Below are 115343 nucleotides of genomic sequence, written 5' to 3' on the forward strand. Positions count from 1 at the left end.
GTTACATCCCTGAAGGAACACCGTTGCCGAACAGCCAGCAGCTGCGAGCCCTTTGGAATCAATGCCAGCATCTCACATGGTTTTTCCTACCCTGGCATCGCGGTTATCTGGCCGCTTTCGAGGCCATCCTCCGTGACGAAATCGTCAGGCTACATGGACCGAGCGACTGGGCGCTGCCTTACTGGGATTATTCCGGCGACATCCAAAGCTTGCAACTGCCTCGATCGTTCGCACAGCCTCAGTGGCCGGACGGAAGTCAAAACTTCCTGCATGTGACCCGCAGGTATGGATCCGCCCAGGTTCCTGACGTTCAGACGCCGCTGGTCCTCGATCGAAGGGTGGTGCCGATTGGTCCGGCGCTCGGCGAGAGGTTCTTCGAAGGTTCGCCCGGGGAAGGGCCTGCCGGGTTTGGCGGTGTCAAGACCGCCTTCTGGCATGGCGATGAAGGCGAAAGTAAGTTTGGCGGCCTGGAACAACAACCCCATGGACCAGTGCATGTCTGGGTGGGTGGAGGTTTCAAAGGCAACGGGCTCAGCCAGGATCGGTTCGACCTCGGTCTCATGACCAATCCGGATACAGCAGCACTGGACCCGATTTTCTGGTTGCACCATGCGAATATCGACCGTTTGTGGAAAGTGTGGTCGCGGCAGGTACGCCGACCGAACGACGGGGACGACGTCTTTGCCGATCCGACCGATCCCGATTGGCTGAACGGGCCGAGAGACCGGCAGTTCATAATGCCGGCAGTTGATGGTACTCTTTATACGTTCACACCGCGTGACGTTTTGGATACCGAAGCGCCGAAACTCGGATATCTGTACGATGATGACACGCGGGTTGCGGAGGCGACAGACCGGGTAGCAGTCCGTTTCGAAAGACTAGGTGTTTCGCCTCAAGTCGCATCCCAGCTTTCAGGGGGCCTTCAAATGGCACCGCCAAAATCGCCGTCCCTCGTGGGCGCAAACAGCTCGGTCGTCCGCCTCAACAGCGATGTCGTTGAGGCCAGGGTCAAATTGGACAGCGGCGAAAAGCAAAGGCTTTCGCAAACACTCTCCGTAAGCCCCGGCATTGCGCGCGAGCCGGACCGGGTCTTTCTCAACCTGGAAAATGTGAAAAGCCCGAGCGACGCGGCGATATTCTATGTTTACGTCGGTCTCCCCGACGGGGTCGATCCTGTGGACGACACGGAACATCTAGCCGGTTCATTCTCCATGTTCGGTGTGAGCAAGGCCAGCAACCCCGCCACCTCCTCTGGCAATGGCGTCACGGCCTCCTTCGACATCACGAGTATCATCGACGCCCAGCACGCGGCTTCGGGCCTGGAAGACGAGCTATCGGTAAAGTTGGTGGCTGCTGTGCCAGGAGCCACCAGCGAGGATATCTCCATAGGACGCATAAGCATCTATCGGCAGGAACAGTGAGATGCGGGCGGCCACCGTCGCCTGGCTCGCACTATCGCGACAGCCACGCCCGATTCTCATTCTGACGGTGGCCGGCTGGATTCTCATGGCCAGTTCGGCGGTTGTTCCCGCAATCCCCGACTTCTGCCTGTCGACCACGACTTTTGGACAACAAGTCGCCGTAAGGGCGGAAGCGGGTTTGGCATCGATGGACCTCGTTCTTGCCGCAGGCTCGTGGCTGGCAATGCTCGTCGCAATGATGTCACCCCTGATATCAGCGCCTTTGCTGCACGTTTGGCGACAAAGCCTGGGTCGCCGCCGGTGGCGCGCCATGGGGCTATTCCTATGCGCCTACGTGTTCGTCTGGATGGTGGCCGGCGGGCTCCTGATCTCAGTCGCGGTGCTGGTGCAAGCCCTGGTGTTCGAGATCGGCGTCGCTCCAATCGTGGTCGCGGCTCTCATAACACTGTCGTGGCAAGTCACCCCATGGAAACAATTTTCCCTCAACCGCTGCCACAGACGGCCAACCCTGGCCGCTTTCGGGCTTGATGCCGAACTGGACGATCTGCGCTTTGGCTTCGTGCGTGCCTTCTGGTGTATCGGCACATGCTGGGCATTCATGCTTTGCGCACTTCTCAGCAACGGCTTGCTTCAGTGGGGCGTCATGGCAGCTGTCATGTCGGTTTCTCTATTTGAGCGCATCCGTGAACCACGACAACCTAGCTGGTTCTCCGCCTTGGGCCGGCCTTTGCTGAGCATTCCTCGAGGTCACCTGCCGATCCATCGAGGCGCGTCATGATCGTCAGCACTCCCGTCTGTGATGCGCTAGATCTTCTGGATGTGTCTGGCCCTCACGAAGTGGGACGTCGCGCGCAACCTGTGCCTCCGTGTCCGAGTACTCCGCAGGAGCCGCCGCAATGCATGTTTGATTTCAGCCGAAAAGCAATGTGAGAGGTGGATGATGACAATATCCGAACTTGTAGGAGAATGGACCTATCGCAGCTTCCGCAACGACCCGGATCCAGTCGATGGTGATCCTCAAAAGGCGCTCGATCTCTTCTTCGCGGAAGCCGAGTTTCGTTTTGAAGCGGTAACCGACACCGAGTTTAAAGGCGTTATCGACTGGGGGAGTGGTGGCCTGGACATGGCTGGCCGATTGCTGCCCGGTTCGCCTGATACCCCCGTGGCCTTCTCCATTGTCGGGACGGGCCGGCAGGGGAGCCAGACCGAGGGCTGGCAGTATGATTACAACGGTTGCGTAGCCCATCGCTGGCCAAATGGCACAAATCAGATCGCTTCGCTCGTCGGTACGGTGATCAGAGCAAAGCCGCATAATGGCGCGCCGGCTGGTTACACTGCGTCGTTCATTGCCGTTAAACGACCCTGAGCGACGAAAACCAACCAAAGTCCCACCGGTAAGGAAGCGGCCGGTTTCACTGTAAAAATTGGGGGCACCAAATGCGAAAGCAGAACGTTGATATCGCAGGAATCTTGGCCGTGGCGGCTTTGATCTGGCCCATCGCGCAGGATGCGGCGATGGCTCAAGATGTGGTTCGGGCCGTGGATAATCCGCGAGTCCTGCAACCGTCATCGGAACCGCGTTCAAAAGTCTTGATGAACACGCTCGAGCCGGCCGCAGGGCCTGCACGCGAAAAACTGTTGGATCTCAATATTGTCTACACGGCGAGCAAGCTCTTCAATCCAGCAACGAATAGCTACGATAAGGTCAAGCTGAGGAGCTACAACGGCACAGACGTTAGCCCGGACGTTCCTTATGTGTCTCCAACGATTGAGGCCGCGCCGGGGCACACGATCCGGATCAATCTCAACAATCAGCTTCCGGGCGAGGCGAGTTGCACAAGCGGCGGTGCTCATCCGAACGAGCCGCATTGCTTCAATGGCACTAACCTCCACGCGCACGGCCTTTGGATCAACCCCGCCGGCAATGGCGACAATGTGCTTCTGTCGATCAATCCGGGCGTGGGCTTCCAATACGAATACAACATTCCAAGCGACCATCCCGCCGGTACATACTGGTATCACACGCACCGGCACGGCTCGACAGCTCTGCAGGTTTCAAGCGGCATGGCGGGCGCCTTGATTATCCGTGGTGACCGGCTTCCGACACACGGTCGGAGCGGCGATCTGGACGTGCTGTTGAAGCCCTTGCGTGAGCGCGTGCAGGTCTTTCAGCAGATCCAGTATGCTTGTTACGAGCCAGGCAGTCGAATCCCGAAGACAAACCCAGACGGAACCTACCGTTGCGACGAGGGCGATACCGGCGAGATCGAGGACTATGCAATTTTCGGTCCGGGAGAGTGGCTCGCGTCGGGACGATACACCTCAGTCAACGGCGCGGTGCTACCGACGTTTCGCACGTCACAAGGTGAAGTGGAACGATGGAGACTAATCCACGCGGGCGTCCGCGATACAATCGCTTTGAAGTTCGTGAAAATGGCCAATGTAACGGCCTTGCCGCAAAAGCTCGATCGCGCTGCGGCCGAAAAATTCATCCACGAATCTTGCATTGGGGCGACTGTGCCTTTTCATCTGGTTGCCGCCGACGGTCTTACGATGGCGGCAGCGCAGAAGGTGGATGTCGCAACGCTTCAGCCCGGATATCGTTTCGACGGATTGGTTGCGTTTCCGGAGAGCGGAACCTATTGCGTGATCAATGCCGCCGCTACCAGAGCTGGCTCCGTCAATGGTCTCGGGCCACCGGAACGGCTTATCGGAACGGTGGAAGTTGCGCCTGGACAGCCCTTCACCGACATCGATCGTCACTTGGTGGACACACTTTCCGCTGCAGCGACAGAGGAGATGCCGACGATCGCTGCAGCCGTCACCGCCGACCTAAACGATGGCTTGAAATTGAGCAAGTTCACGCCTCATCCGGACATTGCTGACAGCGAGGTGACGGGTCAACAGGAACTGACGTTCCAGATTGATACGAGCGGCAACCCTCCGGTATTCGGTGTATCCAACAGCTTGAACCCCGCTGAGAGACAGCCTTACGACCCTGATCGTCTCGACCGCAAGCTAGCGCTTGGTGCTGTCGAGGAATGGACTTTACAGTCGCGGCTGGCTAGTCACCCTTTCCATATCCATGTCAACCCTTTCCAAATCATCTCCATCATCGATCCCAACGGCAAGGATGTGAGCGCCTCAGATGCGATCGACAACTATAGTCCGACCGGTACCGGAGTTGAAGATCCACAGTATCGGGGGCTCAAGAACGTGTGGAAGGATACGCTTTGGATCAAAAGTCTCGCGACTCCCGGCAGCGCCGTAGGCATGTATCGGATAAAAATCCGCACCAGGTACCAACGCTATATCGGAGCCTTTGTACTTCACTGCCACATTCTCGATCACGAGGACCAGGGAATGATGCAGAACATCGCGATTGTTCTTCCGGATGGCAACGTCAACACCCTCAATTCACCTCAGGCTGTCAACGGTCAGCAAGCCCATCGGCATTGAAACCTAAAGCCTGACCGTGCAGATTTGTTCTGCTGGCTGGGTTTGGCGTATGATGGAAAGCCTGTTTGCTCTTGGTGCAGCTGCAGGGCACACCAGCGCGGTCGCGACGAAGGGTGCGTGCGGTCTGCGCCTGACTGATCTTTTTCTCATGCATCCGCGCAATCACGCGACTTGGAGGACCTAAAGCATGTCGCATCTATTCGGCCTCATAGCCTGCCGCTTTGAAGAAGTTTCGGCATTCTGCGACTGAGAAGAGGCTGATGATATCGCCGAGCGCCTGTGTGAGTTCATGCTGAACCGCGACTTGCGGGGCTGCCCAAGCTAAACCGGCCTGTCTCATCTGGGCGAGCAATTTTTTGCGAAAGACTTCGGCTGGCGTTCGATAGCCAAGACATCTGCGCGGTGTCGCATTGAGCCGATTGCAGATCTCGATCAGATCGGCGTCTGTGACCGACAGTGGATCGACCTCTCTCGAAAGCCATTTCCGTACCCTGCCGTTGGTGTTCTCGACCGTGCTTTTCTGCCAGGGTGATTGTGGATCGCAGAACCACGTTTGGGTGCCGATGCGGGCCTGGAGATACGGCCAGTCGGTGAACTCCGTCCCGCGGTCGAAGGTGATCGAACGGCGGGAAAGATGGGGCAGGGACTGCAGGGCTTGTATGAGGCCGTCCATAACAGGCCGGGTGCCGATCATTGTTCATGGCTCACCGAGATAGGATGAGGTTCCAGCCGCATTCGGCAGGAGATCTTCTGTGGTGACCAGCCGTGCACGATCCGCTCCCGCAGACGACGCACCTGGCGCTCACTTAGATCGAGCACATGCGTCGCCGACACCATCGTCATCCGGCCGGCAATCACCTTCGACAAAATTTCGATCCGCTGCAGATCGCGCTCGCTCATCGCAATCAGTCCCATCCGCAATCTCCCACGCCATCAAAACGCGGGGAGTGTGCCATTCCAACTTTGCAGAAACAGGACACTTCAACTTTGCGGCTACATACAATTATCGCATAAGATAGCTTATGGAACTAGAACATTCTTAAAAGATCCCGATGTTACTATCAACATCCATCCCATCGACGCTCAGGTAGTTCGAATGGGAGTAAATCGCTCCAGGCTTCGCGCCGTCGCTCTTGCCTTCGAACAGCGACGGGCCGGTGAGCCGGTTGGTGGGGCCCAGAAGCCAGCGGACGAGCGCTTCGCCAATCGCTACTAGGAATGTTCAACGGGACTTCACCCGTCTAGTGCCTATCTTCTTCCGGAGTGGAAACAAGCTTGGCGGCTGCTTCATTGGCATTGGTGATCGCTGTGGTCATCGACGATCCGGTGGCGATTTCCGCAGCCAGTACGCCGATGAACTCGTCGCCGGCGCCATGCGTACTGGCAACTGTGATCTTGATTGCTGCCAGAGTAAATTCGTCGCCGCCGGAGTTTGCATATGCAACGCCCGCTCCGCCGGCCGTAACGATGACGTCGGGATACGAGCGCGCGAGAATACGGGCGGCGGCGAGCGCATCCTCGAGCGTCTCCACGGGAGGTACTGCAGCTAACATCTCGGCCTCGACACCATTGACGACAAGGATATCGACCAACTCCGCCAACTCCGCCGAAAGCCGCCTTGCCGGGGCCGCATTGAGAAGAACACGCCCTCCAATCTGCCTGGCAGCGTTTGCCGCGGCAACGTTGGCGGCGTCGGGGACTTCGTTCTGAAGCACAAGAACCTTCGTTTCAGCCAGCACCTCCCGTGCGGCCTCTATATCGGTACCGCCGAGTGTCAGGTTGCTGCCGGACACGATCACCGCACCGTAGTCGCCATCCGCATCGAAAATCGCCACGCTCATTCCAGTCGGCAGCGATGAGTTGCGACGCACGAAGCGATGGTCGACATTCTTGCGCTGCAGGTTGTCCAGCAGAAAATGGCCGAAATCGTCATCCGCCACCGCGCCGATCATGGCCGTCGCAACACCGGTCCGCGCCGAAGAAACAGCCTGATTACCCCCCTTCCCGCCACTTTTCGGATGCCAGGAAGTGCCGGTCACGGTTTCCCCCTTGCGCGGCCGTGCGGGACCACTCACGGCGATGTCGTAGTGAAGGCTGCCGAACACGGCAACAAGCGGGGGTGATGTCATGTGACTTTGTCTTTTCGTTTCGATGTGACTGCGGACATGGTGCGGTCGAGATTTCGCTCCGCAGCTTCATAGTCGCGCTGTGCGACCGCCACGAAGATGGCATCGAGAATATTCAGCTGCGCAATCCGCGCCGCCGCGTTTTCTCCCATCAGCGGGGAGCCTTGTGCCGTCGAGCAGAGGACCACATCGGCTGCGTTGGCAAGCGCCGAGGAGTTATAGTTGGTGATGGCAATGGTCCTGGCGCCGTTCCGCCGTGCCAACTGGATACCTTCGATGACCGCCGTCGTATTGCCGGAATGCGAAAAGCCGATGGCTATATCGTTGTCCGAAAGAAGCGCTGCCGACATCAGCATCATGTGGGAATCATCGAACACGCTGGCGCGAACGCCGATACGTAGAAATTTGTGAGCGACATCCCGGGCAATTTGCGCAGACCCACCGACGCCATAGAAATCCCGCTGCTTGGCGCGATGGATCAGGTCCGCGGCGCGGTCGAACGCTTGCAGGTCGATAATCGCAAGTGTTTCTTCCAACGCATGGATCGATGTGCGGAATACTTTCTGGACGATTTCCTGAGAGGTATCATCGACGGACAGTTCCTGATGCATCTCAGACGTCGGCTGGCGATTATATTGGCTGACGGCGCCCCGAAAGTCCCTGAAACCCGTGAAGCCGAGTTTTTTGGTTATCTTCACCACCATCGCCTCCGAAACCCCGGCGTCGTTGGCGATCTCCTTGAGTGATGTCTTGTCGCTGAAACTGCGCAGCGCAAAAACCGTATCTACAACTTTTGCCTCGAGTGGTGTCAGCAGCGGCATCATCATTCTGATGCGTGGCCCAACAGCCTTCATGTCGAAGCTTTCGGAATTCATTCTCGTCCCCTCGTTGCGCGATCGATCATCATTGCCACGAGGATTATAAGGCCGGTTGCCAGCAGTTGATAGAACGCTTGCACGTTCATCAACGTCAACCCGTTTCGCATCGTGCCCAGAATGATCGCGCCGAGGATCGTACCGACGACGCTCCCCTTTCCTCCCATCAGGGAGGCCCCGCCGATCGCTGCTGCCGCAATTGCGTCAAGTTCCCAAAGATTGCCGAGAATAGGCTCGGCGGCACCGAGGCGACCGATCAGAATCAACGATGCCAACGCTGCGAGAGCGCCGGATATGACGTAGGCGGTTATCTTGGTGCGGGCGATCGGTACGCCCGCGACATAGGCAGCCTCTTCATTGCCGCCCACGGCCAGTAGATATTCGCCGATTGGCGTCTTCTTCAACAGGACCCAGGTAATAACGGCGACCACGGCAACGATTACGACCGGGATCGGAATGCCGGCAATAGTCCCGTTGAACAGGGACCGAAATCCGGCGGGAATGCCCAGGACGGGGTTGCCGCCGGTGTAAATCAGCGCGACTGCCCTGTAGGTGCTGAGCGTACCAAGCGTTACGATGAAAGGCTGGAGCCCCACATAGGCGACGAGCACGCCATTGATAAATCCACACACGACACCGACTCCGAGACCCGCCAGAATTGCCAGCGGCACCGGTATTCCGGAGACAAGGAGCGTCGCGGTCATGACCGCCGATATCGCAGCCGTCGGACCCACGGAAAGGTCGATGCCGCCGGAAATGATCACCAACGTCATGCCAAGCGCCAAGCACGCATTGATGCTCGACTGCTGCAGGATGTTGATCAAATTTCTCTCCGAGAGGAAACCAGGCACCAGGGTTGCAAAGAATGCGACAATGATGACGAGACCGATCAGTGTCCCGGCGTCGCGAAAGGAAAACGAAAATCGGCCGAAGCCGGATTCGGCTTTCGCAGTGTTGGCGGCGGGTGATTCAATCATGACGGGATCCTATGTCTGTTAAGGCTCACGAGGCCGCAGCCGCGATTCGGTCTACACCGGGAATGGCGTGCGCAACGATGGCACCTTCGGTGAGATCCGTGCGTGCGATCTCCGCTGCCAGCCGGCCATCCCGCATGACCAGGACGCGGTCGGACAGGCGGATGACTTCAGGCAGTTCGGATGAGACCACTATGATGGAATGTCCGTCCGCGGCAAGCGCCTCGATCAGGTGATAGATTTCTGCTTTGGCACCCACGTCGATGCCGCGCGTCGGTTCGTCGAAGAGAAGGATCTGCGATTTGGCAGCCAGCCAGCGCGCGATGATCGCCTTCTGTTGGTTACCCCCGCTGAACAGGCGGATGGGCCGATCGAGCTGGAAGGGCCGCAGGTTGACGCGCCGCAGCAGATCCTGGGCCGTGTCGCGCAACCTGGATTTGCGGATAACGCCGCCCTTGGCAAAGCTGCCGAGCGAGGCGAGCGCCATGTTGTTGGTTACCGACCTGCCGGGAACGATACCCTCGCGCTTCCGTTCCTCGGGTACGAGACCGATGCCGATCGAGATGGCGGCGCGGGGATTGACGAGATCGACCGTTTTTCCATCGACTGCAATCGTCCCGGCCGAAAGCCGATCTACCCCGGCCAAAAGCCGAAGCAGTTCCGTTCGCCCGGATCCGACGAGACCGGCAATGCCCAGAACCTCGCCCTTGTGCAGACGAAAGGAAACGTCTCGTATCTTGGTGGCGGACGAGAGGTTGTTCGCCTCGAGTTTCACGGTGTTCGTGGCATGCGAAACGTGATCTTCCTGAAGGAGCGCGCGTCCCACCATCATGGTGATGACGTCATGATGCGACACGCTGGAGAGGTCCACGTTGCCCACAAGCCTGCCGTCGCGCATGACGCTGGCGCGCTGGCAGATCTTGAACACTTCGTCCATCTTATGCGACACATAGATGATCGCAACGCCGCTCGCCGACAATTGCGAGATGACCTCGGCCAGACGGTCGAATTCACTGGGCGTCAGGCTGGAAGTCGGCTCGTCCATGGCGATGATCTTGGCGCGATCGAGAAGCGCACGGGCGATCTCCACGATTTGGCGTTGCGCCACCTTAAGCGAAGAAATCGGCGCCGAGGGATCGATCCCCGGATCGATCATTGCAAGAGCTTCAGCGGCGCGGCGCTCCTGTTCGCGGCGGGCCACGAGCACGCCCCCAAGGCTCGTCAACGGGTGTCCAAGGAACATGTTCTGGGCCACGCTGAGATGGCGAACCTGTTGAAGTTCCTGATGGATCATTGCGATGCCGGCAGCCCGCGAATCCATCGGAGTGCGGAACGAAACCGGCTCGCCATCCACGAATATCGAGCCGGAGGTCGGCTTGAACACACCCGAGAGAATGCGCAACAACGTGGATTTCCCTGCACCATTCTCGCCGAGCAGGCCGTGAATCTCGCCCGGCATGACGTCAAAAGAGACATCCGAAAGCGCGCGCACGCCCGGAAACGATTTGACCATCGCTTCGAACCGAAGTCTTGGGGCATTTGTCATAGCGTCCTCCCAGGCATGAAGGATGCCGGCCAGCAGGGCCGACATCCGGCTGCTCACTTTGCGGCTGCGGCATCTTCCATCAACACGGCGCGCAGCTTAGAACCAGCACCCTGGTAGCGGGCAATGTTGTCGGAGGTAATCAGAGCCTGAGGGGTGGCAACGACGCGCGGCAGCTTCTGCCCCGCAACCAGACGCAAGGCCGTGTCCATGGCGACTTCGCCAGTCAGGACAGGGAAGCTGTCGACGGTACCGGTCAGGTCGCCAGCCTTGATGGATGCATAGGCGTCGGAAATGCCATCGGTCCCGAATACCGCGACTTTTCCTTGTAGGCCCGCAGCCTTTACCGCTTCGACAATGCCGAGCGCCATGCCATCGTTATTGGCATAGAAGCCGATCAGATCCGGGTGCCGTTGCAGAATGTTGGCTGCAGCGTCGTATGACATCTGTCGGTCCCAGTTGCCGGGTACGCTGGCGACGACCTGGAATTTTCCGGAAGCACCGATCGTCGTCTTAAACCCATCCGTGCGCTGCACCGCTGCATAAACACCGGCCTGACCTTCCACGATGGCGACCTTGCCACCCCGCGGACGATGTTCGATAAACCATTTGGCCACCCGGACGCCGTTGTCACGCTGGACGTTGCCGACATAGTGCTCGGCTTGCGGAATCACCGCATCGTTGACGTTGACGACGGGTATCTTGGAGGCCTTGGCCTGCTCCATCACCGGCTGCAGGTTGGCATCCGTCTGCGGCGAAACGAGCAGCACGTCATAGCCCTGGGTAATCAGACCTTCGGCAATCGTCAGCTGACCGAGTTGATCGCCTTCGCTCTGCGCCGCTTGGTACACAACAGGAATCTTGAGTTTCGATGCGAAGGACTTGTAGCCCTCGCCGAGCGAACGCCAATATTCGTTGGTCAACGTCTTCGAAACCGCACCGGCCTTGGTGCCATCCGGCAGCTTTGGCAGCGGCCCGAACTTCGCCTCGACCTGCGACCAGTCGATCCGGTCCTTTTCTGTGTCCGAATTGAGCGGAGCAAGCGCCTGGGCAAAGGCCGTTCCAAAGAACAGCGCCGTGGCCAGGCTGGTCGAAATCGTCGTCCTCAGAAATCTCTTCATAAGTTCCTCCCTAAGATTGAGTGGACGGGCTGCAAGGCCCGCAGGTGTAGTGTGCGTTCAGGCGCCCAGCATCAGTTCCTGGACGACGGACTGCGCGGAAACGGCATCCTGGAGATCGATCGCGCCAGAAAGCCGGTTGTCCTGCTCGAGGCGATCCACGATCGTCAGCATCCGCTTGACGGTCTGGATGTTCACCTCGCATTCGTGCACCGGATCGAGCCCGGTCATATCCGGAAATGTGTCAAAGTAGATCGCGCCATCGTAACCATCCTTGCGGATCTGGCGCAGCAGTTCGATAGTTTGCTGCGCATGGACCGAACCGACCATGAGACCGTCGTCGCGCTTCGCATAACCATCGTTGAGATGAACGCCGAGAACACGGCTATATCGCGCGATCAGCGCCGCGGCGAAGGCCGGCTGCTCATCGGCATAAAGCACGTGGGCGAAGTCAAGCGTAACGCCGAGATTCGGCATGCCGACTTCACGGATCGCCAAAAGGGTCGTGGCGCAGTCTGGCATTAGGCTGTAGGATCGAGGTTCGTTCGGCTTGTATTCGATACTGATCTGGCACTGCGGATCATGCTCGCAAACTTCACGAATGCCGTCTATTTCGTGTTGCCACAATTTCGCATAGTCCGCCTGAAAAGCGTAGTCGAAACCATCCTGGCCGAGCCAGACAGTCATCAGGCTGGTCCCTGCTTCACGGGCAGCATCGATGCCCTTTTTCGTAAGGTCGATTGCCTCGCGCCGAACAGCCGGATCAGGATTTGTGAACGCACCGATCTTGAACGCGGGATTGGTGTAGTATCGCATTGCAAAGCCGTTGATAGAAAGCCCAGCATCCTGAATCTGACGTGCAAGTTCACGCGGGTTGCCCGAGCCATGATCCGGGTAATTCAGATCAAGATCCGTCAGGCCGTCAACCTTGGCGGCGCGTGCCACCATCTGCATCACGCTCGGCTTTCCCGTCAAATTTGGCCATTCGGCCTGGGGCTTCGACGCAAATGAGTTAAGGCGGGTAGCAAACTTTAATTGGGGCAAGTCACTGAGCTCACATCTAAGGGTCTTCCCTAAACATCACACATTTATGATTATCAGTAAAGTTATGAAATGTTGTGCGGTGCAAAATTCCGTTCATCTTCTTGGGATAGCTCTACTCTGGCGGCTTAGGCTCAGGACTCGTTAAATCACATCCAGAAGATGACGGCTGCAGCGATGCATATGCTTGAGAAATAGGTGTGTGCGCAGCGGTCGTATCTGGTGTGAATCCGCCTCCAGTCCTTGAGCCTGCCGAACATGTTTTCGATCTTGTGGCGCTTTTTGTAGAGCGTCGGATCATGTGGGATGACGCTCTTGCGGTTTGCCCGAGATGGAATGCAGGCCGTGATCTTGCGTGCGGCCAAGGCGTCTCGAAACCAGTCGGCGTCATAGCCCTTGTCGGCCAATAGGGTCTTGGCCTTGGGAAAGGCGGCGAGCATTTTCGCTGCCCCTTTGTAGTCGCTCATCTGCCCTTCGCTCAGAAGCAGGATGAGCGGTCGACCATGACCATCGCAGACGGCATGCAGCTTGGAGTTCAATCCACCTTTGGTGCGTCCGATACGTCGGGGAACATCCCCTTTTTTAGCAGACTGGCTGCGGTGCGGTGGGCTTTCAAGTGGGTCGCGTCGATCATCAACTGCTCGGGCCTGCCGCGTCTAGCGGTCAGTTCGGCCAAAATCCGGTTGAACACGCCGAGCCTGCTCCAGCGGATGAAGCGGTTGTAGATCGTCTTGTGCGGGCCATATTCCTTGGGCGCGTCGCGCCACCGTAGCCCGTTGGGTAAAACGAAAATAATGCCGCTCAAAATCAGTCGATCGTCAACGCGCGGAATACCGTGGGACAGCGGGAAGTACGGCTCGATCCGACGCATCTGCGCCTCCGACAACAACAGCAAATCACTCATCGCAGGGCTCCTTTCGATCCGAATGAATCAAAGCCACCGCGACGCTGCAAGCTATTTAATGGCTCCTGAGCCTAGATGGTCTCCGCTTGCTACCTGTTTCGTGTGCGCTTTTCCTGGAAAATTGGGCGCCTGGTCGGAGTGGTGGCGACCGGGAGAGGCGCCAAATCGAAAGCAGGTCGCCGTTAAGATGATTCGCTGGGAAATGGGCCGACCCACGGGCCGGAAGGCACGGGCCAGCGGATCATCGCCGCCACTAACTACCGCAGTTGCACCAAGAGGGCGTCTGCGCCCTTATCTATAGCGACCTTCGAAGCTTGCAGAGCACCGAAGCTGGCGCCGATATTCATCGCGTTCGGATATTGCTTGGTGACGTATGCGGACAGCAGCCGATTGCTCGGCGCATCGTAGATCTCTACGGCGTAGATGACCGAGCCCGTCATGGAACCTTCCTTGTCGCGGGCCGCTTGAACGGCGTTGTAGATGCCGCCTCCGACGTCAAGATGCGAGAAAGGGCCAAGGACGGGGGTCGTCGTCCTGGCTCCCGTCAAGGTCAAGTGGACCCGCAAGGTGCCGGGAACTGGTGTGCCGACCGTGGAAAAACGGGTTCTGAGCTTCTGCGTGAATTGGGACTGCATGTAACTTGCCAGAGCGCTCTTGTCCTGTTCGCTTGCCTCGCCGAACTGGTTGTCCTGGCCCCGGTACACGGAGACCGGATCGACGATGATCGTGTCGTACTGCTTCCAATCCACATCGCTTCGATAGCGGTAAGGAACGCGGCCACTGCGATCTCCGGGGTTCGGCTGGAGGTGCGACGCCGAGGCCAGACCGGCATAGACAATGGGATCGGCGGTAGCGCAGCCGGCGAGTGTCGAGCAGGCAAGTACAAGGGGAATGCTGGCTCGGGAAATGATCTTCAATGTTCTGGCTCCAGCCTTGAGGAACGCCGGGAGGCGAATGTGGCTGGAACGAGTGATACCTGACCGTCAGATTGCTGTGTTTTCGATAATGTTGCGAGATGTTCGCACCCGCATTGCCCGGTGTCACGACTTCACGGCATCTAAATCTGGTGCAATGACTGGTGTCGATTTCACTGACGGTAGCTGGATTTCCACGATGAGCCCGTTTGGCTTCCGATCGAGTAGCCTGAGAACACCTTTATGCCCCGTTGCGACGATGCCTTGAGCAATCGAGAGCCCAAGCCCGAAGCCGCCGCTCTTGGCGCCAGTCTGCCTGGACTCATCCACCTTGAAAAACGGCTCCAACACTTTGTCTTTGAGGTCATCCGGCAGGCCAGGGCCATCGTCGGAGACGGTGATGGTGATGCCACCCTGTTGGTGCTTCGACAGTTGGATTTCGATGTGTTGCGCGAACCGCGACGCGTTGTCGACCAGATTGGTAATCGCTCGTGTCAAGCCTTGCGGCATACATATGTAGGTCAGCCGCCTGGGACCGACAAAGCTGACATTGACACCGGTATCTGCGAAGTCGCTCGATATCGTTTGAAGCAAGCTGGACAGATCAACTTTGCGGAGCGGTTCTCGTTTATTGTCAAGGAAGCCCAGGCTCGCGTCGATCAGTGAGGACAACGTGCTGACGTCGGCCAGCAGGAGTTCCTTCAGCTCCGGCTCACTTGACCTCTCAATACGCATCCGCAACCTGGTGAGCGGCGTTCGCAGATCATGGCTGATGGCTCGAAGCACGCTGGTGCGATCGCGCAGCATTGTCTGGATCCGGCTTTGCATGACATTGAGAGAGGCGGCCAGACTGCTGATTTCGGAGGCTCCCTCTGCCTTGAAGGGCTCCTCGGAATGGTCGTCCATGCTCACCCGCCTTGCGGCAACTGCAAAACGAACCAGAGGTTCGGTGATCAGCCAACTGCCAACATAGGCAAGCAATACGAGAGGAATGACAATTTTCAGGATACCGCTCGCGACGGCCGGAGCAAGCCAGACACTGCTCGGAAACCGGGGCATCTGAAACGAAAGCGCGCGGCTGTCATCGACTTTGACAATCAACACGGACGGCATGTCGGAAATACGGACGGCATTCCTCAGCGCTGTCCATATTCCGTCGTTGATGAGATCTCGTACTCTTGAAAGGATTTCGTTGGTCGGCACTCCTGGCTGATACGCCACGGATGCCTGAGCAGGAGCACCCCGTTGCACTGAAACGCCCAGTCGCTCGGCAAAGCGAAGCGCCTCATCTTCTTCCTGAATCGTCCGGCTGCGTCCGAATTGTTCAAGGACTGTTTCCAGACGCCCGGCGAAGAGGCCGATTTCGATCCCTTTGTCATGTCTTCCATAAATGAAGGGTTCAGACACGGCGGCGACAGCAGACACCAACACGACCAGTAAAATTGCAAGGAAAAAGAGTTGCTTGCGGATCGAGGCGGTGCGTAGGCCGCTCATGGCTGACGTTCGACCTTGGATGCGAACAGATAGCCGCCAAGACGCACCGTCTTGATGAAGGTCGGGTCCTTGAGATTGGGCTCGATCTTCTGTCTTACGCGGCTGATATGCGCATCGACGCTCCGCTCAACGGGGCCGGCTGAACCCGCGTGAGTCATAGCCAGCAGCTGTTCGCGCGTCAGCACTTTATTGGGATGGCAACAAAACGCCCACAGCAGATCAAACTCTGCCGTCGTCATCGACACCTGAGCGCCGTCAGCGTCGAACAACTGACGGCTTCGCGGGTCGATCCTCCATCCCGAGAAGGTCATCGGCTTGAGCTCGACCTCTGGTTCACTATGATCAGAGGCCCTTCGAAGGATGTTTTTGATACGGGCTATCAGCTCGCGCGAATTGAACGGCTTGGTTACATAGTCGTCCGCGCCCAGCTCCAGCCCGAGGATGCGATCGATATCTTCCCGCAATGCCGTCAGCATCAGGATCGGCGTCTTTCCGGAAGATCGCAGCCGCCTGCAAATGCTGAAGCCATCCTCGCCGGGCAGCATTCCGTCGAGCAGGATCAGATCAAATCCATGCCGGGCGAGAATCCTGTCCATCTCGATCCCGTTCGTTACCGAAGCCGCCTGAAACCCGTTACCTTTGACAAGATCGACCAGCATCCCCGCAATATCGGCGTCGTCTTCGACGATCAGAATACGGGGTTGTGGCGGTACCGCCATTTCTTGTGCCATGATGTGTCTTGAATTCCGCCGACCACAATATCGCTATTCTAGCTTTATCCGATCTCGTGCAAACCTTTATTCGAAAATGTTGCAAGATGTTGCAACACTTTCTTTCAGGCGGTGCCGCGTCCGTTGTTCCGCTGGCTGTATTGCGTCCAATCGCCATCCGTCTCAGCCAGCTGTCTTGAGATGCCGGTTCCATCTTATCTCGATTGCCGGACCGCCATTGCACGGGGTTACATCTGGAGTCAAACCGAGGGGGCCAAGGGCCAAGCTAAAAAACCGGCGAGATGAGCGGTTTGCCGGAGAAATGGGCCGTCAGGTTGGCGACAACCATATCGCCTACGGCGGCCCGCGTTTCCTCCGTCCGGCTGCCTTGGTGAGGTGAAAGGACGACATTGTCGAGATCGAGAAGCGCTTCGGGCACGGCCGGCTCCTTGTCGAACACGTCGAGCGCCGCGCCGCCGAGCTGCTTCGACACCAGCATGTCGACCAGCGCGTCCTGATCGACCATGTTGCCACGGGCCATGTTGACGAGCACGCCTTTGGGGCCGAGCGCCTCCAGGACTTCGCGGGAGATGATTCCGGTCGTCGATGCATTGCCGGGGGCGATCACCACCAGCCAGTCGGAGGCGCGCGCCATGGCGACGACGCTTTCGAAATAGGGATAGGGCGCACCCTTCTGCTCAGCGCGGCCGTGATAGACGACGTGCATCTTCAAAGCGATGGCAAGATTGGCAATCTCCTTGCCGATGCGGCCAAGACCGAGGATGCCGAGCGTCTTTCCCTTCAGTTCCGACCAATTGCCGAAAGCCCCATCCAGCCATTTGCCGTCGCGAATGAAACGGTCGCCCTGCGGGATGCGGCGCGACAGCGCGATCATCATGCCGATCGTCAACTCCGCCACGGCGTCGGTCAGGACGCCCGGCGTGTTGGTGAGGCGGATGTTGCGCGCCTTGACGGCGGCGGCATCGACGGAATCGTAGCCGACGCCCGATACCGCGATGATCTCCAGCTTCGGCAGCTTTTCGAGAAGAGCAGCGGACACCTTGCCGCCGGCAATGCCGCGGATTTCAGGCCCGACTTCCCGCAGCAGCGCTTCCGGGTCGGTGGCTGTGGCGAGGTTATGAACCGTGAACTGCTGCTTCAACGCATCGACGCAGCTTTTCACCTGGGGCTGGGTAATCAGGATATGGGTCGAAATGGTCTGCCTCCCGCCATGCGGCCGCTTCAAGGACAAGATGTCCTATTGCTAAAACGAGGCTGTCATCTGCGTCCAATATAAACAGGCAGCAGACTTATTCGATATTCGCAATGATGGGCGACGGGCCGCTGCCAAGCGAAAATGCCGGAAAGCTGGGCCTGAGCACTTCATGTCGATCAGATATATTTAAATCAGCGAATAATTTACCGGGGCATTGATATTGGACACACTCAGTTTCCGCCGGTACCTCTTTCCATCGCAACCTACATGATATTCGAGAGCGCGGCTTGTCGGTCAAGTAGCCGGACCGCCTTTTCGAACGGACAGCGACGAAAAGGGAGTAGCATGTCGACAGAAGATAACATCATCTATCGCGACGCGATCGCAGAGCTCTTGGGCAAGTTCACCGCTTCCGTCTCGACGGATCTGAGCGATGCGACACGCCATGCGGCAAAGCGGGCTTTAAGCGATTCCATCGCCGTGGCACTGGGCGCCTTCGACCATCCGGCCTCTCATATCGCCCGCAAATATGTCTCGCAGTTCGCCAATCCGAACGGTAGCGTCATCTGGGGTACGTCGATGCGGGTCAACCCGGATCTGGCAGCCCTCGTCAACGGTTCGCTGCTGCGCTGTTACGATTACAACGACTTCTTCGTTGGCCAGAAGAACAGCGGCCATCCGAGCGACATGGTCGCCGGCGTGATCGCCGCGGCCGAATGGGTCAACGCTTCGGGTGAAGAACTGCTGGGCGCGCTGGCTGTCGGCTATGAAGTCGTGGCCGCCGTGTTCGACGCGTTTTCGACCGCTCCCGGTGGCTGGGACTACACCAACCTGACACAGATCGGCGCCTGCGCCGCAATCGCCCGCGTCATCGGCCTCGATGCAACCCAGGCCCGCGAAGCTTTCGGCATGACCGTCACCTCGCATTTCGCCAGCGACGAGGTCGAGTCCTGCGAGCTCAACCGCCGCGGCGACCTGACGCTATGGAAGCGGTTCAACGGCAGCGATTCCGTGCGCAACGCGCTGCAGGCCTGCCTGCTCGCCAAGGCCGGCGTCGAAAGCGTCGTGCGCCCGTTCACGGGCAATAACGGCTTCGTCGTCAAGCTGGCCAACAAACATGACCCGCTGCCGATCCTGCAGAAGCTGCTCGGCGACGACGTCAAGCTGTCGCGCATCGCCGACACCTATATGAAGCTCTGGCCGGTCGGCTCCGTCGGCCTCAGCGCCATCCGCGCGGCACTCGAAGCTCGTGCCAAGATCTCCGACCTGTCGAAGATCAAGGAAGTCCGCGTGTTCTCCGAAGAAGGCGCCTACGACCACCTGGTCGCCATCCGCCAGGATCCGTACCATCCGATCTCGCGCGAAACCGCCGACCACTCGATGCCCTACATCGTCGGCGCTGCGGTTCTCGACGGTTATATCCAGGTCGACAGCTTCGACCTCGAAAAGGTGCTTGCACCGGACCGCCAGAAATTCATCGCCGAGAAGGTGAAGTGCGTGCCAGCACCCGAACTCGGCACCATCGCCGGCGGCAAGCTTGCCCGCGCGGCGGCCGGTTACCTGTCGCGCGTCGAGATCGAGATTGCCGACGGTACCGTCGTACATGGCGAAGCCCTGCCCTTCCCCGGCCATCCCAAGGCTCCATTCACGGATGCCGAGATTGCCGACAAGGTTGCTGCCAACGCCCTGCCGTTTGCCGGCAAGGAGATCACCGACAAGATCGTCGCAACGCTGGCCCGCTTCGAGACGCTGGCGAACGTGCGCGAGTTCACCGATATTCTCACCTTCGACTGGAAATCCCAGAAAGTGAGTGCGGCGGCCTGAGGACGAGCTTGAGGCCTTGGCTTGAGCCGGCAGTCGCCCTAAAGCGGCTGCCGGTCTTCGAGGTAGGAAAATGAGTGAAACCGGTACATTGACGAAACTCTGCGAAACCGCCGATGTCAGCGAGGATCTTCCGTTCCGCGCTGAAATCGACGGTTTCGGTTATGCGATCTTCCAGGCGGGCGACCAGTATTACGTCACCGCCGACCTCTGCTCCCACGGCCCGGGGTTCCTGTCGGACGGATTCATCGAGGGGTGCGAAGTGGAATGCCCCTTCCATCAGGGACGGTTCGATGTGCGCACCGGCCAGCCGACCGCGCCGCCCTGCGAAGTGCCGATCAAGGTCTGGACACCTGTCGTCAGCGACGAGGCAATTTTCATCGATATCAGCGCCGGTCTATCCTGACCGAATCCGGCAGCGGCTTCAGGCCGGCGATGAACTGGTCCCGAAGCAGGTTCGAGGTGGTCTTGTTGTGGATCATCACCACCTCGCTGTCCGTCTGCGCATCGGAGAGATGCCGCCAGACGACGTCGTGAACCATGATGCTCTGCAGCGCCTGCGGGGCGATGGTGATACCGACGCCGGCGGCCACGAGGCCGAGAATGGTCGCCGCTTCCGTCGCCTCCTGCACGATCAGCGGCGTGAACCCGGCTTCCGTGCACATGGAGAATACCTGCTCGTAGAATCCGGCACCGGTGCCGAGCGGGCGCAGCACAAAACGCTCGGCTTTCAGCCGGCCGATCGGGATCGGGCCTTCCTCGCGGCTCAACGGATGGTCGATCGGCAGGACCAGCATCAGCTTGTCGCGATGCACGGGCGTCGCCTTCAGTTTCGAGGGTAGCACGGCCTGCAGGGCCGGCCGGGTGAAGCCGATATCGATCGTGCTCAAAAGCACGTCGTCGATGATTTCGGGCGACGGCTTGATCTTCAGTTCGAGGTGCACGTCGGGCATGGCGATGCGGAAACGGCGCACCGCGGTCGTGAAGGCATTCACCAGCGGAACCGAGGTGATGAAGTTGACCCTGAGCGTCCCCATCTCGCCGCGCGCGGCGCGCTTGGCGGTATCGATGGCACGCGCCGCCTGCATCAGCGCGAGACGCGCCTCCTGCAGGAAAAGCTCGCCGGCAGGGGTCAATTCCACCTTGCGACGGGTGCGCTTGAGGAGGAGGACACCGAGCTCGCGCTCGATCGCCTGGATCTGCAGGCTAAGCGGCGGCTGGCCGATATGGAGCCGTTCGGCGGCCCTTGTGAAGTGGAGTTCTTCAGCGACGGCGACGAAATAGCGAAATTGACGTAACTCCACTTATATCTCCAGCTCAATCAAAAAATCCATAATTCATATTGGACGCCATATGTGTTGGGGTGTCAACCTGTGTTCAGAATGGGGTCCGAATGATCACTTGGGCCTGATACAACCAAAGAGGATGGACGCCATGATCACTGCCGAGCAAAACGAGTATCTGTGCCGCACAGGTCCGGGCACGCCGATGGGCAACCTGTTTCGCCGGTACTGGCTCCCCGCATTGATGGCGACCGAACTGCCCGGTCCGGACTGCGACCCGGTGCGCGTATCGCTTCTCTCCGAACGGCTGATCGCCTTCAAGGACAGCGACGGCAAGATCGGCATGATGGACGAGTTCTGCGCCCATCGCGGCGTCTCGCTGTGGTTCGGCCGCAACGAGGAAGGCGGCCTGCGCTGCCCCTATCACGGCTGGAAATACGACACGACGGGCCAGTGTGTCGAAGTTCCATCGGAACCGGCCTCTTCCGGCTTCTGTCAGAAGATCAAGCTCAAGTCCTACCCCTGCGTCGAGCTCGGCGGGGTGATCTGGACCTATATGGGGCCGCCGGAGGAACAGCCGGAAGTGCCGGCCTTCGAATGGACGCAAGTCGCGCCGGAGCAGCGCTATCTCTCCAAGCGCTGGCAGGAAAGCAATTACCTGCAGGCGGTGGAAGGCGGTATCGACTCCAGCCACGTCTCCTTCCTGCACAGCGGCGACCTGCATCGCGATCCGCTGCACAAGGGCACCGACGGTTCGAAATATGCGCGCAGCACCTCGACGACCTTCGACATCCATGAATCGACCGCTGGACTGCTGATCGGCGCCCGCCGTCCGGCCGAGCCCGGCTTCCACTACTGGCGGGTCACCCAGTGGATGATGCCCTTCTACACGCTGATCCCGCCCTACAAGGGCAATGCGCTGAACGGCCATGCCTGGGTGCCGATGGACGACAACAACTGCATGGCCTGGACCATGACCTTCCATCCGACCCGGGCGCTGACACCTGCGGAACTGGACCTGATGGAGAACGGCGCCGGCGTCCACCCGACCCTGATCCCTGGCACGTTCCGCCCGACTGCCAATATCGACAACGACTACCTGATGAACCGCGAGGCGCAGCGCCAGAAGATCCACTATAGCGGCATCAAGGGCATCGCCATCCAGGACTCCTCGCTGCAGGAAAGCATGGGCGCCATCGCCGACCGTTCGCGTGAAAACCTGGTTTCGACCGACAACGCGATCATCATGGCGCGGATGCGGATGCGCAAGGCCGCCAAGGCTCTCGAAGCCGGCAAGGGCACGCCGCCCGGCCTGGAGCCGGAAACCCAGAAGGTGCGCTCCGCCTCCTTCATCCTGCCTGAGGACGGTCCCTTCAAGGAAACCGCACTCGATGCCTCCGTCGTTCGCATGGGCGAACCCTTCGTCGCCGTTTGACCGCCCGGAAAAGCACCATGCAAAGCGACCGCGAAACAGTGGTGATCGTCGGCGCCGGACAGGCCGGCGCCTGGGTGGCGATCACGCTGCGCAGCCTCGATCCCGAGCGGCGGATCGTGCTGATCGGCGACGAGGCCCATCCGCCCTATGAGCGGCCGCCGCTGTCCAAGGCGATCCTGGCCGGCAAGGCCGGGATCGAAAGCGCCTATATCAAGCCGGAAACCTTCTACGCGGACAACCGCATCGAGCTGATGCTCAACCGGCGGGTTCGGCATATCAATCGCGACCGCAACAGCCTGACCCTCGATGACGGTTCGAACCTCGATTACGGAACATTGGTGCTGGCGACGGGCTGTCGGCCGCGCCCGCTTCCCGTCAAGGGAGCCGACCTGCCGCAGGTCCATACGCTGCGCACTATCGCGGATGTGGAAAAGATTGCCACCTGGCTGAAGCCGGGGAGCCAGGTGGTTGCCATCGGCGCCGGGTTCATCGGCCTCGAATTCGCGGCGGTCGCCATCGAGGCCGGCTGTGGAGTGACCATCGTCGATGCGGCCCCTCATGCGATGGGGCGAGTGATCGACAAGTCCGTCGCGGAAACCATCGCAGCAGGACATTCAGCCCGCGGTGTGGATTTCCGTTTTTCGGCGGCGATAGACAAGATCGAGGCAGAGGGCGAGCAGGCGGTCGTCGTGCTCGGTTCGGGTGAACGCCTTCCAGCCGACCTCGTCATCGTCGGGATCGGCGCGATACCCAATAGCGATCTTGCGGAAGCGGCCCACCTTGCCTGCGACGACGGCATCATCGTCAACGCCTTCGGCCGGACCGACGATCCGAAAATCTTCGCCGTCGGCGACGTGACGCGGCACTTCAACCCGCTGCTCGGCCGCAGCCTGCGGCTGGAAAGCTGGCAGAACGCCCAGAACCAAGGGATCGCGGTCGCCAAGGCGATTGCCGGAACAGCAACCCCTTATGCGGATCTGCCGTGGTTCTGGTCGGATCAATATGACACCAATCTCCAGATCATCGGTGCGCCCACCACCTGGGACAGGATCATCTGGCGCGGGGAGCGCGAGAGCGGCAAGTTCACGGCGATTTATATGCACGGCGAAAAAGTCGTCGCCGGCAACAGCATGAACAATCCGCGCGACATCCGCTTCATCAAGCAACTGATCCTGAACGGCACGCCGGTCCCGGATGCGGCGCTCGCCGATCCGGCGACCAGTCTCGCCCAGCTCGCAAAAGGATAAGCCATGAACGCCATCGACATCGCCCACCTCGTCACAGCAGACCTGACCGGCCAGCGCGCGGTCGTGATCGGCGCTGGCTACGGCGTCGGCCCCGCAGTTGTCTCGGCGCTTGCCGAGGCCGGAGCCACAGTGCTGACGGATGACGCGAATGCGCCGGCCGGCGAGCATATCGCTTCCGATGGCCTGCCTGCGGATCTCATCGAAAGCTGCATCGAAAAACTCGGCGGCCTCGATATCCTTGTCGTCTCCTCCCGCCCGGTGAAGAACAAGCCGGTGCTGGACATGACGCCCGAGGAGATGCGCAGCGTCGCCGAGGAAGAAATGGTGATCCCTGCCCTGCAGATGCAGGAAGCTGCCCGCCACATGGTGAAGGCGGGCTACGGCCGCATCATCGTGTTTGCCAGCATGTCGGCAAAGACCGGCGTGCACCACGACGTCGCGCCCTATGCGGCGGCGAAAGGCGGGCTGCTCGCCTTCGCCCGCGTGCTTGCTGCCGAAACGGCAGAGCACGGCGTCACCGTCAACGGCATCGCCACCGCCCTTTTCGAGCCGCAGGTGAAGACTATGACGGAGGAGAAGCGGACGCGACTGAAGGGCGCCATTCCCGTCGGTCGGTTCGGCCGCAGCGAGGAAGCGGCGCATGCGGTCCTTTTCCTTGCCGCGCGCAATGCCGGTTTCGTCACGGGTGAATGCCTGAACCTTTCGGGCGGCCGGTTTATGGATTGAGGTTTGGCGCCCTGCGCCGGGAGACTGTGGATGATCGTACAAAGCTTTCTCGGCGGCCGGCCGGGGCAACGGATCGAAGACTACCGCAATTCTGAGCCGCGCTATGTCAAGGTGCTGGCGATCGGCAAAAGCGCCGAGAGCCTCATCGCCGAGTTCAACCGCAAGCGTGACAATATCCTGACGACAGGCCCGCTCGATCCGGACAGGCGCCAGCCGATGGACGAGCCGGTGAACGGCATTCGACCCAATGCGGTGATCGTCGTCTACCAGAAGGGCGAGGACGTCCGTTTCCCCTTCCAGACCGAAAGAACCGCCTCCATGCTGTCATTCGTGGTGCTTGAAGAACCGGACGCCAGATCCTACGGCGAGCCGAACAAGACGCTGATGGCGATCCAGAAGGTCGCCGATCTGTTCGTCACCACATCCGACCAGGAATTCGTCGGCGAACTCATCGAGAACCTCGCGAGCTAAGCGCTCATTCATTTGGGCCGATCGAGGTTTCGTCCTGGAACATATATGGAGAGACAATAAGAAGCGCAGCAATCCGTATTGGACTGGAATAAGTCCGTACCCTTAACGTGGGTATCAACAACGTCGGACAAGCCGGACAAGGCGCATCGATAAGCGTCACGGCTCCCCGCCGACAGCCAGAAAGACAGCGGTCCGGCAGGCCAGCATGGCCAGAACGCCCGCCGCGTGCAGACAGATCAAATAAGAATAGTCCTGACAAATGTCAGTCATGAATGTCCAACACGTTCTCGGGGAACAAAAAATGCAAGTCACCAGACGATCCGCCATGACTCTCCTGGGTGCGGGAGCTGCCTATGGCCTGCTCGGCGCACCGACGATCTGTTTCGCCCAGGCTGCCGGCAGCAGCACTTTAAGGGTCGCGCTCGACGAACTGCCGAAGCAGCTCGATCCCCTGCTCTACCAGACCAATCCGGGCTACCGGACCATGCTCAACATCTACGACACGCTGCTGACGGTGAACTATGCCGGCGATGGCGCCCTGAAGCCGGCGCTTGCCGAAAGCTGGAAGCGTATCGATGCCCAGACGATCGAACTTGTGCTGCGCCAGGGGGTGCTCTTTCACGACGGCTCGCCCCTGACCGTCGACGACGTCGTCTTTTCGTTCAGCTTTGGCCGCATGTTCGACCCGAAGTCTCCGGGTTATGGCGTCGCCCAGCAGTTCCTCTCGACCATCAAGTCGGTCGATGCGGTCGATGCCAAGACCGTTCGCGTCACCTCCAAGGTCGCCGACCCGGCACTGGAACTGCGCCTGACCGCCTGGGGCAGCCAGATCGTCAGCAAGAAGGCTTTCGAAGCGGCCGGAGGTTTTGCCGGTTTTGCCCGCAAGCCGGTCGGCACCGGTCCGTTCTCGGTCGGATCCCTTTCACCTGATGCCGTGAAGCTCAAGGCTTTCGCGCAATATTGGGGCGGCAAGCCAAATATCGAGGCGCTGACCTACAGTTCCTCGCCGGAACTGTCGTCGCGTATCGCCGGGCTCGCCAGCAACGATTTCGACATCATTACCGACGTGCCGGCCGACCAGTTCGATGCCGTCACCCGCGACAGCAGCCTTGAAATCGTCGGCGGCACGGTTGCCAGCCTGCGTATCATCAAGTTCGACACCCGCAACGAAGTGCTGAAGGATGTCCGTGTCCGCAAGGCGCTCGGTCTTGCGGTCGATCGCCAGGCGATCGTCGATGCGCTCTGGCAGGGCAAGGTCGACGTGCCGCACGGCCACCAGCTGCCGGCCTACGGTCCGTTCTTCGATGCGTCACGACCGGCTTACAAATACGATCCGACAGAAGCCAAGAAGCTTCTCGACGCCGCCGGCTACAAGGGACAGCCGATCCCCTACCGCATTCGCACCGCGGCTTACGGTCCGGAACTCGCAACGGCGCAGATCGTCGTGTCGATGTGGGAGCAGATCGGCGTCAAGATCGACCTGCAGATCGTCGAAAACTTCGCGCAGATGATGGCCTATCCGGGCGTCGGCATGCGCAACGGTGTGGATCCGGTTCTGGTCAACGACCCACTCTTCGGCCTGTGGCGTTCCTACGACCGGTCGCAGAAGGACGTCTGGACCAATGAGGAGTTCTTCACGCTCGGCGACAAGCTCCAGTCGAGCATCGACCTTGGCGAGCGCAAGCAGGCCTTCGCCAAGATGATGGACATTTTCGACGCCGACCCGCCGGGCATCATCCTGCATACGATGGGTGTGTTCTACGGCAAGAAGAAGTCCATCAAGTGGAAGCCGATCCCGTCGGTCTACATGGATTTCCGCGGAGCGTCGCTTGCCTGAGTGCATTGCACAAAACGGATGGATTTCCGGGTTTGTTTATGCACACATTCGAATACTGCGGCGCCCTTGGACAGAGGGCACCGCAGCGATTGCATCATGAAAGTCAATTGTCTGCAGGGTTGAACGGATGAATTCCGATAAGATTGCGGAGCGGGTCTGCCGCGTCGAGAACCTGGGCATTGCCCTTGGCGGCGACCAACCCATCCCGCTCGTCGAAGACGTGTCCTTCGAAATCGCCAAGGGCGGCTATTTCGCGCTCGTCGGCGAAAGTGGAAGCGGAAAGAGCATTACCTGTCACAGCATGATGCGGCTTCTGCCGTTCAAACCGGAATTCAAGGGCCGGATCGTCATCGACGGCCAGGACGTCTGGTCGTTGTCGAGATCGCAGTTGATCCAGTTCCGGCGCAAGTCGGTCGGCATGGTCTTCCAGGATCCGCTGGCGGCCCTCAACCCGGTCCGCACGATCGGCTCGCAGATGCTGGAGACGCTCCGGCTCTATTACCCTTCAGCCCGCGCCGACGAATTGCGCACCCGCGCCATCGATGCGCTGAAGGGCGTGCATATCCCGATGGCCGAGCAGCGGCTCGACATCTATCCGCACCAGCTTTCCGGCGGTCTCAACCAGCGCGTCATGATCGCGCTTGCCATGCTCGGCGATCCGGCGCTGCTGATCGCCGACGAGCCGACGACTGCGCTCGACATGTCGGTGCAGGCGGAAGTGCTCGATCTGATCGACGAGATGCGGCGCAAGAACAACCTGACCGTCCTGCTGGTCACCCACGATCTCGGCATCGTCCGCGACCGGGCGACCCATATCGCCGTCATGCACAAGGGCCGGCTGGTCGAACAGGGGCCGACGGCCGAGATCGTCAATGCGCCGAAGGCCGAATATTCCCGCGAGCTCTTCAATGCGGCGAGCGTCGAATGGCCGGACCGCGAGACGGGGAAGCTCCGCCACAACCCGCTGGCACTGACCTTCGACGACGTCAACAAGACCTTCTATTCCACCGCGCGCGACCGCAAGGCCGGGATCGGCGTGCCGGCCGCCAAGTCGATGTCGTTTACCGTCCATCGCGGCGAGATCGTTGCGCTGGTCGGCGAAAGCGGCAGCGGCAAGACGACCGCCGCCAAGATGGCGCTGGGCCTCGTCTCGCCGGACTCCGGCCGCATCACCACCCACGCCTCCGAGCAGAGCGGCTCGCCGAAACTCAACGTCCAGATGGTCTTCCAGCATCCGCGCGATTCACTCGATCCACTGATGAAGGTCGATGATCAGCTCCACGAGGTGCTGAAGGTGCACGGCTGGCGCGACGCGGCGGCCCGCAAGGCCCATATCGCCCAGATCACCCAGGATGTCGGGCTCGGCGCGCATGTGCTCGAACGGCGGCCGACCTATCTCAGCGGCGGCGAGGCGCAGCGCGTCGTCATCGCCCGCGCGCTTCTTTTGAAACCCGACGTGCTGATCGCCGACGAACCGCTTTCGGCGGTCGACGTGCGGATCCAGAAGCACATTCTCGAATGTTTCCAGCGGCTGCGCGAACGCCTCGGCATCGCCATCCTGCTGATCACTCACGATCTGCGCGTCGTCTTCGAGATCGCCGACCAGGTTGTCGTGCTGCGCAATGGCGAGGTGATCGAGGACATCCCGGTGTCGCTGTTCACCGATGGCAAACGCCACGAATATACGCAGATGCTGATCGACGCCATGCCTGGCAAGACGGCCGTCCAGGTTCACCAAATCGAACCCCATGGCGCCGTCGCCACCAACGGGAGGATCTGACCATGCTGCTCCTCACTCGCCTGCTGCGCGCGGTGGTGTCTCTCTGGGTGATCGTCACGCTTGTCTTCGTGGCGCTACGCGCCACCGGCGACCCGATTCTGGCGATCTTCAATCCGGACGATACGACCCAGGCGGCGCTCGATGCCTATCGCGAGCAATGGGGTTATACCGGCACGATCCTGCAGCAGTATTTCACCTATGTGAACAACGTCTTCCACGGCGCCTTCGGCATTTCCAACATGAGCAACCGGGACGCGCTCTCGGTGGTGCTGGAACGCCTGCCGGCGACCCTGCAGCTGGTCGGCTGCAGCGCCGTGGTGATGATCGTCGTCGGGGTGCCGGTCGGGGCGCTCGCCGCGATCGACAATGGCGGACGGCTCGACCGGACGATCATGTCGCTGTCGACGGTCGGTTTCGCGCTCCCCAACTTCGTGCTTGGGCTGGCGCTGATCCTGCTGCTGTCGGTCAACCTGCGCCTCCTGCCGTCGAACGGCTACGGCTCGTGGCAGAACCTGATCATGCCGGTGCTGACGATCGGCCTGGCGAAAGCTGCGATCTTCACCCGCTTCGTGCGCTCGGCCGTGCTCGATGCCCTGCGGCTCAGCTGCGTCACCTCGGCGCGAGCGCGCGGGCTCGGCGAATTCCAGATCTTTCTCCACCACGTGATCCCGAACGCGATGCTGCCGCTCGTGACCATCACGCCTCTCCTGGTCGGCAGCATGATCGCTGCCGGTTCGGTGGTGGAATCGGTCTTCGGCTGGCCCGGTGTCGGCCGGCTGATCGTCGATTCCGTCGCCCAGCGCGATCTGGCGGTGCTGCAGGTGATCATCATGATGGTCGCCTTCCTGATGATCGCCACCAACCTCATCGTCGATCTGGCCTATGCAAAGCTCGATCCGCGCACCGCACTTGCCCATAACAACTGACCGGAGGCCGCCATGTCCGTCGTCGCTTCAGAAAAACCGGCCCGCCGCTTTCCGGGAATGCCGCTCGCGGCGCAGATTTCGATCCTCTGGCTCGTCGTCTGTCTGTCGCTGATCATCATCGTGCCCTTCCTGCCTGGCGTCAGCGAAACCAAGGTGAACCTGCTGACGCGCCTGAAGCCGCCTGTCGGCTTCGGCGGCACCTGGGCACATTTCCTTGGCACCGACGACCTCGGTCGCGACATCTTCCTGCGGCTCGTGGCGTCGCTGCGCACCAGCCTGGCGCTGGCGCTCGGCGCTACCATCATCTCCGCCTTCATCGGTACGACGCTCGGCATCCTTGCCGCGCACTTCCGCGGCTGGGTCGATCAGCTGATCGTCGCCGCCGTCGATGCCCAGGCCTCGGTGCCGTTCATCATCGTCTCGCTGACGCTGACCGCTTTCTTCGGCAACAACATCTTCCTGTTCATCTTCATTCTCGGCATGTTCGGCTGGGAGCGTTTTGCCCGCCTGTCGCGCGCCATGACGCTCGCATCCCGCGGCCGCGGTTATGTGCTGGCAATGAACACGCTCGGCTTTCCCTGGCCGCGCATCTACCTGCGCCACGTGCTGCCAAACATCGCCAGCACGCTGCTCGTCACCGCCACCATCAACTTCCCGGAAGTCATCCTGCTCGAAACCTCGCTGAGCTTCCTCGGCCTCGGCATCCAGCCGCCGATGAGCAGCCTCGGCAACATGCTCGGTTTCGGCCGTTCCTATCTGCTGACCGGCTGGTGGATCGCCGTGGTGCCGGGGATCACCATCTTCCTCTGCACGCTGACGGTCAGCATCATCGGCGACTGGGCGCGCAACGTCATCGGCAGAGCGTAGGCAAACTCCTCCTGTGGATAGGCCATCTGTCGCCAGATACAGATGCTCAACAGCATCGTTTGGAGGGAGCACCCCTTGTCCGAGGATATATCGGTTCGTCATATCGGCTTCGTCCTGTTTCCGGGACTGACCCAGCTTGACTTGACGGGACCTTGGGAGGTCCTGACGCGACTTCCGAATACGGTTTGCCATCTGCTGAGCAACGATCTTGCTCCCGTTCGCAGCGCCAGCGGAGGGTTGAGCATTCTTCCGACGCTGACCTATGCCGAGTGCGGCAGGCTTGACATCGCGGTCGTACCGGGCGGCGCGAGCAATCTGGATGCGATGGAGAACGATCGCCTTCTTTCGTTCCTGCGCGATATCGAACCCGATTGCCAGTTCATGACAGCCGTCTGCACCGGCACTCTGGTCCTGGCAGCGGCGGGGCTCCTTGAGGGCTACGAATGCACCACGCACTGGTCGGCGCTGCATCGTCTTTCAGCCTACGGTGCCAGGCCGATAGACCGGCGGGTCGTATTCGACAGAGAGCGAGTGACGGGAGGCGGGGTCACGGCCGGAATCGACTTCGGGCCTGAGCTGGTTGCGAGGCTCGCGGGAGAAAACATCGCCCGCAGGATCCAGCTGCAGATGGAATATGAGCCGGAGCCTCCGTATTCCGGCTCTCCAGCAACCGCCGACATCGCGACGCTCAATGCATTGCGGCAGGTGCCGCCGGCGATCGCCCAGCGGATACAGGAAGTCGATGCTGCCGCCATCGCCAGGCTGTCACAGAAATCCGAGCGTCCGTGATAACAGGAAAACGGCGCCTTCTGTCTTTTCCGGAGCCGGGGATGGCGAGGCCTTACCCCTCGATCAGTTCCCGCATGCGGATGACCGCGGCACCAGGTGCACTCAGCACCGGAATGCTGACCCGCTGCCGGACCGCTTCTGCGGCCTGCGACGTCGAGAAATGAGCCAGCATGATCGTGTCGACGTCGGCGAGTTCTGGTGCCCGCTCGGCGATCAGCCGGTTGTGGGTCGCCGCGTCGCCGGCCTTGAGTGCCGTCATCGCATCGGCGACGAGAATGGTCCTCAAACTCGCCGGCGAGCCGACCTCGGCGGTGTATTCGTCGAATTCGTCGGTCATCGTTCCGACCGAAGGACCGAAGCTGGCGATCATGCCGATCCGCTTGCCTTTGGCGACGGCCGCGTGAAACATCGCCTCGTTCGGCTTCAGCACCGGTACCGGCAGTTCCGTAGCCATCCTCTCGATCGCCGGGCCGAAGGCCGAGCAGGTGACGAGGATACCGTCGGCACCGGTCGAATGCCCGTAACGGCCGAGATTGACGAAACGGTCGATCATCGCCTCGGTCAGCTCGGGTTCGCGCGCGCGGTCCGGGCTCAAAGAGTCATCCAGGAGATTGACGAGTTCGGCCTCCGGCCAGAGCTCCTTGAAGGCTGCCTGGACGGGCTGCATAGCAACGGGCGTCGCGTGGAGCAGGACGATGCGGGGTCTGGCGGGCATGGGGTTCTCGCGTCTCTGTCAAAATCGGGGTTCGAGGCCGGCCGCCTCATAGGCCTTGCGGGCAGACGGTGTATAGAGCTGGTCGAGAAACCGCCCGGCGGCTTGCCGATCAGCCGCGTCGGCAAACACCGCCACGCTGAAATCCGTCGTCGCCTCGAGTTCGGCCGGAAAGGCGCCGACAAGATCGGTGCCCGGCACTGCGAGCAGTTCGCTCACCTGCTGGATAGCAAGCCCCACCTCCCCGGTCACAAGCCTTTCCGCCGTCAGGCCGGCATTGACCACCAGGGCCTTCGCCCTGATCTCTTCGCCGATGCCGAAATCGTCGATCATCTTTTCGAAGAAAATGCCGCTGGCGCCGGTGCGCGAATAGACGAGCGTCGGCGCCTCGATCAGCGTTCGGCGCAGCGCCTCGGCCGAGGAGATATCTGGCTTCGGAGCGCCTGCCAGCACGGCGACACCGACGGAGGCCTGCGCCAAGGGTCGGCGCGAGGCGTTGTCGAGAAGGCCCTTCGCCTGCAATTCGTCGATCGCCCAGTCGATCGCTACGATCGCATCGGCCTTTTCGCCTTCGCCAATGCGGCGCATCAGGCCGACCGTCGGATCCCAGATCATCCGCGCCGCGCCGCCGGTCTTTTCGAATTCCGGCATGATCGTCTCATCGACGATCGCCCGCAGGATGAGTGCGCTCATGACGGAGACGGGCGCGGGCTTGGTGTCGACGGCAGCGGACATGGTTTCGACCTCAGAGGTATTCGACAGAGTACTCGATCTTGGCGAGGCAGTCATCGATCCAGCGGCGGTCGACGGTGCCGTTGCGGACCCGTTCGCGCTGCGCATTTTCGCCGGCAAGGCGCTTGGCGGCGGGGCCATAGACGATTTCGGTTTCGTCGTAGGGAATGCACATCAGGCCGTCGTCGTCGCCGATCATCAGGTCGCCGGGCTCGATCACCATGCCGTTGATGGCGATCGGCACATTGATTTCGCCCGGGCCGTCATGCAGCGGGCCGCGATGGGTGACGCCGGCCGCAAAGACTGGGAACGTGTGGTTCTTGACGTGCCCGTAATCGCGGATCGCGCCGTAGATCACCACGCCGGCAATGCCGCGGGTCTCGGCATGGGTCAGCATCATCTCGCCGACGATCGCATTGGTGAGATCGCCGCCCGCATCGACGACGATGATATCGCCCGGTATCGCCGTATCGATCGCCTTGTGGACGAAGAGATTGTCGCCCGGACGCGTCTTCACCGTGAAAGCCGATCCTGCTAGCACTTTTCCGCCGCCATGCATCGGCCGCAGTGCCGCGCCGCCGGCTGCCAGCCGGGACATCGAATCGCTGATGACCGCCGCGGGGATGGTGCGGAACTTGTCGACCGTTTCCGGCGAAACGCGTCGCTTGGGCTGCTGAAACACTCTCAAAGTCGTCATCACGCGCTCCTGTGGCGGCGGCCGATCGCCCGCCGGTTCAATGTAAGTTTTACCAGACAATAGGAGGCATGGGGCCGGTTCGGCCAATTCAAAGTGATCGGCGTCTTATTCGTTCACCCGCATAAAAGACGGCTAGTTTTATCCCGCAAATAATATGTCAATCGAATAAATGGCGAGGATGTTGCAATTGGACGCAGGCGCCGCCTATCGTTACTCCTGAGGCTAGGGGAACCGAGGATACCGCCTGTGCTGAAATTCAATGCCAACCTGACGCAGCTCTATACCGAGCATGACTTTCTCGATCGCTTCGAAGCGGCGGCGGCGGATGGGTTCAAGGGCGTCGAATACCGTGCCGCCTATCATATCCCCAAGGACGTGCTTGCCGACTGCCTGAGGAGGAACGGTCTGCAGCAGGTGCTGTTCAACCTTCCGCTCGGTAACTGGGATGCCGGCGAGCGCGGCATCGCCTGCCTCCCGGGGCGCGCGGAAGAGTTTCGTGACGGGCTGGAAACGGCTGTCGAATACGCCAAGGCGCTCGGCGGCTGGCAGCTCAATTGCCTTGCCGGTCTGAAGCCCGCCGGCGTGTCGGATGAAGAAGCCGACGAGACGCTTTGCGGCAATCTGCGCTATGCGGCCGAGCGGTTCGCAAAGGACGGCATCAAGCTTCTCTTGGAAATCCTCAACCAGCGCGACACGCCGGGCTGCGTCGTCTCGAGCATCGCCAAATACGAGGAGATCGCCAGGCGTGTCGGCTCGGACAATCTCTTCCTGCAATATGATTTCTATCACCTGCAGGTCATGGAAGGCGATCTCGTGCGCAATTTCGAACGGCTGCAGCCGCGCATCGCCCACGTCCAGGTCGCCGACAATCCCGGCCGCCACGAACCGGGCACCGGCGAGATCAACTACCCCTTCATTTTCTCGACGCTTGAAAGACTGGGTTATGACGGCTGGATCGGCTGCGAATACGTGCCGAAGGGCCGGACCAGTGACGGGCTCGGTTGGATGCGGCCATTCGTGCTGCAGCCGGAAAGGACCGCCTGATGCTGCTTGGAGCCGTGGCCGACGATCTGACCGGTGCCACCGATCTGGCCCTGATGCTGGCGCGCGAGGGAATGCGCACCATCCAGGTGGTCGGTGTTCCGGATGAAGACCTCGATATCGGCGATGCGGATGCCATCGTCGTCGCGCTGAAGTCGCGGACCATTGCGGCGGCCGACGCCGTCGCCCAGTCGCTTGCCGCGGCCGAATGGCTGATCGCCGGCGGTGCGGAACAGATCATCTTCAAATATTGCTCGACCTTCGACTCGACGCCCGAAGGCAATATCGGCCCGGTTCTCGACGCGCTGCAGGCAAGGCTTGCCGCACCGCTCACCATCGCCTGCCCGGCCTTTCCCGCCAACGGGCGCTCGGTCTACCAGGGCCACCTTTTCTTCGGCGACATGCTGCTCTCCGACAGCCCGATGAAGGACCATCCGCTGACACCGATGAGCGATTCCAACCTCGTGCGGGTTCTCGCAGCGCAGTCTAGATCGAGCGTCGGGCTGGTGCCGTTCAAAACGGTTGATCGCGGCGCGGCGGTGATCCGTGCCGCCTTCGACAAGGCGATAGATGACGGCCACCGTGCCGTTATCGTCGATGCGTTGACCGACAGTCATCTTCGGGTGATCGGAGAGGCCTTGGCCGACATGAGGCTAGTCACCGGCGGCTCGGGCATCGCGCTTGGCCTGCCCGAGAATTTTCGCAAGGCCGGCAAGCTGCGCGCGGCCTCCGGCACCGCCGCGTTCCAAGTTCCAGCGGGCCGCGGGGTCGTCCTTGCCGGCTCCTGTTCGGCGGCAACACGGCGGCAGGTCGTAGCCGCGATAGCCAGCGGCGTCCCGGCCTACAAGATCGATCCGCTGTCGATCGCTTCGGGGAAGATTACTGCTCAGGCGGTGGTCGAATGGATCAGGTCCGTCCCGGAGCCCTTGCCGCTCGTCTATTCCAGCGCCGACCCAAGCGAGGTAAGCGCGGCTCAGGAAGCACTCGGCAGGCAGGCAGCCGGCGAGATTGTCGAGGAACTGCTCGGCCTTGTGGCCGCCGAACTGCGCGCCCAAGGTTTTCATCGTTTCATCGTCGCCGGCGGGGAAACGTCCGGTGCCGTCGTCAACGCGCTCGGCGTTCCCGCCTTGCGGATCGGGCCGGAAATCGATCCCGGCGTGCCGTGGACGGTGAGTGTCGGCAGCCAACCCGTTGCACTGGCACTCAAGTCCGGCAATTTCGGCGCCGACGATTTTTTCCTCAAGGCCTGGAACCTGGTGGCATGACGGCAATCCTTTCCGAAGAAACCAGGCTGCGCGACCAGATCGTCGCCGTGGGCAAGTCGCTGTTCGACCGCGGCCTCACCTTCGGCTCGACGGGCAATATCAGCGCGCGGCTTTCGAGGGGCGAAATCCTGATGACGCCCACCAATGCCTCGCTCGGCGGCCTTGAACCGCAACGTCTGTCACGCTTCTCGGCCGAAGGCGTCTGGCAGGATGGCGACAAGCCGACCAAGGAAGCTTTCCTGCATCAATGCATGTATTGCAAACGAACGATGAGCGGTGCGGTCGTTCATCTCCATTCGACCCATGCGGTGGCCGTCAGCATCCTCGACGACATCGACCCCGCAGACGTGCTGCCGCCGCTGACGGCCTACTACGTCATGCGCGTGGGCAGGCTCCCGCTGGTGCCCTATTATCCGCCCGGCGACGAGGCTTTGGCTGAGGCGGTGGCCGAAAAAGCGACCGACAGCCATGCCGTGCTGCTTGCCAATCACGGCCCGGTGGTCGCCGGCAAGACGCTTCTCGATGCGCAATACGCGACCGAAGAACTGGAGGAGACGGCCAAGCTCTTCCTGCTTCTCCACGGGAGAAACATCCGCCCGCTGACGTCGACGCAGGCCGCAACGCTCCGCGGTTCGACCCCACCTGAGGTTCAACCTCGCCGCTGAGCGAGGGGCTGGTGCAGGGGAGACAGGCCAACCGGCTTTGTTTTAAGCAGGTACGCTGACGTCTGGATGCCCGCTTTTATCGAGAGACTGGCGAATGAAGCCGGCCGTCTTCAATTCACGGACAGAAGCCGCGACGAACCGTGAACCAAGCGCCTGCTTCACGCTGACCCCGACCGCTTGGGGAATAGCCATAAAAGGCTCGGCCATGACCTCGAAGCCGGGATGTCTCGCCACAACCTGGTTCATCGCCTGCCGGACGCCTGCAAGACCGTCGAGAGCGCCCTGGTCGAGTGCGGCCATCGCCTCAGGAAAACTGTCGAACAGCGTCAACTGCCCTGCCCCGCCATTGCGCGACAGGAAGAGTTCGTAGGCGCTTCCCTTGACCGCGCCGATCCGCAACTGAAGCCGATCTACGTCCTGCAGGCTTTTCGCCGGGCTTTCGGACCGCACGAGGAAAGCACCCTCGATCTGCACATAAGGTTCGCTATAGGCGATGACTTCGGCGCGTTGCGGGTCGATCGCCAGGAAGCAGACGCCCCATTCACCCGTGCCGGCTCTTCCCGACACCGCGCCCGCCTTGTCGTAATGGCGAAACGCGATCGGCACAGCCAGTTTCGCCGCAAGAGCCCGGGCCAGATCGACGGACACACCGGTTGGCGTATCATCCGTCGGCCCCCGGCGAACGAGAACCACGTTTCCATGGTTCAAGGCGCATATCAGAGTGCCGGAGGGAGCGAGTTCGGCGCGAACGGCGTCAAGATCGAATTCTGGCATAGAATATCCTCCCGTTTCCATCCGCGGCCGGTCCACCGGTCAGATGGATTTCATCCACTCGTCTTCCAGTGGAAACTGCGTGACCATCAGTTCTAGTCCATCCTCGCCAGCCAGCAAGGTCGGCGTGGTGTCTTCGGACTGCAGGAAGATCAGCGAAAACGGCTTGTAGCTCTGGCCTTCGTGGATGAGGCTACCGTTCAGCACGATCAGATACTGCCCGCCGCCAAGTCTCGGGTCGGGCGTCTGCGCCGTCATATTGGGACCGAGGCGGAAAACCTTGACGTTCATTCCATCGTCGCCCGGCTGCTCTTCGAGCACCGTATCGACCGTCAGTTCCGTGCGGTTCCGCAGAACGGGTTCGATCGACAGCGCAACGGGCTCCGACGTCCGGTGACGGCGTTTCGTCGGCCTCAGCTTCTCGCGAACATTCGGCGTGGTGAGATAGACGAGACCGGCATCCGTCTTGCTGCGCAGCGTCAGATAGGACAGGCCCTGTTCACTGGCAATCAGCGGACCGTAGCCCGTGTGGTGATCGGCATAGTGGACCGTTACCAGATGCACGGTATCCCGGCCGATCGTGCCGCTACCAGCGATGAAGACCTGGAACTGGTCGACGATGTGGAAATGCGAGTCGAGCTTCTGGTGGGCGTTGAGGTCGAGCCGGAATGCCTGCGGGTCCGGAGCCGCGATGTCGGAGTTCTTCCCGAACATGTTGATCTTCCAGGACTGGCCGCGACGAAAACGGCTCGGTTCCTTTTCCGTATAAGATGCAGCCTGCATGCAATTAAACTCCTCTGCCAGTGGGTATCGATTTTCGTTCAATGATGGTGAGATGGCGGGAATTCCACGTCCAGCGCCGTTGCCAGCGCATCGCGGTCCATGCCGATCAAGCCATGCAATTTGCCGAACTGCTGCGGCGCGTTGATCGCCTGCACGGCGACCAGATGCCCGTCTCTGAACCCGAGGACGGAAAATGCGCCGCTCGCCGGAGCCTTCAGGACGGCTTCCATGTCCGAGCCATGCACGTTACCGGCCATCTGAATCTGGATCGCGGCCTGGTGCGACCAGTAGCGCGGCAGCTTTTTTGGAGGCATTTCGGTTCCCGTGATCGCCGCAGCGACGATCTTTGCCTGGTCCTGGCCGGGATTGACCGCCTCATTGCGAACATGGCGTTCAAGCTCAGGATCATACCAGGCGGAGCAATCGCCGACGGCATAGATCGAGGGATCGGATGTCAATCCTTCGGGGGAGCACAGAATCCCGCCATCAACAGCCAACCCGGCATTTTTGGCCAGGGTATCATGAGGAACGACACCGATTGCTGCCACGACCATATCGGTTTCGATCGTCTCGCCGCCGCTCAGCGTCACCACGTCCACGCCACGCTGGTCGTCACGGTGGACCCCTGTCACCACCGCCCCGAACCGGGTCTTGAGGCCGCTGGCCTCATGACGGTCCAGGACGTAATTCGCGATCGACTTGCTGACGGTTCGTTCCATCAGCCGGACACCGGCCTCTATGACCGTTGCCTGAAGACCTTTCTGTACGGCTATCGCAGCAATCTCCACGCCGATCAGTCCACCACCGATGATGGCGATCGACTTGGCGTTGGCCATGCGCTCCTTCAGCCCGACGAGATCGTTGTGGGTCCGCAGGTAATGGGCGATCCGGCCGGGATCGACCGCGCTCGGCAGGCGGCGCGGCTCTGCGCCGCAAGCAACGATCAGAGTTTCGTAGGGGTAGCGTGTCCCGTCGGCGGAAATGACGTATTTCTCCGCGCGATTGAGGTCTGCGATGAGAACGCCCGGCCTCAGATCAATCCCGTTTGTTTTGTAGAAGCTTTCCGGCCGCAGCGGTGTGAGCGCATATTCGTCCTTCGTCAGCCCTTCCTTCGAAAGCGGCGGCCGATGATAGGGCAGCACGACCTCTTGCGTCACCAAAGCTATCGCATCGCCATAACCCGCGGTGCGCAGGGCAGCCGCTGCAGCCACGCCGGAATGGGAAGCACCGAGGATCAAGATACCAGACATTGCGAAGACCACCGTATTGCGTGTCGTCAGCCGACGACGACCATGTCGAACTCGCTCTTGCGGGCGCCGCATTCAGGACAGACCCAGTCTTCCGGCACGTCTTCCCATCGTGTACCGGGCGCTACACCGCCGTCGGGATCGCCCAGCGCCTCGTCATAGACATAGGCACAGAGCACGCATTGCCATACCTTGAAATCACCGCGCGACGAGACGTCCTCCGAAACCGACATCGCATCTCCTCCCAGGCTAAAATGCACTTGCGGTATTGCTACAACGGGTGTTTTGATATCGCCAGTCGGCCTGTCAAACTATCAGACATGCCATTTCGGCATATCAGCTTCGGAGGAGAAAGATGGATATCCGCCAGCTCAGTTATTTCGTGCGGGTCGCAGAACTTGGGAGCTTTAGCCGCGCGTCGGCATTTCTGCATGTCGCTCAGCCGGCGCTGAGCAGACAAGTCCAGAATCTGGAAACGGAGCTTAAGGAAAAGCTTCTCATACGCAATGGAAGAGGGGTGGAGCTAACTGAGGCGGGACAACGCCTGCTGGACAACTCCCGCGGCATTCTTCGGCTCATTGAGCGCACCTACGAAGACATCGAAAATTCCCGGACGGGAAAGTCGGGGAAAGTCGCAATTGGATTGCCCGCAACCATATCCACGGCCATTGCCACTGCGCTTATTCGCAAGCTCAGGGAGGAATTGTCCGACGCCCAGGTTATGCTGGTCCACGGCCGATCAAACCAGCTTCAGGAGTGGATATTGTCCGGTCGTCTCGACATGGCGATCATGTACGACGCGCCTTCGTCGCCGATGCTGGAGATCAATGATCTTGTCGACGAGAACCTTTATCTGATTGGCCGCGAGGGAGTATTTAGCGATGAACAGCCCGTCCTTCTCGAATCGCTTGCGGCCGTGCCGATGGTAATTGCCTGCCGTCCGAACAGTACAAGGGTGTTGCTCGATTCGGAACTGGCGCGATTGGGGCAGAAACTCAATATCGTATTTGAACTCGATCCCCTCGATACGATGTTCGATCTCGTGAGAGACGGCTACGGATTTACCGTTGCATCGAAACGAACCCTGGCATCGAAGGGTCCGGATGCGGGACACGATCTGGAACTGCGCAAGATCGTCGGTCCGGAACTGATCCTTTCGGTCCAACTCGTCCAGCCGGCTCGCAGACTGTCAAACAAGCTGCATGAGGCTGCCTTCCGGATACTCAGGGATCTCAGCCTGCAATTGCTCCGGAAGTGAGAGGCCAGCCATCGGAAATTTCCACCCAGCCCCGAGACCAAGGCCGTTCCCTGCGGTGTGGGCCACACAATGGCGTAACGCCCCCAACCGCATAAGGAAATCGGGCCCTGCCTGAACAGGTCAGGAAACGGGTTCCACCCGGCCCATGTTCACCACCCGGTCCGGCCTTCCATCGAGGAACGCATCGATGAGGCGGACGGCGTCACCGTAGTAGGTCCCGAGCATTTCGCGCGTGAAATAGCCGACATGCGGCGTGATCACCACATTCGGCAAGCTGCGGAACGGATGATCCTTCGGCAACGGCTCCTTTTCGTAGACGTCGAGGCCGGCGCCGGCGATCGACCCGGACTGGAGCACCTCGACAAGTGCCTGTTCGTCGACGATCGCACCCCGTGCCGTATTGATGAGGAAAGCCGTCTTCTTCATGGCTTGAAGCTCGGGCGCCCCGACGATATGGCGCGTTCTTTCGCTCAGTGCCAAATGCACCGTGATGATGTCGGATGACGCAAAGAGCTCTTCCTTCGACACGCGTTCGCCACCGACCGCTGCCGCGTGCTCGTCGGTCATGTTCTGGCTCCAGGCCTGAATCTTCATCCCAAAAGCCTTCCCGATCCCTGCTACCTGCCGGCCGAGGCCGCCGAGGCCGAGAATACCCAGCGTCTTGCCGCCGAGTGTCGTTCCCGCCTGATGCTGCCAACCGCCCTGACGCATCATCCGGTCTTCCGAAGCGATATGCCGTGTCGAAGACAGGATCAGCCCCCAGACGAGTTCGGCAACACCGCCAGCGCCCGTCGTCCCGGTCACCGGTGTATTGGAAACAAGGATGCCGCGAGCAGTTGCCGCCGCGACATCAACAGTGTCGTAACGCTTTCCCGTCACGACGATATATCTGAGCTTCGGCAGCCGCTCGATCAGCGACGCCGGGATCGGCATTCTTTCCCTGAGCGTGCAGATCACATCGAAATCCGCAAGCGCCCGTGCCGCCTCGTCCGGCACGGCAAGCGGCCTGTCGAACACCACGACATTGGCGCGGGATTTCAATGACTCCCAATCGGCGACCTGCTGCGAAACACCGATATAGTCGTCCAGGATGGCAATGTTCATCCTCATTCGAAATCCCCCGCTTTACGTGCTACCCGACAGGCCGACCCTCAGGTCCGCCTTACTTCCGTTCCCATTCTTCCGCCCAGATCTGCAGCGGATCGAGCGTGCCCTGCCGGAAGTTCACCAGATCCGGCACCGCCACATAGGCGCGCGGATAGAAGTAGAGAGGCAGCATCGGCAGGTCTTCGGAAAAGATCTTCTGCACTTCCGCCCATTTCTCCTTGGTGGTCTTCGGGTCGAGCGCAACTTCGAGCTCGGAAATCGCCTTGTCCATCGCCGGGCTCGAATAGGCCGAGAAGTTGTTGCCGACGAAGTTGTTGTCTGCCTTCGGCACGGCATCGGAGCCGAGCGCGATGCGTGGCGAGACCGAGGGCGAGAAGTCGATGGAAGACATTATCAGCGCCTTGAACTTGCGCTTGCGGGCCATGTCGCCATTGAATTCCTGCAGCGGCACGAAGTTGTTCTTGATCTCGATGCAAACTTCTTTCATCTGGCTCTGCAGCACCTGGGCGATCTGCTCACGGGTCTGGTTGCCGGCCGTCGAAACCAGTTCGAGCGACAGGCGCTCGCCCTTGTCGTTGACGCAGATGCCGCCGGGGCCGGGCTTCCAGCCAGCTTTCGCCAGCAGGTCCTTGGCCTTGGTCGGATCATATTTGTAGATGGTCATGTTCTTGTTGTAGTAGGAATTCTCGTCGCTGAGGATGCCGTTCGCCACCGGCTGCAGGCCGCCGAACAGCTCATCGCTGATCGCCTGGCGATCGATCGCGTAGAGAAGCGCCTGGCGTACCGACTTGTCCTTGAGAATCGGATTGTCGAAGTTCATAGCGATACGTTCGACGTTGGTCCCGTAGTCGATATAATATTTGAACTTGGTCGGCTGCTGGCCGCGCAGGTCGAGCATCTGCGAGAAGCTGATCCCGCCCGGGCTGACCGGCACCGCGTCGACCGATCCGGCCAGAAGGTTCTGCAACAGCGAAGACGAGTTGTCGCGATAGCTGAGCACGATGCGCTGCAGATGCGGCTTGGCACCGACCCATTTCGGGTTCGGCGTGAAGACGATACGGGTGCCGATCTGGTAGTCGCTGAGGAGATAGGAACCGTTCCACAGGCCCGGATTGGTCGGCTGGGTATTGTAGAGCGATTGCTTGACGTAGGTGTCGAGCGTCGGATTGGCCGCATAGACCGGCCCTTCCAAATGCTCGGGAATGACCTGGTCCCAGGAATTGTAGCTGGACAGGATCTGCGGCAGCGTCAGGGTGACGGTGCTTTCGTCGACCACCTGCAGCTCGGAGGCGCGATCCCAGGAATTGTAGTTGGAGAAACCGATCTTCGGATCGCGCGCCATCTTCCAGGTGAACTCGATGTCTTTCGACGTCACCGGCTTGCCATCCCCCCAGGAAAGCCCCTTCTTCAGTTTCAGCGTTACCGTCATGCCCTTCTTGCCGTCGGGCAGATCAACGATCTTGGCGAGGCCGTTTTCGATCGTTGGCAGCGTCTCGCACAGGATGCACTGGTTGACGACGTTCTGGTCAAAGGCGGTCATCGGTCGCAGCGAATAGTTGACCACAAGCCGCTTGGTATTGTTGACCTGGATCAGCGGGTGGAAGTTGGTCAGGAACTGCAGCTGGCCGACAACGAGCTGTGTCTTGTTGGCCTGCGCCATGGCACCGGATGCTCCGGCGACTGCGATTGCTGCTCCTGCCAGCGCCACCTTGGCGAGCCTGGCCATATTGTATCTCAAAGATGTCATTGCTTTCTCCTCCTTGGATTTCTGTTTTTCATGCCCTCAATGGGACGAGCTCGATTCAGCCCGCGGATCGAATGCAGAACGGACACCATCGCCGACGAAATTGACCGCCATCACGGTGGCGAAGATCAAAAGACCGGGATAGACGGCGAGCATGGGCGCCGAAATGATCAGCTGCTGTGCATTGGTCAGCATGTTGCCCCAGGTCGGAGTGGGCGGAACGATGCCGAAACCAAGAAAGCTGAGCGTCGATTCGAACAGGATGATGCGGCCCACCGAGAGTGTCATGGCGACGATCAAGGGCGTGGCGATGTTCGGCAACACATGCACGAAGACGTTGTAACGTCCCTTTGCGCCGCTGACGCTCGCCGCCCGGACGTAGTCGACATCCCGCAATCCGATCGCACCTGCACGCCCTATCCGGGCGATCGTGGTCCAATCCACCAGGGCGATGATGATGACGATCCGCAGGAAGATCACCGTGGGTGAGGTCGCTGCGTCAGGACTGAGGCCGATTTTCGTCAGATCGACGGCCCCGAGCACGATCAGGACCGGGATCAGCGGCAGGGCAATGATGCAGTCCGTCATCCGCATCAAGATATTGTCGAACTGCCCACCCACATAGCCCGCCGTGACACCGATGGCGATGCCGATGACCGCGGTGATCAGGGTGGCGAGCAGCCCGACGGCGATCGACACCTGGCCGCCGTAAAGCAGTCGCAGCAGCACATCACGTCCGATATCGTCCGTGCCGAGCCAGTACTGGGCAGACGGAGGCTTGAAACGCCGCAGAAGGTTGGTCGCGTTGGCATCTATGCCCCGGAAATATTCGATCGGGCCAGCCATTGCGCAGGCGATGGCCAGTATCAGGAGAAAAACGAGCGAGATCATTGCCAGCTTGTTGTGCCGGAATCGATCCCAACGCTTGCTCCAGACGGAATTCTTTTCGGCCTTCGCCGGCCGGCTTTCGACGGTGACGGTGCTCATTTCAACGTAATCCTCGGGTCAAGCCAAGCATAGGCAAGGTCGGCAAGCAGGCTCGACAGAAGCGTGACGATCGTCGCGAGCAGAAGGCCGACCAGAGCCAGGTTAAAATCGATGTTGCTGATGGAATCGTAAATGACCTTGCCCATGCCGAGCATGCCGAAGATCGTTTCGACCACCAGTGCGCCGGAAAACAGCGAGCCGAAGCCGAGCGCTAGTACGGTGACCATCGGGATCAAGGCATTGCGTAGCGCGTGACGCATGACGACCGTGGTTTCAGATAGGCCTTTGGCACGCGCGGTGCGGACAAAATCCGAATTCAGCGTCTCGATCATCGAAGCACGCACGTACCGAACGAGCGGCCCCACATGGAAGAAGGTCAAAACCGTGACCGGCAACACTAGGTGATAGAACTGCTCGCCGAGAGAGGCACCTCCGAGCAATGGTGTACCGCTTGCCGGCAGCCAGCCGAGTTTGACCGAAAAGACGATGATCAGGATCAGCGAAGTCCAGAAACCTGGAAGGGAGATGCTTGCAAAGGCAAACAGACTGACGACGCTGTCCGTCCAGCCACCGGGCTTGCGGGCGGCAATCGCACCGAGCAGCATGGCAATCGGGATGCTGATCAGTTCGGTCAGCACCAGAAGCTTGGCTGTCTGAACCACGGCAGGGCCGAGTACATCCATGACGGGACGGAAGTAGACGCTCGAATAGCCGAGGTCACCGTGCAATGCCGAAACCAGCCAGTGCCCGTAGCGGGTCCAGATCGGTTGATCGACACCGTAGAGCGCTCGCATCTGGGCCATGGTTTCCGGTGTAAGCGACGGGTTGCCTTCCAGCATGTTCTCGACGGGATCGCCTGGCATCAGGCCGATCAGCATGAACAGAAGCAGCGACATCACCAGGATGACGAGGACTGCTTGGAGAAGGCGCGATATCGTATATCTCAACATCGGCTCAATCCTTGAAATGACAGGCGGAAAGCTGGGCGGGCCGACCCGGCGCAGGCGACAGCGGGGGCCTTTCCTTGCGGCAGATATCCTGTGCCTTCGGACAGCGGGTGTGGAAGACGCAGCCGGACGGCGGAGCGAGCGGCGAAGGCATCTCTCCCTTGAGGATCTGCTCTTTTTTGCGCCGGCCCTTGCCGATCCGCGGTACGGCCGCGAGCAAGGCCTGCGTATAGGGATGGCTCGGCGTCTCGAACAGATCGTCGCGGCTCGCCACTTCCATCAGGCGGCCTAGATAAAGAACCGCGACCCGGTCCGAAAGGTGCCGCACCACGCCGAGATCGTGGCTGATGAACAGGTAGCTGATGCCGTGCTGTTGCTTGATGTCGTCGAGCAGGTTCAGCACCTGGCTCTGGATCGACACGTCCAGTGCGGACAACGGCTCGTCTGCAACGATCATCTCTGGCTCGGCGATGAGGGCGCGAGCAATCGCAATGCGTTGCCGCTGGCCGCCGGAGAACTGGTGAGGGTAGCGGCGCGCCGATTCCGGCGGCAGTCCGACCTGCCCGAGGACTTCAACAGCGCGCGCGGCCCGTTTGCCGGAGGGAACTCCCTTCAGGCGCAGCGGTTCGGCGACGATATCGCCCACCACCATGCGGGGGTCGAGTGCCGAAAACGGATCCTGGAAAATCACCTGGACGGGAGCCTTGCCGTCCACCGAGGGTCGGCTGCTGTTGAACGTCACCGTGCCCGCGGTCTGCTTGCGCAGGCCGGCGACCACGAATCCGAGGGTGCTCTTGCCGCTGCCGCTTTCGCCCACCAGCGCCAGTGTCTCGCCTTTGGCGACGGTCAGCGACACATCGTTGACGGCCTGGAGCCACAGCTTTGGCTTCATGAAGCCGCCACCGATCGGAATATCGACATTGATATGATCGAGCTTGAGAAGTTCGGTCATGGTTTAACCTTATGGCATGCAACACGATGGCCTGGAGCGACTTCCAGGAATTCCGGTTCGACCTGCCGACAGTATTCGTCGGCAAGCGGACAGCGTTTGGCAAAGCGGCATCCCGGGATGACGTCCGACGTGACCCGTCCGGGAATGACATAGAGGCGCTTCACCGGCTTGTCGGGGTCGGGAAGCGTTGCGATCAGGCCCTGGGTATAGGGATGGAGCGGATTGTCGAACAGCGCTTGGGCCGGCGCATATTCCACAGCCTTGCCGGCATACATGACCATGATCGCATGGGCGACCTCGGAGATGACAGCGAGATTGTGGCTGATGAACTGGATCGACATGTTCGCTTCGTCCTGAAGCGTCAGCATCAGATCGAGAATCTGTGCCTGGATCGTCACGTCGAGCGCGGTCGTCGGCTCGTCGGCGATCAGAAGCTCCGGCTTGCAGGCAAGCGCCATGGCAATCATGGCGCGCTGGCGCATGCCGCCGGAGAGTTGGTGCGGATAGTCCTCGGCCCTGCGTGCCGGCGAGGGAATACCCACCTGGTCGAGGAGGTCCACCGCCCGACTGGCGGCTACCTTCCTGGAAATTCCTTCATGCTTGACGAGCACTTCGGCAATCTGGCGACCGACAGACATGACGGGGTTCATCGCCGTCATCGGTTCCTGGAAGATCATCGCAATTCGCCGGCCGCGCAGATGCTGCCATTGCTTCTGGCTGAACTTCGCAAGGTCCTGACCTTTGAAATCGATGATGCCGCCGACCTTGCCGCCGCCGGCGATGAGGCCGAGCAGGGCCAGCGATGTCATCGTCTTGCCGCAGCCGCTTTCGCCAACGATGCCAAGCGTCTCGCCTTTCGCGATGGAATAGTCGAGCCCGCGGACGACCTGGACGGATTCCGTACCGTTTGAAAAAGTGACCGTAAGATCACGAACATCGAGCAGCGGCGTCGAACCGGTAGCCGGTGCGGAAATGCTCCCATCGACAACCAAATCGCTGAGATGCTGCATTGGTCACCTCCCTTTGTAAACGCTGGCCTTGTTGCCGAAGAGGATCGGCGATTTCGGCGGAGATACATTCACTTGCGACGGCTTCCTCCTCCGCCGCAAGTGACCATTTCGTGTATCAGAGCTCAACGACGCCGACACCATCCCGGATCTCGATCCTGGTGCCGAAGGGCTCCGACAGCCTGCGATAGCGATCGAGGATACGAACGGCATCCTCTCCCTTCGCCATCAGCGGACGGCCTTCGGTATTGTGATGATCGCCCGTCCCTGTCCGACGGGTCTGTTTGACCTCCGGTGAGGAATCACGGCCCATTTCCACGGGATGAAGCAAAATGCGCTTGAGCTTTTCATTCTGCATTTCGAGTTGGATAACCGCCGAGCTCCACCAGGTATCCGAGGGCGTGTCGAGGCCCGGATGCAGCGGATAGGCTGCGGGCGTCAAGGTCTGCAGCCGGTCCACATCGTGTCCCCATGCATCGTAGCTGTCATACGGGACCCGCTGGATGAATTCCGACTGGGCGAAGAAATTGCCGACGCCGTAGAAGATCGGCTTGCCGTTGTAGATCTCGATGCCGAGCGTCCGATGCCAGCCGTGACCGACATAGATATCGGCACCGCCATCGATTACCGCGCGGGCGAATTCCTTGACGAAGCCGGGAGGCGTGTCCCCTCGCGGGCCGTCCGAGACGCTGAAGTGGTGCGCGACGATGACGAGGTCGGACAATTCCTTGGCTTCATGCACCGAACGCAGGTTGCGCTCCAGATCGCGCTTGTTACAGCGGCTGATGATCTCACAGTGATCGCCGACAAAGAAGGATTCCGGATCGCCCCATTGCTGGGCGCCGGGAATCTGGATGCCGAATGAACCTTCGCGCCCATGCTTCGGCTTCTTCATGACATTCAGCTTCTCGCCGAACGCCTTGAGGTTCTCGGCCGTCTGCGGATCGACCATGAATTCGAAGGTAAGACGCTGAGGGTTAACCCCGGGGCGGCCCTTGAGGGCGCCCTTCGGATGACCGGCCCACATGAAATGCTGGTTGCCTGAGCTCGTCGAAATCAGGGCCACGCGCCCGTTCTTCTTGTCGACATAGCCGGGCTCGCTGGCGAGTTCGAGATCGGCGCCTGTGCCGGCGGTGACGATGCCTGCCGCTTTCATATGCTTTCTGGTGGCGAAGAGGCCTTCGGCACCAAAATCGAAGCTGTGATTGTGGGCCGTCGACATGATGTCAAAGCCGGCCCATTTCAGGTCCTTGGCGATTTCCGGATCGGACATCATGAAGCTGCCGATGCCCTGACCGCGGGCCGGCCATTTCAGTTCATCATATTCGGCGAAATTCATCTCGAGGTGACCATAGGTCACGTCGGCATCTTTCAGCAGATCCCAAACCCTTTGGAATTCAGGTTCGTCATGCATGCTGAATGGCCGGCTCACCATACACTCCCCGGCCAGGCTAATTTTCCATTTATGCGATGATACCATATTTGCCTCCGTACGCGAACACCGCACCGCAACTGTGAATGCAGGTCACGTCTCGCCGCATGTTGAATCTGAGAACTCCCTTGCGACCGTGGACTTCAGCCGCGAGACAACCATAGCATTCCAGAGCGATATCACCAGTTTCGTATGGCGCCTTTCAGATATGCCGATACGGCATATCGTGGCTGCCTGCGTGCGGGCAAATGATTGCGGCGAGAGTCTCGAGTTCTTTGGCTAGCTTAGGCGGATTCCGGGATAACCTTATAGCTCCGGTCGATGTCTCAGGTGTCGTAGCGCAGTTGGGACGAGATAGCGGCAACCGGCAGACATCCGTACGCGCCAGCGACGTAGTCTGCACAATTCTAGGTAGCAGTCATGGGCGCGCGCCAAACTTCTCCAGCGACGGGGGTTGGTGAGAGGCGCCATTCACTGAGCGCAACGGTTAGGTGCGATATCGAAGAGCGTCGACCAGTATGGAGAAAGCTGCGGATGGCTGCCTCCTGCTCGGATAATAGAGATGGTACCCGGAAAAGGCGGGACACCAGTCTTCGAGCACCCTTACAAGGCGTCCGTTGGCAAGTTGCTTGCCGACATGGTCTTCCATGACAAACCCAAGCCCGAACCCATCTTCGGCAGCAGTGACAATCATGTTCGTACGATTGAACGCAAGCTGGCCCTCGACGCGCACGCGAAGTTCCCGTGCCTCCTTTTCAAGTTCCCATGTATAGAGCCCGCCGCCACTCAGCATACGAAGGTTGATGCATCTGTGCGACGCCAGGTCCTGCGGGACGAGCGGTTTGGGATGATGCTCGAAGTACTCAGGCGATCCGACGACCGCCATTCGAAGGTCTGGCCCGATACGAACTGCAACCATGTCCTTGGCGAGAGCTTCTCCAAGGCGAACGCCTGCGTCAAAGCGCTCTGAGACAATGTCGGTTAAGCTGGAGTCGATTGCCAACTCGACGTTGATGTCGGGGTACTCCGGAAGCAGTTTTCGAAGCGCCGGCCAAAGCACCGTCGTCGCCGCGTGTTCCGATGTGGTGATCCGGATATTGCCGGCAGGTCGCTCTCGAAGCTCGCTCAATGAAGCGAGCTCAGATCCGATGCTGTCCAATGCAGGACGGAGTGTGGAGAGAAGGCGTTCACCCGCCTCGGTTGGCGCAACATTGCGGGTCGTGCGGGTGAGCAGGCGGACGCCCAACCGCGCCTCGAGGCGCCGGATGGTGTGGCTGAGGGCGGACTGCGATGTCCCGAGCTTGGCGGCCGCTCGGGTAAAATTCTGTTCGTCCGCGACCGTCAGGAAGGCATTGAGATCGACCAGTTCCTCGCGTCTCATTCATGAACTCCTGACATCGACAATGATTGATTGCCCAAGCTGAAGCAGGCAATCGCTTGGCGGTCAAGCTTTCGCTGGCACGAGACCAAGGCTTGCGAGACTGCCAGGGCCTGCAACGATGGCCAGCGGGATCAAGGTTCCGTCAGCCAGCGAACTCACTGCTACAGAACCGACAATGCCACATCCGTAATGGAAAGCGCCGACCAACGCGGAGACTGCGCCTCGATGATGAAATAGTGCCCCTTAGACTGCGGTTAGAGAGTGCCTCATCAAGTCGGCATGGAGCTTCGGTGTGCGCGGCTGGGCGTCGTCGTTCTGGCCAAGCCACATATGGAGCGCGCCGGCAGGTCAAGCGCACGCGGCTGCGGTGTTTCGCTGCTCGACGTCTCGACGGCGGCCGCGGCCGCCGTCGAGGTTATCAGGCGACGTCGGGCAGGCCGCCGATCAGTTTGTCGAGCGTGATCGGATAGTGCCTGACGCGGACCCCCGTCGCGTTGTAGATCGCATTGGTAATCGCAGCCGCGACGCCGCATAGGCCGAGTTCGCCAACGCCCTTCGCCTTCATCGGCGACGACATCGGGTCAGTCTCGGCCATGAAAACCACCTCCTGGTGCGGGATGTCGGCGTGAACAGGCACCTCATATCCGGCAAGGTCGTGGTTGACGAAGAAGCCGCGCCGGGTATCGACGGCGAGTTCTTCTGAAAGGGCGCCGCCGGCACCCATGGTCATCGCGCCGATCACCTGGCTGCGGGCCGTGATCGGGTTCAGGATACGACCCGCGGCACAGACGGTCAGCATCCGTCGAATGCGGGTCTCGCCGGTCGCAACGTCGACGCCGACTTCGACGAAATGCGCCCCGAAGGTAGACTGCTGGTGCGTCTTTGCAAGATCGCCCCACTCCATTGTATCCTCGCCGACAAGGCCGCCTGGTCCGGCTGCCTCGGCAAGGGGAACCGAACGGTTTCCAGATCTGACGATGCCGTTTTCAAAGACGGCGTCCCCGGAGTTGAAACCAAGCTTTTGAGCGATCGCGTCGCGAAGCTTGATGCAGGCGGCATAGACGCCTGACGTCGAGGAGTTTGCCCCAAACTGTCCGCCGGAACCGGCTGACACCGGAAAGCGTGAATCGCCGAGCTGCACGGCCACCTTGTCGATGCCAACGCCCATCATTTCCGCAGCCGTCTGGGCAATAATGGTGTAGCTGCCGGTACCGATGTCGGTCATGTCGGTCTCGACCGTGACCACACCTTGCCTGTCGAGCTTTACGCGTGCTCCGGACGGGAGGACAAGATTGTTGCGGAAGGCGGCTGCGACCCCCATCCCGATCAGCCAGTCGCCCTCCCTGCGGGACCCGACCTTCGGTCGGTTGCTCCAGCCGAAGCGGTCTGCGCCGAGCTTAAGACAGCCGATGAGGTCCCGATGAGAGAACGGACGCTCAGGCTTTTCCGGATCGACCTGGGTGTCGTTGACGATCCGGAACTCAATCGGGTCCATGCCGACCCTTTCAGCCATTTCGTCAATGGCGATTTCCAGCGCCATCAACCCGGGCGCCTCGCCTGGCGCGCGCATGGCATTGCCCTCAGGCAGGTCGAGGGTCACAAGGCGCATGGCCGTCATCCGGTTCGCCCCCGCATAAAGGAGCCGCGTCTGGTTGACGGCGGTCTCCAGTCCACCGCCAGGCAGGTCTCCCGACCAGCTTTCATGGGCGATCGCGGTGATCTTTCCATTCCGCTCAGCGCCGATGCGGATGCGCTGGATCGTCGCTGGACGGTGAGTCGTATTGTTGATCACGAAGGGGCGCGGCAACGCCACCTTGACGGGACGGTTCGCAGCCTTGGCGCCGAAAGCGGCAAGGACGGCGTCGGCCCTCAGAAAGAGCTTGCCGCCAAACCCGCCGCCTATAAACGGCGACATGAGGTGGATTTTCCCCTTGTCGACACCCAGAGTCGTCGCAAGGTCGGAGCGCCACCAGTCGATCATCTGGCTGGAGGTCCACACAGTCACTTCGTCACCATTCCAGGCGGCGATCGAGGCGTGCGGCTCCATCATCGCATGAGACTGGTCGGGCGTCGTATAGGATTGGTCCAGGGTAACCGAAGCGGATCGGAAAGCCGCTTCGAAGTCGCCGACGGCGGTATCGGGCTCTTGAGACTCATCCGGTTTTTTGGCTGCTCTCCGCTCGGCGCTCAGATCGAATGTGCCCCTCTCTTCCGCATAATCGGCCTTGACCAGCGCGGCAGCAGCCCGCGCTTCTTCGAAAGTCTCGGCAACGACGACGGCGATCGCCTGATGATAGTGCTGAACTTCATCGCCGCCGAAGAGGTTCGCGGTATTGAACTTGCCCTTCTTGCGCTTGCCGACATCCAGGGTCGTTACCACGGCAAGCACGCCGGGCGCGCTCTTGGCGGCTGTGACATCCATGGCGTTGATGCGGCCTTTGGCGATCGCAGCACCGACCGGGTAGCCGTAGGCATAAGGCGTGTTCGGGTCATGCCACTCATAGGCATACATCGCCCGACCAGTCGTCTTGAGCTCGCCGTCGATGCGATGGATCGGCTGGCCGATGACCTTGAGACGATCGATCGGATTGGTTGTTGCAGGTGTCTCGAACTTCATGGCTCAACCCCTTGCTTCGGAAAGGACGGCGCCAAGCGCGCGCTCGACGAGATCGACCTTGAATCGGTTCTGTTCAGTGGGACGGGCGTCCGCGAGGATCCCCCTCGCCGCCGCCCGGGCACCTTTTGGCAGTTCAGCTTCTGCTGCTTCGACCCGCCATGGCTTGTGGGCAATGCCGCCGACCGCGACACGTCCGGTTCCGTCGGGATGAATAATCGCTCCGATCGAAACGAGCGCAAACGCATAGGAGGCTCTGTCCCTGACCTTGCGGTAGATATGTTTCCCACCGACTGGAGATGGAAGCAGGACAGCGGTGATGAACTCGCCTCGCTCCAGCACGGTCTCGATATGCGGCGTGTCGCCGGGCAAACGATGGAAGTCGGCGATCGGAATCGCGCGGCGGCTCCCGTCTGCTTTTACGGTCTCGACGGTCGCATCGAGCGCCCGCATCGCAATCGCCATGTCGCTCGGGTGGGTCGCGATGCAAGCGTCACTCACTCCGACGACGGCATGCTGGCGGCTGAAGCCGCCGATTGCCGAGCAGCCGCTGCCGGGTTGGCGTTTGTTGCACGGCTGGTTCGGGTCATAGAAATACGGACAGCGGGTGCGCTGCAGGAGGTTGCCGGCGGTCGTCGCCCTGTTGCGGAGTTGACCCGACGCGCCCGCGACGAGGGCTCGTGACAGCAGCCCGTAGTCGCGGCGAACAGTTTCGTGCGCGGCAAGGTCGGTGTTTCGGACCAGAGCGCCAATGCGCAGCCCGCCTTCGGGTGTGGCTTCGATCTTGTCGAGCCCAAGGCCGTTGACGTCGATCAGATGCGTCGGCGTTTCTATCTCGAGCTTCATCAGGTCGAGCAGGTTCGTTCCGCCGGCAATGAATTTGGCTTCTGGATTGGAAGCGGCCGCCTTAGCTGCGGCCTCGACTGAGGAGGCGCGTTCGTAGGTGAAGGCTCTCATGCTGTGATCCCTCCGACTTCCGAAATGGCATCGAGGATGTTGGAATAGGCGCCGCATCGACAGATATTACCGCTCATCCGCTCGCGAACTTCGGCCGCGGTGAGTTGCGCAGGGCTATTGAGATCGCCGGTGACGTGGCTCGGGATGTTTGCCTTGATCTCCTCGAGGACAGCTACAGAGGAACAGATCTGGCCTGGCGTACAGTATCCGCACTGGAAACCATCGTGTTTCACGAAGGCAGCCTGCATCGGATGAAGGTTGCCGGGCTGGCCGAGCCCTTCGATCGTTGTGACCTCGTCGCCGTCGTGCATGACGGCCAGGGTCAGACAGGAATTTATCCGGCGGCCGTCGACCATGACGGTGCAGGCACCGCACTGTCCGTGGTCGCATCCCTTCTTCGTACCTGTAAGATGTAGATGCTCTCGCAATGCGTCGAGCAATGTTGTCCTGTTGTCGACGTCGAGCTCGCGCCTCTCGCCGTTGACGGTGAAGTTTACCTTGGTCACATAAGCCATTTGCTTCCCCGCAGACTGCGCCGCCGCGCTTCCGGCGACACCCGTGACCGCGACCGTCGCAGCCGAGGAAATAAGTAAATCCCGTCGGGAAAGTTCCAGTTGGATAGGATCCTGCATGTCCGGCTCCACTTCAATTATTTGGGGCGGCGGGTGGCGCCGGAGACGAAGGTAGAGCGGAAAGCTGGCTCGATTAGGCGCCTCTCGTCGCATGCGGTTATCGCTCGCATTCATACATGCTTGGGCAGGACAGGTTCGCGCGCGTCGGCAAGAAGAACTCATTCATGAACAACAGACATAGGTTCATGCCAAAGATCCCATCTAATCCGATCAATCGCTGGCCGGTATATTCATCCAACATACAAAGCGGGAACGCTGCCATGACGGTCGCGAAAAGCAAGATCGTGAGTCAGACGCCAGTGGTCCGGCAAGGCTACCGCCCGTGGCACTTAAGCGGAATGACAAGGAGAGAAACGATGGATCGCGTCCCCTTCAACGTTCTGGTCATTGGCGCGACCGGCAGCATTGGCCGCCTCGTCGTGCAAGAGGCCTTTCGCCAAGGTCACACTGTGCGGGCCCTGACGAGGAACCCCTCGAGGGCTACGCGTTTTCCGGCGGGCGTCGAGGTGGTCGGCGGTGACGTGACTCGCCCGGAAACTTTAGCGCCGGCATTTGAAGGAATTGACGCGGTCGTGCTGACGGTCAATGCCGACGGTCATGGAAAGGAGGCCTCTGAAGCTGTCTACTATGGCGGCATCAGGAGCGTCCTCTCCGCGATCGGCGGCCGCGACGTCCGCGTGGCTCTCATGACAACGATCGGCATTACCGAGCGGCTTGGCAGTTACAACCAGACCAACCAGGGTCACGACTGGTAGCGGAGGGGCGAGCGGCTTCTGCGTGCAAGCGGCTTACCCTACACGATCGTCCGGCCCGGATGGTTCGACTACAACGCGGCCGACCAGCATCGGCTGGTGTTTCTACAAGGGGATCGTCGGCATTCCGGCACGCCAAGCGACGGTGTCATCTCGCGGCAACAAATCGCCGAGGTACTGGTTGGAAGCCTGACTTCGGACGTTGCGCACAGGAAAACCCTGGAGCTCGTCGCGGAAAAAGGGCCAGCGCCTGCCGATCTCGATCCACTGTTCGCAGCGCTCAAGCCCGATCCGGAAGACGCGTTGGACGCCGTCCTCGACGTCGACAACATGCCGCTCGACCAGGAGCCGGACGGGGTCCGGCATGACTTGCGCAAAGTATCAAAAAGCCACGCTGCAGCTTGATCCGCAGCCCGTACGAAAAGGATCTCCATCATGACCAGCGTAACCGTCGTGATCGGCGCAGGCTCGATCGGCCAGGCGATCGCCCGCCGCGTCAGCTCCGGCAGACACGTGCTTCTCGCCGATCTTAGACGAGAGAATGCCGAAGCTGCCGCGAAAGTCCTCAGCGAAGCCGGCTTCGACGTCAGCACGGCCGCCGTCGACATCTCGTCGCGGGCTTCGGTGCACGCGCTTGTCGAAGCGGCGACGGCCATCGGGGATATCACCGGAATCGTCCATGCGGCCGGTGTCTCTCCGTCGCAGGCACCTCCGGAACTCATCCTGAAGGTCGACCTCTACGGCACGGCAGTCATACTGGAGGAGTTCGGCAATGTCATCGCGCCGGGCGGTTCCTGCGTGGTCATCGCCTCCATGTCCGGCCATCGCCTCCCCGCCCTGACGGCGGATCAGGACAGGCTTCTTGCGACCACGCCCGCAGAAGAACTGCTCGCGCTGCCAATGCTCCAGGCGGACAAGATCACTGATCCGCTAAACGCCTACCAGATATCCAAGCGCGGCAACGCGCTGCGGGTGAAGGCGGAGGCAGTCAGGTGGGGAAAGCGTGGCGCACGTGTCAATACGATGAGCCCTGGCATCGTCATCACCCCGCTCGCCAAGGACGAACTCACCGGACCACGTGGCGAAGGCTATCGGAGGATGATCGATCTGTCGCCGGCCGGAAGAGCGGGAACGCCGGACGAGATCGCCTCGCTTGCCGCTCTTCTGATGGGGCCGGACGGCGCCTTCATTGCCGGCAGCGACTTCCTCATCGATGGCGGCGTGACCGCCTCGTACTTCTATGGCGAACTCGCGCCGAAGTGACCCCAGCCCAATCAAACGCGCGAAGCAATTACTGGAAAGGACATCAAGATGCTAGCAACAATGCTTTACGCCCCCGGCGACGTCCGCTGTGAAGAGGTCGCCGAACCCAGGATCCTGAAACCGACCGACGCGATCATAAAGCTGTCCGCAAGCTGCGTCTGCGGCTCGGATCTGTGGCCTTTCCGCGGCGCGAACGACGTCGCCACGCCGATGGCAATGGGCCATGAATACTGCGGCGTCGTCGTGGAAGTCGGCAGCCTGGAGATCCCGCTTGCGGACGTCGCGGAGGGTTACCGCGCCATGGACGAGCGCCGGGCCATCAAGACGCTGCTCCGGCTCTAGGAGCAGCGGGCGGCCTTCGGCCCTTAACGCCAATATCCCTGACTAAACCTTAGACGGAGACAAGTTCATGAAGAGGATCGCAGCCACCATCGCAGTGTCCGCAATGGCAGCGACAAGCGCCGAAGCCGAAGGCAGGCGGCCGCGCGTCGCACCTCCAGCCGTCTACGAAACCGCACCGGGCCTGGGCCACTTCACGGACGACGTCCTCTTTGGCGAGGTCTGGGAACGCACGGAACTCTCGCCGCGGGATCGCAGTCTGGTGACCGTTGCGACCCTGGTGGCGACCGGCAAGGCCGCCCAGACCGGAAGCCATGTCCGCCGGGCGCTCGACAACGGCGTGAAGCCTGAAGAGATCGGCGAACTGATCACCCAGCTTGCCTTCTATTCGGGCTGGCCGAATGCCATGTCGGCTGTCACCGAGACGAAGAAGGTGTTCGAAGAGCGCGGGATCGGCACCGTTTCGAACAGCGAGGCCGCACGGATCGAACTTGAAGCCGCAGCCGAAGCGGCGCGTGCGGAGACCGTGAATACCAATGTCGCGCCAACGGCGTCGGTGCTTGCGGATCTCACCAACCGCGTCCTGTTCGGCGACCTCTGGCAGCGTCCAGATCTCTCCGCCCGAGATCGCAGCCTCGTGACCATGGCAGCCCTGGTGGCGATCGGGCAGCCGGAACAGCTTCCTTTCCATGTGAACCGGGCGATGGACAATGGCTTGACGCGTGCAGAGATGTCCGAGGTGGTCACCCACATCGCCTTTTACGCCGGGTGGCCAAGAGCCATGTCCGCAGTTCCAGTGGTGAAGCGGGTGTTCGATCAGCGCGATATTCCGCCGGTGCAGGAGACGGCCGTGATTGCAGAGGTCAATATCACGCGTGCAGGAGATGGCAGGGCATCCGCACCCGAACAGTACTTCACCGGCAAAGTGGAAACGTCAGGATTCTATCGCGGCGATGCGCCGGCGCGGATAGGCGGTGCGACCGTCTCTTTTTCAGCAGGGGCCCGAACCGCCTGGCACACCCATCCGCTTGGCCAGACGCTCTTCATCGTCTTCGGCCAAGGCTGGATCCAGAAGGAAAATGGCCCTGTCGAACAGGTTGGGCCGGGCGATGTCGTGTGGATCCCGCCGCATGTGAGACACTGGCATGGTGCCTCGGTCGATGAGGCGATGACGCATTTCGCGGTCGCCGAGGCTCTGGACGGAAACTCCGTCACCTGGATGGAAAAGGTATCCGACGACGATTACAACAAGGGCCGTGAACTCGACTAAAATCCCACGCGAACAGCTCCAGGAGGACGTGGTGACCCGTGAAGCAGATGCCCAGGTTTCCACGCCTTGAACTGTGACACGCAGCTGCAAGATGATGATGGGCTGGTGAGCATCGCCCCACTGACACGAATGGAAGGCGAAAACCCTGAAAGGTGCCGACGCCTTCCGTCAAATCAACCGTCCGTTTCTGTGACCGGACATCTTCAATACGGCCTCTGGAAGACGCTCGCCCTGCACTTCAACCTTCGAGGCCTCCCGGTCGATCTCGGCGAGATACTCGGGCGTCAGCTCCAGGTCCACGGCCTGCAATATGGGCGAAGGGACCATAGGCTTCTGCCGTGTCGAAGTGGGTGATCCCTCGCCCGTGGGCATCGCTCAGCAGCACGATCATCTCGCTCTTGTCATGCCCTGCCGTAGATGCCGGTCAGGCCGATGCAGGGCGAATATAGACCTCGCGCAGTCCGTCGATTAGCCGCTATAATACGCATGACCCTATAAGCAGGACTAATGAATGCCAAACGAGAACTTCAACGATCTTGTTGCTTTCGTCACCGTCGCCCGCGAGGAGAGTTTTACCAAGGCCGCGGTAAAGCTCGGCGTTTCGCAGTCCGCCCTCAGCCAGACCATACGGGGCCTCGAAGGCCGCCTTGGTCTGCGGTTGCTGACCCGGACGACCCGGCGTGTCTCGCCGACGGCGGCCGGCGAGCGATTGCTACAGACGGCAGGTCCTCGCTTCGATGAGATCCAGGCTGAACTCGCAGCTTTGAGCGAAATGCGCGACAAGCCTGCTGGTATGATCCGGATAACGGCCGGAGAACATGCGGCGATCTCGGTTCTCGCGCCGGCGCTCGAAAAGTTCCTGCCCGACCATCCAGACCTGGTGGTAGAGATCATCGTCGACTACGGGCTGACGGACATCGTCGCCGACCGGTTCGATGCCGGGGTCCGGCTCGGCGAGCAGGTTGCGAAGGATATGATCGCAATCCCGATCAGCCCGGAGATCCGCATGGCGGTCGTCGGTTCGCCGGCCTATTTCCGCGCGCATCTCTACCCGGAGATGCCGCAGGACCTGACAAGCCACAACTGCATCAACATGCGGCTGCCAACCCACGGCACCATCTTTCCCTGGGAGTTCGAGAAGGATGACAGGGAGCTGCGTGTTCGTGTCGAAGGGCAGCTCGTCTTCAATAACTTGCCGATGCGGCTTAACGCGGCGCTCCGGGGCCTCGGCCTTGCCTATATGCCGGAAGATCAGGTCCAGGCGCATCTCCAACGTGGTGAACTGATCCGGGTCCTTGAGGACTGGTGCCCACCCTTCCCGGGCTATCATCTGTATTATCCGAACCGTAGGCATACCTCCCCGGCGTTCTCCCTGGTGGTGAACGCACTGCGTTACAGGAGTTGACGTGCTCATCAATTAAACTTGATTGATAAGCTAGCCTAATAACGTCATGCGGGCAGCAGCCTCTAATTCTCCTCGTGTCGGTGACGTACTTTCCTGGACCAGTCGACCGGAAAGAGAAAAGATGCGACAACTTTTGAAATTCCTCACGCCTGCCGCGCTTGTGTCGGCCCAGATTTCCGCCGCAAGTATCGTTGCCGCGCAGCCCGCGGAGAACGCGCCGCCTCTCGTCATACAGGAGCAAGGCAGTTTCGCAGTGGGCGGCAGGGCCGTCACGACTCCTGGCACCTATAATAACAACGTGCCGACTGCCGAAGGCCAGAGCATCCATGGCGACCATCTCTATGCCTTTTACCAGGTGCCGCAGAACCACAAACCTTTGCCGATCGTCATGCTGCATGGCGCCTACCAGTCCGGCCGGAGCTGGGAGACGACCCCTGATGGTCGGGAAGGTTTTCAGACAATCTTCCTGCGTCGCGGTTTTCCGATTTATACGATCGACCAGCCTCGTCGCGGGCGCGCCGGCAACAGCACCGTCGCCGCAACGATCGAACCGACCCCCTACGATCAGCTGTTCTTCGACCAGTTCCGGATCGGCACCTGGCCGAACTACTTCGACAACGTCCAGTTCGACCGTGATCCAAAGGCCCTGGACCAGTTCCTGAGCTCGGTGACACCCAACACCGGTCCTTATGATCCTGGCGTCATCTCCGACGCGATGTCGGCCCTCTTCGACAAGATCGGTGGCGGCATCCTGTTCACCCATTCGCAGGCAGGAGGTCCGGGCTGGCTCACGGCGATCAAGAATGGGAACGTGAAAGGTGTCGTCGCCTTTGAACCAGGCAGCGGCTTCATCTTCCCGGAGGGTGAAGTGCCCGCGGCGATGCCGAGTGCAGCCGGTACGCTGACGCCGGAGGCCGTGCCGGTCACAGATTTCGAAAAACTGACCCGCATCCCGATCGTCATCTACTACGGCGACAACTTCCCGACCGAACCGACCAATGCGCGTGGACAGGATAACTGGCGCGTTCGCCTCGCCATGGCCAAGCTTTGGGTGGCCGCAATCAACAGGCACGGCGGCGACGCCCGCCTCATCCACCTTCCAGAAACCGGTGTGCGGGGCAATACCCACTTCCTGATGTCGGACCTCAACAACGTGCAGATCGCCGACCTGGTGTCGAACTTTCTGGCGGAAAAGAAGCTGGATTGAGTTTTGTCGCGGGCGGGCCTGTATCCCATTCAAAGAGGTTCACATGAAGACGTTTATCCGTACCGGCGCGCTTGCACTGCTCGCCGCCACCCCGGTCGCTCTGATCGGCCTCCAGGCGGAAGCCGAGCCGAACCGCACGACGATGCCCGACATCGGCAAGCTCGTGCACTATACCACCGTCACGCGTGGTGAGGTCACCGAGCATATCATGACGACGCCGGAAGCCATCGCGGCCGCGAAGGCCGGCCAGCCGGTTCCCGTCGGCACGCATTTCGTGCTCGTTGATTACCGCGGTGGCGAGGTCTTCCGGTATTTCGTCATGGAAAAAGGTCCGAACTGGGGTGCAGACTACGATGATGGCCGCCGGACCGGTGACTGGCAGTTCCAATGGTTCAAGCCGGATGGATCGATCAACCTTGCCGAAAACACGGCGCGCTGCCAATCCTGCCACACTTCCCGGTCCGACCGCGAGTTCCTCTACACCTACAACGAACTCCGCCGGTTCAAGACGGACTAAGGACGAGACATGTCGACCGTCTTCAGGCTGCGCATCCTTCTCGACTTCATCGCCATTGCACTGCTGGTTGCCTGCCTTGCCTACTGGTGGCAGGACAATTTGGTGCATGAATTGCTGGGCACTGCCCTGTTTGTCTTGATCATCGCACATAACGTCTTCAATAGACGATGGCTCGGCACACCCAAGGTCAAGGGCCGGCAGCGCGTCCTGAACAGCTTCGTCATCATCTGCGTCGCCACCCTGATGACCGTGATGCTGGTGACCAGCCTGCTGATCTCACGCGACCTCTATCCATTCACAGCGCTCCGCGGGGCTTTCGCCGTTCGCGAGATCCACATGTTTGTCGCCTACTGGACGCTGCTGGTGATTTCGTTGCACCTCGGCACCCGCTGGTCTTCCGTGATGAGCGTCGCTCGGACGATTTTTGGGATAACCAGCCGCAACGCTGCCAGGGCGGTTGCGCTGCGCGGCCTTGCAGCTGCCGTCGCATTCTGGGGCGTGATAAGCTCCTTCGAAATGGCATTCGGCTCGAAGCTGATGCTGACCTACACGCTCGATATGTGGGATTTCAACGAGGCAGCGCTGCGGTTTTTCGTCAACTATGCCTCGATCGTTGGGCTTTACGCTGCCGTCGGTCACTACGTGCTAATGTTCGTCCGGGCGCGAAAGCACATTCGGCCGGACCGATGAACTCTATTCTCCTTGAGTGGAAACGAACCGGTGGCACCGTGTCTCAAAAGGCCACCGGGATCGGCTTGCATTTTACCCGCATCGGCATAACGGGTTGAGCACTGGCGGCCTGCCGTCATGAGTGGTTCACGCTGCGCCTATCCAAGCCGAGACGCTGCTCACCATCCGCTGACGGACTTGACCTCCAGGAACTCTTCCAGCCCCCAGCGGCCGCCTTCGCGTCCGTTTCCGGACTGCTTGAACCCACCGAACGGGCTGCCGGATGCGCGCGAGGCACCGTTAATCTGCACCATTCCGGAACGGATCTTCGCGGCGAGCCGCCGAGCCCTGTCTCGATCGGAGGTTTGTACTTGCGCGTTCAGTCCGTATGGCGTGTCATTGGCAATCTCAATCGCCTCCTCTTCGGTATCGAAGGGAATGATGCACAGCACCGGACCGAAAATCTCCTCGCGAGCGATCGTCATCTGGTTGTGGACGTCAGCGAACACCGTCGGGCGCACATAAGCCCCTTGGTCAAATCCCTCGGGACGCCCCGGCCCCCCGGCGGCGACGCGGGCACCTTCATGGATACCCTGCTCGATCAGCGACTGGATCTTGTCGTATTGCTGCATGGATACGACAGGGCCGATATGCGGACCATCCTCAGAGGGAGCTCCGATCATGGTCTCGTTGGCAATACGCGCCGCAACGGCGACAGCCTTCTCGTAGATCGGGCGTTCGACCAGCATACGCGTCGGTGCGTTGCAGGATTGACCGGAATTGGAAAAGCAGGCGCGCGCACCTCGCGCTACGGCTTCCTCGACATCAACATCGGCAAAGACAACGTTCGGCGATTTCCCCCCAAGCTCGAGCGCGACGCGCTTGACCGTCTCGGCGGCGGTCTTCGTCACCGCAATACCGGCCCGCGTCGAACCGGTGAAACTCATCATGTCGATGCCTGGATGAGCGGACATGGCTGTGCCGACGGTCAAGCCGTCACCGTTCACGAGGTTGCACACTCCGCTTGGAAAGCCCGCTTCGTGAAGCATATCCATGAATACCATCGCCGAAAGCGGGGCAATCTCGCTTGGCTTAAGGACGACCGTGCAGCCGACCAACAGTGCGGGAATAACCTTCAGGGTGATCTGGTTGATCGGCCAATTCCAGGGCGTGATCATACCGCAAACCCCGACTGGCTGATACAGGATCAAGTCGCCCGAACCGTCGGGATGCATCGGGTGTTCGAAGACGAAATCACGGCCCGCATTGAGGAAGTTATTGATCTGGCTCAATCCTGCGGCCGCCTGCGAATTTCGGGCGAAGCGGATGGGCGCACCCATTTCCGAGGAAATGGCCTGAGCCATCTCCTCGATCCGCTTGTCGTAGACGGCCTTCAGTCGCTCCACCGCCGCGACGCGCTCATGATGAGGTGTTTCGCTCCACATCGGGAAAGCAAGGCGCGCGGCCTGCACGGCAGCATCGACGTCCTTGGCATTGCCGAGGGAAACCGTCGCGACAATGCTGTTATCCGCCGGGTTGACTACCTCAAAGGGCTTCGGTCCGGAGCCCTCCACCCAGGCGCCGTCGATGTAGAATTTAGAATAGTCCATCATGCAACCTTCGATTCAATGCGGGTACGCATACGATTGATCGGGCCGCGCAGCATCGGCACGAAAACCGACAGTAGGGAAGCGGCGTTGAGAGAACGCATCTCGGCGATGGGCATCGGCAGATCCTCTGGCGCAACTCCCGTGCCAGCCTCGCCAAGCACCTCGCCAAGCGCCGTTGCGGTCGGCACGCCTCGCCCAGAGTAGCCGACCAGTGCGTAGAGTCCTTCAGCCGGGTTGTAGAGGCGCGGCGTGCGATCCATGGTGATATCGAGCTGGCCGGACCAGTGCCAGCGCCAGTCGATCGTCTTGATCTGCGGATACATCTCGCGCACCCGGCGCGAGATGAAGTCTGTAGTCGCCTTGAAATTCGTCCCGATGATCGGCTCGACGAGGCCTCCCATGATAAGCCGGTTCTGCTTGTCGAACCGCACGTAACGGACGTCGTGACGCGTATCGCCGAAATTGTGATTGTCCGGCAGGATGGTCCTGCGCAGGTCGATATCGAGGGGGGTAGACGCGATCGCATAGGACCGCATGGTGAAGAAGCTCTTGCCCAGCGGTGGCAAAAAATTATCGGTATAAGCACCCGTAGCGAGACCGACACGGCGTGCAAGCACTGTGCCGTGCGGGCAGGTGACCAGCCATGCGCCACCCTTACGTTCGAGCTTGACGACCGGCGAATCCGTAAAGACCTCCGCCCCTTCGCGCATCGCCGCCCGAGCGAGACCGCGCGCATAGGCAAGCGGGTTGAGATGCCCGCCGCCAGTATGAATCCAGCCTCCGTGAAACTCTTCCGAACCGGTTATAGCAACGGCCTCATCCCGGTTGAGCATCTTCGGTTCGGTTCCGAGGCTGGCGTAGAAATCGTGCTGGCGTTGCAGGGCCGGTACGGTCTTGGGGCTGTGCGCGAGCTGGAGGGCTCCCGTCGGTGCCGCTTCGCAATCCATGTCGTATTCGCGGATCAACGAAAACACGCGTTTGCCGGAATCGGCAAGGATGCGGGTAAGCCGTTCACCACGTTCGCGGCCCAGGGTCTCGATAGCCTTGTTTGGATTGATGAAACCGTAGACGGGAACGCAATGGCCGTGATTGCGGCCGGATCCGCCGTGGCCGATACCGTTGGCCTCGATGACGACCGTCTTCACGCTCCGCTTGGCGGCGTGGATGGCGGCCGAAAGACCCGTAAAGCCGGCTCCGATGATGACGAATTCGGCCTCATGCGCACCCATGAGCGCCGCAGTCTCGGGTGCAGCGGGTGCGGTGTCCTCATAGAGACTGCCAATCATCGTCATGGAGTTCCTAACCTCTTTACCTTGTTATGAAGCGAGTGCGGGACGCCGAACCGATGTCAGTTCATCGTGCCGATGCCATATGCGGTCGCGCGTCTTCCCGAGCTCGTCGATGGCATCCGTCATCCGCTCACCCCAACGCGCGATCCCATCGGACGATCTGAGAGCGTCGTTGGTGATTTCGATGCCACAGGCCGGAATGCCGGTACCCCAGGTGTGAAAGTCGAGCGTAAACGCACCCTCACGGCCGGAATAGGGCTGATTGTCACCAATAGTGAGATCACCGAAACGCTTGAGATTTTGGATCATCGCTGACGAAAGCGCATCGCTCTCGTTCCATATGGTGCCAACGTCCCACGGACGGTACTCGGCGCCGAGTTGGCGAGTGCAACTGTGCATGAAAATCACGAAAGGATGATTGTGTCTGTCAACCAAAGCCCGGACGGCATTGTCGACCGCGCGGTGATAGGGCCAGAAACAGGTATCGATGCGCCGTTCGAGATCGTGCTGCTGCAGATCGATATTGCCGGGCACGACAACGCCGTCGCTCTCGGCAAGAATGAGCCGCGGATCCCTGATCCAGCGGTTGCAGTCGATAAACAGCCGCGAGTAGCGCGCAAGCACGGCGGGCATATCGAGTTTGCGGGATATGATGCGCACGACTTCGGCAATTCCGACATCGACGCCGATATGCTCGTTCAGATCCTCCATTGAAAGACCGAGATTGCCGAAGGCTTCGGGAACCGCGCTTGCCGCATGGTCGCAGACCATCAGGCCTGGGAATTTTCCATCTGCGTTGATGATCTCGAAATTGCCATTCAAGGCGTCATCCTTGTCCGTCATAAACCTGTTCTGCCTGATGCATCTGTGTCTCGCCCTTCTTTCGAAGAGCTTCGATAACCGCGAGCCGTTCACGGATCTTGTTGGGGCTGCGCTTCACCAAGGCCGCGATGATGGCTTCGCATTGTGCGAAGGCAGCCACCTTGGAATCGTAGGGTGATAATGATTCCACCGGCGAAATCAGCACCTGGTCGGCGAAATTGCTGATGGGCGACATCCAGCGATCGGTGAAGAGGACGATGCGGGCGCGCGCTTCGCGGGCCAGCCGTGCAAATTCGACCACATCGTTCTGGTAGCGTCGGAAGTCGAACACCACGAGCGTCGTCTGGCTATTGAAATCGACAAGACGGTCGAATAGCCGCGAGGATTGGTTATCGATGACGGCAACCCCGGGGCGAAGCTGGCTGAGATGCATCGACAGGCGCAGGGCCAGAATCGAGCTGAAGCGTCCGCCGAGACAGACGATCGAGCTGCGTTCGTCCGACAATAGATCGAGGATTGCCTCGAATTCCTGCGGCCGATGCGCATCTGCTGCCTTGTTCAGCGCATCCGCCAGATTGCGCATGATCGCGACATAGGTATCGCCCTCGCCGTTCATGTCGCGGCGGGAGTCCATCATCGAAAGCGGCGAATTCAGCTGCTCGCTGACTTCCTCGATGAGATCCTTCTGGAAGGCTGCATAAGCACCATAGCCCAACTTCGCGACGAGCCTGAGGATCGTTGGAATGCTGACACCCGATCGTGCTGCGAAACCGGCGACGGTTCCAAGCCCCGCTGCGGGATAATTGTTCAGCAGCGTGCGAACGGTCTTCCGCTCGGCCGCTGTAAATTTGAGATCGCTGGATTCGAGTTTTGCTTTGATAGTCACGTTCCCTCTCCGGACTGTACGATATAATAAATTTCTACAGCGTCAACGATATTTGATATCAGATTGTACAGATTTCCGTTGACGCTGTGATACAAATACATACAGTTCATGAAAATGACAGAAATGCACGCGGGGAACCAACCCTGTCTTAAAGATTGCATCGAACACAATGAAGGGGACTTTAGATATGAAAAAAAGGTCGGTTCTTGCTGCCTTGACCGGGCTGTTGCTTTGCGCTTCCGCATCCATGTCCAGTGCCGAAACCTTGCGGTTCGCGGCACAGGGCGACATCAATTCGCTCGATCCTTATGTGTTCGACGAAACATTCACGACGGGCTTCCTCGGCAACATGTACGAAGGCCTGATCCGCCGCGACGCGGATTTGAAAATCCAGCCGGCGCTCGCGGAGAGCTGGGAAATGGTCGAGCCGACCCGCTGGCGCTTCAAGCTGCGTCAAGGCGTGAAGTTTCATGATGGCAGCCCGTTCACGGCCGACGATGTCCTGTTTTCTGCAGGCCGCGTCCGTGCCAACGGTTCGGACCTGAAGAACCGCCTCTCCAACGACACGAAGGTGGTGAAGATCGACGACTATACGGTCGATTTCATTACCAAAACCCCGAACCCCATCATCATGTATCAATGGGGCAATTGGTACATGATGTCGAAATCCTGGGCTGAAAAGAACGGCGACAAGGGCCCCCAAAAGGGTGGCGGTGAATCGGAAAGCTATTCCACCCTGCATGAAAACGGTACCGGCCCCTTCGTCCTGAAGCTACGCGAACCGGGCATCCGCACGACGATGGAGGCCAACAAAGACTGGTGGAATGCAGCGAAGGCCGAGAGCAACGTCACCGAGGTCGTCTTCACCCCGATCCCCAACTCGGCGACCCGCGTCGCAGCTCTGCTCTCCGGCCAGATGGACGTGATCATGCCCGTGCCCCTGCAGGACATCGAGCGCCTCAAGGCGAGCGGCTCGACACAGGCGATCATCGGTCCGGAACTGCGCACGATCTACATCGTCATGGATCAGTTCCGCGACGAGTTGGTCTATTCGAACGTCAAGGGCAAGAATCCTCTCAAGGACAGGAGAGTGCGCGAGGCGCTCTACCGCGCGATAGACATCGAAGCGCTGAAGTCCAAGGTCATGCGCAACATGGCCACCCCCTCCGCACTCATGGTCGCACCGGGCATCCATGGATCGAGCCCGGACTTCAAGCGCATTCCGTTCGACATCCAGAAGTCGAAGGCGCTCCTGGCCGAGGCCGGCTATCCGGACGGCTTCGAGATCGGCCTCGACTGCAGCAACGACCGCTACGTCAACGACGAAGCGATCTGCCTTGCGATCGCAAACATGTTTTCCAAGGTGAACATCAAGGTCAAGGTGACCGCCCAGACCAAGACGAAGTTCTTCCAGAAGGTCCATGCGCCCTATCTCGATTTCAGCCTGAGCATGCTCGGTTCGACCCCCCCGAGCTACGACAGTTGGGGGCCGATCAACTCGTTGCATGAGTGCCCCCGCCTCACCCCGCAATCCGCCGTATGGGCCGAGGAGGACCGCATGAAGGTCACGGCCGGCAAGTCGAACAACGGTGGCTACTGCAATCCCGAGGTCGACCGACTGGCTGCTGAAATCCTGGCCGAGACCGATCAGGAAAAGCGCGACGCACTGATCAGGAAAGTCTGGACGATCACGACGGACGACATCGCCTATCTGCCGATCCATCAGCAGTGGCTTTCCTGGGGCGTGCGGAACAATGTCGAGCTGAAGCAGCGGGCCGACGACGTTTTCGACTGGCGTTACGTGAACATCAAGAAGTAAGTCTTGACGGAGCGGCCGGCGGCGTCTCCGCCGGCCGCCATCCTGGACGAATGGCCGCGACGATCGCCGATCGCACGGTTTCAATCTGGAACGAAAATGGCAAGCTTTATCCTTCGTCGGCTGATCCAGTCCGGCATCGTGTTGCTGGCTGTGGCGATGATTGCGTTTCTGATGTTCCGCTTCATCGGTGACCCTGTGTCGCAAATGGTAGGACAGGAAACCACATTGGCAGAGCGTGCGGAACTGCGCGAAAAACTGGGGCTTAATGACCCGGTGCCCGTCCAGTTTCTGCGGTTTGTCGGACGCGCAGCGACCGGCAATTTCGGTATTTCCTACCAGATGGGCCAGCCCGTCGATCGGCTTCTTGCGGAGCGGTTGCCCGCCACGCTCGAACTCAGCGTCTTTGCAATGATCATCGCCTGTCTGATTGGCGTGCCGCTGGGCGTCTATACCGGTCTTCATCCCAAACGCTGGCTAAGCCGTCTCTTCCTCGTCGTTTCGCTGATCGGCATTTCGCTTCCGACCTTTTTCACCGGCATCATGCTCATCCTTGTCTTTGGCGTAGAACTTGGCTTGCTGTCCACCTTCGGTCGCGGCGAGACAACCCAGATCGGCTGGTGGACAACGGGCCTGCTCAGCGTGTCCGGCTGGAAGTCGATCATCATGCCGGCCTTTACGCTCGGCCTCTTCCAGATGACATTCATCATGCGGCTCATCCGCTCTGAGATGATGGAGGTGATGCGCACCGACTTCATCAAGTTCGCGCGTGCGCGGGGCATCAGCGAGGGCAAGATAAACTTCGGCCATGCGCTGAGGAACACGCTTGTGCCAGTCATGACAATCGTCGGCATGCAACTCGGCTCGATCATCGCCTTCGGCATCATCACTGAAAGCGTCTTCCAGTGGCCGGGTGTGGGACTACTGTTCCTCCAGGCGATTTCGACCGCCGATATACCGATCATGTCGACCTATCTGCTGCTCGTGGCGGTGCTATTCGTCGCCATCAACCTGACGGTCGATCTTCTCTACTACGTCATCGATCCGCGCCTGCGTGCCGACAACGTCGCAAGGGGGGCGTAATGACCAGCAATTCCACAGGCCGTTTTCTCCCGGCGCTTCGCGACAGCGACGCTTGGCACAAGTTCAAGGGATCGCCGCTGACGATCGGTGCGGCAATCATCGCACTCCTGATGATCTCGAGCGCCCTGCTCTCCCCGTTGATTGCGCCGCACGATCCCTTCGACCCGCGCGCCATCGACCTGATGAACTCGCTTATACCGCCTGCCTGGCACGAAGACGGTCAGTCGAGTTTTCTTCTCGGGACCGACGACCAGGGCCGGGACCTGCTTTCGGCCATTCTCTACGGAACGCGGACGTCCATCATCGTTGGCTTCGTTTCGGTGGGTGCCGCCGTCCTGCTGGGGCTTGTTGCGGGTTTGCTGGCCGGATATCTCGGGGGATTTATTGACGGCTTCATCATGCGCGTCGTCGATATCCAGATGACGTTTCCCTCGATCATGGTGGCGCTGCTCATCGACGGCATCAGCCGCAGTCTGCTGCCGCGCGAACAGCACGATCAGCTGGCGCTGGTCGTCATCATCCTTGCCTTGTCGCTGTCGATCTGGCCCCAGGTTGCAAGAACGGTGCGCGCATCGACAATGGTCGAAAAGAACCGCGAATATGTGCAGGCTGCGCGCGTGATCGGAAGGCCCGCCGGTATCATCATGGTAAAGCACATCTTGCCGAACGTGATGGGACCGGTGCTCGTCATAGCAACGATCAACTTCGGTGTCGCCATACTGGGCGAAGCTACGCTCAGCTTCCTCGGCGTCGGCATACCCGCAAGCGAGCCATCGCTCGGAACACTGATCCGCATCGGCAACAACTTCCTGTTTTCGGGCGAACGATGGATCGTGCTCTATCCAGGACTGACGCTTGCACTCCTGGTGCTCGCGATCAACTTGCTCGGGGACTGGTTGCGCGATGTTCTCGATCCGAAACTCCGATAGACCTGAGGCTTTGATCATGGAAGCGAGCGTAAGACCCCTGCTCAAGATTTCAGGGCTGAGGGTCGAGTATCCCGGCCGGCGCGGCACCTTCGTCGCCGTCGAAAACATGGACCTGGAGGTGGGGCGCGGAGAGATCGTCGGCGTCGTCGGGGAATCGGGCGCCGGCAAGTCCACCATCGGAAGTGCCATCATGCAGCTCCTGGAACCGCCGGGGAGGATCGCTGCGGGCACAATCGAACTCGAGGGCCAGCGTCTCGATCAGCTCGACGCGACGGAGATGCGCGCCATTCGGGGCAAGCGCATATCCATGATCTTCCAGGATCCGCTGACCAGTCTGAATCCGCTCTATACGGTCGGAAAGCAGCTGATCCAGACGATCCGCACCCACAGCTCCAGATCGGAAGCCGCAGCCCGGCAGGAAGCCACTGCACTTTTGAATGCGGTCGGCATTCCGGATCCGGAAATCCGTATCGACCAGTATCCGCATCAGTTTTCCGGCGGCATGCGGCAGCGGGTGGTGATCGCGCTGGTGCTCTGCACCAATCCCGACCTGATCATTGCCGACGAGCCGACGACTGCACTCGACGTCTCCGTACAGGCGCAAATTCTCGACCTGATCAAGAAGCTTGCCGCCGAACGCAATATCGGCGTCATGCTGATCACCCATGACATGGGCGTCATCGCCCAGACGACCAACCGGGTCGCGGTCATGTATCGTGGGCGCGTGGTGGAAACCGGCAAGACCCACCAGATCATCCATGCACCGGTGCACGAATATACGAAGAGCCTTATCGGCGCCGTCCCGCGGGCTGACGTCAAACTCGACCGCTTTCCGCGCATCAGCTACATTGAAGCGGCAACGCCGGCGGCGAAGGTCTTCGATATAGAGACACACTGGCTCGGCCGAACCAGACCCGACGCCAAGGTGGCGCAGCCAGCCAGCGTTGGCCCGCTCGTCAGCGTCGATGGCTTGACGATGCGGTTCGTGGTGCGTCATGCCATATTGCCGCAGAACCGGGTATTGTTCGATGCGGTCAAGGACCTCAGTCTCGACATTCAGGAAGGCGAGGTGATGGGGCTCGTCGGGGAATCCGGTAGCGGGAAATCGACGGTCGCCCGCATTCTCTCCGGCCTCTATCGCCCTTCATCGGGCTCCATGCGTTTTGACGGGCAGGACGTCCTGAAAATGAGCCGCAGCGCCGACGTCAATGCGATCCGCCGCCAGGTCCAGATGATTTTCCAGGACCCCTATTCGTCATTGAACCCGAGAATGCGGGTCGACTCGATTGTGGCAGAACCGATTCAGCACCACCGGCTGGCATCGAGCAGGGATGAGACCTACGCCATCGTTGACGATCTCCTGGAGGTCGTGGGGCTCGGCAAGGCGGCAGGCCGAAAGTTTCCGCACGAATTCTCCGGCGGACAACGGCAGCGCATCTCAATTGCCCGCGCCCTTGCGACCCGTCCGCGCTTCCTGATCTGCGACGAGCCGACATCGGCGCTCGATGTATCGATCCAGGCCCAGATACTGAACCTGCTGAAAGACCTTAGGTCAGCCCTCAAGCTGACTGTGCTGTTCATCAGTCACGATTTGCCGGTCGTACGCCAGATGTGCGACCGCGTCGCGGTCATGAAAAAGGGAGAGCTCTGCGAACTGGCCGCGACGGATGACCTCTTCAACCGCCCCCGTCATCCCTACACGACCGAACTTCTGCGGCTCATGCCCCGCATCTGAAAATCGAACGGCACGGTACATCGAGCCATCCCCATACGCAGGGCGCCGTATGGCGCGGGCACCTGCAGGAGGCCGAGAGAGGGGTGAGCGCCCACAAATCGGGTAAGCGGACCGTCGAAAACGCATGCCTGTCTGCGACATGCATCGGACGAATCTTCTCCAGGGTCAGACTATGAGCTATTTTCGAGGGTGAAATCGAAGACTTGCTCGGGCTGTCCCGGCGCCACCACCTGTAGAACCCGCGGAGCGCAGGCTGAGGCTTCTGCCAAGTCGGCAAGCAGCGCAGGCGGCATTCCAAGGGCTCGAGAAAAGGCGTCATGCGAAACTTCCGACAATCGACGAAACAGCACCGCGGCGCGTCCGGCGTGACGGATCGCTGCAGCGCGCTTGCCTTCACGGATCTTCACGCCAGTGGCTGAGAGCAGGATGAGCGCCTTCAGCAGCGCGCGCAGCGCACTGCCTTTTTCCGCCACATGCCAAATCACCTCCCAAGCCTCATGCGCTTCCCAGTAGTAGCCATGGTTGAAAAGGTCCTGTCCCCATCTGAACTCTGCCGAATCGAGCGTCGCGACAACGGGCATGGGTTCGACCCGATAGCTATGTCCGGCGGGGTCCCGGACCGGATGTGGCTGGCGACCGGGTAAATAGGCATAGCTTGGAAAGCTTCTATGCGGGAGTAAACGAAGACGTTTCATAGCCTCAATCATGTAGGTTCGTCATGCCAATGCCGTCACCCAGAACATGAAGGCAGCTTCCACCATTTTGGGCGTGGCCAACAATGAAAATCGCTGAGTGGTTCTTATATCGTTACCTCATCTCTAGAAACTTTTTCGAACGCCTTCCCTCTTATCAAAGCTAATTCCTCTGCCGCCGCACAAGGCAACGGGGGCAATTCTTCATGCGCAGGAGCATGATTTCGAGATGCACTTTGGTACTGGTCATTCACTGCGACAATAGATATTTCAAGAATGTCGGGACACCTGATCAGCGAGGGATGATGCGGAAATTCAACCTTCCCCCAACTGCAAGCCTCGTGGTCTGGCTAGTTCTCGCTCCATCTGTGCTTTTCGGCCTCGGATTATGGCAAGCGGAACGGGCCGCTCAAACTTTCGACCAGTCACGAGAGTTGTCGGAAGACTTGAAGGCAACGCTCACCCAGGTCAAGACAATCGCTGCAAATGAACCGGGAGCCATGCTCACGTTTCAGGGGGACGGGGGGCCGAGGTCTGTCTCTGCGGTGATCGCTCTACCGCAGATCGAGGCGGCCTTGGACCGGGCTGAAGAGGATCTTGAGATTTCATTGATCCGCCGACCGCTGCCCTGGGGCACGGTCTCCGGTGCGATACTGGCATTCGTCAGTGGCGTTCTCGGATTTGCCACTGCGGCGATTTCAGGGCTCAGGGCGCGGCGATCGCAGGACCAGCTGATCAAGAGTTTCGAACGCTTACGAACCACCCTTCCCTTCATCCTTGCTGCCCTCGTCATCGGTATCTGCGCCGGCACAGTCTGCGCGACCCTGTTCGAGGCGATCAGCATGGGTTTGTGGGCGGACCTGTCCGTCGGCAGTGCAAAGCTTTTCGTCCTAGCCCTCATTCTGGCCGGCGTTGCCGTCTATAGCGCCTGGCTTGCATTGCGCGGCCTGAAAGACGTCTTCGCGCTTTTCGCGCCCGAGCCAATGGACGTGTCTGGGCGCATCCTCCAGGAAGCCGATGCGCCCGGGCTTTTCCGCTTCGTTCGCGGCCTTGCCGATCGACAGCAAGCTGTGCTGCCAGACACTATAATCGTTGGTCTTACCCAAGGGTTCTTCGTCACCGAAAGCGAACTGCGACTTTGGCCAGAGGGAGATGTTATCGGCGGGCGGAGCCTGTATCTGCCCGCTCCCTATCTTGATCTGCTCGACGAACCGGAGGTCGCCGCGATCATAGGTCATGAGCTGGCGCATTTTTCCGGCAAGGACACGGCCTATACTCAAAAGTTTACTCCGATCTATGCCGGCCTCTGGAGGTCATTGGCCGCCCTGCGCCGCGCTGACCAGGGCAGTTTCATCCTATATCCGGCAACCAGGCTCGGATTTCATGCCATTCGGCAATTCGACCACGCCGTGAACCATTGGAGCCGCATTCGCGAATTCGACGCAGACCGGAGCAGCGCCCGGTCTACCTCCATCGTTGGCGCGGCATCTGCCCTCATCAGAACGGGATTGATCTTTCCCGCCCTTGAGCATGTTCTCAGCCAAGCTGCCATCCGGCAAAGCCCGGCGGAAAATTCTGAAACTGGGCCTGATCTCGTCGCTGAAACTTCAGATCTGGTGCGCAGCAACGGGTGGTCCGATCCGGTTCCATTGCTGGACGATCGGCAGCCGCATCCGACCGATACGCATCCCCCGACCATGCAGCGCATTCAAGCCTTGGGGCTCACGGCCGACGAAAGGTTGCTGAAGATCGCCACACGCGCTCCGAAACCACGCGGGCTCACGTACGCGTCCCAACTCTTCTCAGATTGGGCAGGGCTTTGCAGGCATTTGAGCCAGGACTACTTGGACGAAGTGCACAATGTACGCGCTGCACGCCAGCAGATGCTCGAAACACTTGCCGCCGCGGCTCCGGGCGAAACGATCGTATACGACAACGTCAAGCCGATGATCTGGACAATGGCCATCGTTGCGGCGATCTTCGCGGGGATCGGGCTGATGGTCACGGTTTTTGCCGCTCAGACCGGCTTCGCACATGATGATTTTGCCAGAATGCTGGTGGCAGGTATTGCCACGGTCGGCGTCACCGCCTGCGGTCTCTACGCCGCCTATCTGCGCAAATCAGCGGCCCGGCCGCTCATGGTTTTGACGCCCACGGAACTGCGGGCCTCGATGCTCGACGCGCCGGTTGCCTGGACAGATGTGACCGCCCACCAGGTGTTTGCCTCGAACCGGTTCGCGCTGCGTCTCTGGCTGGACCCGTCAGCCGCGCTGCCCGCAAAGAGACGGCAGGCGCCTTACAGCAAGATCGACCGGAAACAGCACGTGGTTACGATTGGAGCGCTGGGGATCCGCGGCATGAAGTTGACCGAATTCAGCGAGTTGATCGAGCGGTACCATAATGCAGCTCACGCGCTGAAGGAGCTATCCGGATACTCTTCTTAAAATATCCGCCAAAGACGGCGATTTTCCCGACGAGCAGACTTAGCCGCTCACCTTCGATTGCGTAGGTCCGGGCGATGAAACACGCTCGATCAGCAGCGTCTTGTAGCGGCTGAGGCTGCCTTCAAGGTGGGCCTGCATGGCCTCTCGTGCTTCGGCAGGCTTGCCTGCAAAGATCGCATGAACGATCCTGCCATGTTCCTCCTGCAGATGCAGGTTGGGCAGCAGTGTGCCAGGCTGCCCTTGGCCCTGCTGCAGATCACGGTCCATGATGATGCCGGGCTTGATAAGGCGCAGCAGTTCCGGGAACCTCCGGTTTTGTGTCGCCTCGGCGATAGCCATGTGAAGAGCGAAATCGGCATCACGGGTCGAAAGTCCATTCTCCAGGTTTTCGCCTACCTTGCGATGCAGATCGAGGATCGTTTCCAGCTGGGCTGGCGATCGGCGCCCTGCCGCAAGTCCCGCCGCTTCCGTCTCGCAGGCTGCGCGAAGCTCCAGGAGTTCGATGACCGATGAAATGCGTTCCAAGGAGAGACCGCTGAACGGTGCCCCTCGCTGTTCGGCGTCAGTGACGAAAACACCGACGCCCCTGCGCGCCTCCAGCATACCTTCGAAGCGCAGTACGGCCACCGCTTCGCGGATGACCGCGCGGCTGACCGAGTGGAGACGTGTCAGTTCATTCTCGCTCGGCAACTTGTCTCCCGGCTTGACCGTTCCACGTTCAATGTCGCGCCGCAAGCTGGTTGCGATCTGATTGACAAGCGATTGGCCGACAAGATCGACCAAGTCATTATCAGCATCTTGTTCCATCAGATCTCTCATGCACTTTCTCCGCCCTTTTTGTGCAGCCATCAGACTGCAGACATAACCCTGTCTTATATCTCGCCGAACAAGGAATGTCACGGCGGAAGGCCAGTTCTGTCAATAGTTACCTTTATTCCCGGTACGCGGCCATGTTTGTCAGCTTTCTCGGGCACGCAAATCTAGAGACCACCATATTGACTCAACCTGCTTGGCTTACTAGCCTTGTCATACTGCATCGAAATGTTGTCTGATCGCAGACCTTATCGGAGCCGACAGGCCATCAAAGGCGAGCTGGATAAGCGGGCCGTTCAAGACAGGGAGGAAATATGAAGATCACCGACGCCAGCGTGCGGACGTTCTGGCACACAACCCACGAGGAGACTGACAGCGATGGCCATGCGCACCCTGGCCCGGCACGTCGGGTGAAGAAGGCCCTGCTGAAGCTTACCTGTGAAGACGGCACAAGCGGTCATGCTTTCGGCAGCCCGGAGCAGCTCCGGCCGCATCTGCTGGATCGGTTCATACGCCCTGTCGTCCTGAACCAGGATGCGCTGGCGCGCGAAATGCTTTGGCAGGATCTGGCCCACTGGCAGCGAGGAAGCGGCGGACAGCTTAGCGATCGCACCCTTGCGATCGTCGACTGCGCCCTCTGGGACCTCGCCGGCCATCTTCTCAAGGCGCCTGTCTACAAGATCATCGGCTCCTATCGGGACAAGGTCCCGGCCTATGGTTCGATCATGTGCGGTGACGAGCTTGAAGGCGGCCTCGCTACACCGGAAGATTATGGCCGGTTTGCAGAAAAGCTGGTCGCCCGCGGTTATCAGGCAATCAAGCTGCATACCTGGATGCCACCGGTCAGCTGGTCGCCGAACATCGAGATGGATCTGAAGGCCTGTGCCGCGGTGCGCGAAGCCGTCGGCCCGAAATTTCCCCTGATGCTGGACGCCTATCACTGGTATTCGCGCGAGGAAGCTTACGAACTCGGCAAGGGCCTGGAGGCGTTGAACTTCACCTGGATCGAAGAGGTGATGGACGAACAGTCCATGTCCTCCTACGCCTGGCTCACGCAGGAACTGAAGATACCAGTCATTGGCCCGGAATCCATGGGCGGCAAGTACAAGCACCGCGCCGAATGGATCAAGGCGGGCGCTTGCGATATTCTGCGGACAGGTGTCGAGGACGTCGGCGGCATCACGCCAGCACTGAAGACCATGCACCTTGCGGAAAGTTTCGGCATGAACTGCGAAGTGCACGGCCACGGCGCTGAAAACCTCGCCATTTCGGCCGCAACCAAGAACTGCCGCTGGTACGAGCGCGGCCTGCTTCACCCCTTCCTCGACTACGACGCCTGCCCCGAATACCTGAACAGGATCCCGGACCCCATGGACGAAAAGGGGTTTGTCTGGCTCTCGCAGGAACCTGGCCTCGGCGAGGACATCAACTTCGAATATATCGACGCCAACCTGGCGGAGTAAGTCACCACGCAATCGGATCGCCGGATGCCGTAGGGGGAGGCCCGCTGCGTCCGGCCAAAGGGAGGTAATTATGAAACGACGCAGCTTGCTCACGACGGCCGCATGCGCCGCCATGGTATTCACGTTCGCCCAGCATCGGGTATTGGCCGATACGCCTGCCAATCAGCTCGTCATCGGCTTCTCGATGTCAAACGTGCTCACGCTCGACCCGGCCGGATCGTCGAGCAAGGAAAGGGTGCAGATCCTCGCCAATCTCTACGACGGCTTGGTGGGTATAGACCCGGTCCAGCGCGCAAAGATCATCCCGGCTCTCGCCGAACGTTGGGAGATTGCCGGGGACCGCAAGTCGATCCGCTTTCATCTGAGACCGAACCTCCGCTTTGCCTCGGGCAATGCTGTGACCGCCAATGATGTCGTGTGGTCGCTGCAGCGCGTGCTGAAGCTCAACCTGGCGCAGGCAACCAACCTGCGTCTGCGTGGCTATACCGTCGAAAACGCGGCCCAGAGCTTCAAGGCGGTTGACGACAAGACGGTGGAGATTTCCATTCTCCAGCCCATCGACCCACAGATCATTCTGATGACCTTGGCCATGGCCGGCACGGGCAGCGTGCTTGACCAGAAGGAGGTGATGAGCCACGAGAAGGCCGGAGACATGGGGGCGGGGTGGCTGACCACCAATTCCGCCGGAACCGCTGCTTTCGCCGTGCAATCGTTGCGGCCGAACGAAATGGTCGTACTTACCCGAAACGAAAACTACTGGGGTCCGGCGCCGGCCATGAGCCGCGTGCTAATGCGCCACATTCCCGAGCCTCAGAGCCAGCGGCTGCTGGTCGAGAAGGGCGACCTCGATATCGCCTATTCGCTTGGCGCTGCCGACCTGAAGTCCCTGGAAGGCAACAAGAATGTCAAGGTGACGACGGAAACCGGCAATGGCCTCTATTATCTCGCCATGTCGCTGAAGAACCAGAATCTCGCCAAGCCGAAGCTGCGTGAGGCAATTCTCAAGCTGATTGACTATGATGGCCTCAACAAGACGGTAATGCCGTATTACGGTGTCAAACATCTCGGCCCGATCCAGGTCGGGCTTGCCCAGGAACCCTTCGAGCCAAAACTCGAGATGGACGTCAAGGGCGCGAAGGCCCTTCTGGCGGAATCGGGATATACCGATGGTCTGGACCTGACGATCCGCACGCTTTCGGAGCCACCATTCGACAACCTGGCTGTCGCACTTCAAAGCATGCTGGCCCAGGGAGGCATTCGCGCCAAGATCCTCACCGGCAGTGGCGAGCAGGTCTATGGGCCGATGCGGGAGAGGAATTTCGAACTCATTGTCGGCAGAAGCGGCGGGCAGATTTCTCACCCCGATGGCGACATGCGCAGCCTCGCCTACAATCCCGACAACCGGGATGAAGCAAAGCTGACCGGGCTGGTGGGCTGGCGCGTTTCCTTCAAGGACGACAATCTGAACCAGAAGATCGATGCAGCATTGCAGGAAGCGGATCCGGAAAAGCAGGCAAAGCTCTACAACGAGATAGAGAAGCTCTATGCCGAAGGCATTCCGGCGATCCAGCCGATCTCGCAGGTGATGGATTCGGTTGCCCAACGCGCCGATATCGAAGGCTTCCAGATCAGCCCCGTTTGGCAGACAAAGCTCGAAACCGTTCGTAAGCGGCGCTGACGAACGACTGCATACCTTCAAATGAGGTGTGAGGTCGCGTCCGCTCGCGACCTCTGCAGTTTGGCATCCAAGGATGTTGAGGACACGCTTGTGAAAGGGGCCTAGCACGGCAATGACGTCTTCCGAGGTCATCCCGATCACCGTGGGCCATATTCTAGCCACTACGGTGTGTTTTGCGATTTCCAGGCCGCCTGCTACACGGCCATCGTCGCGATGGCATCCTTTAATGCTCAGCATTACGTCGGGAATTATCGCTGCCGGATGTGATTTTCGATGAGAGTTTTTAGTTTATCGGGCTTCCGGCGCTCCAAAAGATCGACCATCTCATGGTGTTCGCGGGCTGATTGCTCGACCCGCGCTCGTGTCTTCCACTGGGAGACCGGGGCGGAGGACGTGCGCTGCCTGAGTTCGGCGATCACGCTGTCCAGCTCGCCATTGCCGGACAGTTGCATGAAGGCACGATGGAAGTTGAGATTGGCCTCGTAGAGTTCGAGAACAGTCCCGTGCAATATCAGGCTCTCGAACCGGTTTGCAAGAGCACGCAGATTACGGATATCGCCGGCCGTCGCGTTTGCCACCACCTTCGGAACGATGCCGGTTTCCAGCATGATACGGATTTCGGCGATATCGTCAGCTTGTTTGCCGTCCGCTTGATAGACGTGGTAGCCACGGTTTGGCACATGCTCCACGATGCGCTTCTGCGCCAGGCGGTCAAGCGCACGCCGGATTTCGTTGCGCCCGCGTCCGTAACGGGCCTCCAGGTCGATCTGCTTCAACCAGGCACCCGGCTGAAACATGCCGGATTGAATGTCCGTCAGGATGAGCTGGGTGGCATCTGGTTCGCCATCTGCGATGGAATCGTCGAACAGGGTATTCATCCGTTTGACCTCAGGTGGCTGCGAGGCGATTGGCCTATTCACTAGCCAGAAATTTCAGTTGCCGAAAGAAGAATCTTCTCATAAATTGGTACCAATTTTGGATCAAATGTGTAGGCACAAATGAAAAATTTCGATGGCGTTTGGGAGATCGTTGACGACAAGGCACCCCGGTTTGCCGAGCTCAGCGATTACGTCTGGGAGGTTCCGGAGACCAATTATGAGGAATATCGCTCCTCTGCGGCTCATACTGAGCTGCTTGAGGCGGAAGGCTTCAGGGTTACGCGCAATGTCGCAGACATCCCGACGGCAGTGATGGGCGAGGCCGGCGAAGGCGGGCCGGTCATCGCCATTCTCGGCGAATATGACGCCCTGCCAGGCCTCAGCCAGGTGGCCGGCCTTGCGGAAGAAAAGGCGGTCGTCGAAGGCGGCCATGGCCATGGCTGCGGGCATAACCTTCTCGGCTCCGGTGCCATGCTAGCCGCAGCCGCCGTCAAGGACTACCTCAAGGCCAACAATCTTCAGGGCCGCGTTCGCTACTACGGCTGCCCGGCCGAAGAAGGCGGCTCGTCGAAGGGCTTCATGGTACGGGCCGGTGTTTTCGACGATGTCGACATCGCCATATCCTGGCACCCGGCTGCATTCGTCGGGGTCAACAATCCGATCTCGCTCGCCTGCAACGAGCTCAACTTCCATTTCTCGGGCCGCGCGTCGCATGCCGCCGCCTCACCGCATCTGGGGCGCAGTGCACTCGATGCGGTCGAGCTGATGAATGTCGGCGTCAACTACCTGCGCGAGCATATGCCGTCCACGGCGCGCATACATTACGCCATCACGGATACCGGCGGCCATGCGCCGAATGTCGTGCAGGCCAAGGCTTCGGTGCGCTATCTCATCCGGGCGCGCACGCTTCCCGAACTGCTGGAGCTCGTCGCCCGGGTGAAGGATGTCGCAGCGGGTGCGGCCCTGATGACCGGCACCTCGGTGCGCAGTCAGGTCGTCAGCGGCGATGCGAACCTCATCGGCAACACGCCGCTCGAGGCGCTCATGCACAATCATATCGAACGCGTCGGCCTGCCGCCCTTCGACGCTGCGGACAAGGCGACCGCCGCAAAATTCCAGGAAACCTTCAGCCCGGCGGATATTGCCACGTCCTTCGGCCGGTTCGGGCTGAAGGTCCGCAAGGGCATCTCCCTCTGCGACGTGATCTTCCCGCCGGAAAGCGGCGACGGCACGCTCGTCGGCTCCACCGATGTCGGCTCGGTCAGCTGGGTCGTGCCGACAGTGCAGATGCGGGGTGCGACCTATGCCATCGGCACGCCCGGCCATTCCTGGCAACTCGTCGCCCAGGGCAAACTGCCGGCCGCGCACAAAGGCATGACCCATGCGGCCAAGGTGATGGCATCCACAGCCGTTGACCTCATCCTCAAGCCCGAACTGATCGCCGAGGCGAAAGCCGATCACGCGGCGCGGCTCGAAGGCACGCCATTCATCAATCCGATCCCGGACGACGTCCAGCCCGACATCCGGGAGAAGCGCGATGTCTGACACGTCGCTCCGGCCCGATCGCCAAATCCTGATGGATCACATCCGCGAGTTCGCCAAGCGAGTGAAGCTTTCGGGCACGGCGGAAGAGCTGGAAAGTTTTCGATATCTGGAACGGCAGATGGCCTCTTACGGCTATCGGACGCAGCTTTTTTTTCATGACGCCTATATCAGTCTGCCGGGCAAGGCGGTTGTCGAGGTCGACGGCGGCGCGATCCGTTGCATCACTCATTCCATGTCGATCTCGACGCCTGCCGAAGGCGTCTCGGCAGAGATTGTCCATGTCGGAGAAGGCACCGAGGCCGACTTCGAGAGCATCGATGCCAAGGGGCGCATCGTCCTTGTCGATGGCATTGCGACCGAGGATGTCGCGGCGCTTGCAAGTGCCCGCGGCGCGATCGGACAGATCCATGTCAGCCCCAACGAACATCTCTACGAAATGTGCGTGTCCCCCGTCTGGGGCAGCCCGTCGCAGCATACGCGCGAGCAGCTGCCAAAGACGGCGATCTGCACGATCGCCCGCGACGATGGCGAGAAGCTGCGGCAGGCCTGCCGCGCAGGCAAGGCGCCCGTTGCCCGCCTGACGACGGAGGTCGATACGGGCTGGCGCAAGACGCCCATCCTGGTCGCAGAGCTTTTTCCAGATAACCGGTCGGATGCACCTTTCATCCTGTTTTCCGGCCATCACGATACCTGGCATTACGGCGTGATGGACAATGGCGGAGCCAATGCTACCATGCTGGAAGCCGCCCGCCTTCTGGCCGAGCGGCGCGACGAATGGCAGCGCGGGCTGCGCATCTGCTTCTGGTCCGGCCATTCCCACGGTCGCTATTCCGGCTCCGCCTGGTATGCGGACGAATACTGGGATGATCTGGAACAGCGCTGCGTGGCGCATGTAAACGTCGATTCCACTGGCGGTGCAGGCGCGGACATCCTGACAAACTCGGCCGTCATCGACGAATTGAAGGCAGTCGCGGCAAGGGCCGTCCAAACAGTGACCGGCCAGGTGCACCGCGGCCGGCGGCATGGGCGCGCTGCCGACCAGTCCTTTTGGGGCGTCGGCATTCCCTCGATGTTCGGCAGCCTCAGCCACCAGCCCCCCGGGCCAGTGAAGATGCTGACGGCGCTCGGGTGGTGGTGGCACACGCCGCACGATACGGAAGAGCATATCGATCCGGCCAATCTTCAGCGCGACACCGAGATCGTGTTGCGCGTGCTCGATGAACTGCTCGATGCCCGCGTTCTGCCGCTCGACTACGCCGCCTATGCAGTGTCTCTCAGAAGTGAACTCGACGGCCTGAACGCGGATCTGGCAGGACGGATGGATATGAATGTCCTGACTTCTGCAGCGAATGAACTGCGCCAGCGTGCCGAGGTGATCAACCGCATTGCGCGGCAGGAAACCGATCCGGTTCGCGCCGAGATCATCAACGACCGCCTTCGGCAGGCTTCCCGCCTGCTCGTTCCGTTGAACTACACGTTCGGCGACCGTTTCCATCACGACAGCGCGCTTCCGCATCCGGCCTGGCCATCGCTATCAGGGCTTCGCGAACTGGCCGCCCTGCCGGAAGGGCACGCCGATATCCCGTTCTTCGCGGTTCATGCGCGCCAGACGCGCAACCGCCTTCTCTCCGTCCTCAGACAAGCCTGCGCGGTGCTTGCCCTCGACGGAATATGACATCCAACCTTCCTCTCCGACACAACGAACAAATAAGGGAACAACGACATGAAAACCGGGAAATTCTGGGCGGTCGCACTGGCCGCCACCCTCACCATCATGCTGCCGGGCGCGGAAGCCAAGGACTGGACCCACGTGAAGGTCGGCATCGAAGGCGCCTTTCCGCCATGGAACGCACTGGATTCCAAGGGAAAGCTGACCGGCCTTGATATCGACCTCATCAACGACCTGTGCCAGCGCGCCAAGGTCGAGTGCGAGCTGATCGCCGGTGAATGGAGCGCCATGATCCCCAGCGTGAATGCCGGCAAGTTCGACCTCATCATGACCCTCGGGATCAACGAAAAGCGCAAGGAAGTCGTCGATTTCACTGTGCCCTACGCGAGCGGCGTGGCAACTTTCATCACGCTGAAGGACAGCCCGGTGAGCAAGCTGCCGATGACCGGCGAGAGGCTGAACCTCAACGATAAGGACAAGGCCGATCCCGTGATGAAGACGATCGGCGGCGTTCTTTCCGGCAAGACGGTCGGCGTCGTGCAATCGACGAGCCAGGAACAATTGATCAACGCCTATTTCGGCAAGGACGTCACCGTTCGGACCTACAAGAATTCCGGCGAGCGTGATCTCGATCTCAAGGCCGGTCGCATCGATGCCGGTTTCGACAGCGGAGTCTACGGCACCACGGCGCTTGCCAAGCCCGGCAACGAGGATCTGACGATGGCCGGACCGCTAATGAAAGGCGCCATGCTGGCGACGGAAGTCGCCATGGGCATGCGTAAGGGCGAGACCGACCTGAAGGAAAAGTTCGACGCAGCCATCAAGTCGGCGGCTGCGGACGGCGTCATCAAAAAGCTGTCCGAAAAGTGGAGCAAGCTCGATCTGACGCCATCGTTCTGACCCGGCGGCGGACCCGGCGCGAGGCGCAAAGCGATGCGTCCTCGTGCCGAGCCGCCCGGGTTCGATCCGGACAAACCTCCATGTGAATGAGGTTTACATGAATCAGCCGACAATACTGGATCTGATCGGAACCGGCCCGAATGGCTGGGGCATGGCGCTTGCCGCGGCCACCGTCATGACGGTCCTGATCGCCATCGCCGGCTTTGCGATCGGTGCCGTGATCGGCGTCTTCGGCGCCTGGGCGAAAGTCTCAGGCGGTCCGGTGACGCGCGGGATAGCGGGTTTCTACACCACCGTTCTGCGCGGCATTCCCGATCTTCTGGTCATCTATCTCTTCTATTTCGGCGGCAGCGCCGCAATGACCGCGATCGGCAGTCTATTCGGCGCTGAAGGCTTCATCGGCTTTCCGGGCTTTCTGGCCGGTGCGCTCGCCGTCGGCATCACCTCCGGCGCCCAGCAGACGGAAGTCTTTCGCGGCGCCTATCGGGCGGTGCATTCCGGCGAGCTGGAGGCTGCGGTCGCCTGCGGCATGTCACGCTCCTTGCGGTTTCGCAGGATCCTGGCACCGCTCACGCTCCGCCACGCAATTCCCGGCATGGGGAATGTCTGGCAGGTCGTCCTGAAGGAATCCGCGCTGGTTTCGGTCACGGGTGTCGTCGAACTCCTTCGGCAGTCGCAAATCGGCGCGGGCTCGACCGGCCTGCCCTTCGATTTCTACGTCATCGCCGCTGCCATCTACCTGGCCATTTCGACGGTTTCCGGCGGTCTCCTGCAACTCAGCGAAAAGCGCTTCACGCGCGGCGTCAGGAGGGGTTGATGGATCTGGCGTTTCTCTACGAGACCTTCCTGAGCCTCGTTACGGCCGTGCCACTGACGCTACAGCTTGCCGCGAGCGCCATCGTACTCGGCGCGTTCCTGGCCCTCGGCCTGGCGCTTTGCCGGTTGTCCGGCATCCTGCCGCTCGATTGGCTCGCGAGGGCCTATATCTTCGTCTTCCGCGGCACGCCGCTGCTCGTGCAGATCTTCCTGATCTATTACGGCCTCGGCCAGTTCCGCGAGGTCCGCCAGAGCATGTTCTGGGTGGTGTTGCGCGACCCTTACTGGTGCGCAGTCATTGCCCTGATGCTGAACACCGCCGCCTATTCCGCCGAGATCATTCGCGGCGGGCTGCTCTCGGTGCCGTTCGGCCAGATCGAAGCGGCGCGCGCCTGCGGCATGTCCCGTTTCATGACCTTCCGGCGCATTACCCTGCCGCTCGCAATCCGCCAGGCCCTGCCCGGTTATTCCAACGAGATGATCTCGATGGTGAAGGCGACGTCGCTTGCCTCCATCATCACCATCATGGAAGTGACGGGCGTCGCGGCCAAGCTGATCTCCGAGACCTATCGGGCGATCGAAGTCTTCGTCGTCGCCGGTGCCATCTATCTCGCCATCAACTTCATCCTCACCCGGCTTGTCGCCCTGGCCGAGTATCAACTGAGTCCGCACCTGCGCCAGCCTGCGGCCTTGCCCAGCACATCCACGGGAGCAGCAAGATGATACCTTCGACCAATCCATCCGCACCGGCGGCAATTACCGTGCGCGGGCTTCGCAAGAGCTTCGGTCCCGTCGAAGTACTGAAGGGCATAGACATGGAGGCGCGCGAGGGCGAGGTCGTCTCGATCCTCGGCTCCTCCGGCTCCGGCAAGTCGACCATGCTCCGCTGCATCAACATGCTCGAGACACCCGATGTCGGCGAAGTGACTGTTGCCGGGGAAACTATCCGCATGAAGCCGGCCGGTTCCGGCAAGAGCCGCATCGCTGACCGCAGGCAGGTGCAACGCATCCGCTCCGAGCTCGGCATGGTGTTCCAGAGCTTCAATCTCTGGTCCCACAAGACCGTGCTCGAAAACGTCATGGAAGCGCCGCTGCACGTGCAGAAGCGCTCGCGCGCCGAATGCCTGGAAGAGGCGGAAGCTCTGCTTGCCAAGGTGGGCATTGCCGAAAAGCGCAATCACTACCCGGCGCATCTTTCCGGCGGCCAGCAGCAACGTGCCGCCATCGCCCGCGCGCTCGCCATGCGGCCGAAGGTGATGCTGTTCGATGAGCCGACCTCGGCGCTCGACCCGGAACTCGTGGGCGAAGTGCTACGTGTCATGCGGGCGCTGGCCGAAGAGGGCCGCACCATGCTCGTCGTCACCCACGAAATGGGGTTTGCCCGCGATGTTTCGAGCCGGGTCATCTTCCTGCACCAAGGCGCCATCGAAGAGGAAGGCCGGCCGCAGGACATGTTCACCGAGGCGAAATCCGAGCGCTTCCGGAAATTTATCAGCGGCTGAGCCGCCCAACCATTCTACCCAAACAAAGAGAGGGAACTGACGGATGAAATTTATCACGACAGCAATTGCCGCGGCCTTCACAGCCGTGACGCTGATGGCGACCGCCGCCGCAGCGCAGGACAAAACGGAAATCGTCATCGCCACGGAGGGCGCCTTCCCGCCCTACAACCTGACCCGCCCGGATGGCACGCTGGACGGCTACGACATCGAGCTCGGCAAGAACCTCTGCGAACGCATGAAGATCAAGTGCACGTTCGTCGCCCAGGCGTTCGATGGCATCATCCCGGCACTCAACGCCGGCAAGTTCGATGCGATCATGGCCGGCATGTCCGCCACCGACAAGCGCAAGGAGGTCATCGACTTCTCAACGTCGTACGGCAGCACCGGCCAGTCCTTCGCCACACTGAAGGACGGCCCGCTGGCAAAGATGCCCATGAAGGACGAACTCTTCTCGCTCGCCTCCAATGAAGCCGGCGCCCGCAAGGCCGTCGAAGAGCTGAAGCCACTGCTGCAGGGCAAGACGGTCGGCGTCCAGACTGCTTCGATCGCCGCACGCTTCATCGACGAATACCTGAAAGGCGTCGTGCAGGTTCGCGAGTACAAGACCACGGAACAGCATGATCTCGATCTCGTCTCCGGCCGCGTCGATTTCGTCATGGCGTCGATGGGCTACCTCATGACCGCCGTGCAGAAGCCGACCAATAGCGACATGACGATCGTCGGCCCGCGCTTCCAGGGCGGTTTCCTCGGCGCCGGCAGCTCGGTCGGTCTTCGCAAGGCAGATATTGCGCTCAAGCAGAAGTTCGACGAAGCGATCGCAGCCGCCAAGGCGGACGGGACGACGAAGAAGCTGTCCATGAAGTGGTTCGGCTTCGACATGACCCCGCAATAATCTTCTGATTATCCGGATATCAGAAGGCCGCGGCACTCCGCGGCCTTTTTCACAGCCGCGCTTTGGTGCTGCGCGGGGTCGCCAGCACGAGGCTGGTTTCGGTCGCCGTAATCCCCGGCACCAAACGGACTCGCCTCAGCACGGTGTCGAATTCGGCCAATGTCGTGGTGCCGAGTTCAACGATCAGATCCCAGCGACCGTTGGTGGTATGGATTTCCGAAATCTCCGGAAATCCGCCGAGTGCTTTGATGACCTGGTCCGCTGCCCTACCCTCGATCTCCACCATCATGATGCCGCGCACCGGCAGCTCGACTGCATCGGCCCGCAAGATGACCGTATAACCAAGAATGCTGCCGTCTTTTTCGAGCTTCTCCATGCGCGAACGAACGGTGGCACGCGAGGCCCCGAGATCCGTCGCGAGGTCGGAAATGCTCCGCCTTGCGTTGTGACGCAATAGCGTCACGAGTCTATTGTCAAAATCGTCCATGATCAAAACGGTTATCAAAGATACCATTCTGATAACTCAATTTGAAGAATTTGGCAAATTGCCTTGTTCAATCTGCCAGGCATTCGTGATCCAATAATCATAACGGAGATCAAGACATGCATTGCAAACTAATTGGCATCCCCCTTCAGGACGGCGCGGTACAACTCGGCTGCGAGATGGGCCCAAGCGCGCTCAGGACCGCCGGCCTCGAAACGGCGCTGAGAGAGCTTGGCCATGAGGTGACCGACCTCGGCAATGTCGGCCTCTCGAAACTGCCCGACGTCGCGCATCCGAATGCCGCTATCCGACGCCTGCCGCAGATTGTCGCCTGGACAGAACTGCTGACCGAGCTCGCCTATCGCGAAAGCGGCGAAGGAATGCCGATCTTCCTTGGCGGCGACCACACCATCTCAGCCGGGACAGTGGCGGGCATCGCCCGCCGGTCCGCCGAAATCGACCGGCCGCTCTTCGTGCTCTGGCTGGACGCGCATACCGATTTTCATACGCTCGACACGACGACAAGCGGCAATCTGCACGGCGTGCCCGTCGCCTATTTCACTGGCCAGCCGGGCTTCGAAGGCTACCTCCCAGAACTCTCCCATCCGGTCGATCCGGCCCGCGTCTGCATGATCGGCATCCGCAGCGTCGATCCGGCGGAACGCGCAGCGCTTCGCCAGACCGAAGTCACTGTTCACGACATGCGGGTGATCGACGAACACGGTGTTGCGGCCCCGTTGCGCGCTTTCCTCGAGAAGGTGGCGGCGGCCAACGGCCTGCTGCATGTCAGCCTCGATGTCGATTTCCTCGAGCCAACTTTCGCGCCGGCCGTCGGCACCACTGTGCCGGGCGGCGCGACCTTCCGCGAAGCGCATCTCGTCATGGAGATGCTGCATGACAGCGGCCTCGTGACGAGCCTCGATCTCGTCGAACTGAACCCCTTCCTGGACGAGCGCGGCCGCACCGCAACGCTGCTTGTCGATCTTACCGCCAGCCTGATGGGCCGCAAGGTCATGGACCGCCCGACGAGGAGTTTCTGATGCCCGTACCCGCCAACCTGAATATCGTGCCGTTCATCAGCGTCGAGAACATGATGGACCTCGTCGTCGCCACTGGCGTCGAGACATTCCTGGTCGAGTTGGCGAGGTACATCGAAGACGATTTTCGTCGCTGGGAGAGCTTCGACAAGATCCCGCGCGTCGCATCCCATTCAAGGGACGGCGTGATCGAACTGATGCCGACCAGCGACGGAGTGCTCTACGGGTTCAAATACGTCAACGGCCACCCGAAGAACACCAAATCCGGCCTGCAGACGGTGACGGCATTCGGTGTGCTCTCCGACGTCGACAGCGGTTATCCGCTGCTGCTTTCCGAAATGACCATCCTGACGGCGCTTCGGACGGCGGCGACCTCGGCACTCGCCGCCAAATACCTGGCGCGCAAGGATGCAAGCACCATGGCGCTGATCGGTAACGGCGCCCAGAGCGAGTTCCAGGCTCTTGCCTTCAAATCCCTGCTCGGCATTGACCGCCTCAGGCTCTACGACATAGATCCTGAGGCGACAGCCCGCTGCCGCCGCAATCTGGAAAACCTCGGCTTCGAGATCGAGGCCTGCACTTCCGCCGAACAGGCGGTCGAAGGCGCGGATATCATTACGACGGCAACTGCCGACAAGCACAATGCGACGATCCTGACCGACAACATGATCGGCCCCGGCGTCCATATCAACGGCGTCGGCGGCGACTGCCCTGGCAAGACGGAGATGCACCGCGATATCCTGCTGCGGTCCGACATTTTCGTGGAGTTCCCGCCCCAGACGCGGATCGAAGGCGAGATCCAGCAGCTTTCACCGGATCATCCCGTGACGGAGCTATGGCGCGTCATCACCGACCAGGAGCAGGGGCGCAACTCGGAGAAACAGATCACGCTATTCGACAGCGTCGGCTTCGCAGTCGAGGATTTTTCCGCGCTGCGCTATGTCCGTGACAAGGTAAGCGGCTCAAACTATGTCGATCAACTCGATCTCCTCGCCGACCCCGACGAGCCCCGCGACCTGTTCGGAATGCTGCTCAGGCGGCAGGCTGCCCTTGTCTCAACTGAGATGACATTGTGACTTTGAGGCAAACTCCTGAAAGGCTTGAGCGGGCCTGTTGCTCCGAGCGCGAATGGTCCGGCGGTTCCTGCCCTCTACCCAAGCGCTGCAATAATACCTTGCGTCATTCCGTGCGTGTCAGCCGTTCCCTTGATGTCTCGCGTACGCGTAGCAGGATCGGACAGAGCGGTGACAATCGCCTTTCGCATAAGCTCTGCTGCCTCAACTGCCTGGGGAATTTTACGGCTGTGCCCTAGCCATTCGATCATGATGCGGGTGGATTCGATCATCGCAAACGGATTGGCAATGCCTTTGCCGGCGATATCGGGCGCCGAACCATGGGTCGCCTGAGCCATCGCCAGATTCCCCTCGCCGATACATAGGCCGGGCGCCATCCCGAGGCCTCCGACAAGGCCGGCAGCCTCGTCGGTCAGGATATCGCCGAACATATTGGTGGTCACGATGACATCGAAGCTTTGCGGATCGCGGATGAGTCGCATCGCCATTGTATCGACGATCACTTCGTCGACCCTCACCTCGGGAAAGTCCTTGGCGACACGATAGCACTCCTCGACGAACATGCCGCAACCGAGTTTGAAAACCGTGTTCTTGTGCACGACCGTCAGATGTTTCTTTCGCTGACTGGCTATTTCGAAGGCAGCGCGTGCGACGCGCGATGAGCCGACCCTTGTTATGACCCTGACGGAGATTGTGGTGTCCTCGGTGGGACGAAACTCGCCCGACCCCGCAACGACGTTGCGGTCCGGCTGAAAACCTTCATTGTTTTCCCGAACGATGATCAGATCAATGTCTTCATGGATTGCGCCGAGACCAGGAAACGACTTGGTCGGCCGAACATTCGCAAAAAGATTGAAGCCCTTGCGCATGATCGGATGAGGATTGATGGCGCCCGGGACTTTGGGATAGGCCTGATGTCCGATGGGCCCGAGGATGAATCCGTCCATTTTGCCGAGCCTTTCCATCGTGCCCTCGGGAAAGGTCGAGCCATGGGTATTCAGCGCGCTTCGTCCGATCGGCATCGGCCGCCAGTCTATATCAAGTCCGGTCTTTCGGGCCGCCGCCTTTGTGACCTCTACTGCCGCCGGCACGATCTCATGCCCGATGTCGTCGCCATTCAAGATACCGAGGACTAGGTGGCTGTTCATTTACGCGATCCTTCCCATTCGCAGGCAACGAGGCGGCAACCGGACACGAAGAACGACGCGGATGCATCTGCAGTGGCCTCTCCTGCCGCCGGGAGGACCTTGCTTACGCAAGTGTAAATTGTCAACAGTTTTCAAGAGGACGATATCGCCGGCGTTATAACCCGCTTATGGAGAGTCAGCCTAAGTGGAGCTGTTTTGCGTTCCGGGCGCGGATGATGCCATTCAAGATATGCGTCCGGGCAGCAATCAGACTGCGGATCGGGTCTCGCGCCTCGAGGGCATTAACGATCTCCCGATGCTCCTGATTGGATATGTGCAATATATCAGGGGTAGAAAGTGCCCGGTAACGCTGGATGTGCAGCTCACGGACGAAACTCTGGTAGACGCTCTCAAGCCGGCTGTTGCCGGCCATGCGGCCGATCTGTTTGTGGAATTCGAGGTTCACCGGATAGTAGACGTGCACGTCTCCGAATTCGATTTCGTCCATACGTTTCAGAAGAACTCTCAGGATAGCGATCTCGTCGTCCGTAATGCGCTCGGCAAGCATCATGGCCATGCAGCCGAAGACACCGGCACGAGCTTGCGACAAATCCAGTGCCTCCTCTTCGCTGAGCGCCCGAATGAAAAACCCGCGATTGGGGATGATCTCGATGAGCCCCATGGCAGCGAGAGCGCTGCAGGCTTCGCGAATCGGGCCACGGCTCACGCCGAGCCGTTGCGAAAGGCCGTTTTCATTGACCCTTTCATTGGGCTTCAACTCACCATCGATGATCATTCGTTCGATTTCCGCCTGCACGACATTTGCGAGCGAACGGGTGCGGAGAAAATCGATAGCCGAGAGATTGTGCAGTGGATTGGTTGGGTCCGACATCGTCACGCCGTCTAGAGGTCACGCAAGGCTTCGTCAACGGTCAGTTGCCCAAGCTGATCGTGCTTTTGTCTTTTGAGCAGGTCCGTTGACGGTAATGCTGTCCATAAGAGCTTTTCGCCATCTTTAGCGCAATCACCGAACCCCGCAAAGTTGTGATTGCAGCGACAGAATACGGAGGTTCCGGTTGGACGGCTTACTCCCTCTCAGGGTAGATATGCTCCGCCATTGACGTGCAGCGCCTGGCCGGTCGTGAATCGTGCCTGCGCGCCGGCGAAATGGAGTACGGCGGCAGCCACCTCCTCTGGCGTGCCGCGGCGGCCGACCAGCGTGCGCGTCGTCCTGTGATGGGCCGGATCGCCTTCCATCGTATGCTGCCGGTTCGTGTCGATCATGCCCGGCGAGACGAGATTGACCGTCACGCCCTCCGGCCCCAGTTCATGGGCGAGCGCCTTGGTGAAACCGTCGAGGCCAGCCTTGGCCGCCACGACATGGACTCGGTTGATCGCACCCGTGTAGGCCGTGAGGCCACCGATATTGACGATCGCTCCCTGCCCTCCGGCCTTCAGATGCGGGATGGCCGCCCGACTCATCAGGAAGGCGCCATCGAGCGTCACGCCCATGACGTCCCGCCAGTCGACGAAGGACAGCGACTCGATCGGAGCCTCGCGGCGGATGGCGGCGTTGTTGACGAGGATATCCAGCCGCCCGAGCGTTTTCACCGCCCCGCCGACAAGACGCGCCGCATCCTCCTCCTGCCCGACGTCACCGAGCAGTACGGTCGAGGCAACACCCCTCGCCTCGACTTCGCGGGCCACGGCTTCCGCCGCATCGCGGTCAGAGCGCGCGACGATCGCAACCGACGCGCCGGCATCCGCGAACGCCAGCGCGATGGCCCGGCCGATATTGCGGGAAGCTCCGGTGACCAGCGCCACCCGGCCCTTGAGACCCAGATCCTGCATGCTTCCTCCGCTCAAACTCTGGCCGCTGAAAGATCGACGTGACCACCATCGGCGATCCCGCCGAGTGCTGCCCGCAATGTGTCGATCCTCTCACCCGTCAAGCCGCCGAACCTGAGGTTCGCTTCAAACTTGGCCTGCATCTCGTCATCCGGCAAGGGCTCGTGCGCACCGCCCCGCATATGCGGCTGGCGGAATGCGCGCACCGAACCGTCCTTCAGCACCGCCTTTAGATGGCCGGTGAAATTGCTCGGATAGGGATCGTTGGGATCGATCTCGTAAGTGACCTTCGCAGCCAATACTCGTAGTGCCGGATCGAGCACCCGCTCGTTGGTGAACTGCCCGAGACCCGCTTCGCCATCGGTGAACCCGACCGCCATGCAATAGGGCGTCGAGAATTTACCGGCATAGCCGTTCGGCGGGCGATGCTTTTCCGCAAGCGGCTCCCAGAGCCGGTGCACGGTCCCCTCACCCACATTGCAGGTGATGGAAACGATATCGTCCGCCTTCACGCCCGATTTCGCCAGCATCATGGCGCAGTCGATGAAGGGTTGCGTCATGGTTCCACAAGCATAGGGCTTGAACGCCAGCGTCTCCAGAATCCATTGCTTGCCGAGTGTATCCACCAGATGGCTGAAATCCGGAGCCTTGGAGGGGGCAAACGCCTTGTACATGCCGTTCGTGCCGTCGAAGACGGTGATCGGACCGGAGAAACCCCCTTCTGCAAGCAGGGCTGCACGCAGGCCGGCCTGTGCTGCGGCACCGGCATGCAGCCGCTTCGTCGAACTGCCGTCCGCCAGGTATTCGATGATGCCGGAAGCGAGGCTGCCCGAAATGCCGAGTGCACGGGCGATCCTGTCGCTGTCGAGGCCGATTGCCGCGCCGACCGCCGCGGCCGCCGCGGGAGCGCCGAAGATCGCCGTCGGATGAAAACTCGCCTTGTGGGTCGCCTGCGGCGCGACGAGGCTCATGCGGCACATGAGTTCGGTGCCGACTGCGATACCGCGCATCACCGCCTCGCCGTCGAGCCCACGCTTTTCGGCGATTGCCAGCACGGCCGGAACGATCACTGCGCCGGCATGGATCGGGCCGCCTTCGAACGTATCGTCATAATCCTCGCCATGCGCCGCGGTGCCGTTGACCAGCGCCGCGTCGTAGAGCCCGAGCCGCCTGTCATGGCCGAAGACGGTGCAGGGACCGTCGTCCACGGCGCTTTTCAACGCTGCCTGGACATAGTCCGTTTCACGGGCGGCGATGGCGAGCGCGACGATGTCGAAGATCAGGCGGCGGCAGACAGCGGCCGCTGCTGGCGGAAGCGAGGCTTTGGCTGCGAAGGTCGCAAGCCTTACGGCAACCGGCGTCGACGGAGAAACGGCGACATTCATGAATGAGCTTCCTTGAGCTTGGCTTTTCGGGCATCGCGGATTTCGCGAGCGAGCGAAAAGATGATGAAGACAAGGGCAAGGGAGAGCAGCGCGACTGCGATCGGATCTTCGAGAAAGACCCTGAGATCGCCGCCGGACAGTACCAGCGACCGGCGATAGCTGGATTCCACCATGTGCCCGAGCACGACGCCGAGGATCATCGGCAGGACCGGGAAGCGGGCAAGTCGCATCAGGTAACCGACCACCCCAAGACCGAGCGCGATGCCGAGATCGAACAGGCTGTTGTTGAGTGTGTAGATGCCCGACAGGATCAGCGCGAAGATGAAGCCGGCGCGGTAGTGACGCGGTCGGTTCACCAGCCAGATACAGGCCGGCAGGATGATAATGCCGACGCCGATCTGGGCGATGATGGCGATGAACGAGCCGACATAGATGCTGTCGATCACCTGGGCGCTCTGTTCGAACAGGCGCGGACCCGGGATGAGGCCGTGCATCAGAAGGCCGCCCAGCAGGACCGCGGTGGAGTTCGAGCTCGGAATGCCAAAGCTGAGCAGCGGGATCATTGCGGTGCTCGCCACCGTGTTGTTGGCCGCTTCCGGCGCCGCAACGCCCTCTTCCGATCCCTTGCCGAACAGGTGCGGCGTCTTCGACCAGCGGCGAGCTTCGTTATAGGACATGAAGGCCGCGATCGAGCCACCCCCACCGGGCGTCAGGCCCTCGAACAGGCCAAGGATGCAGCCGATGAACTGCGAGCGTTTCAGCCTGTTCATCATCGACCAACTCGGCAGCTTGATGCGGATGCTGGCGTTGAGCTTTGCAGGGCCGACCGAGCCGGACTGGCTCATCAGCTCTGTCAGCGCGAACAGCCCGACCATGACAAGCACGGGCTCGATGCCGCCGATCAGATCCGGGATATCGAAGGTGAAACGGGTGACGCCGGAGATCGGATCGGTACCGACGGTCGAGATCATCAGCCCGACGGTCGCGGCGCAAAGCCCCTTGATCAGCGATCCCCCACTCATGGAGGCGATCACGCTGAGGCCGAGAATGCCGAGCCCGAAATAGGATGCGGGCGTGAAGGCGAGTGCCAGCCATGAAAGGGGTTCGGTGAGCAGGATCAGCATAGCCAGGCCGAACAGGCTGCCGACCACGCCGGACATTAGCGAGATGCCGAGCGCTTCGCCCGCACGTCCCTGGCGGTTGAGCTCGTAGCCGTCGATGACGGTCGCGGCGGAGGAATTGGTACCGGGCGTGCGGATCAGGATCGCCGGAATCGAGCCGCCATATTCGGCACCGATATAGACGCAGGCAAGCAGCGCGATCGCCTGCGCTGGGTCCATGGCATAGGTGAAGGGCAGCACGAGCGCCATGGTGATCGAGGCGGAAATGCCCGGCAGCGCGCCGCCCATGATACCCCAGGTGAGGCCGATGATCGCGACGAAGAAGATCGGCGTCTCGGTGAGAAGATGAATGATGTCCCAGAACGTCGCCATCAAAATAGCCCCTGAAAAATCGAGCCCATGGGCTGGTTGACGCCGAGCAGCTTCACGAAGATCGCCCAGTAGAACACGGCGCCGCCTATGGCGGCGGCAGGCACGATCCAGCTGCGGCGCTGAGCGCCCTCGTAAAGTGCGATCCCGCCGATCAGCAGCGCGGTGGCGACGATGTAGCCGACGAAGGGAAGCAGGAAGACATAAGCCGCACCGAAGAGCAGGAAGCCGAGCGCACGCGGCAGCGGGGCGTTCTCGTCTTCTTCCTCCTCATCGGCCTTGCCAGTGGTCGCCGCTACGGCGTGAAGCCTGACGGCGAGCAAGGCCCGGCCGATCAGGCAGGCAGCCAGAATGGCGAGCAGGACGGAAAGCACTTTCGGCAGGCCGTCCGCGCCGATCTCGTCCGAAAGGGTGCTGTCGGCAATCTGGGTGGACCAAGTATAATAGGTGCCAGCGACGGCAAGCAACGCCGCGCCGCTGAGAAGGTCTTTGTTCATGAGAACACCTCATGGGGAAAAGGGATATTCGGGACCGCGCAAAACGCGGTCCCGAAGCATCGCCAGCTTTACTTGATGGCGCCGGTGGTCTTCAGGAACTCTTCCGTCGTCGAGGCAAAATTGTTGACGAAGCTCGGATATTCCTTGTGGTCGATCGGTTTGGCCACCAGCACTTCGGCGGCATAGGCCTTCTTGTATTCGGGGTCGTTCAGGACGTCCTTTACGGCCTTGTCCCATATGGCGGCCGTCGCATCCGGCAGGCCCTTCGGGCCGGCAAGGCCGCGGAATTTGACGAGCGAAACATCATAGCCGACTTCCTTGATCGTCGGCACGTCAGCCTTGTCGGGAATGCGCTCGGGATTGAAGGTGGCGAGCAGCTTGATCTTGCCGGCGTCGAGCTGCGAGCGCAGTTCCTGGATTTCGCCGATGCCGATGTCGAGCGTGCCGTTCATCACGTTGAGCATCATGTCGCCACCGCCTTCATGGGTGACGATCGCGGCATTCACGCCGGCAGCGCGCTTCAGCTGTTCCGCCGCTTGCCGCTCCAGTGAAGCCGGGTTGGCGGCGCCCCACTTGCCGCGCTCCTTCTTCGCATGCTCGATGACGTCCTTCATGCTCTTGAACGGTCCGTCGGTGCGGGTGAAGACCACCTCGCTGTCGAGGAAGAAGTTCACGAGCGGCTGCATGTCCTTGTAAGTGCTCTGCGGCTTGCTCATCAGCGACGTGTAGATATAGGTCGGCGTGGTAGCATAGAAGACGCTGCCATCAGCGGGAGCCGAAGCAACGCGAGCCATGGCCTTGGCTCCGCTGCCGCCCTGCACGTTTTCGACCACGAAGGTGGCATTGATATATTTGCCGAGGTGCTTTGACATCTCGCGCAGGAAGACGTCGCTGCCGCCACCCGGGCTCGAATGCGTGACCAATGTCACGACCTTGACCGGATAGGCGGCCGGCTCGGCGAAGGCCGGCGAGGAAAGCAGCGCCAAGGCGGCAAGCCCGGAGGCTGCTTTCCCGATCATCTTGATAATGCTCATGTTCTCTCTCCCACTGTTTGCCGCTTCTCCCGAGCGGCGTTGTTTCGATCGAATTATTCGGCTGCGATCTCCTTAGCCGCATGCTCGTCCGCGCCGCTGATCAGCGACACCAGGCGCTTGACGTCGGCGCCCTTGTCGATGCCGCGCACGAGGGCGAGAAGCTCATCCTGGCGAGCGCCATCGATGACGCCTTCGGCGCACATGCGGAACTTGGCATCCAGCCCGTCGTCGCTGATCGGATTGGACGGGCCGCCGCGATACCGTTCGTCCGCCCATTGGACTAGCGTTCGGCCATCCTTGGTGACGACTTCGATGCGCGAGCGGATCTTGTCGTAACCTTGCGCGTCGATCTCGGGATCTTCGATGACGTCGGTACGCGCCTGCAGGTCCTGCATCGCTTCGCCCGCGACGAAGGCATCCTCGAATTCGTGATGGCTGGCGCGGCGGCACAGCACGATCATCGCCAGGAGCGCCGGCATCGAGAACTTGGCCTGCAGATGGTTCTTGGCAATCGGATAGCGGATCGGCTCGATGATGTTCTTGCCGGCGAAGAAGCGGATGCGCTCGACTTCCTCGGCTTTCAGGTCATGGTCGAGCACGAGCTTCACCATCGCATCCATGGACTGGTGCGTGAGGATGCCCGACGGATACGGCTTGACGCTGACACCCGGCGAAACGATCGTCAGCGGCGCGCCAAAACCGGCCTTCACCTTTTCCTCGTCGAAACCGTCGCCCATCACCGAGAAGAAGCCCCAGGCGCCGTCGAGCGCCGTCGGATCGGCGTCGAAGCCGCGGGCGGCGAGCAACGCCGCCGTGATGCCGTTCTCGCAGGCGCGGCCGACATGCATGGGCTTGGTCATCGTCCCAAAATTGACGCGGATGCCGGCCGCAAAACTCGCCGCCATGCCGAGCGTGTAGGCAAGCTTTTCGCCCTTCAGGCCGAGCAGTTTGGCGGCGGCGACGGCCGCGCCGAACGTGCCGACCGTGCCGCTGGTATGATGCCCACGGCGATAGTGGCGCGGCTTCATCCATTCGGAAATCTTGCACTCGACCTCAAAGCCCACCTGGAAGGCGAGCATGATGTCGCGGCCGTCGACATTACCGAGCTGACTGCCGATTACCAAGGCGGCGGTCAGCGGCGGGACGGAAGGATGGGTCAAAAGCCCGTAGACATGCGCCGGATCGTGCGAAACCTGCGTGTCGTCCCAATCGTGCGCGTGACCGGCAATCCCCCAGACACGGCCGGCAAGCGGCGCCGGCACCTTTGCTGCACCGGCGCCCGGCAGCGGCGCATCGCCCCGGCCGCCCTGCGCCAGTGCATCCTCGACGAGGATGCGAACCGAGGGCTCGTGGCTGCCGGCGAGATAAAGGCCTACGGTATCGACCATGCAGCGACGGCCGATGGCCAGCGCCTCTTCAGGCAGGTCGGCATAGGTCGTTCGCTCGATGAAGCTTATGGCCTGGGCCGTGATATTGCTTGTGGTCGTCACGCGTTTGGTCTCCCTGAGATTATTTTAGATCTGTGACGGTTGCCATAAGCCGTTCCTTGGCGGCTTCGACGTGTCGTGTATGAGTGGCAAGTGCGCGAGCCGGATCGCGTGCGATAATCGCCTCGGCCATCGCATGGTGCTCGATATGAGAGGCCTGCATGGATTCCCGGTGCATGAGGCTGCGGGCGCGGTAGAGGCGCAGCTGCTTGACCAGGCCGAGATATTGCTGCGCCAGCGACGCATTTCGGCCGCCGGCGACGATAAATTCGTGGAATTCGAAGTTGATTTTCACGTAGCTTTCGAAGTCGTCCGAAGCAACTGCGGCATCCATGTCCGCGATGAAGGACTTGAGCTTTTCGATCCCCTCCTCGGTGATCCGCTCGGCGAGCAGTTTGCCGGCAAGGCCGAAAAGCGCCGCACGTACGTCATAGACATCGCAGGCCTGCTCGGCGCTCAGTTGCCGCACGAAGAAGCCCCGGTTCGGAACCTGCTCCACGAGGCCGGAAGAGTCCATCGAACGGAGCGCCTCCCGGATCGGTCCACGGCTTATGCCGAAACGAAGGGCGAGTTCCTTCTCGTTGATACGGTCGCCGGGAGCAAACTCACCGCTCAAGATGACGCGTTCAATCTCCTGCTCCAGCACCATGGGCAGCGATTGCGAACGCAGGATTTCGACGGCGCTCAAGGTCATCTTTTTTCCTCCATGCCACAGATGTCACATGCAGAATGTAAATTGTCAACAATTTTCACTGAAGAAAACGGCCGCTTCTGTGCTGCCGTGGATGTGGCGTTGCAGGCCATATCAGGCGAAGCGACTCTAATTCAGGGCGGACGCTCTTTTGAGAGCAGTCATAGCCGCTTGCGCGGTCTGGCTTTCGCAGCGATCATTGAAACACAGTCCGCGTGATGCCTGGGTCTGGGGCAACTCCTATTCGCATTTTACACCCGGCCGATAGATCTGATTGAGCAGGCTGCCACTGTTGCCGCCGACCTCGGTCCCTCCGCCCGTGACATAGATCAGACCCTCGGCGAAAGTGGCCCCGGTGACGCCATGGACCGGGATAGGCATATTGGGCAGTTTCGACCAGGAATCATTGCGCGGGTCGTAAATGTCGTGATCGGGAAAGACGCCGGCTTCCTCCTCGCCACCCCAGACATGCACACAACCATAGGTGATGGCGCTGTTGATGCCGCTGCGTGGCTTCAGCATTGGCGCGGCAACGGTCCATTGCCGCGTAGCCGGATCGTAGACCTCGTGGGCCGCCGTCTTATCGCTCATGAAGCCGCCGCCTAGCCGTCCGCCGAAAACGTGGATCTTGCCGTCAATCATTTCCGCCGAGATGTGGTTACGCTGGGTCGGCAGATCAGGCAATCGCTCCCAGGTATCCGTTCGAGGATCGTAGACCGCAAAATCGTGGCCGCGCGGCGGGCGGCCGCCGACCACGTAGATTTTTCCCTCGTGGACCGCCGCCGCTCCGGCGCTGCGCTTGGTCGGCATGCGCGCCCGCTCCTCCCAGCGCGCATTGGCTCCTTGCCGTGTATCGAGGGAATAGACCGCGTCGACATAGGCCGTCTGCGGATCGGTCTGGCCGCCAAACAGGTATATGACGTCGCCATAAGCTGCCGCCATGCCGTGATTGTTGACCTCGGGCAGATCGGGGCCACGCGTCCAGGCGTCGCCGGCTATGTCGTAGACCTGGACTGTCTTCACGCTCACCCGGCCGGCCGGATAGCCCCCCAGCACATAGATCTTGCCGTTGGCGCTGGTGAGCGTGAACTCGGAATTCGGCGCAAGAAGCGGTGCCCTGCGGCCCCAATTCCCGAGAGCCGGATCGGCTTGGGCCCAGGCGGCGGCGCTGAGGCCGACGGCGAAGCCGGCCGCGATCAATCCCTTCAGCATTGGTGTCTCCCATATCGATGGCGGCGGCGATCATACCTCAACCACCGGCTGCGACAATATCCATAGGCTGAGCATCGTGTAGGCGACCATGAGAATGAGCATCGGCGCCTGGCTTGCGACGGCAGTCACCCGGCTCGAATTGTTGCGCATGGCCTCCATGTGGGCGAGCATCACCGCGGCTGCATGCCCCAGCACGATGGCGAACACCGCAAACAACCAGACGAAACGCATTCCGATGACGCCGACGTCGATCATGGTGCCGCGGGTGCCAAACAAGTTCCAGCCGAGATTGAGTGGATCGGACAAGAGCGGCCACACTGCCTGTCCCTGGATCAGAAGATACGAGAGGTAGTGCGCGAGGTGATAGCCGATCGCAATCGGCACGAGCGAAAACACATAACGCCTTGCCGTGTAGCCCGTAGGTTCGCCGGTGATCCGTCCGACGAGGCCGCAGGCCGCGAGATAGACCGCGGCAAACACGAGCGGCGTCGCCAAGAGGCCAAGGGTTTTGACGAGGCTGTCCGCTGCGGTGTAGCCGATCCTCGCGACGATCCCAACGTCGTACAAGAAGCGCATCGTCAGGCCGGCCACGGTGTCCCAGAAAGGTGTCTCGCCAATACCGTCGAACGACACGGTAGCGAGCACGACAATCACGAAAGCCGCGGCGGCGGGAGTCGGCAGCCTCGCGTCACTCAAACCTGCTCCGAACGGTCGGATGACGAGGGCGCCGCCCTTGACATCAAGCGCAGCAAACCGTGCGATCAGGCCGAAGAAGACCGCGAAGGGATCAGCCTTTGCGCACCAGACCTCTACGCCGAAGAGCGCCATGCCTGTCCAGGTGACGAGCGAGTAGCCGAGAATCAGGGTCGCGAGTTTGTACGGCACCGCGTTTTCGGTCCAGGCGACCTCGCACCATGCGAATGAGAGAAAGAGGAACACGGCCGGCCACGCCTCGGCGCCGCGAGGCCAACCGAGCGGTGCACGGTGTCTCGGAAACATTCTCGCGACAGCACGCCAGGGATCGATGAGCGGCCAAACGTTGCCGATGAGCGCGCTGACAAAGGTAATGCCGACCCACCAGATGACCCAGACGCTGACCGGCAGGAGATTGCTGTCCCAGTCGTCCTGCGCACCGAAAAAGCCTGCGACGAGAAGCAGGAGGAACAGGGCGATTGCGACCCCGCCAAGGCCGTGTCGCACAACGTTCACCAGCGACGGCGGCAGCGGGAGTCTTAGGTGCGCACTGGGCTTAGCGCGGCCGCCGAGAACAAGTGCGGCGGCGAGGAAGGAGAGAGCCACCGCCGCGCCGGCCCCGGCGATATAGTGCCAGAGCGGTAACGGCAGGTCGTAGCGTTGGGCGAATGCGTGAGCGTCAGCGTCGGAGGTGACGAGGAAGAGGAAGAGACCGGTAAGGCGCCAACAGCCGTTCACTTTGGGTGCATCTCGATATAGAGAACGACCCGGTGGCGACCATCAGCGTCATGGGTTTCGACCGGGAAGCGTCCCGCTGCACGCGCCTCAAAGGCCATGGCTGCGTTACGTTCCGGTCCGACATGCGCCTCAATATCGTATCCGTGAAGATGCAGCACCATATCGCGATCGCTCGTCCACCGAAGCTCGATGGTGTCACCCTGTGCAAGAACAAGCGTTGGCGCATGGCCCGATGGCGCCGACAGAGCTTCACCGCGCGCCACACCGTCCACCAGCGAAATTTCGGCAGTGTGCAGCTCCCCGCCCCACGCCGAGAGTGCCCTCGCGAGCAGAACAAGGTTCACGGCCACTCCGAGAATGATCCGGCGGGTCACGGGCCGCCCTCTGCCAGTTGCCTTGATCTGCGACGGATGCGGCACCTGCAGCAACATGAGATCCAACCTCTCCGCCTCCACACTTACTTATTCTGCTGTAACAGCCAGTCCCGTAATCCGGCAATCGTGTAGGCTATCGACCGGGTGGGCGCGATCACCCTTCTGTCCATGGACATCCCGCGTCTGGGCCGATGGCGGCGGCGAACGGCGGTGCGGGTCGAGAAACGTCGCAGACATCGATAACATCCGAATGCGGGCGCCCTTTTCGGAGCCTCCGCGCCGCTTGAAAGGCCTATGAAAGCGCCTACCAGGGATCGACGTGTGACGGCAACGGCCTCGAGCGTCGTCGCAATCATATCAAGGCGACGATGGCTTTGTCACCGGCCCTGGCTCTGCCACGCCCTAGCCGAGAAGTTTTGCCGCCTCTCGGGCCATCGACATGTCGGCTATCTCTGGGATTGGACGCTTCCGCTTCGAACTGCCGAGGCCGATGAACATGTCCTGCAGGTAGTCGATGCCGCCGTCACTGATCGACAGATCCTTGGAATAGGGCCGCTGCGTCTGGTTAAAGTCCCAAATTGCCTGCGCCGAGGCTTCATCGAACTTTTTCTGAGCGCTCTTGCGAGCGGTGAAGAAGGCGACGCGCGCTTCGGGTGTCATCAGGTAGTCGTACAGGGCGCCATAGGCAGCCATCACCGCTATCAACCCCTCGCGCTTGCCCTGAATCGCGGTGTCGGACGCATAGGCGGTCTGAAAGGTGTATTTCGGCAGCGCCTCCCACATGTTGCCCTCGCGGAGCACGATCAGGCCGTCCTTGTCGTTCAGATGCGAGATGCTCGAACAGCAGGCTTCAGCCTCGCCCTTGACCACCGCCTGATAGGCTTGATCGTTGCTCCCTTTGTCGACGAAATTCACCTCGCCGGCATCGATACCCTTTTCCTTCATGAGCTGCAGCATCAGCGCATGCAGCAAGCCCATCTTCGGACCCACCGCGACTGTCTTGCCCCTGAGGTCGGCAAGCGTCTTAATCACGTCGGGCTTCGCGTAGATCGTCAACGCGGTCTTTTCCATTCCGGCGCCGACGATCTTGACCCTGGCGCCCTGCTCGATCCGCGGAAGCACCATGTTATAACCTGAAACCATGCAGACATCACCCGATCCTGCGGCAATTGCGTCGAAAGGGCCGGTGGCACCGGGGGATTCAAGGATCAGCGCATCGGCGCCGAATTTATTGAAATAGCCCTGCTGGTCCATCAGGGTGTTCAGCGTCGTATTTTCCAGGCCCGGGTTGCTGACGATCTTGATCTGGGTTGCCGCCGCCCGCGCGATATGCGGCGCCGCAAGTCCGCTCGCGGTCAGGCTCAGCCCCGCAAGGCCGACGTTGCGCAAGAAGCTGCGACGGTTGAACGTTTGGGTCATTGGCAATCTCCTCCTCGGCCGCTCGCTATCCAGGAACACCTCCGGCGATGGCTTCGACAGCCTCATCCCAAGCCGCCCGCCGCGCCAATTCAAAATTGCACTGAGGAGATTGATTGTTTTGCCTGCGCCCCGGCGTTGGCCACGCATCCGTTGACCTCACTTTTCAACGTTGTTGCTGGCATTTCCGACGTCAAAAGGATCGGACCGGAATTCGGTATCAACGATCACCGCGGCCAGATAGCAGCTGCGAACCACCAGAAGCGAGAAGAAGGCTATTGCAGTACACATTAGCAGATACCGCCTGAGCTGTGATCGCTTTGGCAAGGTTCTTGCGAATGTGGTGACCACATGTCGGATAAACCGCCCGAGTGCCACCAACAGAAACAAGGCAAGTATGACGTATCCGCTCAACGACGCGGCGCTCATCAGCCAGACGCTCAAAAGGCATACTCCGAAGAAAGCCTGTTCCTGCTTGGGCGCCGCGATCTGCCACAGGTCACGTATACGAAGGCCTTCAACCGATTGCCGGTCCATGGCACTCGATTTCGCTGGCCTTTTGTCTCCTGACGGAATGACTACGAACAAGGCTCGGACAGGGGCGCACTTTCGGCGAGGCGACGTCGCTGCAAATATTTGAGGCTTCTCAGGATTGAACATCTTTCAATCCTCCGCGATCGCGGCTCAGGCCCATCATGTTCTTTGCTCTGGCCCACCACCGGAATAGCCTGTCGTCTCCTCGTAAACTCACGGTTCTTACCGGCTCGACACCCACCTGATCGCGTCTCGCTGAGACCGGTCGAGCAAGGAAATCGATCCGTTCCATAAATGCCCTGCTGTCGAACTTTTTGGGCGTGGAAAGGAAGCCGCCGCCCGAAGGCGTCGCATGGAAAAAAACCTCAAGATTGACCACGGGTATTGAACGGATGTTGCGCAAGAGCGCGATATGCAGGCGCGTCGTGACAACAAAGGCGTAACAATCAGAGCGTAGCGCGTCGAAAACCTCCGGCACCGTTGATACCGCAGCCGACACATATCCCCGCTCTGCCAGTTTTGCGACAAGTACGTGCGCTACTTCCTGAGGCAGAAAAACGAGGATTTTCCTCGGAATGATGGCTTCTATGGACACAGGCTTTTCCTCATATCGACGATGAGGAAATCTAAATTTTCTAATTACAGCAGTGTGTTTGATTTTATTCGGTTTTGTTGCGGGGATGAACCGCTAGCCCGCGCAAAACTCGACCGTTGGGATAAGGCCCCGTTCTGGTCTCACTCATCTTGATGCTGATCCGATGCTTCAGTCGATCGCGACGCCGGCTCTCATGTTGACAACGGCCGAGGCATGCCCACTCAACCTGCCTTCGCTCAATATCAGCCGGGAGCTGTGGAATTCCCGTTGAGCGCAGCATTCATTGGACATAAACTTGAATTTGTTTATCACGTTTTGTAGGTTGCTGAGCTTATTGGGGACTGCGGACAAGGAAGATGGATACCAAAGCCACGAGCGGGAGAGCGGTGGGGGACACCAATCCCGCGCCGCTCATTGACAGATCGTTACTCGACGCAGCCATCACGCTCTATTACGACGACATACGCGGTGCAGCGCGCCGCCGTGGGCTCGATGCTGCCGGCGCGACGGAAGTGGTGCACGATGTCTACATCAACCTCGCACGCCAACCTCAGGTCCTAGCCGGAAGGCATTCGCTACGCGCCTTCCTCATGCGCGCAGCTGCTAATCTCGGCCTCGACAGGCTCAAACGTCAGGCCTTCGAACGAAAACTGTTCGCGGAACTGGAGCGGGCAGCAAGCACCCCTGTGACGGTTGTCGACCCCGCCTACAATCTCGACCGCGCGAGATATGTCTCAGCGATCAAATCTGCGATCGAAGAACTGCCACCGCAGTGCCGCAACGTCTTCATCGCCCACCGCATCGGCGGACTTTCCAAGGAAGAGATCGCCGAAGGGCTGGGTATAAGGCGCAGGATGATCGACCGGCATCTGCGCAAAGCGCTGCTGCATTGCATGGAACGTATCGAGAAGCTCGGCTGACGGCCCAAAAACTGCATCTCATTCGTCTAACACAGTAAGCGAGGCAACCAGGGAAAACTCATGGGCGGCAGATCTGAAAAACGCAGGATTGGTAGACAAGCCGCAGATTGGGCGCTGCGCCTTGCCGACGGCGATCTCGGCGCGGACGAACGGCTGTCGCTTTCCGCCTGGACGGCGAACCCGGACCATGCCGCTGCCCTGCATCGCGCCGCAGGGATTCTTGGCTGCAGCCAGGCAATCCTGCGCGCCGACGCCGATTTCTCCCGGCAGAACTTTGACCCGCTTGCGCACAGCAGATTTGGTAGAAAGACGATCGCAGGGGCCGCAATCCTCATCGCCCTCTGTCTTGGTTACACTTTGGACCTGCCGCTCCGACTGGAAGCGGACTATCGGACGTCCGTCAATCAAACGGAAACCTTGATACTGGCAGATGGCACCAGGGTCCATCTCAATAGCAATAGCGCCCTTGAAGAGGAATTTGACGCCAAGACCAGACGGATAAAGCTTCTCAAGGGCCAAGCCTATTTCGAGGTGACGAAAGACCCGTCGAGACCATTCGTCGTCACATCAGGCGGGGGAGAGGCAAAGGCTCTCGGAACGGCTTTCGACGTCAACATCGTCGGCGACCAATCGGAAGTGACGGTTACGGAAAGTCGTGTCGTCGTTTCCGCAGAAGCGGCCGGAGGCCAGGCGGTGCTCGAGCCCGGAGACCGCATTGCCTACGGCAGCGACGGAAAATTGGGTACGATCAGCCGGGTGCCTCCAGGAATGGAGGCGCCGTGGCTCAAAAACAGGCTGGTGTTCGACGAGCGGCCCCTCGCCTCGGTGATTGAAGAAATCTTCCGCAGGCTGCCGGGACGAGCGATCGTCGTCAATTCAGCAACGGCCCGCAGGCTAGTCAGCGGCTCCTTCGATCTGAGCGATCCTGATGCGGCTCTCGAAAGCTTCGGCCGCGCGATGGGCGTCCGCATTGTGCGGGCTGGGAACTTCGTCACCCTGATTTACTGATTTTTCGCTGAGCGACAGCCTCAAGTTTCCATCCCGTTCGTCTATGTCCCGAGGCAGGCATTTTAAGCGTCCTGCCTCCTTTAGGGGACAAGAGGTTTTTTATGCAGTTTTGGGGTTTCAGCGTCCGCAGCCGGCTTATCTTCGGCCGCAATTTCCGTCCGCTTCTCTTAGGAGCCAGCCTTTTCGTACTGGCTATGTCGACTGTGGTCTCTGCACAGCAATCCTCGGTGACTGTGTCGGTGCCTGCCGGTCCGCTTTCAAGCGCCCTCACCCAGTTTGCGGTGCAGGCGGATGTGCAGATTGGCTTCGACAGCAATGTCGTGCGCGGCAAGACTACAGCCGGGCTTTCTGGCGCCTACACGATCGAAGAGGCACTTCGACAGCTTCTGGCGGGAACCGAACTCGGCTTCGATTTTACCGACGGCAAGACTGTACGCCTCGTCAAGAAGACCGCCAGCGGCACTTCGACGCTCGGCGCAGAAGGCGCAACGGTCCTTCAGGAAATCGTTCTTGATGGCGGCAGCGGCGGCGTCATCAATTCCGACGGTTATGTAAGCCTCAGCAGTGCCACCGGCGCCAAGACCGATACCCCCATTCAGGAAACGCCGCAGTCGGTTTCGACCGTTACACAGGCGCAACTTCAGGACCGGAACCCGCAATCGCTGACCGACGCGATCGCCTACACGCCCGGTGCGCGTGTCGATGCCTATGGCACGGATCCCCGCTATGATTCCTTTTTCGTGCGCGGCTTCAACGTCACCAATACCGGCGTCTTTCGCGACAACCTGCGCCAGCCGGTAGCCGGCTACGGCTACTTCCTGACCGAGCCTTACGGCATCGAGGGCATATCGATCCTGCGCGGCCCATCCTCGTCGCTCTACGGCGCGACGGGCGCAGGCGGCCTCTACAATGTGATCTCGAAGCGGCCGACGGAGGAGGTGTTGCGCGAGGTCGAAACCCAGTTTGGCACCGACAGCCGCTACCAGGGGCAGTTCGACGTCTCCGGTCCCGTCGGCGACAACGATACTCTGCTCTACCGTCTCACCGGCGTGGCGCGCTCCTCAGGCACCGACTTTGACTACATTGACGACGATGTGCAGTTCATCGCACCAGCGCTGACCTGGAAACCGGACGAGGACACCAAGCTCACTTTGCTCGGCGAGTATTCGCACTCGGATACCGGCGGCAACCCTGCCTACTATAACGACAGGGTCGGTCATGTCAGTCGTTGGGAAGCGGGTGACCCGGCCTTCAACGAACTCGACCACTCGATGGGCCGTTTCGGCTGGGAATTCGAGCATGCACTGACCGACAGCTTGACCTTCCGACAGAACGCACGCTGGTCCAGCCAGGACGTCACTGCAAAATATGCCTACGCCTACAGTGGCGCCGCCCATGCCCTCGATCCGACACTCATCGACCGCGGGATAGGCTATGAAAAGCAGGGGATCGATTCCTTCGTGATCGACAACCAGCTGGAGGCACGGTTCGACACCGGCGCGCTCACCCACACCGTCGTCGGCGGCATCGATTTCACCTGGGTTGACTACACATCCAGCAGCGGTGGCGCGACCATCGCCCCGCTCGATACGACCAATCCGAATTACGGCGCTCCCATCGCGACCCCGCCACTGACATCACGCACCGACCAGAAGCAATGGCAGACCGGCCTGTACCTTCAGGATCAGGCCCGTTACAACGCCTGGACACTGACCGTGGGCGGCCGTTACGACTGGGTCAATACCAAGACCGACAATACCGATCTGACCGCAGGCACCACGAGCACGCTCGAGCAGAAGGACAGGGAATTCTCGGGACGCGTCGGCTTGACCTACCAAACACCCTGGGGCTTCGTGCCCTACGCGAGTTACTCGACGGCCTTTTCGCCCAATGTCGGCTGGAACAGCACGACGGGCGCTCCCTTCAAGCCGACGACGAGCACGCAGCAGGAAATCGGCGTCAAATACCTGGCCCCGGACACCAATCTCGTCGTCACCGCGGCCCTCTTCAACATCGACCAGGAAAACGGGCTCTTCTACGAGGTCGTAGGCGGCGTCAACACGCAGGTCCAGCGCGGTAAGCTGCGCTCGCGGGGCGTCGAGATCGAAGCGGTGGCGAGCCTCGACAATGGCATCTCCATGTCGGGCTCCTATACCTACACGGACCTGAAGATCACGAAGGGTCCGGCGGACACCGAGGGCAACTACGTATCCAGCGTGCCGATGCACATGGCCTCGCTCTGGATGAAATACGCCATTCCCGAGGACTTTGCCCTGCACGGCCTGTCGGTGGGCGCCGGTGCCCGTTTCCAGGGCGAAAGCTACGGCAACGACCAGAACACGCTGATCAACAATGCGCGCGTCTTGTTCGATGCCAGCCTGAGCTTCGATTTCGCGGCGATCGATCCGGCCTACAAGGGCCTCGCCCTCCAGGTCAACGCCAAGAACCTGTTCGACCGCAGGGATACGACCTGCACGAGCAACTATTGCTATCTCGATCCGGGCCGCTCCGTCATCGGCAGCCTCCGATACACCTGGTAGCCACCCGATCGGCGCCCGGCCGCAATGGCCGGGCGCCACCTTCAAGACAGGAATGACGAACGCATGTTGGACAGCAATTTCTTCCAGGTCACGGTTGCCCGGAAAACCAGCCTCAGCGCGGGCATGCTGCGCCTGACCTTTGTCGGCGACGAGCTGGAACGTTTCCGCACCACAGGCATGCCTGACGAGTATCTGCGCCTGTTCTTTCCCGACGAGGAAACGGGCGAGCTGGTATTGCCGATGATCGACGCCGACGGGCGCTGGAGCTATCGCGAAGGCAAGCCGCCCGTGCGCTGCTCCACCTATACGGTGCGCCGTTTCGACCGCAGCAACCGGGAGATCGACATCGATTTCGTCGTCCACCAAGGCGGCGTCGCGAGCGATTGGGCCCAGCAGGTCGGGGAAGGAGAGCCGATGGTGATCAACAATCCACGCGGTCTCTATACTCCCCCGCACGATCTGCCGTGGCAGGTTGTCATTGCCGATGCGACCGGCATACCCGCCGCAACCCGGCTTCTGGAACAGAAACCCAGGCACTTGATCTGCCGCGTCGTGATCGAAGTCGCCTGCGAAGCGGATATCCAGCCGCTGCCGGAAGCCGACAACATCGACGTGACCTGGATCGTCGGCAGCGGCAACGGCCATTACCGAAGCCGGCTCGGCGACATCTTTCCCGCGCTTCCCCTGCCGGCAGGCCCCGGCCATATCTGGGCAGCAGGCGAACAGGAAACGATCCGGCAGATCCGCAAATTCGCCAAGAACACGCTCAAATTGCCGCCGGACCGGCACAAGTTGGTCGCCTACTGGATCGACGAGAATACGCCTCGCCCCGCCCCGCAACAGCTCGATGCAGCACTCAGGGAAAGCCTGGCGGCCCAGTGGGGGCCACGAGGTCAGAGCAATTGATGGACCGTCGCCTAGACCCGCCCGCGCACCGGGCGGGCCTCCATTCGCGCCGGATTCGGACCAGCGGAAGGATCGCCTTCCTTTGCTGCGCCTTGCTGTTTCTGGCCGGCGCCGGCCTTGGCAGCCTTGCCTTGGGGTCAATGCCGATCTCGCTCGCGTCCCTGTCGGCCATGATGTTCGGTCAAGCACCGGCGAGCGAAACCCTGCTCGTCGAAACCCTGCGTGCGCCGCGTACGGCGCTCGGCATTCTCGTGGGCATGAGCCTGGGCGGCGCGGGAGCGCTTATGCAGGCGATTACGCGTAGTCCGCTCGCCGATCCCGGCCTGCTCGGCGTAAATGCCGGTGCGGCGACCTTTGTCGTTGCCGGCATCTGCTTCTTCGGCATCACATGCATCGAATGGCAGATGATCCTCGCATTTGCTGGCGCGGCCACGGCCACGCTCGCGGTTTACGGCATTGGCACCGCGCTTGCGCGCCCTTCCGGCTCTCCAGTGCCGCTGCTGCTTGCTGGTATCGCCGTGACCGCGGCACTGGGCGGGCTCTCTACCATCATGCTCCTGAACGATCCCTCCACCTTCGACGCGATCCGCCAATGGAGCGCCGGTTCGCTCTCTACCAATGGATTTTCCGTCCCCACCGCCGCAGCACTGCCGATTGTCGCCGGCCTCTTGCTTGCGCTGCTCGCCGGAAGCGAACTCAACGCCTTGTCGCTTGGCGACGAAAGCGCCACTGGCCTCGGCATCAACATTACAAGGCTGAGGGCCGTGATCTTTCTGGCAATCGCACTGCTCTGTGGCACGGCGACGGCCGTCGTCGGACCGATCGGCTTCGTCGGGCTGATGGCACCGCACGTTGCGCGCATGGTCTGCGGGCCGGACGAGCGCTGGATACTGCTTCTTTCGATCCTTGTCGCCCCATCGGTGCTGCTCCTGTCCGACATTGCCGGACGGCTGCTGCTGAGACCGGCCGAGCTGCAGGTCGGCATCGTCTGTGCTTTCGTCGGCGCCCCGGTCCTGATCGCGCTCGCCCGCCGGAGGCTCGCCTAGCCATGCAAGCGAAGGCAACTGAACAGCCACAGCCGGGATATCCGCCGCAGCTCGTCGTGCGATCAACGCAAACCGTGCGCATAAGTCTAAGAAGGAGGCTTCTTGCGCGATGCCTTCTTCTCGCACTCGTAGTTGTTCTGCTCGGAAGCTTCGGCCTTGCGAACGGACGCGTCGCGGTCTCGTTTCTCGAAATCGTCTCTGCCATGACAGGCACCGCCGATCAACGCATCGCACTTGTCGTCATGGAGTGGCGCCTGCCACGCGTTCTCGCGGCACTCGTCTGCGGCGCGGGTCTCGGCGTGGCGGGAGCCTTGTTCCAGTCGCTGACGCGCAACCCGCTCGGAAGCCCCGACATCCTCGGCTTCGATGCCGGTGCGCAGACTGGTGTCCTCGTCATGCTCTCTCGCGTCGGCACGGGGTTTGCGAGCATGGCGACCGGTGCGGCCATCGGCAGCTTCGCCACGGCACTGGCAGTCGGTCTGCTCAGCGTTTCCCGGCGCGGCCTTCCGAGATTGCGGTTTATCGTCGTCGGAATCGGTATTGCCGCCATGCTGAATGCAGCCAACGCCTGGCTGATGCTGACAGTGGATCTGCAGACGGCAATGTCAGCTGCCGGTTGGCGGGCGGGATCGCTGACCGAAATCGACGGCCCGGTTCTCATCGCCGCCCTTCCGCCAGTGCTGCCTCTGCTCGCTCTGGCGGCATGCCTTGCACCCTCGCTGCGGCAGCTGGAGGTCGGTGACGAGCTCGCGATAGCGTTTGGCATCAGGCCCGGCCTGATCCGCGCCGGCGCAGTTCTCGTCGGTATCGGGCTCACTGCTACCGTTTCGGCAATCGCCGGGCCGATAACCTTCCTGGCCCTGGTCGCCCCGCAACTCGCCCGCTTTGCAACCGGACATGTCGGCTTATCCATCATCGCACCGGCGACGATGGGCGCCCTCCTCCTGCTCGCGGCGGATACGGCGGCGCGCCTCTGCTTCCCCAACGTTCAGATGCCGATCGGTGCGCTGACCGCTTCGATGGGTGGCATCTATCTCATATGGCTTCTAGGGCGAGAGGCCCGCCGTGGTCGAGGCTCATGACATGACGACGACAAATTCCCTGCCCCCTCTGATCCAGGCCCGTGGCCTTTCCGTCGCCTTCGGCGGCAATCGCGTGCTTCAGGGGCTGGATATCACAATCCCCGACAATCGTTTCACCGCAATCGTCGGCGCCAATGGCAGCGGCAAGTCCACACTACTGAAAGCGCTCGCGCGGGTGCTGCGACCGGATGAAGGCGAAGTTCTACTGGAGGGTCGGCCGATCCTCGGCCAATCGTCGCGATACATTGCCAAACGTCTCGGCTTCCTGCCGCAAAGCTCGATCGCTCCGGATAGCATCCTGGTGGCCGATCTCGTCTGGCGCGGCCGCTTTCCGCACCGGCAGTTGCTACGGCGAGCGACTATCGAAGACATCGCCGCCGTTGAGCATGCGTTGCAGTTGACCGGTATCGAGGATCTCGTCGAGCGTCGCGTCGATGAACTCTCGGGTGGCCAGCGCCAACGCGTCTGGATCGCCATGGCGCTCGCCCAGAAGACACCACTTCTCATGCTCGACGAACCGACCACATTCCTCGACATCGCGCATCAGATTGAGCTGATGGAACTCTTTGCCATGCTGGTTCGGCGCGAGGGCCGCACCATCGTCGCGGTGCTGCACGATCTCAACCAGGTTTGCCGCTACGCCGATCACCTGGTGGCCATCAGGCATGGCGGTATTGCCGCCGAGGGGCGGCCAGCGGAGATCCTGACGGTTGAACTCCTGCAGCACGTGTTCGGTCTTGCAGCCACCATCATGCCCGATCCGCTGACCGGGACGCCCATGGTCGTTCCGACCCCGCTTTCGCGAGAATGGCCAGGCGCCGAGGAGGCTTCACCTTGAACCGGCGTGCCCTTCTTAGCGGTAGTGCGGCCTGCATGTTCGACCAGATCTTTGCCGCGACCCGCGACGCCATAGCGGAGGAGACATCGGCCTTCCCTGTCACGGTGAAGCATCTACACGGTGAAACCGTGATCGCAGCACGCCCGCGGCATGTGGTCAGCCTCGGACTCAACGATCACGATTTTGCCTATGCGCTCGGCGTCGCGCCGGTCGGCGTCACGGAATGGTGGGGAAACAGGCCTTATGCCACCTGGGGCTGGGCGGAGACGGTACGCACACGGCTCGGCGCGGCGCCTGAAATCGGTGGCAGTCGTTTCCTCGATTACGAATGGATCCTCGCACTCAAGCCGGACCTCATCCTCGCCACCTATCGCGATCTTGATGAGCGCGCCTATCGCAAGCTCTCCCGTATCGCTCCGGTGGTGGCGCCGCCGCGCGGCTACCTGATGTGGACGGCACCTTGGGAAAGCCAGCTCGCCCTTATCGCCCGAGCACTCGGCAAATCCGCCGAGGCGGACAAAATGACCGCCACGGTCAAGCGCGGGGTGGAACAAGCCCGCCGAACACTCTCCAGCCTTTCCGGTAAAACAGTGGCGGTCGCCGACTTTCGCGAAGGGCAGTTCGTGCTTTGGGACAGCAGATCGGCACCGACGCGTTTTCTTCGAAGTCTCGGATTGGGCGTCCCGCCCGACCTCGATGCGCTCGCCAATCACGCCGGCTGGATCTATCTGAGCCTCGAGCAGGTCCGGCTCCTCGACATCGACCTGCTGATCTGGCCGAATAACGCCCGCAATACGGTCGAAAGCCTTGAAATATTCCGCTCGCTTGCGATTTACCGGGACGGCCGCAATCTCTGGCTGTCGGACGCGGATCCCCTGGCGAGCGCTGCGCTCTGGTTCCAGTCACCGTTGTCGATCCTCTATCTGCTCGACCGGCTGCCAGCCTTGATCTTCAACCAGCTTCGCTGATACCGCCGGAACCAAGGAGATATGTAGCAAGCATTCGCGGCCAGGACCTCATGGCGCGTTTTCTCGTGACTGCATCAGCAGCAATAGAGCTCGACCGGAAGGTCGCTGAAGACTTCCGGCGCGCCGTCGGTGATGGCGAAGGTCTGGCCAACGCCAGCCGTAAGGCCGGTCGAGACGTCGGGAATCATGATGTGCACGAAGAACACCATTCCCGGGGTCATGATCAACGGATTTCCGGAATAGATCATCGGCGGCACGTCCATCCAGGTCGGCTTGAACGTGCAGCCCAGCGCATAACCGCAGGCCGCGTACCGCGCCTTGGCGAAGCCGGCATGGTCGAGCACCCGACGATGGATGTCATCGAGCGTGCCGAGTGCAGCGCCGGCGCGCGCTGCATCCTTGATCCGGTCCAGCGCTTCCTTGGCGACCTGCAGCATGTCGAGCTGCCGTGGGTCCGGCTTGCCGGTGACCAGCGTGTGCTCGACGCAGACATGGTAACGGCAATGCGAGCCCGCCAGTTCAACGAGGATCTGGTCCTGCTCCTCGATCAGCCGCGGACCGCCGATGCCACGGCCGTAAAGCGCGCGCGGGCCGGAGTTGACGAGTGGGCCGCCGGAGGGGATGTCGCCGCCGCCGGCCAGCATCGACGTCAACGCCGCACCGCTCAGGACCGTATCGGGGATGCCGGGCCGGGTGACGTCGATGGCAGCCCTGACCGCCGCATCCGCAAGTCGGCCGGCGGCGCGCACATGCTGGAGTTCCGCAGCCGACTTCACCAGCCTGCCTGAACGCACGATATCCGAAGCATCTTCTGTCGTGCAGAATCCGTCGAGCGCCTTGTCGAGCATGCGGGCATTGGAGCCGGTTAGACCGTAGGTCGCGTATTCGACGCCGACCTTTTTGCCCTTCAGGCCCTTCTCGTCCAGAATCGCGCGCAGGTCTTCCGCCGGATTGGCATCCTCGGCATTCAGCCAGACGCAGACATCGTCATACATCGAGGCAACGTTTGCCTGTCGCAAGTCGGGCGTGCGGGTGAGCAGGATGGTCGGGCTGTCATCTGCCAGGACAAGACCTGCCTGGAAGAAGACATAGCCGGCGGTATCGTAGCTCGTCAGCCAGTAATGGCTTTCCTGTGCGAAGACGATCAATGCATCGAGGCCACGCTCGCGCATGCGCCGGCGGGTCGCCGCCAGACGGCTGGCGAACTCCGATGCCTCGAATTTCAGGAGCACGTCGCGCCCGCCGGGCGTGCGGGCGGCAAATTCCTGGGGCACGTATAGGGTCATGCGATCTCGCAGATATCGGTCATCGTGATGAGGTAGATCCGGATCATGTCGAGATAATCAACGATATCGACGCGCTCGTCCGGCATGGTGTTGTAGCGACCACCGGGACCACAGACCACTCCTTCCATGCCGCCCTCCGCCCAGAGATGGCCGGCATCCGTGCCGAAATAGGCAGGAGGCGCAATGGCGCCGGTCGGTTGCGTCTCGCCACGTATCGCTTCATAGGCAGCGTTGAGCGCGGT

Annotated in this window: 105 protein-coding genes and 4 pseudogenes (2 of these 109 running past the window's edge); 51 read left to right on the top strand and 58 right to left on the bottom strand. The window is 60.7% G+C overall.

Translation table 11 applies throughout. The features are described from left to right. From PMI07_RS12335 to PMI07_RS12350, 4 genes are all read left to right on the top strand, one after another. Positions 1-1421, top strand: the 3' portion of a protein-coding gene (locus PMI07_RS12335; RefSeq protein WP_007758421.1) for a tyrosinase family protein. The gene continues 169 nt to the left of window position 1, outside the view; 1421 of the gene's 1590 nt are visible here — the last part of the coding sequence; its start codon lies off the left edge, out of view; the stop codon is at positions 1419-1421. Position 1422: 1 nt separating this feature from the next. Continuing rightward, positions 1423-2199, top strand: coding sequence for a DUF2182 domain-containing protein (locus tag PMI07_RS12340; RefSeq protein WP_007768790.1), 777 nt, complete (start codon positions 1423-1425; stop codon positions 2197-2199). Positions 2200-2358: 159 nt separating this feature from the next. After that, entirely contained in the window at positions 2359-2787 is a 429-nt protein-coding gene (locus PMI07_RS12345; RefSeq protein WP_245277130.1) for a hypothetical protein, read from the top strand. A 71-nt stretch (positions 2788-2858) separates the two neighbouring features. Beyond that, positions 2859-4880: a multicopper oxidase domain-containing protein gene (locus tag PMI07_RS12350; RefSeq protein WP_007768783.1), complete on the top strand. Its 2022-nt coding sequence runs from the start codon at positions 2859-2861 to the stop codon at positions 4878-4880. Between the two features lie 346 nt (positions 4881-5226). On the opposite strand, the pseudogene PMI07_RS12355 reads toward PMI07_RS12350, so the two are convergent. The 13 genes and pseudogenes from PMI07_RS12355 to PMI07_RS12415 form a co-directional block, all read right to left on the bottom strand. Next, positions 5227-5565, bottom strand: a pseudogene (locus PMI07_RS12355) (IS30 family transposase); the annotation flags it as partial. Between the two features lie 86 nt (positions 5566-5651). Next, a pseudogene (locus PMI07_RS35315) lies at positions 5652-5795 on the bottom strand (ISNCY family transposase); the annotation flags it as partial. 326 nt (positions 5796-6121) lie between these two features. Further along, complete coding sequence (locus PMI07_RS12360) at positions 6122-7009, bottom strand: ribokinase (protein ID WP_007768773.1); 888 nt, start codon at positions 7007-7009, stop codon at positions 6122-6124. After that, positions 7006-7881 carry a MurR/RpiR family transcriptional regulator gene (locus PMI07_RS12365; protein ID WP_007768770.1) on the bottom strand — a complete coding sequence of 292 codons (876 nt, stop codon included), beginning with the start codon at positions 7879-7881 and terminating at the stop codon, positions 7006-7008. The genes PMI07_RS12360 and PMI07_RS12365 overlap by 4 nt, the downstream gene beginning before the upstream one ends. After that, the gene (locus PMI07_RS12370; protein WP_007768768.1) at positions 7878-8858 is read right to left on the bottom strand and encodes an ABC transporter permease; all 981 of its coding nucleotides are present in this window, start codon (positions 8856-8858) and stop codon (positions 7878-7880) included. Before PMI07_RS12370 ends, PMI07_RS12365 begins: the two co-directional genes overlap by 4 nt. A 25-nt stretch (positions 8859-8883) precedes the next feature. Continuing rightward, positions 8884-10401 carry a sugar ABC transporter ATP-binding protein gene (locus tag PMI07_RS12375; protein ID WP_037086714.1) on the bottom strand — a complete coding sequence of 506 codons (1518 nt, stop codon included), beginning with the start codon at positions 10399-10401 and terminating at the stop codon, positions 8884-8886. 53 nt (positions 10402-10454) lie between these two features. Continuing rightward, positions 10455-11519 carry a substrate-binding domain-containing protein gene (locus PMI07_RS12380; RefSeq protein ID WP_007764808.1) on the bottom strand — a complete coding sequence of 355 codons (1065 nt, stop codon included), beginning with the start codon at positions 11517-11519 and terminating at the stop codon, positions 10455-10457. Between the two features lie 57 nt (positions 11520-11576). Further along, positions 11577-12560 carry a sugar phosphate isomerase/epimerase family protein gene (locus tag PMI07_RS12385; protein WP_037086231.1) on the bottom strand — a complete coding sequence of 328 codons (984 nt, stop codon included), beginning with the start codon at positions 12558-12560 and terminating at the stop codon, positions 11577-11579. Between the two features lie 146 nt (positions 12561-12706). Further along, a protein-coding gene (locus PMI07_RS34005; RefSeq protein WP_155956368.1) for an IS5 family transposase occupies positions 12707-13461 on the bottom strand; the annotation gives its coding sequence in 2 pieces (ribosomal slippage) (positions 12707-13128 and positions 13128-13461; 756 coding nt in all). A gap of 257 nt (positions 13462-13718) precedes the next feature. Continuing rightward, positions 13719-14378, bottom strand: a complete 660-nt coding sequence (locus PMI07_RS12400; protein ID WP_007774719.1) for a DUF3313 domain-containing protein — start codon at positions 14376-14378, stop codon at positions 13719-13721. 123 nt (positions 14379-14501) lie between these two features. After that, complete coding sequence (locus PMI07_RS12405) at positions 14502-15869, bottom strand: ATP-binding protein (RefSeq protein WP_007774721.1); 1368 nt, start codon at positions 15867-15869, stop codon at positions 14502-14504. After that, positions 15866-16600 carry a response regulator transcription factor gene (locus PMI07_RS12410; RefSeq protein WP_007774723.1) on the bottom strand — a complete coding sequence of 245 codons (735 nt, stop codon included), beginning with the start codon at positions 16598-16600 and terminating at the stop codon, positions 15866-15868. The genes PMI07_RS12405 and PMI07_RS12410 overlap by 4 nt, the downstream gene beginning before the upstream one ends. A gap of 265 nt (positions 16601-16865) precedes the next feature. Continuing rightward, entirely contained in the window at positions 16866-17825 is a 960-nt protein-coding gene (locus tag PMI07_RS12415; protein WP_007774725.1) for a 2-hydroxyacid dehydrogenase, read from the bottom strand. A gap of 315 nt (positions 17826-18140) precedes the next feature. Between PMI07_RS12415 and PMI07_RS12420 the strand changes: the two genes are divergently transcribed. Beyond that, complete coding sequence (locus PMI07_RS12420) at positions 18141-19619, top strand: MmgE/PrpD family protein (protein WP_007774728.1); 1479 nt, start codon at positions 18141-18143, stop codon at positions 19617-19619. A 70-nt stretch (positions 19620-19689) separates the two neighbouring features. Further along, on the top strand, positions 19690-20022 hold the full coding sequence (locus tag PMI07_RS12425) for a non-heme iron oxygenase ferredoxin subunit (RefSeq protein WP_007774732.1): 333 nt from the start codon (positions 19690-19692) through the stop codon (positions 20020-20022). Here PMI07_RS12425 and PMI07_RS12430 read toward each other — a convergent pair. After that, the gene (locus PMI07_RS12430) at positions 20003-20920 is read right to left on the bottom strand and encodes a LysR substrate-binding domain-containing protein (RefSeq protein ID WP_024163768.1); all 918 of its coding nucleotides are present in this window, start codon (positions 20918-20920) and stop codon (positions 20003-20005) included. The two genes, PMI07_RS12425 and PMI07_RS12430, sit on opposite strands and share 20 nt — an antisense overlap. A 130-nt stretch (positions 20921-21050) precedes the next feature. Here PMI07_RS12430 and PMI07_RS12435 point away from each other — a divergent pair, with 130 nt between their 5' ends. The 9 genes from PMI07_RS12435 to PMI07_RS12475 all read left to right on the top strand — a co-directional run bounded on the left by PMI07_RS12435 (position 21051) and on the right by PMI07_RS12475 (position 30977). Then, complete coding sequence (locus tag PMI07_RS12435) at positions 21051-22334, top strand: Rieske 2Fe-2S domain-containing protein (RefSeq protein WP_007759357.1); 1284 nt, start codon at positions 21051-21053, stop codon at positions 22332-22334. Between the two features lie 17 nt (positions 22335-22351). Continuing rightward, the gene (locus tag PMI07_RS12440; protein ID WP_007759358.1) at positions 22352-23581 is read left to right on the top strand and encodes an FAD-dependent oxidoreductase; all 1230 of its coding nucleotides are present in this window, start codon (positions 22352-22354) and stop codon (positions 23579-23581) included. A 3-nt stretch (positions 23582-23584) separates the two neighbouring features. Then, positions 23585-24307 (top strand): SDR family oxidoreductase, encoded by a 723-nt coding sequence (locus tag PMI07_RS12445; protein WP_007759359.1) that lies wholly within the window; start codon positions 23585-23587, stop codon positions 24305-24307. Positions 24308-24337: 30 nt separating this feature from the next. Beyond that, positions 24338-24778 carry a hypothetical protein gene (locus PMI07_RS12450; RefSeq protein ID WP_007759360.1) on the top strand — a complete coding sequence of 147 codons (441 nt, stop codon included), beginning with the start codon at positions 24338-24340 and terminating at the stop codon, positions 24776-24778. 301 nt (positions 24779-25079) lie between these two features. Beyond that, positions 25080-26615, top strand: a complete 1536-nt coding sequence (locus PMI07_RS12455; RefSeq protein WP_007773408.1) for an ABC transporter substrate-binding protein — start codon at positions 25080-25082, stop codon at positions 26613-26615. Between the two features lie 127 nt (positions 26616-26742). Beyond that, entirely contained in the window at positions 26743-28395 is a 1653-nt protein-coding gene (locus tag PMI07_RS12460; protein ID WP_007773406.1) for an ABC transporter ATP-binding protein, read from the top strand. A 2-nt stretch (positions 28396-28397) separates the two neighbouring features. Then, positions 28398-29321, top strand: a complete 924-nt coding sequence (locus PMI07_RS12465; protein WP_007773404.1) for an ABC transporter permease — start codon at positions 28398-28400, stop codon at positions 29319-29321. Positions 29322-29333: 12 nt separating this feature from the next. After that, positions 29334-30188: an ABC transporter permease gene (locus tag PMI07_RS12470; RefSeq protein ID WP_007773401.1), complete on the top strand. Its 855-nt coding sequence runs from the start codon at positions 29334-29336 to the stop codon at positions 30186-30188. Between the two features lie 42 nt (positions 30189-30230). After that, positions 30231-30977: a DJ-1/PfpI family protein gene (locus PMI07_RS12475; RefSeq protein WP_051484132.1), complete on the top strand. Its 747-nt coding sequence runs from the start codon at positions 30231-30233 to the stop codon at positions 30975-30977. Positions 30978-31029: 52 nt separating this feature from the next. Here PMI07_RS12475 and PMI07_RS12480 read toward each other — a convergent pair whose 3' ends face one another. The 3 genes from PMI07_RS12480 to PMI07_RS12490 are packed head-to-tail and all read right to left on the bottom strand — an operon-like array spanning position 31030 to position 33118. Further along, positions 31030-31692, bottom strand: a complete 663-nt coding sequence (locus tag PMI07_RS12480; RefSeq protein ID WP_007756188.1) for an aspartate/glutamate racemase family protein — start codon at positions 31690-31692, stop codon at positions 31030-31032. An 18-nt stretch (positions 31693-31710) separates the two neighbouring features. After that, positions 31711-32424, bottom strand: coding sequence for a substrate-binding domain-containing protein (locus PMI07_RS12485; protein WP_007756190.1), 714 nt, complete (start codon positions 32422-32424; stop codon positions 31711-31713). A 10-nt stretch (positions 32425-32434) separates the two neighbouring features. Continuing rightward, the gene (locus PMI07_RS12490) at positions 32435-33118 is read right to left on the bottom strand and encodes an RraA family protein (RefSeq protein ID WP_007756192.1); all 684 of its coding nucleotides are present in this window, start codon (positions 33116-33118) and stop codon (positions 32435-32437) included. A gap of 246 nt (positions 33119-33364) precedes the next feature. Here PMI07_RS12490 and otnI point away from each other — a divergent pair, with 246 nt between their 5' ends. From otnI to otnC, 3 genes are read left to right on the top strand one after another with little or no spacing between them, the layout of a single operon-like run. Further along, positions 33365-34162, top strand: a complete 798-nt coding sequence (gene otnI, locus PMI07_RS12495; protein WP_007763473.1) for a 2-oxo-tetronate isomerase — start codon at positions 33365-33367, stop codon at positions 34160-34162. Further along, the gene (otnK, locus tag PMI07_RS12500; RefSeq protein WP_007763472.1) at positions 34162-35424 is read left to right on the top strand and encodes a 3-oxo-tetronate kinase; all 1263 of its coding nucleotides are present in this window, start codon (positions 34162-34164) and stop codon (positions 35422-35424) included. Before otnI ends, otnK begins: the two co-directional genes overlap by 1 nt. Further along, positions 35421-36089, top strand: a complete 669-nt coding sequence (gene otnC, locus PMI07_RS12505; protein ID WP_007763469.1) for a 3-oxo-tetronate 4-phosphate decarboxylase — start codon at positions 35421-35423, stop codon at positions 36087-36089. The genes otnK and otnC overlap by 4 nt, the downstream gene beginning before the upstream one ends. A 42-nt stretch (positions 36090-36131) precedes the next feature. Here the strand turns inward: otnC and PMI07_RS12510 are convergent, their stop codons facing one another. The 4 genes from PMI07_RS12510 to PMI07_RS12525 are packed head-to-tail and all read right to left on the bottom strand — an operon-like array spanning position 36132 to position 39123. Further along, positions 36132-36863, bottom strand: coding sequence for a transporter substrate-binding domain-containing protein (locus tag PMI07_RS12510; RefSeq protein ID WP_007763467.1), 732 nt, complete (start codon positions 36861-36863; stop codon positions 36132-36134). 39 nt (positions 36864-36902) lie between these two features. Then, entirely contained in the window at positions 36903-37643 is a 741-nt protein-coding gene (locus PMI07_RS12515; protein WP_007763465.1) for a hypothetical protein, read from the bottom strand. Positions 37644-37681: 38 nt separating this feature from the next. Further along, a complete protein-coding gene (locus tag PMI07_RS12520) occupies positions 37682-38893 on the bottom strand; it encodes an FAD-dependent oxidoreductase (RefSeq protein WP_007763462.1) in 1212 nt (403 codons plus the stop codon). Between the two features lie 26 nt (positions 38894-38919). Then, entirely contained in the window at positions 38920-39123 is a 204-nt protein-coding gene (locus tag PMI07_RS12525; protein ID WP_007763459.1) for a rubredoxin, read from the bottom strand. Positions 39124-39245: 122 nt separating this feature from the next. Between PMI07_RS12525 and PMI07_RS12530 the strand changes: the two genes are divergently transcribed. After that, entirely contained in the window at positions 39246-40148 is a 903-nt protein-coding gene (locus PMI07_RS12530) for a LysR substrate-binding domain-containing protein (RefSeq protein WP_007763456.1), read from the top strand. A 120-nt stretch (positions 40149-40268) separates the two neighbouring features. On the opposite strand, the gene PMI07_RS12535 is transcribed toward PMI07_RS12530, so the two are convergent. From PMI07_RS12535 to paoA, 11 genes are all read right to left on the bottom strand, one after another. Continuing rightward, complete coding sequence (locus tag PMI07_RS12535; RefSeq protein WP_007763454.1) at positions 40269-41258, bottom strand: D-2-hydroxyacid dehydrogenase family protein; 990 nt, start codon at positions 41256-41258, stop codon at positions 40269-40271. Positions 41259-41310: 52 nt separating this feature from the next. Then, a complete protein-coding gene (locus PMI07_RS12540; RefSeq protein ID WP_007763449.1) occupies positions 41311-43002 on the bottom strand; it encodes a peptide ABC transporter substrate-binding protein in 1692 nt (563 codons plus the stop codon). 36 nt (positions 43003-43038) lie between these two features. Next, the gene (locus PMI07_RS12545; protein ID WP_007763446.1) at positions 43039-43986 is read right to left on the bottom strand and encodes an ABC transporter permease; all 948 of its coding nucleotides are present in this window, start codon (positions 43984-43986) and stop codon (positions 43039-43041) included. Then, positions 43983-44936 carry an ABC transporter permease gene (locus PMI07_RS12550; RefSeq protein ID WP_007763431.1) on the bottom strand — a complete coding sequence of 318 codons (954 nt, stop codon included), beginning with the start codon at positions 44934-44936 and terminating at the stop codon, positions 43983-43985. The genes PMI07_RS12545 and PMI07_RS12550 overlap by 4 nt, the downstream gene beginning before the upstream one ends. A 4-nt stretch (positions 44937-44940) precedes the next feature. Further along, complete coding sequence (locus tag PMI07_RS12555) at positions 44941-45885, bottom strand: oligopeptide/dipeptide ABC transporter ATP-binding protein (protein ID WP_007763428.1); 945 nt, start codon at positions 45883-45885, stop codon at positions 44941-44943. Next, positions 45882-46895: an ABC transporter ATP-binding protein gene (locus PMI07_RS12560; RefSeq protein ID WP_007763425.1), complete on the bottom strand. Its 1014-nt coding sequence runs from the start codon at positions 46893-46895 to the stop codon at positions 45882-45884. Before PMI07_RS12560 ends, PMI07_RS12555 begins: the two co-directional genes overlap by 4 nt. Positions 46896-47010: 115 nt before the next feature. Then, positions 47011-48372 (bottom strand): CapA family protein, encoded by a 1362-nt coding sequence (locus tag PMI07_RS12565; protein WP_007763423.1) that lies wholly within the window; start codon positions 48370-48372, stop codon positions 47011-47013. A gap of 439 nt (positions 48373-48811) precedes the next feature. Continuing rightward, entirely contained in the window at positions 48812-49705 is an 894-nt protein-coding gene (locus tag PMI07_RS12570) for a LysR family transcriptional regulator (protein WP_007763421.1), read from the bottom strand. 418 nt (positions 49706-50123) lie between these two features. Continuing rightward, positions 50124-52322 (bottom strand): aldehyde oxidoreductase molybdenum-binding subunit PaoC, encoded by a 2199-nt coding sequence (paoC, locus tag PMI07_RS12575; protein ID WP_007757629.1) that lies wholly within the window; start codon positions 52320-52322, stop codon positions 50124-50126. Between the two features lie 3 nt (positions 52323-52325). Then, positions 52326-53276: a xanthine dehydrogenase family protein subunit M gene (locus tag PMI07_RS12580; protein ID WP_007757627.1), complete on the bottom strand. Its 951-nt coding sequence runs from the start codon at positions 53274-53276 to the stop codon at positions 52326-52328. Further along, complete coding sequence (gene paoA / locus PMI07_RS12585) at positions 53273-53908, bottom strand: aldehyde dehydrogenase iron-sulfur subunit PaoA (RefSeq protein ID WP_007757625.1); 636 nt, start codon at positions 53906-53908, stop codon at positions 53273-53275. The genes PMI07_RS12580 and paoA overlap by 4 nt, the downstream gene beginning before the upstream one ends. A gap of 356 nt (positions 53909-54264) precedes the next feature. Between paoA and PMI07_RS34850 the strand changes: the two are divergent. The 4 genes and pseudogenes from PMI07_RS34850 (at position 54265) to PMI07_RS12605 (ending at position 57532) form a co-directional block, all read left to right on the top strand. Beyond that, positions 54265-55065 (top strand): annotated as a pseudogene (locus PMI07_RS34850) (SDR family oxidoreductase). 30 nt (positions 55066-55095) lie between these two features. Next, positions 55096-55923 (top strand): SDR family oxidoreductase, encoded by an 828-nt coding sequence (locus PMI07_RS12595; protein ID WP_007757620.1) that lies wholly within the window; start codon positions 55096-55098, stop codon positions 55921-55923. Between the two features lie 48 nt (positions 55924-55971). Then, a pseudogene (locus PMI07_RS12600) lies at positions 55972-56181 on the top strand (alcohol dehydrogenase catalytic domain-containing protein); the annotation flags it as partial. Between the two features lie 151 nt (positions 56182-56332). Beyond that, positions 56333-57532, top strand: a complete 1200-nt coding sequence (locus PMI07_RS12605; RefSeq protein WP_007757618.1) for a carboxymuconolactone decarboxylase family protein — start codon at positions 56333-56335, stop codon at positions 57530-57532. Positions 57533-57700: 168 nt separating this feature from the next. Here PMI07_RS12605 and PMI07_RS34855 read toward each other — a convergent pair whose 3' ends face one another. Then, positions 57701-57859: a hypothetical protein gene (locus PMI07_RS34855; RefSeq protein WP_155956449.1), complete on the bottom strand. Its 159-nt coding sequence runs from the start codon at positions 57857-57859 to the stop codon at positions 57701-57703. A gap of 184 nt (positions 57860-58043) precedes the next feature. Between PMI07_RS34855 and PMI07_RS12610 the strand changes: the two genes are divergently transcribed. The 4 genes from PMI07_RS12610 to PMI07_RS12625 all read left to right on the top strand — a co-directional run bounded on the left by PMI07_RS12610 (position 58044) and on the right by PMI07_RS12625 (position 61351). Then, the gene (locus PMI07_RS12610; RefSeq protein ID WP_007757617.1) at positions 58044-58937 is read left to right on the top strand and encodes a LysR family transcriptional regulator; all 894 of its coding nucleotides are present in this window, start codon (positions 58044-58046) and stop codon (positions 58935-58937) included. Positions 58938-59058: 121 nt separating this feature from the next. Beyond that, positions 59059-60144: an alpha/beta fold hydrolase gene (locus tag PMI07_RS12615; RefSeq protein ID WP_007757615.1), complete on the top strand. Its 1086-nt coding sequence runs from the start codon at positions 59059-59061 to the stop codon at positions 60142-60144. A 43-nt stretch (positions 60145-60187) separates the two neighbouring features. Continuing rightward, a complete protein-coding gene (locus PMI07_RS12620; RefSeq protein WP_007757614.1) occupies positions 60188-60661 on the top strand; it encodes a cytochrome P460 family protein in 474 nt (157 codons plus the stop codon). 9 nt (positions 60662-60670) lie between these two features. Beyond that, positions 60671-61351, top strand: a complete 681-nt coding sequence (locus PMI07_RS12625) for a DUF4405 domain-containing protein (RefSeq protein ID WP_007757613.1) — start codon at positions 60671-60673, stop codon at positions 61349-61351. Positions 61352-61509: 158 nt separating this feature from the next. Here the strand turns inward: PMI07_RS12625 and PMI07_RS12630 are convergent, their stop codons facing one another. From PMI07_RS12630 to PMI07_RS12645, 4 genes are read right to left on the bottom strand one after another with little or no spacing between them, the layout of a single operon-like run. Further along, a complete protein-coding gene (locus PMI07_RS12630; RefSeq protein WP_037086239.1) occupies positions 61510-62943 on the bottom strand; it encodes an aldehyde dehydrogenase family protein in 1434 nt (477 codons plus the stop codon). Then, on the bottom strand, positions 62940-64232 hold the full coding sequence (locus PMI07_RS12635; protein WP_007757610.1) for an FAD-binding oxidoreductase: 1293 nt from the start codon (positions 64230-64232) through the stop codon (positions 62940-62942). The genes PMI07_RS12630 and PMI07_RS12635 overlap by 4 nt, the downstream gene beginning before the upstream one ends. A 24-nt stretch (positions 64233-64256) precedes the next feature. Then, the gene (locus PMI07_RS12640) at positions 64257-65072 is read right to left on the bottom strand and encodes an N-formylglutamate amidohydrolase (protein WP_007757609.1); all 816 of its coding nucleotides are present in this window, start codon (positions 65070-65072) and stop codon (positions 64257-64259) included. Then, positions 65056-65937, bottom strand: a complete 882-nt coding sequence (locus PMI07_RS12645) for a MurR/RpiR family transcriptional regulator (protein WP_007757604.1) — start codon at positions 65935-65937, stop codon at positions 65056-65058. Before PMI07_RS12645 ends, PMI07_RS12640 begins: the two co-directional genes overlap by 17 nt. 187 nt (positions 65938-66124) lie before the next feature. Between PMI07_RS12645 and PMI07_RS12650 the strand changes: the two genes are divergently transcribed. The 4 genes from PMI07_RS12650 to PMI07_RS12665 all read left to right on the top strand — a co-directional run bounded on the left by PMI07_RS12650 (position 66125) and on the right by PMI07_RS12665 (position 71500). After that, a complete protein-coding gene (locus tag PMI07_RS12650; protein WP_007757602.1) occupies positions 66125-67756 on the top strand; it encodes an ABC transporter substrate-binding protein in 1632 nt (543 codons plus the stop codon). Positions 67757-67852: 96 nt separating this feature from the next. Further along, positions 67853-68836, top strand: a complete 984-nt coding sequence (locus PMI07_RS12655) for an ABC transporter permease (RefSeq protein ID WP_007762707.1) — start codon at positions 67853-67855, stop codon at positions 68834-68836. Continuing rightward, a complete protein-coding gene (locus tag PMI07_RS12660; RefSeq protein ID WP_007762711.1) occupies positions 68836-69765 on the top strand; it encodes an ABC transporter permease in 930 nt (309 codons plus the stop codon). Before PMI07_RS12655 ends, PMI07_RS12660 begins: the two co-directional genes overlap by 1 nt. A 16-nt stretch (positions 69766-69781) precedes the next feature. Then, positions 69782-71500 carry an ABC transporter ATP-binding protein gene (locus PMI07_RS12665; protein ID WP_007762714.1) on the top strand — a complete coding sequence of 573 codons (1719 nt, stop codon included), beginning with the start codon at positions 69782-69784 and terminating at the stop codon, positions 71498-71500. Positions 71501-71670: 170 nt separating this feature from the next. Here the strand turns inward: PMI07_RS12665 and PMI07_RS12670 are convergent, their stop codons facing one another. Next, positions 71671-72081, bottom strand: coding sequence for a DUF309 domain-containing protein (locus tag PMI07_RS12670; RefSeq protein ID WP_007762717.1), 411 nt, complete (start codon positions 72079-72081; stop codon positions 71671-71673). Between the two features lie 416 nt (positions 72082-72497). Between PMI07_RS12670 and PMI07_RS12675 the strand changes: the two genes are divergently transcribed. Beyond that, on the top strand, positions 72498-74636 hold the full coding sequence (locus PMI07_RS12675; protein ID WP_007762719.1) for a M48 family metallopeptidase: 2139 nt from the start codon (positions 72498-72500) through the stop codon (positions 74634-74636). A 39-nt stretch (positions 74637-74675) separates the two neighbouring features. On the opposite strand, the gene PMI07_RS12680 is transcribed toward PMI07_RS12675, so the two are convergent. Then, a complete protein-coding gene (locus tag PMI07_RS12680) occupies positions 74676-75455 on the bottom strand; it encodes a FadR/GntR family transcriptional regulator (RefSeq protein WP_007762723.1) in 780 nt (259 codons plus the stop codon). Positions 75456-75763: 308 nt separating this feature from the next. Here PMI07_RS12680 and PMI07_RS12685 point away from each other — a divergent pair, with 308 nt between their 5' ends. Beyond that, positions 75764-76912 (top strand): mandelate racemase family protein, encoded by a 1149-nt coding sequence (locus PMI07_RS12685; RefSeq protein WP_007762725.1) that lies wholly within the window; start codon positions 75764-75766, stop codon positions 76910-76912. A 70-nt stretch (positions 76913-76982) separates the two neighbouring features. After that, positions 76983-78590 carry an ABC transporter substrate-binding protein gene (locus tag PMI07_RS12690; RefSeq protein ID WP_024163770.1) on the top strand — a complete coding sequence of 536 codons (1608 nt, stop codon included), beginning with the start codon at positions 76983-76985 and terminating at the stop codon, positions 78588-78590. Between the two features lie 248 nt (positions 78591-78838). Here PMI07_RS12690 and PMI07_RS12695 read toward each other — a convergent pair whose 3' ends face one another. Next, the gene (locus tag PMI07_RS12695) at positions 78839-79468 is read right to left on the bottom strand and encodes a GntR family transcriptional regulator (protein WP_007756961.1); all 630 of its coding nucleotides are present in this window, start codon (positions 79466-79468) and stop codon (positions 78839-78841) included. A 120-nt stretch (positions 79469-79588) separates the two neighbouring features. Between PMI07_RS12695 and PMI07_RS12700 the strand changes: the two genes are divergently transcribed. The 7 genes from PMI07_RS12700 (at position 79589) to PMI07_RS12730 (ending at position 86792) form a co-directional block, all read left to right on the top strand. After that, the gene (locus PMI07_RS12700; RefSeq protein ID WP_007756959.1) at positions 79589-81013 is read left to right on the top strand and encodes a M20 family metallopeptidase; all 1425 of its coding nucleotides are present in this window, start codon (positions 79589-79591) and stop codon (positions 81011-81013) included. Further along, positions 81006-82688, top strand: a complete 1683-nt coding sequence (locus PMI07_RS12705; RefSeq protein WP_007756957.1) for a M28 family peptidase — start codon at positions 81006-81008, stop codon at positions 82686-82688. Before PMI07_RS12700 ends, PMI07_RS12705 begins: the two co-directional genes overlap by 8 nt. A 48-nt stretch (positions 82689-82736) precedes the next feature. Beyond that, the gene (locus tag PMI07_RS12710; RefSeq protein ID WP_007756955.1) at positions 82737-83582 is read left to right on the top strand and encodes a transporter substrate-binding domain-containing protein; all 846 of its coding nucleotides are present in this window, start codon (positions 82737-82739) and stop codon (positions 83580-83582) included. Between the two features lie 97 nt (positions 83583-83679). Beyond that, positions 83680-84399 (top strand): ABC transporter permease subunit, encoded by a 720-nt coding sequence (locus PMI07_RS12715; RefSeq protein WP_007756954.1) that lies wholly within the window; start codon positions 83680-83682, stop codon positions 84397-84399. Then, positions 84399-85121, top strand: coding sequence for an ABC transporter permease (locus PMI07_RS12720; RefSeq protein ID WP_024163771.1), 723 nt, complete (start codon positions 84399-84401; stop codon positions 85119-85121). The genes PMI07_RS12715 and PMI07_RS12720 overlap by 1 nt, the downstream gene beginning before the upstream one ends. After that, positions 85118-85900 carry an ATP-binding cassette domain-containing protein gene (locus tag PMI07_RS12725; RefSeq protein WP_007775822.1) on the top strand — a complete coding sequence of 261 codons (783 nt, stop codon included), beginning with the start codon at positions 85118-85120 and terminating at the stop codon, positions 85898-85900. The genes PMI07_RS12720 and PMI07_RS12725 overlap by 4 nt, the downstream gene beginning before the upstream one ends. Positions 85901-85943: 43 nt before the next feature. After that, positions 85944-86792, top strand: a complete 849-nt coding sequence (locus tag PMI07_RS12730) for a transporter substrate-binding domain-containing protein (protein ID WP_007775823.1) — start codon at positions 85944-85946, stop codon at positions 86790-86792. Between the two features lie 49 nt (positions 86793-86841). On the opposite strand, the gene PMI07_RS12735 is transcribed toward PMI07_RS12730, so the two are convergent. Next, complete coding sequence (locus PMI07_RS12735; protein ID WP_037086736.1) at positions 86842-87279, bottom strand: Lrp/AsnC family transcriptional regulator; 438 nt, start codon at positions 87277-87279, stop codon at positions 86842-86844. A gap of 116 nt (positions 87280-87395) precedes the next feature. On the opposite strand from PMI07_RS12735, the gene rocF reads away from it, so the two are divergent. Together rocF and PMI07_RS12745 are read left to right on the top strand one after the other, a co-directional pair. Then, on the top strand, positions 87396-88316 hold the full coding sequence (rocF, locus tag PMI07_RS12740) for an arginase (protein WP_024163772.1): 921 nt from the start codon (positions 87396-87398) through the stop codon (positions 88314-88316). Then, entirely contained in the window at positions 88316-89389 is a 1074-nt protein-coding gene (locus PMI07_RS12745) for an ornithine cyclodeaminase (RefSeq protein ID WP_007753490.1), read from the top strand. The genes rocF and PMI07_RS12745 overlap by 1 nt, the downstream gene beginning before the upstream one ends. A gap of 74 nt (positions 89390-89463) precedes the next feature. Here PMI07_RS12745 and PMI07_RS12750 read toward each other — a convergent pair whose 3' ends face one another. The 15 genes from PMI07_RS12750 to PMI07_RS12820 form a co-directional block, all read right to left on the bottom strand. Next, entirely contained in the window at positions 89464-90507 is a 1044-nt protein-coding gene (locus PMI07_RS12750) for an isocitrate/isopropylmalate family dehydrogenase (RefSeq protein ID WP_245277132.1), read from the bottom strand. Between the two features lie 202 nt (positions 90508-90709). Next, complete coding sequence (locus tag PMI07_RS12755) at positions 90710-91405, bottom strand: FCD domain-containing protein (RefSeq protein ID WP_007753507.1); 696 nt, start codon at positions 91403-91405, stop codon at positions 90710-90712. Positions 91406-91608: 203 nt separating this feature from the next. After that, entirely contained in the window at positions 91609-92364 is a 756-nt protein-coding gene (locus tag PMI07_RS12760) for an SDR family NAD(P)-dependent oxidoreductase (RefSeq protein ID WP_007753509.1), read from the bottom strand. Between the two features lie 11 nt (positions 92365-92375). Beyond that, positions 92376-93746: an MmgE/PrpD family protein gene (locus tag PMI07_RS12765; protein ID WP_007753511.1), complete on the bottom strand. Its 1371-nt coding sequence runs from the start codon at positions 93744-93746 to the stop codon at positions 92376-92378. Next, positions 93743-95239 carry a tripartite tricarboxylate transporter permease gene (locus tag PMI07_RS12770; protein ID WP_007753513.1) on the bottom strand — a complete coding sequence of 499 codons (1497 nt, stop codon included), beginning with the start codon at positions 95237-95239 and terminating at the stop codon, positions 93743-93745. Before PMI07_RS12770 ends, PMI07_RS12765 begins: the two co-directional genes overlap by 4 nt. Then, positions 95239-95733, bottom strand: coding sequence for a tripartite tricarboxylate transporter TctB family protein (locus PMI07_RS12775; protein ID WP_007753516.1), 495 nt, complete (start codon positions 95731-95733; stop codon positions 95239-95241). Before PMI07_RS12775 ends, PMI07_RS12770 begins: the two co-directional genes overlap by 1 nt. Positions 95734-95801: 68 nt before the next feature. Then, positions 95802-96767 (bottom strand): tripartite tricarboxylate transporter substrate binding protein, encoded by a 966-nt coding sequence (locus tag PMI07_RS12780; protein WP_007753519.1) that lies wholly within the window; start codon positions 96765-96767, stop codon positions 95802-95804. Positions 96768-96820: 53 nt separating this feature from the next. Beyond that, positions 96821-98257, bottom strand: coding sequence for an MmgE/PrpD family protein (locus tag PMI07_RS12785; RefSeq protein WP_007753521.1), 1437 nt, complete (start codon positions 98255-98257; stop codon positions 96821-96823). A gap of 19 nt (positions 98258-98276) precedes the next feature. Beyond that, positions 98277-98948 carry an FCD domain-containing protein gene (locus tag PMI07_RS12790; protein WP_007753523.1) on the bottom strand — a complete coding sequence of 224 codons (672 nt, stop codon included), beginning with the start codon at positions 98946-98948 and terminating at the stop codon, positions 98277-98279. 237 nt (positions 98949-99185) lie between these two features. Further along, the gene (locus tag PMI07_RS12795; protein ID WP_024163773.1) at positions 99186-100157 is read right to left on the bottom strand and encodes a kelch repeat-containing protein; all 972 of its coding nucleotides are present in this window, start codon (positions 100155-100157) and stop codon (positions 99186-99188) included. A gap of 30 nt (positions 100158-100187) precedes the next feature. Beyond that, on the bottom strand, positions 100188-101588 hold the full coding sequence (locus PMI07_RS12800) for a hypothetical protein (protein ID WP_007757595.1): 1401 nt from the start codon (positions 101586-101588) through the stop codon (positions 100188-100190). Further along, entirely contained in the window at positions 101585-102019 is a 435-nt protein-coding gene (locus tag PMI07_RS12805) for a hypothetical protein (protein ID WP_007757594.1), read from the bottom strand. The genes PMI07_RS12800 and PMI07_RS12805 overlap by 4 nt, the downstream gene beginning before the upstream one ends. A 345-nt stretch (positions 102020-102364) precedes the next feature. Then, positions 102365-103381: an ABC transporter substrate-binding protein gene (locus PMI07_RS12810; protein WP_007757593.1), complete on the bottom strand. Its 1017-nt coding sequence runs from the start codon at positions 103379-103381 to the stop codon at positions 102365-102367. A 156-nt stretch (positions 103382-103537) separates the two neighbouring features. Then, positions 103538-103915 carry a hypothetical protein gene (locus tag PMI07_RS33575; RefSeq protein WP_155956451.1) on the bottom strand — a complete coding sequence of 126 codons (378 nt, stop codon included), beginning with the start codon at positions 103913-103915 and terminating at the stop codon, positions 103538-103540. A gap of 109 nt (positions 103916-104024) precedes the next feature. Then, positions 104025-104507, bottom strand: coding sequence for a hypothetical protein (locus PMI07_RS12820; protein ID WP_007757590.1), 483 nt, complete (start codon positions 104505-104507; stop codon positions 104025-104027). 356 nt (positions 104508-104863) lie between these two features. Between PMI07_RS12820 and PMI07_RS12825 the strand changes: the two genes are divergently transcribed. The 8 genes from PMI07_RS12825 (at position 104864) to PMI07_RS12860 (ending at position 113815) form a co-directional block, all read left to right on the top strand. After that, entirely contained in the window at positions 104864-105427 is a 564-nt protein-coding gene (locus PMI07_RS12825) for an RNA polymerase sigma factor (protein ID WP_007757581.1), read from the top strand. 60 nt (positions 105428-105487) lie between these two features. Continuing rightward, complete coding sequence (locus PMI07_RS12830) at positions 105488-106435, top strand: FecR domain-containing protein (protein WP_007757580.1); 948 nt, start codon at positions 105488-105490, stop codon at positions 106433-106435. Between the two features lie 101 nt (positions 106436-106536). After that, entirely contained in the window at positions 106537-108975 is a 2439-nt protein-coding gene (locus tag PMI07_RS12835) for a TonB-dependent siderophore receptor (protein WP_024163774.1), read from the top strand. 63 nt (positions 108976-109038) lie between these two features. Continuing rightward, complete coding sequence (locus PMI07_RS12840; RefSeq protein ID WP_007757346.1) at positions 109039-109881, top strand: siderophore-interacting protein; 843 nt, start codon at positions 109039-109041, stop codon at positions 109879-109881. Beyond that, the gene (locus PMI07_RS12845) at positions 109881-110927 is read left to right on the top strand and encodes an iron chelate uptake ABC transporter family permease subunit (RefSeq protein ID WP_007757348.1); all 1047 of its coding nucleotides are present in this window, start codon (positions 109881-109883) and stop codon (positions 110925-110927) included. The genes PMI07_RS12840 and PMI07_RS12845 overlap by 1 nt, the downstream gene beginning before the upstream one ends. 2 nt (positions 110928-110929) lie before the next feature. Then, positions 110930-112009, top strand: a complete 1080-nt coding sequence (locus PMI07_RS12850) for an iron chelate uptake ABC transporter family permease subunit (protein ID WP_007757350.1) — start codon at positions 110930-110932, stop codon at positions 112007-112009. Position 112010: 1 nt separating this feature from the next. Continuing rightward, positions 112011-112847, top strand: coding sequence for an ABC transporter ATP-binding protein (locus PMI07_RS12855; RefSeq protein WP_007757352.1), 837 nt, complete (start codon positions 112011-112013; stop codon positions 112845-112847). Then, a complete protein-coding gene (locus PMI07_RS12860) occupies positions 112844-113815 on the top strand; it encodes an ABC transporter substrate-binding protein (protein ID WP_007757354.1) in 972 nt (323 codons plus the stop codon). Before PMI07_RS12855 ends, PMI07_RS12860 begins: the two co-directional genes overlap by 4 nt. Before the next feature lie 74 nt (positions 113816-113889). Here the strand turns inward: PMI07_RS12860 and PMI07_RS12865 are convergent, their stop codons facing one another. Together PMI07_RS12865 and PMI07_RS12870 are read right to left on the bottom strand one after the other, a co-directional pair. Further along, on the bottom strand, positions 113890-115101 hold the full coding sequence (locus tag PMI07_RS12865) for a Xaa-Pro peptidase family protein (RefSeq protein ID WP_024163775.1): 1212 nt from the start codon (positions 115099-115101) through the stop codon (positions 113890-113892). After that, positions 115098-115343, bottom strand: partial view of a M20/M25/M40 family metallo-hydrolase gene (locus PMI07_RS12870; RefSeq protein ID WP_024163776.1) — the 3' end only. The gene runs 975 nt beyond the window's last position; 246 of the gene's 1221 nt are visible here — the last part of the coding sequence; its start codon lies beyond the right edge, outside the window — the gene reads right to left on this strand; the stop codon is at positions 115098-115100. The genes PMI07_RS12865 and PMI07_RS12870 overlap by 4 nt, the downstream gene beginning before the upstream one ends.

This window comes from Rhizobium sp. CF080 (assembly GCF_000282095.2).
In the GTDB taxonomy this organism is placed as follows: Bacteria; Pseudomonadota; Alphaproteobacteria; order Rhizobiales; family Rhizobiaceae; genus Neorhizobium.

Coding starts and splice junctions, on each gene's coding strand:
- PMI07_RS12635 (WP_007757610.1), bottom strand. CDS start 64,232: ATGACGATGATTGGCAGTCTCTATGAGGACACCGCACCCGCTGCACCC.
- PMI07_RS12705 (WP_007756957.1), top strand. CDS start 81,006: ATGTCTGACACGTCGCTCCGGCCCGATCGCCAAATCCTGATGGATCAC.
- PMI07_RS12660 (WP_007762711.1), top strand. CDS start 68,836: ATGACCAGCAATTCCACAGGCCGTTTTCTCCCGGCGCTTCGCGACAGC.
- otnK (WP_007763472.1), top strand. CDS start 34,162: ATGCTGCTTGGAGCCGTGGCCGACGATCTGACCGGTGCCACCGATCTG.
- PMI07_RS12720 (WP_024163771.1), top strand. CDS start 84,399: ATGGATCTGGCGTTTCTCTACGAGACCTTCCTGAGCCTCGTTACGGCC.
- PMI07_RS12640 (WP_007757609.1), bottom strand. CDS start 65,072: ATGACGGACAAGGATGACGCCTTGAATGGCAATTTCGAGATCATCAAC.
- PMI07_RS12760 (WP_007753509.1), bottom strand. CDS start 92,364: ATGCAGGATCTGGGTCTCAAGGGCCGGGTGGCGCTGGTCACCGGAGCT.
- PMI07_RS12825 (WP_007757581.1), top strand. CDS start 104,864: ATGGATACCAAAGCCACGAGCGGGAGAGCGGTGGGGGACACCAATCCC.
- PMI07_RS12530 (WP_007763456.1), top strand. CDS start 39,246: ATGGATATCCGCCAGCTCAGTTATTTCGTGCGGGTCGCAGAACTTGGG.
- PMI07_RS12460 (WP_007773406.1), top strand. CDS start 26,743: ATGAATTCCGATAAGATTGCGGAGCGGGTCTGCCGCGTCGAGAACCTG.
- paoA (WP_007757625.1), bottom strand. CDS start 53,908: ATGCAGGATCCTATCCAACTGGAACTTTCCCGACGGGATTTACTTATT.
- PMI07_RS12685 (WP_007762725.1), top strand. CDS start 75,764: ATGAAGATCACCGACGCCAGCGTGCGGACGTTCTGGCACACAACCCAC.
- PMI07_RS12345 (WP_245277130.1), top strand. CDS start 2,359: ATGATGACAATATCCGAACTTGTAGGAGAATGGACCTATCGCAGCTTC.
- PMI07_RS12775 (WP_007753516.1), bottom strand. CDS start 95,733: ATGAACAAAGACCTTCTCAGCGGCGCGGCGTTGCTTGCCGTCGCTGGC.
- PMI07_RS12580 (WP_007757627.1), bottom strand. CDS start 53,276: ATGAGAGCCTTCACCTACGAACGCGCCTCCTCAGTCGAGGCCGCAGCT.
- PMI07_RS12805 (WP_007757594.1), bottom strand. CDS start 102,019: ATGTTGCTGCAGGTGCCGCATCCGTCGCAGATCAAGGCAACTGGCAGA.
- PMI07_RS12675 (WP_007762719.1), top strand. CDS start 72,498: ATGCGGAAATTCAACCTTCCCCCAACTGCAAGCCTCGTGGTCTGGCTA.
- PMI07_RS12845 (WP_007757348.1), top strand. CDS start 109,881: ATGGACCGTCGCCTAGACCCGCCCGCGCACCGGGCGGGCCTCCATTCG.
- PMI07_RS12360 (WP_007768773.1), bottom strand. CDS start 7,009: ATGACATCACCCCCGCTTGTTGCCGTGTTCGGCAGCCTTCACTACGAC.
- PMI07_RS12695 (WP_007756961.1), bottom strand. CDS start 79,468: ATGAATACCCTGTTCGACGATTCCATCGCAGATGGCGAACCAGATGCC.
- rocF (WP_024163772.1), top strand. CDS start 87,396: ATGCATTGCAAACTAATTGGCATCCCCCTTCAGGACGGCGCGGTACAA.
- PMI07_RS12405 (WP_007774721.1), bottom strand. CDS start 15,869: ATGAGCGGCCTACGCACCGCCTCGATCCGCAAGCAACTCTTTTTCCTT.
- PMI07_RS12490 (WP_007756192.1), bottom strand. CDS start 33,118: ATGACGACTTTGAGAGTGTTTCAGCAGCCCAAGCGACGCGTTTCGCCG.
- PMI07_RS12840 (WP_007757346.1), top strand. CDS start 109,039: ATGTTGGACAGCAATTTCTTCCAGGTCACGGTTGCCCGGAAAACCAGC.
- PMI07_RS12630 (WP_037086239.1), bottom strand. CDS start 62,943: ATGATGGACTATTCTAAATTCTACATCGACGGCGCCTGGGTGGAGGGC.
- PMI07_RS34855 (WP_155956449.1), bottom strand. CDS start 57,859: ATGGTCCCTTCGCCCATATTGCAGGCCGTGGACCTGGAGCTGACGCCC.
- PMI07_RS12710 (WP_007756955.1), top strand. CDS start 82,737: ATGAAAACCGGGAAATTCTGGGCGGTCGCACTGGCCGCCACCCTCACC.
- PMI07_RS12535 (WP_007763454.1), bottom strand. CDS start 41,258: ATGAGGATGAACATTGCCATCCTGGACGACTATATCGGTGTTTCGCAG.
- PMI07_RS12620 (WP_007757614.1), top strand. CDS start 60,188: ATGAAGACGTTTATCCGTACCGGCGCGCTTGCACTGCTCGCCGCCACC.
- PMI07_RS12625 (WP_007757613.1), top strand. CDS start 60,671: ATGTCGACCGTCTTCAGGCTGCGCATCCTTCTCGACTTCATCGCCATT.
- PMI07_RS12780 (WP_007753519.1), bottom strand. CDS start 96,767: ATGAGCATTATCAAGATGATCGGGAAAGCAGCCTCCGGGCTTGCCGCC.
- PMI07_RS12450 (WP_007759360.1), top strand. CDS start 24,338: ATGATCGTACAAAGCTTTCTCGGCGGCCGGCCGGGGCAACGGATCGAA.
- PMI07_RS12555 (WP_007763428.1), bottom strand. CDS start 45,885: ATGACCGAACTTCTCAAGCTCGATCATATCAATGTCGATATTCCGATC.
- PMI07_RS12510 (WP_007763467.1), bottom strand. CDS start 36,863: ATGCCAGAATTCGATCTTGACGCCGTTCGCGCCGAACTCGCTCCCTCC.
- PMI07_RS12435 (WP_007759357.1), top strand. CDS start 21,051: ATGATCACTGCCGAGCAAAACGAGTATCTGTGCCGCACAGGTCCGGGC.
- PMI07_RS12380 (WP_007764808.1), bottom strand. CDS start 11,519: ATGAAGAGATTTCTGAGGACGACGATTTCGACCAGCCTGGCCACGGCG.
- PMI07_RS12485 (WP_007756190.1), bottom strand. CDS start 32,424: ATGTCCGCTGCCGTCGACACCAAGCCCGCGCCCGTCTCCGTCATGAGC.
- PMI07_RS12525 (WP_007763459.1), bottom strand. CDS start 39,123: ATGTCGGTTTCGGAGGACGTCTCGTCGCGCGGTGATTTCAAGGTATGG.
- PMI07_RS12560 (WP_007763425.1), bottom strand. CDS start 46,895: ATGCAGCATCTCAGCGATTTGGTTGTCGATGGGAGCATTTCCGCACCG.
- PMI07_RS12545 (WP_007763446.1), bottom strand. CDS start 43,986: ATGAGCACCGTCACCGTCGAAAGCCGGCCGGCGAAGGCCGAAAAGAAT.
- PMI07_RS12670 (WP_007762717.1), bottom strand. CDS start 72,081: ATGCCCGTTGTCGCGACGCTCGATTCGGCAGAGTTCAGATGGGGACAG.
- PMI07_RS12410 (WP_007774723.1), bottom strand. CDS start 16,600: ATGGCACAAGAAATGGCGGTACCGCCACAACCCCGTATTCTGATCGTC.
- PMI07_RS12550 (WP_007763431.1), bottom strand. CDS start 44,936: ATGTTGAGATATACGATATCGCGCCTTCTCCAAGCAGTCCTCGTCATC.
- PMI07_RS12835 (WP_024163774.1), top strand. CDS start 106,537: ATGCAGTTTTGGGGTTTCAGCGTCCGCAGCCGGCTTATCTTCGGCCGC.
- PMI07_RS12455 (WP_007773408.1), top strand. CDS start 25,080: ATGCAAGTCACCAGACGATCCGCCATGACTCTCCTGGGTGCGGGAGCT.
- PMI07_RS12540 (WP_007763449.1), bottom strand. CDS start 43,002: ATGACATCTTTGAGATACAATATGGCCAGGCTCGCCAAGGTGGCGCTG.
- PMI07_RS12850 (WP_007757350.1), top strand. CDS start 110,930: ATGCAAGCGAAGGCAACTGAACAGCCACAGCCGGGATATCCGCCGCAG.
- PMI07_RS33575 (WP_155956451.1), bottom strand. CDS start 103,915: ATGGACCGGCAATCGGTTGAAGGCCTTCGTATACGTGACCTGTGGCAG.
- PMI07_RS12445 (WP_007759359.1), top strand. CDS start 23,585: ATGAACGCCATCGACATCGCCCACCTCGTCACAGCAGACCTGACCGGC.
- PMI07_RS12370 (WP_007768768.1), bottom strand. CDS start 8,858: ATGATTGAATCACCCGCCGCCAACACTGCGAAAGCCGAATCCGGCTTC.
- PMI07_RS12570 (WP_007763421.1), bottom strand. CDS start 49,705: ATGAGACGCGAGGAACTGGTCGATCTCAATGCCTTCCTGACGGTCGCG.
- PMI07_RS12465 (WP_007773404.1), top strand. CDS start 28,398: ATGCTGCTCCTCACTCGCCTGCTGCGCGCGGTGGTGTCTCTCTGGGTG.
- PMI07_RS12470 (WP_007773401.1), top strand. CDS start 29,334: ATGTCCGTCGTCGCTTCAGAAAAACCGGCCCGCCGCTTTCCGGGAATG.
- PMI07_RS12440 (WP_007759358.1), top strand. CDS start 22,352: ATGCAAAGCGACCGCGAAACAGTGGTGATCGTCGGCGCCGGACAGGCC.
- PMI07_RS12340 (WP_007768790.1), top strand. CDS start 1,423: ATGCGGGCGGCCACCGTCGCCTGGCTCGCACTATCGCGACAGCCACGC.
- PMI07_RS12605 (WP_007757618.1), top strand. CDS start 56,333: ATGAAGAGGATCGCAGCCACCATCGCAGTGTCCGCAATGGCAGCGACA.
- PMI07_RS12745 (WP_007753490.1), top strand. CDS start 88,316: ATGCCCGTACCCGCCAACCTGAATATCGTGCCGTTCATCAGCGTCGAG.
- PMI07_RS12790 (WP_007753523.1), bottom strand. CDS start 98,948: ATGACCTTGAGCGCCGTCGAAATCCTGCGTTCGCAATCGCTGCCCATG.
- PMI07_RS12655 (WP_007762707.1), top strand. CDS start 67,853: ATGGCAAGCTTTATCCTTCGTCGGCTGATCCAGTCCGGCATCGTGTTG.
- PMI07_RS12855 (WP_007757352.1), top strand. CDS start 112,011: ATGACGACGACAAATTCCCTGCCCCCTCTGATCCAGGCCCGTGGCCTT.
- PMI07_RS12615 (WP_007757615.1), top strand. CDS start 59,059: ATGCGACAACTTTTGAAATTCCTCACGCCTGCCGCGCTTGTGTCGGCC.
- paoC (WP_007757629.1), bottom strand. CDS start 52,322: ATGAAGTTCGAGACACCTGCAACAACCAATCCGATCGATCGTCTCAAG.
- PMI07_RS12650 (WP_007757602.1), top strand. CDS start 66,125: ATGAAAAAAAGGTCGGTTCTTGCTGCCTTGACCGGGCTGTTGCTTTGC.
- PMI07_RS12610 (WP_007757617.1), top strand. CDS start 58,044: ATGCCAAACGAGAACTTCAACGATCTTGTTGCTTTCGTCACCGTCGCC.
- PMI07_RS12520 (WP_007763462.1), bottom strand. CDS start 38,893: ATGTCTGGTATCTTGATCCTCGGTGCTTCCCATTCCGGCGTGGCTGCA.
- PMI07_RS12375 (WP_037086714.1), bottom strand. CDS start 10,401: ATGACAAATGCCCCAAGACTTCGGTTCGAAGCGATGGTCAAATCGTTT.
- PMI07_RS12565 (WP_007763423.1), bottom strand. CDS start 48,372: ATGGTATCATCGCATAAATGGAAAATTAGCCTGGCCGGGGAGTGTATG.
- PMI07_RS12700 (WP_007756959.1), top strand. CDS start 79,589: ATGAAAAATTTCGATGGCGTTTGGGAGATCGTTGACGACAAGGCACCC.
- PMI07_RS12725 (WP_007775822.1), top strand. CDS start 85,118: ATGATACCTTCGACCAATCCATCCGCACCGGCGGCAATTACCGTGCGC.
- PMI07_RS12420 (WP_007774728.1), top strand. CDS start 18,141: ATGTCGACAGAAGATAACATCATCTATCGCGACGCGATCGCAGAGCTC.
- PMI07_RS12865 (WP_024163775.1), bottom strand. CDS start 115,101: ATGACCCTATACGTGCCCCAGGAATTTGCCGCCCGCACGCCCGGCGGG.
- PMI07_RS12830 (WP_007757580.1), top strand. CDS start 105,488: ATGGGCGGCAGATCTGAAAAACGCAGGATTGGTAGACAAGCCGCAGAT.
- PMI07_RS12795 (WP_024163773.1), bottom strand. CDS start 100,157: ATGCTGAAGGGATTGATCGCGGCCGGCTTCGCCGTCGGCCTCAGCGCC.
- PMI07_RS12665 (WP_007762714.1), top strand. CDS start 69,782: ATGGAAGCGAGCGTAAGACCCCTGCTCAAGATTTCAGGGCTGAGGGTC.
- PMI07_RS12680 (WP_007762723.1), bottom strand. CDS start 75,455: ATGAGAGATCTGATGGAACAAGATGCTGATAATGACTTGGTCGATCTT.
- PMI07_RS12765 (WP_007753511.1), bottom strand. CDS start 93,746: ATGAATGTCGCCGTTTCTCCGTCGACGCCGGTTGCCGTAAGGCTTGCG.
- otnC (WP_007763469.1), top strand. CDS start 35,421: ATGACGGCAATCCTTTCCGAAGAAACCAGGCTGCGCGACCAGATCGTC.
- PMI07_RS12425 (WP_007774732.1), top strand. CDS start 19,690: ATGAGTGAAACCGGTACATTGACGAAACTCTGCGAAACCGCCGATGTC.
- PMI07_RS12350 (WP_007768783.1), top strand. CDS start 2,859: ATGCGAAAGCAGAACGTTGATATCGCAGGAATCTTGGCCGTGGCGGCT.
- PMI07_RS12730 (WP_007775823.1), top strand. CDS start 85,944: ATGAAATTTATCACGACAGCAATTGCCGCGGCCTTCACAGCCGTGACG.
- PMI07_RS12515 (WP_007763465.1), bottom strand. CDS start 37,643: ATGCAGGCTGCATCTTATACGGAAAAGGAACCGAGCCGTTTTCGTCGC.
- PMI07_RS12365 (WP_007768770.1), bottom strand. CDS start 7,881: ATGAATTCCGAAAGCTTCGACATGAAGGCTGTTGGGCCACGCATCAGA.
- PMI07_RS12690 (WP_024163770.1), top strand. CDS start 76,983: ATGAAACGACGCAGCTTGCTCACGACGGCCGCATGCGCCGCCATGGTA.
- PMI07_RS12595 (WP_007757620.1), top strand. CDS start 55,096: ATGACCAGCGTAACCGTCGTGATCGGCGCAGGCTCGATCGGCCAGGCG.
- PMI07_RS12475 (WP_051484132.1), top strand. CDS start 30,231: ATGCTCAACAGCATCGTTTGGAGGGAGCACCCCTTGTCCGAGGATATA.
- PMI07_RS12770 (WP_007753513.1), bottom strand. CDS start 95,239: ATGGCGACGTTCTGGGACATCATTCATCTTCTCACCGAGACGCCGATC.
- PMI07_RS12480 (WP_007756188.1), bottom strand. CDS start 31,692: ATGCCCGCCAGACCCCGCATCGTCCTGCTCCACGCGACGCCCGTTGCT.
- PMI07_RS12810 (WP_007757593.1), bottom strand. CDS start 103,381: ATGACCCAAACGTTCAACCGTCGCAGCTTCTTGCGCAACGTCGGCCTT.
- PMI07_RS12755 (WP_007753507.1), bottom strand. CDS start 91,405: ATGTCGGACCCAACCAATCCACTGCACAATCTCTCGGCTATCGATTTT.
- PMI07_RS12735 (WP_037086736.1), bottom strand. CDS start 87,279: ATGGACGATTTTGACAATAGACTCGTGACGCTATTGCGTCACAACGCA.
- PMI07_RS12715 (WP_007756954.1), top strand. CDS start 83,680: ATGAATCAGCCGACAATACTGGATCTGATCGGAACCGGCCCGAATGGC.